The organism is Roseibium sp. MMSF_3247, assembly GCF_030733765.1.
Lineage (GTDB): Bacteria > Pseudomonadota > Alphaproteobacteria > Rhizobiales > Stappiaceae > Roseibium.
Map to the genome: position 1 here is coordinate 225,498 of NZ_JASHII010000005.1, position 114,322 is coordinate 339,819.

The 114,322-nt window shown below is 56.6% G+C and carries 101 protein-coding genes, 1 tRNA gene and 1 other RNA gene (1 of these 103 running past the window's edge); 64 read left to right on the forward strand and 39 right to left on the reverse strand.

The annotated features are described in order from the left end of the window. From RBB44_RS17775 to RBB44_RS17810, 8 genes are all read left to right on the forward strand, one after another. Positions 1–727, forward strand: the 3' portion of a protein-coding gene (locus RBB44_RS17775; protein WP_133946200.1) for an ABC transporter ATP-binding protein. It extends 362 nt beyond the left edge of the window; 727 of the gene's 1,089 nt are visible here — the last part of the coding sequence; its start codon lies off the left edge, out of view; it ends in the stop codon at positions 725–727. Further along, positions 724–1,593 (forward strand): carbohydrate ABC transporter permease, encoded by an 870-nt coding sequence (locus RBB44_RS17780; RefSeq protein ID WP_208981338.1) that lies wholly within the window; start codon positions 724–726, stop codon positions 1,591–1,593. Before RBB44_RS17775 ends, RBB44_RS17780 begins: the two co-directional genes overlap by 4 nt. Before the next feature lie 11 nt (positions 1,594–1,604). Further along, entirely contained in the window at positions 1,605–2,402 is a 798-nt protein-coding gene (locus RBB44_RS17785) for a carbohydrate ABC transporter permease (RefSeq protein ID WP_133946202.1), read from the forward strand. Beyond that, positions 2,402–2,680, forward strand: a complete 279-nt coding sequence (locus tag RBB44_RS17790) for a DUF2160 domain-containing protein (RefSeq protein WP_133946204.1) — start codon at positions 2,402–2,404, stop codon at positions 2,678–2,680. The genes RBB44_RS17785 and RBB44_RS17790 overlap by 1 nt, the downstream gene beginning before the upstream one ends. A gap of 100 nt (positions 2,681–2,780) precedes the next feature. Further along, positions 2,781–3,176, forward strand: coding sequence for a BlaI/MecI/CopY family transcriptional regulator (locus RBB44_RS17795; RefSeq protein ID WP_133946206.1), 396 nt, complete (start codon positions 2,781–2,783; stop codon positions 3,174–3,176). Continuing rightward, positions 3,163–4,317: a M56 family metallopeptidase gene (locus tag RBB44_RS17800; RefSeq protein WP_306148962.1), complete on the forward strand. Its 1,155-nt coding sequence runs from the start codon at positions 3,163–3,165 to the stop codon at positions 4,315–4,317. The genes RBB44_RS17795 and RBB44_RS17800 overlap by 14 nt, the downstream gene beginning before the upstream one ends. A gap of 202 nt (positions 4,318–4,519) precedes the next feature. Then, the gene (locus tag RBB44_RS17805; RefSeq protein ID WP_306148963.1) at positions 4,520–5,119 is read left to right on the forward strand and encodes an FMN-dependent NADH-azoreductase; all 600 of its coding nucleotides are present in this window, start codon (positions 4,520–4,522) and stop codon (positions 5,117–5,119) included. Between the two features lie 607 nt (positions 5,120–5,726). Continuing rightward, the gene (locus RBB44_RS17810) at positions 5,727–6,869 is read left to right on the forward strand and encodes a DUF2336 domain-containing protein (RefSeq protein WP_306148964.1); all 1,143 of its coding nucleotides are present in this window, start codon (positions 5,727–5,729) and stop codon (positions 6,867–6,869) included. A gap of 86 nt (positions 6,870–6,955) precedes the next feature. Here RBB44_RS17810 and RBB44_RS17815 read toward each other — a convergent pair whose 3' ends face one another. Then, positions 6,956–7,582, reverse strand: coding sequence for a LysE family translocator (locus RBB44_RS17815; protein ID WP_306148965.1), 627 nt, complete (start codon positions 7,580–7,582; stop codon positions 6,956–6,958). A 68-nt stretch (positions 7,583–7,650) separates the two neighbouring features. Here RBB44_RS17815 and RBB44_RS17820 point away from each other — a divergent pair, with 68 nt between their 5' ends. Together RBB44_RS17820 and RBB44_RS17825 are read left to right on the forward strand one after the other, a co-directional pair. After that, positions 7,651–8,436: an extensin family protein gene (locus tag RBB44_RS17820; RefSeq protein ID WP_306148966.1), complete on the forward strand. Its 786-nt coding sequence runs from the start codon at positions 7,651–7,653 to the stop codon at positions 8,434–8,436. Positions 8,437–8,510: 74 nt separating this feature from the next. Then, entirely contained in the window at positions 8,511–9,731 is a 1,221-nt protein-coding gene (locus RBB44_RS17825; RefSeq protein ID WP_306148967.1) for an alanine racemase, read from the forward strand. Between the two features lie 128 nt (positions 9,732–9,859). Here RBB44_RS17825 and RBB44_RS17830 read toward each other — a convergent pair whose 3' ends face one another. Next, complete coding sequence (locus RBB44_RS17830; protein WP_209174282.1) at positions 9,860–10,330, reverse strand: BA14K family protein; 471 nt, start codon at positions 10,328–10,330, stop codon at positions 9,860–9,862. A gap of 146 nt (positions 10,331–10,476) precedes the next feature. Here RBB44_RS17830 and RBB44_RS17835 point away from each other — a divergent pair, with 146 nt between their 5' ends. After that, positions 10,477–11,259 (forward strand): HugZ family protein, encoded by a 783-nt coding sequence (locus RBB44_RS17835; protein ID WP_306148968.1) that lies wholly within the window; start codon positions 10,477–10,479, stop codon positions 11,257–11,259. An 18-nt stretch (positions 11,260–11,277) separates the two neighbouring features. On the opposite strand, the gene RBB44_RS17840 is transcribed toward RBB44_RS17835, so the two are convergent. Then, on the reverse strand, positions 11,278–13,032 hold the full coding sequence (locus tag RBB44_RS17840; protein WP_306148969.1) for a methyl-accepting chemotaxis protein: 1,755 nt from the start codon (positions 13,030–13,032) through the stop codon (positions 11,278–11,280). 586 nt (positions 13,033–13,618) lie between these two features. Here RBB44_RS17840 and RBB44_RS17845 point away from each other — a divergent pair. Next, positions 13,619–14,248 (forward strand): DUF1062 domain-containing protein, encoded by a 630-nt coding sequence (locus RBB44_RS17845; protein WP_306148970.1) that lies wholly within the window; start codon positions 13,619–13,621, stop codon positions 14,246–14,248. Positions 14,249–14,404: 156 nt separating this feature from the next. Here RBB44_RS17845 and RBB44_RS17850 read toward each other — a convergent pair whose 3' ends face one another. After that, positions 14,405–15,397 (reverse strand): TIM44-like domain-containing protein, encoded by a 993-nt coding sequence (locus tag RBB44_RS17850; RefSeq protein WP_306148971.1) that lies wholly within the window; start codon positions 15,395–15,397, stop codon positions 14,405–14,407. A 218-nt stretch (positions 15,398–15,615) separates the two neighbouring features. Then, positions 15,616–19,200 (reverse strand): hydantoinase B/oxoprolinase family protein, encoded by a 3,585-nt coding sequence (locus RBB44_RS17855; RefSeq protein WP_306148972.1) that lies wholly within the window; start codon positions 19,198–19,200, stop codon positions 15,616–15,618. 194 nt (positions 19,201–19,394) lie between these two features. Between RBB44_RS17855 and RBB44_RS17860 the strand changes: the two genes are divergently transcribed. The 8 genes from RBB44_RS17860 to arsH all read left to right on the forward strand — a co-directional run bounded on the left by RBB44_RS17860 (position 19,395) and on the right by arsH (position 26,091). Next, on the forward strand, positions 19,395–20,636 hold the full coding sequence (locus tag RBB44_RS17860; protein WP_306148973.1) for a glycosyltransferase family 87 protein: 1,242 nt from the start codon (positions 19,395–19,397) through the stop codon (positions 20,634–20,636). Between the two features lie 434 nt (positions 20,637–21,070). Further along, positions 21,071–22,069 (forward strand): TRAP transporter substrate-binding protein, encoded by a 999-nt coding sequence (locus tag RBB44_RS17865; protein WP_306148974.1) that lies wholly within the window; start codon positions 21,071–21,073, stop codon positions 22,067–22,069. Between the two features lie 70 nt (positions 22,070–22,139). Continuing rightward, on the forward strand, positions 22,140–22,697 hold the full coding sequence (locus RBB44_RS17870) for a TRAP transporter small permease (protein ID WP_133946235.1): 558 nt from the start codon (positions 22,140–22,142) through the stop codon (positions 22,695–22,697). Further along, positions 22,697–24,001, forward strand: a complete 1,305-nt coding sequence (locus tag RBB44_RS17875; protein ID WP_306148975.1) for a TRAP transporter large permease — start codon at positions 22,697–22,699, stop codon at positions 23,999–24,001. Before RBB44_RS17870 ends, RBB44_RS17875 begins: the two co-directional genes overlap by 1 nt. Positions 24,002–24,035: 34 nt before the next feature. Next, entirely contained in the window at positions 24,036–24,572 is a 537-nt protein-coding gene (locus RBB44_RS17880) for a winged helix DNA-binding protein (RefSeq protein WP_133946237.1), read from the forward strand. A gap of 89 nt (positions 24,573–24,661) precedes the next feature. Continuing rightward, on the forward strand, positions 24,662–24,976 hold the full coding sequence (locus RBB44_RS17885) for a helix-turn-helix transcriptional regulator (RefSeq protein WP_008194405.1): 315 nt from the start codon (positions 24,662–24,664) through the stop codon (positions 24,974–24,976). Position 24,977: 1 nt separating this feature from the next. Then, a complete protein-coding gene (gene arsC / locus RBB44_RS17890) occupies positions 24,978–25,391 on the forward strand; it encodes an arsenate reductase (glutaredoxin) (RefSeq protein ID WP_306148976.1) in 414 nt (137 codons plus the stop codon). Then, on the forward strand, positions 25,384–26,091 hold the full coding sequence (gene arsH, locus RBB44_RS17895) for an arsenical resistance protein ArsH (protein ID WP_306148977.1): 708 nt from the start codon (positions 25,384–25,386) through the stop codon (positions 26,089–26,091). The genes arsC and arsH overlap by 8 nt, the downstream gene beginning before the upstream one ends. Before the next feature lie 10 nt (positions 26,092–26,101). On the opposite strand, the gene RBB44_RS17900 is transcribed toward arsH, so the two are convergent. Further along, complete coding sequence (locus RBB44_RS17900; RefSeq protein WP_306148978.1) at positions 26,102–28,246, reverse strand: bifunctional diguanylate cyclase/phosphodiesterase; 2,145 nt, start codon at positions 28,244–28,246, stop codon at positions 26,102–26,104. Positions 28,247–28,571: 325 nt separating this feature from the next. Between RBB44_RS17900 and RBB44_RS17905 the strand changes: the two genes are divergently transcribed. Continuing rightward, entirely contained in the window at positions 28,572–29,264 is a 693-nt protein-coding gene (locus tag RBB44_RS17905; protein ID WP_133946246.1) for a DnaJ family molecular chaperone, read from the forward strand. Further along, the gene (locus tag RBB44_RS17910; protein ID WP_306148979.1) at positions 29,261–30,022 is read left to right on the forward strand and encodes an N-acetylmuramoyl-L-alanine amidase; all 762 of its coding nucleotides are present in this window, start codon (positions 29,261–29,263) and stop codon (positions 30,020–30,022) included. Before RBB44_RS17905 ends, RBB44_RS17910 begins: the two co-directional genes overlap by 4 nt. 20 nt (positions 30,023–30,042) lie before the next feature. Here RBB44_RS17910 and RBB44_RS17915 read toward each other — a convergent pair whose 3' ends face one another. Beyond that, the gene (locus RBB44_RS17915; protein WP_306148980.1) at positions 30,043–30,744 is read right to left on the reverse strand and encodes a transporter substrate-binding domain-containing protein; all 702 of its coding nucleotides are present in this window, start codon (positions 30,742–30,744) and stop codon (positions 30,043–30,045) included. A gap of 389 nt (positions 30,745–31,133) precedes the next feature. On the opposite strand from RBB44_RS17915, the gene RBB44_RS17920 reads away from it, so the two are divergent. Continuing rightward, positions 31,134–31,628 carry a lytic transglycosylase domain-containing protein gene (locus RBB44_RS17920; protein WP_371932281.1) on the forward strand — a complete coding sequence of 165 codons (495 nt, stop codon included), beginning with the start codon at positions 31,134–31,136 and terminating at the stop codon, positions 31,626–31,628. An 81-nt stretch (positions 31,629–31,709) separates the two neighbouring features. On the opposite strand, the gene RBB44_RS17925 is transcribed toward RBB44_RS17920, so the two are convergent. Further along, on the reverse strand, positions 31,710–32,372 hold the full coding sequence (locus RBB44_RS17925) for a pyridoxamine 5'-phosphate oxidase family protein (RefSeq protein WP_306148982.1): 663 nt from the start codon (positions 32,370–32,372) through the stop codon (positions 31,710–31,712). Positions 32,373–32,454: 82 nt separating this feature from the next. On the opposite strand from RBB44_RS17925, the gene RBB44_RS17930 reads away from it, so the two are divergent. Then, complete coding sequence (locus RBB44_RS17930) at positions 32,455–33,924, forward strand: PLP-dependent aminotransferase family protein (protein ID WP_306148983.1); 1,470 nt, start codon at positions 32,455–32,457, stop codon at positions 33,922–33,924. 19 nt (positions 33,925–33,943) lie between these two features. On the opposite strand, the gene RBB44_RS17935 is transcribed toward RBB44_RS17930, so the two are convergent. From RBB44_RS17935 to RBB44_RS17955, 5 genes are all read right to left on the reverse strand, one after another. Further along, positions 33,944–35,290: a Na/Pi cotransporter family protein gene (locus tag RBB44_RS17935; protein ID WP_306148984.1), complete on the reverse strand. Its 1,347-nt coding sequence runs from the start codon at positions 35,288–35,290 to the stop codon at positions 33,944–33,946. A gap of 132 nt (positions 35,291–35,422) precedes the next feature. Then, positions 35,423–36,076 carry a 3-oxoacid CoA-transferase subunit B gene (locus RBB44_RS17940; protein ID WP_055672181.1) on the reverse strand — a complete coding sequence of 218 codons (654 nt, stop codon included), beginning with the start codon at positions 36,074–36,076 and terminating at the stop codon, positions 35,423–35,425. Continuing rightward, entirely contained in the window at positions 36,076–36,729 is a 654-nt protein-coding gene (locus tag RBB44_RS17945; protein WP_306148985.1) for a CoA transferase subunit A, read from the reverse strand. Before RBB44_RS17945 ends, RBB44_RS17940 begins: the two co-directional genes overlap by 1 nt. A 129-nt stretch (positions 36,730–36,858) precedes the next feature. Beyond that, complete coding sequence (locus RBB44_RS17950; RefSeq protein WP_306148986.1) at positions 36,859–37,443, reverse strand: TetR/AcrR family transcriptional regulator; 585 nt, start codon at positions 37,441–37,443, stop codon at positions 36,859–36,861. Positions 37,444–37,495: 52 nt separating this feature from the next. Continuing rightward, positions 37,496–38,065, reverse strand: coding sequence for a carboxymuconolactone decarboxylase family protein (locus RBB44_RS17955; protein WP_306148987.1), 570 nt, complete (start codon positions 38,063–38,065; stop codon positions 37,496–37,498). A gap of 271 nt (positions 38,066–38,336) precedes the next feature. Between RBB44_RS17955 and RBB44_RS17960 the strand changes: the two genes are divergently transcribed. The 3 genes from RBB44_RS17960 (at position 38,337) to rnpB (ending at position 40,217) form a co-directional block, all read left to right on the forward strand. Beyond that, on the forward strand, positions 38,337–38,936 hold the full coding sequence (locus RBB44_RS17960) for a Crp/Fnr family transcriptional regulator (protein WP_306148988.1): 600 nt from the start codon (positions 38,337–38,339) through the stop codon (positions 38,934–38,936). A 71-nt stretch (positions 38,937–39,007) separates the two neighbouring features. Further along, complete coding sequence (locus RBB44_RS17965) at positions 39,008–39,736, forward strand: SDR family NAD(P)-dependent oxidoreductase (RefSeq protein ID WP_306148989.1); 729 nt, start codon at positions 39,008–39,010, stop codon at positions 39,734–39,736. Between the two features lie 67 nt (positions 39,737–39,803). Continuing rightward, an RNA gene (gene rnpB / locus RBB44_RS17970) (RNase P RNA component class A) lies at positions 39,804–40,217 on the forward strand. Positions 40,218–40,228: 11 nt separating this feature from the next. Here rnpB and RBB44_RS17975 read toward each other — a convergent pair. Then, positions 40,229–41,716 carry an NAD(P)/FAD-dependent oxidoreductase gene (locus RBB44_RS17975; protein ID WP_306148990.1) on the reverse strand — a complete coding sequence of 496 codons (1,488 nt, stop codon included), beginning with the start codon at positions 41,714–41,716 and terminating at the stop codon, positions 40,229–40,231. A 26-nt stretch (positions 41,717–41,742) separates the two neighbouring features. Continuing rightward, the gene (locus tag RBB44_RS17980) at positions 41,743–42,189 is read right to left on the reverse strand and encodes a cupin domain-containing protein (protein ID WP_306148991.1); all 447 of its coding nucleotides are present in this window, start codon (positions 42,187–42,189) and stop codon (positions 41,743–41,745) included. A 159-nt stretch (positions 42,190–42,348) separates the two neighbouring features. Here RBB44_RS17980 and RBB44_RS17985 point away from each other — a divergent pair, with 159 nt between their 5' ends. The 21 genes from RBB44_RS17985 to recN all read left to right on the forward strand — a co-directional run bounded on the left by RBB44_RS17985 (position 42,349) and on the right by recN (position 70,020). Then, entirely contained in the window at positions 42,349–43,350 is a 1,002-nt protein-coding gene (locus tag RBB44_RS17985; RefSeq protein ID WP_306148992.1) for an AraC family transcriptional regulator, read from the forward strand. 214 nt (positions 43,351–43,564) lie between these two features. After that, on the forward strand, positions 43,565–46,660 hold the full coding sequence (locus tag RBB44_RS17990) for a hypothetical protein (RefSeq protein ID WP_306148993.1): 3,096 nt from the start codon (positions 43,565–43,567) through the stop codon (positions 46,658–46,660). Between the two features lie 471 nt (positions 46,661–47,131). After that, positions 47,132–47,599, forward strand: coding sequence for a division/cell wall cluster transcriptional repressor MraZ (locus RBB44_RS17995; protein WP_306148994.1), 468 nt, complete (start codon positions 47,132–47,134; stop codon positions 47,597–47,599). Continuing rightward, a complete protein-coding gene (rsmH, locus tag RBB44_RS18000; RefSeq protein WP_371932276.1) occupies positions 47,596–48,636 on the forward strand; it encodes a 16S rRNA (cytosine(1402)-N(4))-methyltransferase RsmH in 1,041 nt (346 codons plus the stop codon). Before RBB44_RS17995 ends, rsmH begins: the two co-directional genes overlap by 4 nt. Before the next feature lies 1 nt (position 48,637). Further along, positions 48,638–48,994, forward strand: a complete 357-nt coding sequence (locus RBB44_RS18005; protein WP_008191160.1) for a hypothetical protein — start codon at positions 48,638–48,640, stop codon at positions 48,992–48,994. Positions 48,995–49,007: 13 nt separating this feature from the next. Next, positions 49,008–50,720 carry a penicillin-binding protein 2 gene (locus RBB44_RS18010; RefSeq protein WP_040450860.1) on the forward strand — a complete coding sequence of 571 codons (1,713 nt, stop codon included), beginning with the start codon at positions 49,008–49,010 and terminating at the stop codon, positions 50,718–50,720. Positions 50,721–50,825: 105 nt separating this feature from the next. Continuing rightward, positions 50,826–52,295 carry a UDP-N-acetylmuramoyl-L-alanyl-D-glutamate--2,6-diaminopimelate ligase gene (locus tag RBB44_RS18015; RefSeq protein ID WP_306148995.1) on the forward strand — a complete coding sequence of 490 codons (1,470 nt, stop codon included), beginning with the start codon at positions 50,826–50,828 and terminating at the stop codon, positions 52,293–52,295. Next, positions 52,292–53,722 carry a UDP-N-acetylmuramoylalanyl-D-glutamyl-2,6-diaminopimelate--D-alanyl-D-alanine ligase gene (locus tag RBB44_RS18020; protein ID WP_306148996.1) on the forward strand — a complete coding sequence of 477 codons (1,431 nt, stop codon included), beginning with the start codon at positions 52,292–52,294 and terminating at the stop codon, positions 53,720–53,722. The genes RBB44_RS18015 and RBB44_RS18020 overlap by 4 nt, the downstream gene beginning before the upstream one ends. A gap of 10 nt (positions 53,723–53,732) precedes the next feature. Beyond that, complete coding sequence (gene mraY / locus RBB44_RS18025; protein ID WP_306148997.1) at positions 53,733–54,815, forward strand: phospho-N-acetylmuramoyl-pentapeptide-transferase; 1,083 nt, start codon at positions 53,733–53,735, stop codon at positions 54,813–54,815. Between the two features lie 4 nt (positions 54,816–54,819). Further along, on the forward strand, positions 54,820–56,220 hold the full coding sequence (gene murD, locus RBB44_RS18030) for a UDP-N-acetylmuramoyl-L-alanine--D-glutamate ligase (RefSeq protein WP_306148998.1): 1,401 nt from the start codon (positions 54,820–54,822) through the stop codon (positions 56,218–56,220). Then, positions 56,221–57,378, forward strand: coding sequence for a putative peptidoglycan glycosyltransferase FtsW (locus RBB44_RS18035; RefSeq protein ID WP_133946290.1), 1,158 nt, complete (start codon positions 56,221–56,223; stop codon positions 57,376–57,378). A gap of 16 nt (positions 57,379–57,394) precedes the next feature. Beyond that, a complete protein-coding gene (gene murG / locus RBB44_RS18040) occupies positions 57,395–58,501 on the forward strand; it encodes an undecaprenyldiphospho-muramoylpentapeptide beta-N-acetylglucosaminyltransferase (protein ID WP_306148999.1) in 1,107 nt (368 codons plus the stop codon). Continuing rightward, positions 58,498–59,913 (forward strand): UDP-N-acetylmuramate--L-alanine ligase, encoded by a 1,416-nt coding sequence (gene murC, locus RBB44_RS18045; RefSeq protein ID WP_306149000.1) that lies wholly within the window; start codon positions 58,498–58,500, stop codon positions 59,911–59,913. The genes murG and murC overlap by 4 nt, the downstream gene beginning before the upstream one ends. Further along, complete coding sequence (gene murB / locus RBB44_RS18050; protein WP_306149001.1) at positions 59,910–60,869, forward strand: UDP-N-acetylmuramate dehydrogenase; 960 nt, start codon at positions 59,910–59,912, stop codon at positions 60,867–60,869. Before murC ends, murB begins: the two co-directional genes overlap by 4 nt. A 105-nt stretch (positions 60,870–60,974) precedes the next feature. Beyond that, the gene (locus tag RBB44_RS18055) at positions 60,975–61,901 is read left to right on the forward strand and encodes a D-alanine--D-alanine ligase (protein ID WP_306149002.1); all 927 of its coding nucleotides are present in this window, start codon (positions 60,975–60,977) and stop codon (positions 61,899–61,901) included. Positions 61,902–62,110: 209 nt separating this feature from the next. Continuing rightward, positions 62,111–62,803: a cell division protein FtsQ/DivIB gene (locus RBB44_RS18060; protein WP_306149003.1), complete on the forward strand. Its 693-nt coding sequence runs from the start codon at positions 62,111–62,113 to the stop codon at positions 62,801–62,803. Next, a complete protein-coding gene (ftsA, locus tag RBB44_RS18065; RefSeq protein ID WP_286189929.1) occupies positions 62,800–64,122 on the forward strand; it encodes a cell division protein FtsA in 1,323 nt (440 codons plus the stop codon). Before RBB44_RS18060 ends, ftsA begins: the two co-directional genes overlap by 4 nt. 112 nt (positions 64,123–64,234) lie before the next feature. Beyond that, the gene (gene ftsZ / locus RBB44_RS18070) at positions 64,235–65,980 is read left to right on the forward strand and encodes a cell division protein FtsZ (protein WP_306149004.1); all 1,746 of its coding nucleotides are present in this window, start codon (positions 64,235–64,237) and stop codon (positions 65,978–65,980) included. A gap of 258 nt (positions 65,981–66,238) precedes the next feature. Next, positions 66,239–67,183: a UDP-3-O-acyl-N-acetylglucosamine deacetylase gene (lpxC, locus tag RBB44_RS18075; protein ID WP_306149005.1), complete on the forward strand. Its 945-nt coding sequence runs from the start codon at positions 66,239–66,241 to the stop codon at positions 67,181–67,183. Positions 67,184–67,470: 287 nt separating this feature from the next. Further along, positions 67,471–68,277 carry an outer membrane protein assembly factor BamD gene (locus RBB44_RS18080; RefSeq protein ID WP_133947586.1) on the forward strand — a complete coding sequence of 269 codons (807 nt, stop codon included), beginning with the start codon at positions 67,471–67,473 and terminating at the stop codon, positions 68,275–68,277. A 72-nt stretch (positions 68,278–68,349) separates the two neighbouring features. After that, complete coding sequence (gene recN, locus RBB44_RS18085; RefSeq protein WP_306149006.1) at positions 68,350–70,020, forward strand: DNA repair protein RecN; 1,671 nt, start codon at positions 68,350–68,352, stop codon at positions 70,018–70,020. A 70-nt stretch (positions 70,021–70,090) separates the two neighbouring features. Here the strand turns inward: recN and RBB44_RS18090 are convergent, their stop codons facing one another. Continuing rightward, positions 70,091–70,273 (reverse strand): hypothetical protein, encoded by a 183-nt coding sequence (locus RBB44_RS18090; RefSeq protein ID WP_306149007.1) that lies wholly within the window; start codon positions 70,271–70,273, stop codon positions 70,091–70,093. A gap of 122 nt (positions 70,274–70,395) precedes the next feature. Between RBB44_RS18090 and ligA the strand changes: the two genes are divergently transcribed. After that, on the forward strand, positions 70,396–72,546 hold the full coding sequence (gene ligA / locus RBB44_RS18095; protein WP_306149008.1) for an NAD-dependent DNA ligase LigA: 2,151 nt from the start codon (positions 70,396–70,398) through the stop codon (positions 72,544–72,546). A gap of 339 nt (positions 72,547–72,885) precedes the next feature. Next, positions 72,886–74,946: a methyl-accepting chemotaxis protein gene (locus tag RBB44_RS18100; RefSeq protein WP_306149009.1), complete on the forward strand. Its 2,061-nt coding sequence runs from the start codon at positions 72,886–72,888 to the stop codon at positions 74,944–74,946. Between the two features lie 81 nt (positions 74,947–75,027). Here RBB44_RS18100 and RBB44_RS18105 read toward each other — a convergent pair whose 3' ends face one another. Further along, on the reverse strand, positions 75,028–76,842 hold the full coding sequence (locus RBB44_RS18105) for an aminopeptidase P family protein (RefSeq protein WP_306149010.1): 1,815 nt from the start codon (positions 76,840–76,842) through the stop codon (positions 75,028–75,030). A 251-nt stretch (positions 76,843–77,093) separates the two neighbouring features. Here RBB44_RS18105 and RBB44_RS18110 point away from each other — a divergent pair, with 251 nt between their 5' ends. After that, positions 77,094–77,297, forward strand: coding sequence for a hypothetical protein (locus RBB44_RS18110; RefSeq protein WP_040452352.1), 204 nt, complete (start codon positions 77,094–77,096; stop codon positions 77,295–77,297). A gap of 82 nt (positions 77,298–77,379) precedes the next feature. Here RBB44_RS18110 and RBB44_RS18115 read toward each other — a convergent pair whose 3' ends face one another. Beyond that, positions 77,380–78,270, reverse strand: a complete 891-nt coding sequence (locus RBB44_RS18115; protein WP_306149011.1) for a 50S ribosomal protein L11 methyltransferase — start codon at positions 78,268–78,270, stop codon at positions 77,380–77,382. A 183-nt stretch (positions 78,271–78,453) separates the two neighbouring features. Between RBB44_RS18115 and RBB44_RS18120 the strand changes: the two genes are divergently transcribed. Continuing rightward, positions 78,454–79,032 (forward strand): tetratricopeptide repeat protein, encoded by a 579-nt coding sequence (locus tag RBB44_RS18120; protein WP_306149012.1) that lies wholly within the window; start codon positions 78,454–78,456, stop codon positions 79,030–79,032. A gap of 51 nt (positions 79,033–79,083) precedes the next feature. Here the strand turns inward: RBB44_RS18120 and RBB44_RS18125 are convergent, their stop codons facing one another. Further along, positions 79,084–81,666 carry an autotransporter outer membrane beta-barrel domain-containing protein gene (locus RBB44_RS18125; protein ID WP_306149013.1) on the reverse strand — a complete coding sequence of 861 codons (2,583 nt, stop codon included), beginning with the start codon at positions 81,664–81,666 and terminating at the stop codon, positions 79,084–79,086. Positions 81,667–81,809: 143 nt separating this feature from the next. Continuing rightward, on the reverse strand, positions 81,810–84,248 hold the full coding sequence (locus RBB44_RS18130; RefSeq protein WP_306149014.1) for an ATP-dependent helicase: 2,439 nt from the start codon (positions 84,246–84,248) through the stop codon (positions 81,810–81,812). 255 nt (positions 84,249–84,503) lie between these two features. Between RBB44_RS18130 and RBB44_RS18135 the strand changes: the two genes are divergently transcribed. Further along, complete coding sequence (locus RBB44_RS18135) at positions 84,504–85,634, forward strand: transporter substrate-binding domain-containing protein (RefSeq protein WP_306149015.1); 1,131 nt, start codon at positions 84,504–84,506, stop codon at positions 85,632–85,634. Between the two features lie 41 nt (positions 85,635–85,675). Here the strand turns inward: RBB44_RS18135 and RBB44_RS18140 are convergent, their stop codons facing one another. The 4 genes from RBB44_RS18140 to RBB44_RS18155 form a co-directional block, all read right to left on the reverse strand. Beyond that, entirely contained in the window at positions 85,676–86,047 is a 372-nt protein-coding gene (locus RBB44_RS18140) for a hypothetical protein (RefSeq protein WP_306149016.1), read from the reverse strand. A gap of 61 nt (positions 86,048–86,108) precedes the next feature. After that, positions 86,109–86,906 carry a siderophore-interacting protein gene (locus RBB44_RS18145; protein ID WP_306149017.1) on the reverse strand — a complete coding sequence of 266 codons (798 nt, stop codon included), beginning with the start codon at positions 86,904–86,906 and terminating at the stop codon, positions 86,109–86,111. A 157-nt stretch (positions 86,907–87,063) separates the two neighbouring features. Then, entirely contained in the window at positions 87,064–87,555 is a 492-nt protein-coding gene (locus RBB44_RS18150; RefSeq protein WP_306149018.1) for a YHS domain-containing (seleno)protein, read from the reverse strand. Positions 87,556–87,707: 152 nt separating this feature from the next. After that, entirely contained in the window at positions 87,708–88,307 is a 600-nt protein-coding gene (locus RBB44_RS18155) for a TetR/AcrR family transcriptional regulator (protein ID WP_306149019.1), read from the reverse strand. Positions 88,308–88,433: 126 nt separating this feature from the next. Here RBB44_RS18155 and gatC point away from each other — a divergent pair, with 126 nt between their 5' ends. From gatC to RBB44_RS18180, 5 genes are all read left to right on the forward strand, one after another. Then, the gene (gatC, locus tag RBB44_RS18160; protein ID WP_133946343.1) at positions 88,434–88,721 is read left to right on the forward strand and encodes an Asp-tRNA(Asn)/Glu-tRNA(Gln) amidotransferase subunit GatC; all 288 of its coding nucleotides are present in this window, start codon (positions 88,434–88,436) and stop codon (positions 88,719–88,721) included. 15 nt (positions 88,722–88,736) lie between these two features. Next, positions 88,737–89,213, forward strand: a complete 477-nt coding sequence (locus tag RBB44_RS18165) for a GNAT family N-acetyltransferase (RefSeq protein ID WP_306149020.1) — start codon at positions 88,737–88,739, stop codon at positions 89,211–89,213. 13 nt (positions 89,214–89,226) lie between these two features. After that, positions 89,227–90,711 (forward strand): Asp-tRNA(Asn)/Glu-tRNA(Gln) amidotransferase subunit GatA, encoded by a 1,485-nt coding sequence (gene gatA, locus RBB44_RS18170; protein WP_306149021.1) that lies wholly within the window; start codon positions 89,227–89,229, stop codon positions 90,709–90,711. A 311-nt stretch (positions 90,712–91,022) separates the two neighbouring features. Further along, positions 91,023–92,120, forward strand: coding sequence for an NAD(P)/FAD-dependent oxidoreductase (locus tag RBB44_RS18175; protein WP_306149022.1), 1,098 nt, complete (start codon positions 91,023–91,025; stop codon positions 92,118–92,120). A gap of 47 nt (positions 92,121–92,167) precedes the next feature. Then, on the forward strand, positions 92,168–92,722 hold the full coding sequence (locus tag RBB44_RS18180; RefSeq protein ID WP_306149023.1) for a hypothetical protein: 555 nt from the start codon (positions 92,168–92,170) through the stop codon (positions 92,720–92,722). Here the strand turns inward: RBB44_RS18180 and RBB44_RS18185 are convergent. The 5 genes from RBB44_RS18185 to RBB44_RS18205 form a co-directional block, all read right to left on the reverse strand. Continuing rightward, the gene (locus RBB44_RS18185) at positions 92,701–93,060 is read right to left on the reverse strand and encodes a ribbon-helix-helix domain-containing protein (RefSeq protein ID WP_306149024.1); all 360 of its coding nucleotides are present in this window, start codon (positions 93,058–93,060) and stop codon (positions 92,701–92,703) included. The genes RBB44_RS18180 and RBB44_RS18185 overlap by 22 nt on opposite strands. 378 nt (positions 93,061–93,438) lie before the next feature. Continuing rightward, complete coding sequence (locus tag RBB44_RS18190; RefSeq protein WP_133946354.1) at positions 93,439–93,789, reverse strand: ribbon-helix-helix domain-containing protein; 351 nt, start codon at positions 93,787–93,789, stop codon at positions 93,439–93,441. A gap of 136 nt (positions 93,790–93,925) precedes the next feature. Further along, the gene (locus RBB44_RS18195; RefSeq protein WP_209174200.1) at positions 93,926–94,519 is read right to left on the reverse strand and encodes a DJ-1/PfpI family protein; all 594 of its coding nucleotides are present in this window, start codon (positions 94,517–94,519) and stop codon (positions 93,926–93,928) included. A 121-nt stretch (positions 94,520–94,640) separates the two neighbouring features. Then, complete coding sequence (locus RBB44_RS18200) at positions 94,641–95,405, reverse strand: class II aldolase/adducin family protein (RefSeq protein WP_306149025.1); 765 nt, start codon at positions 95,403–95,405, stop codon at positions 94,641–94,643. Further along, positions 95,402–96,532: a TauD/TfdA family dioxygenase gene (locus tag RBB44_RS18205; protein WP_306149026.1), complete on the reverse strand. Its 1,131-nt coding sequence runs from the start codon at positions 96,530–96,532 to the stop codon at positions 95,402–95,404. The genes RBB44_RS18200 and RBB44_RS18205 overlap by 4 nt, the downstream gene beginning before the upstream one ends. 167 nt (positions 96,533–96,699) lie before the next feature. On the opposite strand from RBB44_RS18205, the gene RBB44_RS18210 reads away from it, so the two are divergent. Beyond that, complete coding sequence (locus tag RBB44_RS18210) at positions 96,700–97,599, forward strand: LysR substrate-binding domain-containing protein (RefSeq protein WP_306149027.1); 900 nt, start codon at positions 96,700–96,702, stop codon at positions 97,597–97,599. Between the two features lie 59 nt (positions 97,600–97,658). Here the strand turns inward: RBB44_RS18210 and RBB44_RS18215 are convergent, their stop codons facing one another. From RBB44_RS18215 to RBB44_RS18225, 3 genes are read right to left on the reverse strand one after another with little or no spacing between them, the layout of a single operon-like run. After that, positions 97,659–98,282: a LysE family translocator gene (locus RBB44_RS18215; protein ID WP_306149028.1), complete on the reverse strand. Its 624-nt coding sequence runs from the start codon at positions 98,280–98,282 to the stop codon at positions 97,659–97,661. A 46-nt stretch (positions 98,283–98,328) separates the two neighbouring features. Beyond that, the gene (locus RBB44_RS18220) at positions 98,329–98,916 is read right to left on the reverse strand and encodes an HD family hydrolase (RefSeq protein ID WP_306149029.1); all 588 of its coding nucleotides are present in this window, start codon (positions 98,914–98,916) and stop codon (positions 98,329–98,331) included. Beyond that, on the reverse strand, positions 98,916–99,665 hold the full coding sequence (locus tag RBB44_RS18225) for a pyridoxine 5'-phosphate synthase (RefSeq protein WP_306149030.1): 750 nt from the start codon (positions 99,663–99,665) through the stop codon (positions 98,916–98,918). Before RBB44_RS18225 ends, RBB44_RS18220 begins: the two co-directional genes overlap by 1 nt. A 237-nt stretch (positions 99,666–99,902) precedes the next feature. Between RBB44_RS18225 and RBB44_RS18230 the strand changes: the two genes are divergently transcribed. Then, the gene (locus RBB44_RS18230; protein WP_306149031.1) at positions 99,903–100,799 is read left to right on the forward strand and encodes a DMT family transporter; all 897 of its coding nucleotides are present in this window, start codon (positions 99,903–99,905) and stop codon (positions 100,797–100,799) included. Between the two features lie 22 nt (positions 100,800–100,821). Here RBB44_RS18230 and RBB44_RS18235 read toward each other — a convergent pair whose 3' ends face one another. Next, positions 100,822–101,928 (reverse strand): hypothetical protein, encoded by a 1,107-nt coding sequence (locus tag RBB44_RS18235; RefSeq protein ID WP_306149032.1) that lies wholly within the window; start codon positions 101,926–101,928, stop codon positions 100,822–100,824. A 298-nt stretch (positions 101,929–102,226) separates the two neighbouring features. Between RBB44_RS18235 and RBB44_RS18240 the strand changes: the two genes are divergently transcribed. Together RBB44_RS18240 and RBB44_RS18245 are read left to right on the forward strand one after the other, a co-directional pair. Further along, complete coding sequence (locus RBB44_RS18240; RefSeq protein ID WP_306149033.1) at positions 102,227–103,441, forward strand: GTP-binding protein; 1,215 nt, start codon at positions 102,227–102,229, stop codon at positions 103,439–103,441. Continuing rightward, on the forward strand, positions 103,438–104,058 hold the full coding sequence (locus tag RBB44_RS18245) for a DUF1826 domain-containing protein (RefSeq protein WP_306149034.1): 621 nt from the start codon (positions 103,438–103,440) through the stop codon (positions 104,056–104,058). Before RBB44_RS18240 ends, RBB44_RS18245 begins: the two co-directional genes overlap by 4 nt. Before the next feature lie 42 nt (positions 104,059–104,100). Here the strand turns inward: RBB44_RS18245 and RBB44_RS18250 are convergent, their stop codons facing one another. From RBB44_RS18250 to serA, 3 genes are all read right to left on the reverse strand, one after another. Beyond that, positions 104,101–105,777 carry an SDR family oxidoreductase gene (locus RBB44_RS18250; protein WP_306149035.1) on the reverse strand — a complete coding sequence of 559 codons (1,677 nt, stop codon included), beginning with the start codon at positions 105,775–105,777 and terminating at the stop codon, positions 104,101–104,103. Beyond that, entirely contained in the window at positions 105,767–106,222 is a 456-nt protein-coding gene (locus RBB44_RS18255) for a thiol-disulfide oxidoreductase DCC family protein (RefSeq protein ID WP_306149036.1), read from the reverse strand. The genes RBB44_RS18250 and RBB44_RS18255 overlap by 11 nt, the downstream gene beginning before the upstream one ends. 143 nt (positions 106,223–106,365) lie before the next feature. Continuing rightward, a complete protein-coding gene (gene serA / locus RBB44_RS18260; RefSeq protein WP_306149037.1) occupies positions 106,366–107,610 on the reverse strand; it encodes a phosphoglycerate dehydrogenase in 1,245 nt (414 codons plus the stop codon). 372 nt (positions 107,611–107,982) lie between these two features. Between serA and RBB44_RS18265 the strand changes: the two genes are divergently transcribed. Continuing rightward, the gene (locus RBB44_RS18265; protein WP_306149038.1) at positions 107,983–110,517 is read left to right on the forward strand and encodes an EAL domain-containing protein; all 2,535 of its coding nucleotides are present in this window, start codon (positions 107,983–107,985) and stop codon (positions 110,515–110,517) included. A 114-nt stretch (positions 110,518–110,631) separates the two neighbouring features. On the opposite strand, the gene ilvN is transcribed toward RBB44_RS18265, so the two are convergent. Together ilvN and RBB44_RS18275 are read right to left on the reverse strand one after the other, a co-directional pair. Continuing rightward, a complete protein-coding gene (gene ilvN, locus RBB44_RS18270) occupies positions 110,632–111,204 on the reverse strand; it encodes an acetolactate synthase small subunit (RefSeq protein WP_008189543.1) in 573 nt (190 codons plus the stop codon). Positions 111,205–111,231: 27 nt separating this feature from the next. Further along, positions 111,232–113,007: an acetolactate synthase 3 large subunit gene (locus tag RBB44_RS18275; RefSeq protein WP_209174177.1), complete on the reverse strand. Its 1,776-nt coding sequence runs from the start codon at positions 113,005–113,007 to the stop codon at positions 111,232–111,234. A 609-nt stretch (positions 113,008–113,616) separates the two neighbouring features. On the opposite strand from RBB44_RS18275, the gene RBB44_RS18280 reads away from it, so the two are divergent. Continuing rightward, positions 113,617–113,692: transfer RNA gene (locus RBB44_RS18280), tRNA-Lys, on the forward strand. Positions 113,693–113,745: 53 nt separating this feature from the next. On the opposite strand, the gene RBB44_RS18285 is transcribed toward RBB44_RS18280, so the two are convergent. After that, positions 113,746–114,270 (reverse strand): flavodoxin domain-containing protein, encoded by a 525-nt coding sequence (locus tag RBB44_RS18285; RefSeq protein WP_306149039.1) that lies wholly within the window; start codon positions 114,268–114,270, stop codon positions 113,746–113,748. Positions 114,271–114,322 lie beyond the last annotated feature (52 nt).

Genomic DNA, 114,322 nt, shown 5'->3' on the forward strand with positions numbered 1-114,322 from the left:
CGCGATTGCCGAGATGCTTGAAGTCACGGATATGCTGAACACCCGCGCGGCAAACCTGTCGCCGGACAACAAACAAAAGATTTCCATGGGCCGCGGTCTCGTTCGCCAGGACGTCAACGTCGTGATGTTCGATGAGCCGCTGACCGTGATCGATCCGCACCTGAAGTGGAAGCTCCGCTCCAAGCTGAAGGAACTTCACCAGCGGGTGAAGGCGACCATGATTTACGTGACGCACGATCAGACCGAAGCTCTGACGTTCGCTGACAAGGTCGTCGTAATGCAGGACGGTGAAATCGTTCAGATGGGCACCCCGGTCGAGTTGTTCGAGCGGCCTGCGCACACCTTCGTTGGACACTTCATCGGTTCTCCGGGCATGAACGTTCTTCCATGTGATGTGAAAGGCGGCGCTGCCTTCTTCGGCGGTGAACAAGTGAGCCTTGAGGGTCCGGCCAAGGACGTCGCAGATGGCGGCGCTGAAGTCGGCATTCGTCCGGAATTTGTCTCCATTGCTTCCAATGGTCAGGGCGTTGAAGCCGTTGTCCGCAAGGTTGCCGACGTCGGCCGTCACAAGGTGGTGGAAGCCATCGCTCATGACAGCCGCATTCACGCAATCCTGGAAGGGGAGGCGCCAAGCGCCGGTGAGGCCGTCAAGCTTCAGTTCAAACAATCCCAGACACGTCTTTACAAGGACGGCTGGTTGGCCAGTTCCCCAGAGGAGGCTGCCTGATGAAAACGCAAAATCAACGCGCCTGGTTCTTTGTTCTCCCAGTTCTCCTTCTGGTGGCGTTCAACGCGCTCATCCCGATGATGACCGTGGTGAACTACTCCGTTCAGGAGACCTTTGGCGACAACCTGTTCTTCTGGGAAGGCCTTCGCTGGTTCCAGGAAGTTCTGCAGTCCGAACGCTTTCATAATGCGCTTGGCCGCCAGTTTTTCTTCACCTTCATGATCCTGATCATCGAGATCCCTCTTGGCATTGCGATCGCGCTTTCGATGCCGAAGAAGGGGCCTTGGGTTCCGGTCTGCCTGGTTCTGATGGCTCTGCCGATGCTGATCCCGTGGAACGTGGTCGGTGCGATGTGGAACATCTTCACTCTGCCGGATATCGGCCTTCTCGGGTACTTCCTGAACCACACTCTGGGCATTTCCTACGACATGACCCAGGATCCGGTTGCTGCATGGGTAACGATCATCGTTATGGATGTCTGGCACTGGACGTCTTTGGTCGTGCTCCTGAGCTATGCCGGTCTGGTGTCCATTCCGAACGCCTACTATCAGGCTGCTGAGATCGATGGTGCGTCCAACTGGGCCGTGTTCCGCTTCATTCAGTTGCCGAAAATGAAAACGGTTCTGACGATCGCGATCCTGCTCCGCTTCATGGACAGCTTCAACATCTACACCGAACCGTTCGTCTTGACCGGTGGTGGTCCTGGCAACTCGACCACGCTTTTGTCCATCGATCTGGTGAAAATCGCCCTTGGTCAGTTCGACCTTGGTCCGGCTGCCGCCATGTCCCTCATCTACTTCGCCATCACGCTGCTGACCTCCTGGTTGTTCTACACGCTGATGACGAAAGACGACAACAAAGCTTGAGGAGAACCATCATGAGAATGAGAAATCTGGTTCCCATCCTGTACATCCTCTTCTTGATGTTGCCGATTTATTGGCTCGTCGCGATGAGTTTCAAAACCACCAACGAGATCCTTTCCGGGTTCTCCTTGTTCCCGCAGACCTGGACGTTCGAGAACTACATCGCGATCTTCACCGATCCGACATGGTACTGGGGCTACATCAACTCGATCATCTACGTGACACTCAACACGGTGATCTCGGTGTCTGTGGCTCTGCCGGCAGCATATGCCTTCTCCCGCTACTCTTTCGTGGGCGACAAGCACCTGTTCTTCTGGTTGCTCACCAACCGGATGGCGCCGGCCGCCGTCTTCGCACTGCCGTTCTTCCAGCTCTATTCCGCCGTTGGCTTGTTCGACACGCACTTGGCTGTTGCACTTGCGCACTGCCTGTTCAATGTGCCGCTGGCGGTCTGGATCTTGGAAGGGTTCATGAGCGGTGTACCGAAGGAACTGGACGAGACCGCTTACGTCGACGGATATTCCTTCCCGCGGTTCTTCATGACGATCTTCCTGCCGGCCATCAAATCCGGTGTGGGTGTCGCAGCTTTCTTCTGCTTCATGTTCTCCTGGGTGGAAATGCTTCTGTCCAAGACACTGACAGCGGTTGAGGCAAAGCCGATTGCCGCCGTCATGACACGGACGGCGTCGTCAGCCGGATATGAACTCGGGCTTTTGGCGGCCGCCGGGACGCTGACAATCATCCCGGGCGCGATCGTGATCTACTTTGTCCGTAACTACATTGCCAAGGGCTTTGCCCTGGGGAGGGTGTAATGCTGGGATGGATGGCCTGGACCTGGCCGACGGCCCTGTTGTTTGTCGGCATCTTCAGCGCAATTGGGTTCCTGACGGTGCTTGAGCTGAAATTCCCTGGCGGGGCAGAGCGCGTCGGTATTTTGCGCCTGACCACGACCCGCGGTGATCGCCTCTTCATCACGCTGCTCGGAACGGCCTATATCTTCCTGGCCTGGCTGGGTCTGGTCGGCATGCCGCTGTGGTGGCCGTTGGCAATCAGTATTGGCTGGGGTGTCTTCTGCTTCTGGAAGGTTTAGTGCCGGCTGGACGCAAAGATTAGACGTAGAAGTTTCACAAGAGATGGTGCAAAAATAGGGATGTTAAGTTCCATCCGAACCGCATGATTGCAGGACGAGAATGAGAAAGCGTAAAAGCAACGAGTTGCTCACCGAAGTCGAACTGGAGTTCATGACTGAACTTTGGAAAATCGGCGAAGGTTCCGTGCGGGATATCCTCGCATGTTTGCCGCCGGAGAGAAAACTTGCCTATACGTCCTGTGCAACGATCATGCGGATTCTGGATGAAAAGGGCTTCGTGGACAGCCGAAAAGATGGGAAAACACTGATCTATTCCCCGCGGCTCTCCAAAGATTCCTACCAGTCCCGTTCCTTGCGAAACCTGTCAGACAAGTTGTTCGACGGGACGCCCGCCTCATTGGTGGCGCGTCTCGTCGACGACTACGATCTTTCGGAGAACGATCTGGAGGAAATAAGAGCGTTACTGGACAGGAGGAGGACAGATGACGCTACCTAACCAGATTTTCGATATCTACATCGACCTCAACATAACCTTCGCCATAACGGCGGTGGTTTGGCTGGTCGCGAAATTGGTCCTGGAGCGATTGGGCATCAAGCTGGCCTATTCCGTTCAGCTCGGTCTGTTGAATGGCTTGTTTGTCATCACCGCACTCTCTCCGGGTGCCGTTGCCCTTTACCGTCACCTTCTGGATGCCGGTGTTGTTCCGGGCGCCATGTCCGTGAACCTGTCCGATATGGTCGTCTCGCAGTATTTGCGGGGTGGTATTGCCATTCCGGCGCAGGACTTCCAGTCTCTTTTGGGCCTGCGAGCACAGCTTTCTTCGGAAATCTTGTCCCTGACCTCTGTGCTTGGCGCAGGGATCGTGGCGGTGTTCCTTGCAGGCGTCACGTTTTTCGGGCTGAAACTCGCCAAAGGCTTCATTCAGCTGAACCGGGCTTTGGCCTCTTGTCATGTCTGGCGGGACCACGGCAGGCTCCGGCTTTTGCTCTCTGACACAGCCGTTGTTCCGTATTCGGCTCGCGGTTTGACCCGGAATTACGTGGTATTGCCAAGCGAGCTTTTGACCCAGAGCGAAGATCTCAAGCTCGTTTTGAAACATGAGTTTGAGCATCTACGGCAAGGGGATGTGACGTGGGAGATCGGTCTGGAACTCCTGCGCCCGTTGTTTTTCTGGAACCCGTTCTTCTACATCTGGAAGTCCGAGGTCGAGCGCCTGCGTGAACTGGCTTGCGATCAAAAGGTCGCGGAGAACGCGCAAGTGGATCTGAAGTCTTATTGCATGTGCCTGTTGCGCGCCGCGAAAGCCGGGATCCAAAAGCGCGAAGCCTTTTTAAACCAAAACCGATCCAGCGTTGCAGCCGTCGCGCTGATCGAGGTGCAGGACCGCTTGCTTCGGCGCTCGCCATCCCAAAAGCTCCGCAGCCGTGTCGAAGCGTTGATGGAACAAGACCGGGCCAAACCGCATACCGGACTGGTGGCCTTGGTGATTGTTCCAATGGCAGCGGTGGTGTTCCTTACCGGGCTTGCTATTCAAAAGCCTGCGGACTGGAGCCAGGATCGCTTGATGTTGTCAGCGATCATCAATCTGGAGCGCCTCGAGACGATCAATGCATTCGGCAAGGCGCCGTACCGATAAGCTGCGTTTTGTCTTGGCCAACGATCAGGATCCCCGGCTGAACGCCGGGGATTTTTCGTGTCGGCCCGATCAGATCGATTGTTACGCGTCCTCGAATATACCGTTCACAATTTCATATATAGTCGATCAAAGTTGAGTTTATTACCTCTTATTCATGAACAAACCGGCGATGTCCGCTGGCGACATGACTCTGGAGAGACCGATGAGCTCTGATGTTAAGACGATCCTGCATATTGACGCATCCGCGCGGAAAACCGGCTCCGTAACGCGAGAGCTGACTGAGACGCTGGTCAAGTCGCTTGCGACGGCGAACCGGGATGCGAAGATCCTGACCCGCGACGTGTCTCAAGGTCTGCCATTTATTGATGAGACCTGGGTCGGAGCGACTTTTACAGATCCGGCTGAGCGCACGCCTGAGCAGCGCTTGAAACTCGCCGTGTCCGACACGCTTGTTTCAGAGCTGAAGGCGGCGGACGTGGTTGTCATTGGTACACCGATTTACAATTTTTCGGTGCCTGCAGCTTTGAAAGCTTGGATCGACCAGGTCGCGCGCGCTCGGGAGACGTTCCAGTACACCGAGAACGGTCCTGTTGGTCTTTTGAAAGACAAGAAAGCGATCATAGCAGTGGCGTCCGGTGGTACACAGGCCGGGTCTGAAATCGACTTTGCTACGACCTACCTGAAGCACTTCCTTGGTTTCCTGGGCATCACTGATGTGACCGTGATCGCAGCCGATCAGCTGATGGTCAATCCGAACAAGCGCGCCGATGCGATCTCGCTTGCGGAGCAACTGGCAGCCTAAGACGCGCGGCGTCCCGCTCCCAAACCCAAGAGAGAATGAAAAAACCGGCGCGGCTTCTTGAGCCCACGCCGGTTTTCCATGTTGTACGCCCCCGTGAATCTCTTTTCACGTTGTCTGCAACGCAGTCACGCACTCCACTGCACTTTAAATTTCGTGTTGCTCTTATGTGCAGCCGCTTGGTGATGCTTTGGTTGTTTTTTCTTTCCTCGTTGCAGATAAAAATTCCGGTCCAGCCTATTTTTGAAGCGCTTTAGCAGGCGCCACTATTCTATTTCCCTGCCGGACCAACCTCGAGATTTCAGATCAGTCCCAGAACAATTGCAGCCAAAAACGCAAAGGCTGCAAAGAATGCGATCATGTTCAGGTTACGTACAAGAGTCATCTGTATTCCTCCCGTCACATCGGTCACAGCCGCTCACATTAATGCAGTCTTAACGAGAAGCGAAGGAAAAAAGATGCTGCATCGCAGCGCTCTCAGGTCCCGCAGGTTGCAGGCGAAGCGATTTCGTGAATGAGGCACCTAAAAACTCGGTATCTGAAGTAGTGGTCTATTAAGCCGGTCGCGGTACTCTATGCGGAACAACGCGTAGCGCGCTGCGGAGAGAGAATGACCGAATTGGCAAAGCTTGCTGATCTTGCAAAGGATTCAAGCACAGCAGGCCGCAAAAGCCTTATTGCAACGCTGACTGAGATGTTTCTGGCTGCTGGTGATGCCCGCGGCGAGAACACCGCTTTTTTGTTCGGAGATATCGCTGTCAAATTGTTGGGCGATCTCGAGGAAGACACCCGGGCAGAGCTCGCCGCACGGGTCGCGAAAGACGATTTTGCACCGCATCAACTCATGCTCGAATTGGCGAAGGATACCCTTGCTGTCGCCGAACCCGTCCTTACGAACTCGCCTGTTTTGAAGTCTGAGGACCTGGTTGAGATCGCTTCCTCCGCGTCCATGGACCATCTTGAAGCGATCGCGGTCAGGGTTCCGATTGAAGAGGCTGTAACTTCTGTTCTTGTCGATCGCGGTGATCCGTCCGTATTGTCGAAGGTCGCTGCCAATGAGGGCGCGGAAATCGCCGACAACTCTTTCATGACGATCGTCGACAAGGTTGGTCGGGATGAGGCGGTGCAAGCCGCATTGATCGGCCGCCCGGATCTGCCTCTTGAGGTCGGCCAGGTTCTTCTGCCGCTCTTGACCGAAGAGCTTCAAAAACAAGTGCTTGCTATGGGCAAAGACAATTATCTGGCACAAATGCTGGCGCAGGCCTCCAAGGAAAAGAAGAAAAACCAGCTGGAAACGATTGAGCGGGCAAAGCTCCAGGTGAATGCGCTTGTCAAGGACATCAAAAGCGGCCGTCAAATGGTCGATGAGGCTGTCCGGAAGTTTGCAAAGGCAGGGCAGGCGACGGAGCTTGCCCTACTACTGGCTGGATTGAGTGATCTGCCACCTGCAGCTGTGTCCCAATTGCTGTTCAGCCCGAACGACAAACCGCTTATCATCCTCTGCAAGGCCAACAATGTCAGGGCCGAAGCCTATAAGGACATCCTGATGATGCGGGCGCAGCGGCTGAATATTGGTGGAATGGAACTGAACGAAGCGATCCAGCGCTTTGGTCTCATGAGCGTTGAAGGCGCCAAGAGATCGCTGGAAGTCCTGCGGCAAACATCTCAGACCGCGGCGGCCAAGCCGGCAGGGACGGCAGGCGAGCCATCGTCACCGCCGCCAAAGAAAGTGCCTTTTGCCGCCCATCGATGAGAGGTGATCACGGGCTATGCCGCGACGCTTTGCAGATCTTTGATATGTCGATGAAGAGCCTCTAAGGCCTGAGTGTTGCTGTGAGCTCAGCTGCTTGATTTTTGCAAGGTGGCCGTCATTGCGGCTGCGGAAATCAGAAATCCGCCGCCGACACGGTTGATCAGCCTGAGCAAGGACGGGCTGCGAAGCTTCTGGCCGACGGCTGCTGCCGCAAAGGCATAAACAGCGGCATTCACAATCCCAAGCACGACGAAGGTGATGCCGAGCAGAAACAGCTGCGGGACGACGGGGGCCTGCGGTGCGATGAAATGCGGCAGAAAGGCCATGAAGAAGACAATTCCCTTCGGGTTCAACGCCGTCACCACGTAAGCGTGCCAGAAGATCTTGCCGGCCGGAATGTCGGCAACGGTATGGGGCCCGAGAGCCGACGGGCGGCTGCGCCACATCTTCAGACCCAGCCAGACAAGATAAGCGGCGCCGACCCATTTGAGCACTGTGAATGCCGTCGCAGATGCGGCCAGCAATGCGCCCAGGCCCAGAAGCGAAGCCGCGGCGGCCGTGGCGTCTCCAAGGCCCACACCCATCACGCTAGCCGCCGCGGATTTCCGTCCTTGCGTCAACGCGTAGCTTACCACCAGCATGATCGTTGGCCCGGGAATGGCCAAAACGATGAGGGTTGCAGCGACATAAGCAAGATAAAGTTCAAGGGTCATTCTGGTACCAATCTTCTATCTGGTTCGCGACCATAGACCTATGGAGCGAAATCGACAATGATATCGGTATGATCGTCGCAGCCGGATCGGACGAAATGCAGGCTTTGGTTTTTTTGTTTTGTTTTTGCCTGCTTGCTGTCGGTGCACCAGCCTTTGGTCAGGAAGCTTCCCCTCCAGCGCCATCTTCAAAGCCGCTCACGCCGGGCACTCAAGACCGGTTTGTTGAAGGTGTCGACCTGCCGAGGAAAAAGCCAGACGCCGAACCTGGTAAGCCTGTAGCTTCATCGGTCCAGCAGGTGACTGAGCAACTCTGCGAACTGCCAAGGGTAACATTTGTTCAACGCCCGGCGATCGAGACCGACAATGGTTGCGGATTTGAAAATGTTGTCGCCGTGACGAAAGTCGGTCTGAAAAGCGGAGATGAAATCTCCTTTCCAGGACCTGTCATGATCACATGCGAGTTTGCACAGGTGATGGCGGATTGGATCCGGCAAGATGTTCTACCGGCTGCCCGCAATGAGCTGGGCATGGACGTCACCGGGCTCCTGACAGGACCAGGATATCAGTGCCGGCGCCGCAACAATCTCCCGGATGGGAAGCTTTCCGAGCACGCACTCGGTAAAGCGGTCGACGTATCCGGTTTCCGGTTGGCGAATGGGGAAATCATTTCGGTCATGAAAGACTGGCCAAAACCGGAGACGGCCCCGGGCAAGTTCCTAAGAGCGGTCCATGCGGCAGCTTGCAAGCGCTTTACAACCGTGCTGGGGCCGGATGCCGATCCCAATCATGAGGCTCATTTTCATCTGGATACCGGCTGTCACGGCAAGGACTGTACGTACCTCATTTGCCAGTAAATTTCGGTCACAGCTTGCAATTTTAGCCATAGCTTGTTCCTCTCATGGTCATGACGAAACAATCGGAGACGCCTATGGAGCGTTACAAAACTGCTGCTGAAGTTGCCTTGGACTTGCGTCCGGATCACCCAATTTACTGTTTTCGGCCATCGGTGCTCCGCGCGGATGCGCAGAACTTCAAAAAGTTGTTCCCCGGGAAAACGGCCTATGCCGTGAAGACCAATGGCGAACCCTTTGTCCTGAAGGAATTGGCGGCGGCGGGGTATGATTGTTTTGATGTGGCGTCTCCAGCAGAGTTTGCCGCCGTGCGTGAAGCAGCGCCGAAGGCGGAAATGCTCTACATGCACCCGATCAAGGCGCAATCCGATATTCGCCTCGCCCTGGAGCAGTACGGTATCCGGGTGATGTCGCTCGACCATGAAGACGAGGTGGCAAAGATCCTCCGGATTGTGCGGGCACTGGACATTGATCCTGCGAAAATCACACTCTTTGTGCGTATCGCGACCAAGGGGCATGCTGCGTATGAGCTGTCGAAGAAATTTGGCGCTGCGCCGAGACATGCGGTTGAGCTTTTGCAACGCATTCACAGGATTGGCTTCAAGTGCGGTTTATGTTTTCACGTCGGCAGTCAGATTGAGGAGCCGGAAACCTATGAGCGGGCATTGGCCTCCGCCGATTGGATCCGCTCCCGCGCTGGCGTTCCGATTGTAGAGCTTGATGTCGGCGGCGGGTTCCCGGCCGTTTACGGCCATGATCCGAGACGCAAGGTACCTGATCTGCCGTCCCTGGAAGAGTTGATGGGACAAATCCGCTCAGACATTACCGAATGGGCCTTTGACGATATGCCGCTGGTGGCGGAACCGGGCCGGGTCGTTGTGGCAAGGTCCATATCGCTGATCGTCCGGGTGCTTTTGAAGAAAGGCCGCCGGCTCTACATCAATGATGGGATTTGGGCGTCTCTCTCGGACAGCTGGACCGGCAAAATCACCTTGCCAGCCCGCTTTATCCCGGACCCGGCGCGGCGCACACGCTCCGGCAAGGCCGATAACATCGTGCCGTTCAAGGTCTGCGGGGCAACCTGTGACAGCGTTGATATTCTCTCAAGGCCGTTCTGGCTTCCAGAAACGGTCGACACCGGAGATTGGATCGAAATCGGCCACATCGGCGCTTATAGCCTATCTCTCAGGACCCGGTTTAACGGCTTCTACCCAGATACGGTGATCGAGGTGGACACTCCGTTTGATGCAGGCGAAGAACCGGAAGGATTTGCCTCGATCGAGACCATGGCTGACTAGAGCACACGCAAAAGGATCCAGACAAAAAGCGGCGGCAGCGGGTGGCCAGTTCGGCTGGCCTGTCGCTGTCCGCCTCAGGTCGTTGAGGTCTCGAGGGATGGTATTTCCACCCTCCAAGTGTCTGCCATTCATTGGCAGAATTTCTGAACGCCGCTGTAGGTGGTGAACGTTCCGGTCGATGGATTGAAAGACCGGTATTTCGACGAACAATAGTCGTACCAAGCCGGACTCCAGGGCTGAAATCCGACCGGCCCGCTGACGTGACCCGGATAAGGGGCACGCGGGTAGGGATATGCCGGGCCACGCGGCGGACCTGCATAAGACGGCTTGTTGGTTGCTCCCAAAATGATTGCACCGGCAGCAAGTCCAATGACACCGGCAGCTATGGCCGCGCCAACGTTATTGTTGTTCTTGTGCTTATGGATATGTTTGTGCTTGTGGTAATGCCGGTTGTGTCCGCGGTGCGGGCGGTGGCCCTCATGCCAGCCGCCACCGTGGCGCCAGCCATCGCGCGGGCCTGCTTCTGCGGCAGATACCGCCGGCAACATTAGGGCGCCGGTGAGGGCAACGGCCAGGATGCGTTTAGCGAAGGTTTGCATCGATTTACTCTCCGTTTGGGGCGCGCCATTTGCGCTGCCGTGATCTGATGATGCAACATTGCCCAAAGCGCGCTGAACCGGTCCTGAGATAGCCGTTCATCTTGTGTTCAGATTTCTCAGGTTGTGTGTCCCAAGCAGGAGGCCGCATGGCAGATAGTCAGGAAAAACAATCAAATAACGAAAAGTCGGTGATCCGGGATACAGATGACGAGGCCCGGAAACTGGCCAAAGAATTGATCCGGACCGCCCGCTTTGGCGCTTTGGCAGCCTTGGAACTTGAGACCGGATATCCCCTGGCGAGCCGGGTTGCCGTTGCAACAGATCTTGATGGAACGCCCGTGATCCTCACCAGCACTTTGTCCGGCCACACAAGTGCGATCCTCGCCAACCCCGCCTGTTCGTTGCTGGTTGGTGAACCGGGGAAGGGCGACCCTCTGGCCCACCCGAGGATTTCGCTGTTCTGCAAAGCGCGCCGTGTAGAGCGGGAAACTGATGAACATGCTCGTTTGCGCCGACGCTATCTCTCCCGTCACCCCAAGGCCGAGCTTTATGTCGACTTCGGAGATTTCTCGTTCTTTGCCCTGGATTTACAGCGGGCAAGCCTCAACGGGGGCTTTGGCAAGGCGTTTGAACTCGGCAAGGATGATCTTCTGACCGATGTTGCCGACGTGCAGGCCTGGTCTGCGATGGAAAGTGGCGCGGTCGATCACATGAACGAGGACCACCGCGACGCCATAAAACTCTATGCCGAAGTTCTCCTGAACGCCGAAGACGCCAACTGGCGGCTGGCCTGCCTCGACCCCGAGGGGCTCGACCTCGTGGCGGGAGACCGGATTGTGCGTTTGTGGTTTCAGGAGCGGCTCCCAGATCCCGCACGGCTTCGGGAAGCCTTGGTTGCGCTGGCACTTCAGGCGCGCAATCAGAATTGAGCAGGGAGCTGGGCGGTCTCAAGCCGCCCGGAGATGTCCAAGAAAATCCTCAAGGCTTGTTTGGACCGTGTTGATCTGAGTTGCGACGAGCTCAACACCGCCCACGACATCTTTCAGTTTTTCACCCGAAGCCTCAGCCGCGCGGTTCACCTGGGTAATGTTTTCCGAAATCTCCGTGCTGCCATGCGCCACTTCCGAGGCGTTCTTGGCAATCTCAGATGTCACCGCGTCCTGTTCTTCAATGGCTGAGGCAATTCCAGCGATCTTGTCGCGGACATCTGTCATGGACCGGACCACATCTTGGATGGAAACCGAGCAAGAAGCTGCCCCGGATTGGACACCGGTCAGCTGCGTGCCGATCTGTTCGGTTGCTTGACCGGTTTGGGTGGCAAGGGCTTTAACTTCCGACGCAACCACCGCGAACCCTTTTCCGGCTTCTCCAGCACGGGCCGCTTCGATCGTGGCATTCAAGGCCAGCAGGTTGGTTTGACCGGCAATGTCCGTGATGAGCTTAAGCACATCATTGATCTCACTTGCCGCAGCCGACAGGGACGATACGGTTTCTTCCGAGGTTTCGGCTTGTTTGGAGGTCTGGTCCGTTGACGTGTTTGCTAAGGTCACCTGCCGCGCAATCTCCTGAATTGAAGCGGCAAGTTCTTCGGCGGCTGATGCGACAGACTGGACGCTGGCCGTGGATTGTTCAGCGGCTGCGGCGACCGTGTGCGAGCGATTGATCGTATCGGAACTCATTTGAGCAAGATCATCCGCGTGCACCGATAGTTTTTGTAAGGCCGATTGAACTTCCGAGCAGCTGGTCATCATTACCCGCTCCAGTTCGTCCGCCAAACGCAAGCGTGTTTCCCTCCGTTCCTCAACAGCGCGCTCTTCTTCTTCGCGTGCTTGAGCTTGTAGCCGTTGCATTTCAATGGTGTTTTGCCGGAAGACTTCAAAAGCCTCGGCAACCGCGCCAATCTCGTCGCGCGATCTGACTTTGACTGAAACGTCCGTGTCGCCATTAGCCAGGCTTTTCAGGCCGTTGGAGACCTCCTTCAACGGCACAGCAATACCGAAACGCGCATAAAGGACCGAGCCGGTCACACAGAGACCAAGAGAGATGATGGCTGTCCAGATGATCTGCTGAAAGGCCTGTTTTTCATGGGTTTCTGCAGCCTTGGCTGCTGCCAGAGTAAATTGCTCGATTTCCTGAAGTAGGGCGATCAACTCCCGGTCAAGACGTTCCTGTTCTTCCTCCAGGGTGAGGACGATCGCAGCTGCCGCGGCCAAGTCTTCTGCATCTATGTAATGCAGGACTTCGTCAACGTGTGACTTGTATTGGGCGTATTCGGCTTCGATCCGTTTGAGTTGATTGAGGGCACTTTCAAACTCTGTCCTTTCAATCTCCGAAGCGGCATTGTCCAGGGCATATTTAGCCAGATCCTCAGCCTTCAGGATTTCGTCAGCGACCTGGACCTCAAGTTTTAAAATTGCAGCTTTGACATCGCCAATTGCGTGTTTCTCTTCGCCAGCTTCCAGGCCGGATAGCCGCATGAGACGTTCGACGAGGGCAGCCTGTTCCAGCTGATGGTTTGTGACGTGACTGATCGCTGTGGTCAGCGGGATGTCTTTTTCGGCTATATTTGTAAGTTCCTTGCCGATCATGGCCATTTGATAAACAGATACAGCTGCCACCACAACGAGCCCAAAACAAAGAAAAGCCACCAGTCCAAGTATTTTCGTTGCAACCGTTGCGGATACCTGACGTGAAAGTGCCATCGCAGAATCTCCTGCGCCAATTGAAAAGAAGTACCTTAAAACGCTACGTAAGTTTCCTTAGATTGATGCTGATCAGTTGAAGAAAGGGTAAATTTTATCGTTCAAAGAAAAAGTTTTGCAATTTATGATAGAATTCACGGTGGCGAAACTACAAAAATTCAATCCTGTGAAAATAAGGTGAGCGAGTTGCTGGCGTTGGGGTTTCTATGAAAACACCTGCGCTTCCGGTGCCAGCGCCAAATCCAACGGTCCGCAATCGCGATCGAGTGCTGTGGTGAAGCGCAAGGCAACTCACGCTTGCGCGCCACGTTCTCATGACTTAGGACGTCTTCAACCTTCATCTTCGGGACGATTTGTTTTGCCAATACGTTAACCGGTCTTCGATCCTTTTGCCGTGTGCGTCCGCACACGATCGTTTTGACACGTTCGTCAAACTGGCGGATCGGGACCGGTGTGGCTTGGCCAAACCGTATCTGATGTTTCGATACGCCACCCTTCCAACTTTACCAGCCAAATGACCGGGCGCGGCTTGCCGCGCGATGCCTGACCCCCGTTTGCGAACTTCCGGAAGTGGAAGATCCCAAACATGTCGTCTCTTATCAGGGTTGAATGGACCCTTGTCTCTAAGGCGCGGTTGACCGTCGCACGTCCCTGTGGGCGGTGCGGTCAACTTCGTCCGTTTGCCTCGACAAATAAGTTCCGGCTCAATGCCAATGGAAGTCGTCTGGATGCTTGGCTTATTTATGCGTGCCAGTCCTGCGGCCATCGCTGGAACCGCGAGGTGATGAAACGGAAACCCGTCAGCGCCGTACCTTCGGACCTCTTGTCAGCATTGCAGGCAAACGACCAGATGCTGGCGGAGACATTGGCGGCCAACCTTGGAGGTCACCCAAGCGGCCCAAGCAAACCGTCTGACTTCGAGCTGCAGAGGCGGGTGGTTCCGAGCAAGGGAAAAGTCGCTGGGACACCAGCTGTTCTGTGCATTCGAAATCCGGGCAGGGTTCCGGTTCGGCTTGACCGGATCTTGTCTGCCGGGTTGAGCCTGCCGAGGCGCGATATCAAATGCCTTGTCAAAAGTGGTGACCTGACGGTTCCTGGAGGATCTCGGAACACGTTTCGCAAAGCCTTGCCGCCGTATCTGGAGTTAATGATCAACACCGAGGACCGTCCTTTGATTGATGCCTTGTTCGCAGGATGCAGCAAGCCAACAGGCTAAGTCTCGGATTCTGACAGGTGTCTGCAGGGGTGTATAAAAGAACAAGGCCGCCCGTGGGGGCGGCCTTCGACGCTTGCGGTTTACCCGCGCCATACGCCAACCGGGAAACGGCTGGCAGTGTCTTGCCTCTTAAACGGAGAGCTGGCTGTTTGTGCCTTAACCAGTTCCCTGGATGGCTGAAAGCAGCCATTCGCCGCCGGAGCTGCGAACAAAGGTCCACACTTCAGTGCTTTCGGAAGGCGCGTCAGGATCTCCGGAAATCACATCATCGCTATCCCGTTTGGCGATGTAATCGACTGCGCTGTAGCGCAAGGCGACTGTTACATAGTCCTTGCTATCTTCATGCCAGGCTTCGGCAACATCGCCCTGAAGCAGTTTGACATCCAAAACGACGTTCTTTTTGCCGGCCGAGGCAAGTTCACCCAGCTCTTCGGCCAGATAAGACATGGCTTCCGGGGTCGCCAGCTGTCGCAGCGCGGCGTAGTCTTCGCGGCTGTAGGCGGACTGAACTTCGCTGAGCATCTCCTCAAACCGGTCAAGGTCTGCTGCCGTTGCCTCGTAAGGCTGCGTTACCGGGTGGGCAAAAGCCTGTGAGGCTGAGCCACTGGCCCCACCGCCGCCGAAGCTGAACGGAGCAGCTTTTGGTGCGTTCTGGTCCGGCGCCCTTTCAAACGGGTTTGGTCCAGCAGTCGCCGGTTGTTGCCGTGAACGGAAGAAGCGCATGGCGAGGCTGATCAGCAACACGATAAGGCCGACCTGAAGGATCAAGCCGAGGAATCCGGCAAAACCGCCGAGGCCACCGCCGAACAGCATTCCGACGAGACCGCCAAGCATCAAGCCGCCGAGAAGCGTACCGCCGAACCCGCCAAAGAGGCCGGGACGTTGCGCATTTGCAGCTTGTCCGCCAGCGCCTGGAGTGGTCCGCTGGGTCTGTGCAGGCTGGGGTGTCATGGAACGCTGAACGGGAGCGGCCGTATCCGGTGCGGTTTTGGTCGTGGGGGGCGCGGAATAAGTTTTGCTGCCTCTGCTGCCAAAGCCGCCAAACCCGCCCTTCCGGGCCTCGGCATAGTCAGTGGCGGCAAACATTGTGGCGATCGCAACGATCATGAAAGCTGTCGTCTTGCGCAGACGGCGGGCGGCAGCAGGCATTTTTGTCTCCTCTTGAGGGCCACTTTGGCCATGTGCTGCAGATGTAGGAAATCGGTGACCAATTGCCAGCGCCGATGGCGGAACTTTTGTGGGTTAGACAGAGAAAACTTATGTGCAGGCAAGTTTGTAAGTTTCAGCTGGCAGAACCGGCATCAAAGCTCAGAAAAGAAAAAGGGCGGGAATGCTCCCGCCCTCGAATGCGTAGCAATGGCAGGCTGTTACGCCTTGCCCCAGCCACCGGCCGTCGGTGTGATGACCGTCACGGCTTCACCCGGTTCCAGAATGGTCTGATCGCAGCCTTTGAGCTGTTGCACGGTGCCGTCAAGGCGGCGGACTTCGGTGCGGCCGAGTTCGCCGTTCTCGCCGCCTTCCATGCCTTTCGGCTCGATGGTGCGGTGGGAGCCGAGGATCGCGCAGTCCATCTTTTCCAGGAAACGGAGGGTGCGCTTGGTGCCGTCACCCGCCGACCATTTGCCCTTGCCGCCGGAGCCTTTGCGGATATGGAAATCCTCCAGAAGGACGGGGAAGCGGAACTCCAGGACTTCCGGATCGGTGAGGCGCGAGTTGGTCATGTGCACATGAACACCGTCCGTGCCCTTGAAGCCGGGGCCTGCCGGAGAGCCGGAGCAGATGGTCTCATAGTACTGGTAGGTGTCGTTGCCGAAGGTCAGATTGTTCATCGAGCCTTGGCTGTTTGCCATCGCGCCAAGCGCTGCAAAGACTGCGTTGGTGACGTGCTGGGACGTCTCCACGTTGCCCGCAACAACGGCCGCCGGATAAGACGGACGCAGCATGCAGTCATCCGGGATGATGATGTTGATCGGCTTCAGGCAGCCGGCATTCATCGGGATGTCGCCGTCGACCATCACACGGAAGCAATAGAGGATCGCGGCGCGGGTGACCGGCTCCGGTGCGTTGAAGTTATTCGGTTTCACGGCGGAGGTGCCGGTGAAATCGACCGTTGCTTCCCGCTTGTCCTTGTCGACTGTGATCTTGACCTTGATGGTTGAGCCCTGGTCGGTCGGGTACTCGTACTCGGAGTCTTTCAGGGCTTCGATGACCCGCCGGACGCTCTCTTCGGCGTTGTCCTGAACATGGCCCATATAGGCCTGAACGACGTCCAGACCGAAGTGGGACACCATCTTTCGCAGTTCCTGAATGCCTTTCTCATTGGCTGCGACCTGCGCCGAGAGGTCGGCAACGTTCTGGTGCGGATTTCTGGCCGGATAGGCATGATCCGTCAGGAGCTTGACGAGTTCGGCCTCGCAGAAGCGGCCCTGATCGACAAGCTTGAAGTTGTCGAACAAAACGCCTTCTTCGTCCACCTTGGTCGCAAGCGGGGTCATGGAGCCCGGTGCGGAGCCGCCGACATCGGCGTGGTGGCCGCGGGAGGCCGCCCAGAACAGGATCTCCTTGCCAGCATTGTCGAAGACGGGGGAGACGACCGTGATGTCCGGCAGATGCGTGCCGCCGTTATAGGGTGCGTTCAAGGCAAAGACGTCGCCCGGCTTGATCTTGCCCTTGTTCAGCTTGATCACCGTTTCCACCGACCGGTCCATGGAGCCAAGGTGCACCGGCATGTGCGGCGCGTTGGCAACCAAGGCGCCGCTGGCATCGAAGACGGCACAGGAGAAGTCCAGGCGTTCCTTGATGTTCACCGAGTAGGCGGTGTTCTGCAGCGTCACGCCCATCTGTTCGGCGATGGACATGAAGAGGTTGTTGAACACTTCCAGCATGACCGGGTCGGCGTGTGTACCTATGGCGTCGGCCCGTTTCAGCGGGACGACCCGGTGCAGGATGACGTGATCCTTGGCGTTGATCTCGGCCTGCCAGCCGTCCTCAACGGCAATGGTCGCATGTGGTTCGATGATCACTGCAGGTCCCATTACCTTCATGCCGGGCTTGAGGTTGTAACGCTTGAAGATGCCGGCATCATGCCACTGGCCTTCGCAGTAGATCCGTGTGCCTTTGGCAGCGGCTGGGACATCGGACGCCAGAGTGAGATCCGGCTCGACGAGACCTGCGCCGCCGCCAGCGGTTTCCACCTCAAGGGCTTCGACCACAACCGGCTTGTTGTCATAGGCAAAGCCGAATTGCTTTTTATGCGCATCCTCAAAGGCCGCGCGCATTTCATCAACTGTGCCAAGAAGAACGGGTAGGGGGGTGTCGGTGCCGTCATAGCGCAGATGTGCGGTTGCAACGGTCCGCCGGGCGTCTTCAGTTACGCCCTGTTTGTCGAGCTCAGCTTCTGTCTGGGCGCTCAGCTCCTTGCGCAGCGCATCCAGTTCAGGGAGTAGCTCCTCCGTCATTGTTTTCACGACAGCCTTTTGACGGTCTGCGCGAATGTCGGCGAGGCCCATGCCGTAGGCCGAGAGGATGCCGGAGAATGGGTGCAGAATGACCGTCTTCATGCCAAGGCTGTCGGCCACCTTGCAGCCTGTCTGGCCACCCGCGCCGCCGAAGCACGTCAGGGCATATTCAGTGACATCATAGCCGCGCTGTACGGAGATTTTCTTGATGGCATTCGCCATGTTTTCGACAGCGATTTTCAGGAAACCGTCGGCGACTTCTTCCGGTGTCCGGCCATCGCCAATCTGCTCGGCAAGTGCGGCAAACTTCTCGCGCACCACGTCGCCATCCAGCGGCTGGTCCTGGTTCGGGCCGAAGATCTTCGGGAAGAACTCCGGCGCCAATTTGCCGGTCATCAGGTTTGCATCGGTGACCGTCAAGGGACCGCCGCGGCGGTAACAAGCCGGGCCCGGGTTGGCGCCTGCACTGTCCGGACCGACCTGGAACCGGCCATCCGCATAATGAAGGATCGAGCCGCCGCCAGCTGCGACCGTGTGGATCATCATCATCGGCGCGCGCATGCGCACGCCGGCAACTTCGGTTTCAAAGGCGCGCTCATAATCGCCGTCATAGTGACACACGTCTGTAGAGGTGCCGCCCATGTCGAAGCCGATGATCTTGTCGTATCCGGCCATTGCTGAGGTTTCGACGGCACCGACAACACCGCCCGCCGGGCCTGACAGGATGGCGTCCTTGCCCTGAAACAGATCCGCGGCTGTCAGACCACCGGAGGACTGCATGAACATCAGCCGCGGGCCTTCACCCAGCTCTTCCTGAACCTGGTTCACATAGCGGCGCAGGATCGGCGACAGGTAGGCATCCACGATGGTGGTGTCGCCGCGGCCAACCAGTTTCATCAGCGGCGAGACTTCATGAGAGACCGAAATCTGCGGGAAACCTATTTCTTCAGCGATTTGCTTCAGAGCCTGCTCGTGGGCCGGATAGGCGTAAGCATGCATCAGGACGATCGCGATGGAACGGATCCCGACGTCCCAAGCGGCCTGCATTTCGGTGCGGGCCTGTTCTTCGTCAAGAGCCTGTTCGAGAGTGCCGTCAGCTTGAACGCGTTCAGAGATCTCGTAAACGCGCTCGTAGAGAAGTTCCGGCTTGATGATTTCCTTGGCGAAGATGTGCGGGCGGGCCTGATATCCGATTTCCAGCGCGTCCCGGAAGCCGCGCGTGATGAAGAGGGCCGTGCGCTCGCCCTTGCGCTCCAGCAGCGCATTGGTGGCAACGGTGGTTCCCATCTTCACGGTCGCAACCTTGCCGGACGGGATTGCAGCACCTTTTTCAACGCCAAGCAGTTCGCGAATGCCCTGAATGGCGGCGTCACGATACGCTTCCGGGTTTTCTGACAAGACCTTGTGCGGATGAAGGGTCCCGTCCGGCGCGCGGCCCACGATGTCGGTGAATGTGCCGCCGCGATCGATCCAAAAGTCCCACTTGGCTGTCATTTTATCCCTCATCTTTATGTTTTCCTGCCGGCGATAGGCCTGCCGGGCAGACGCGTTATCCGCGATCGATGGATTTATGCTGACATTTTATCGATAAAATGTCGATGAAAAAAACTAATTTTCTTTTACCCGGAGTTTAAAGCTTGTTTTGTATGCGTCTTTTTGAGGGAGCCAATGCGCGGGATGATGTGCACATGAAGAGTACGGGTGGCTCAAACCCGCACACCGAGTCGGGAACGTTCCGTTATGGATTGCGTATGAGCGATCCGGTGGCGGACAGTGTCCTGATGTTTGTCCTGGCGATCGTCGGTGCACTGATGATTTTCAGATTGGGATTTGAATTTTCAAAGGTGGTTTTTCCGGAATACCGTCCGATGTTCGGGGACTTCATCAGTTTTTGGACGGCAAGTTTTTTTGTTTTGGAAGGCGCTGCTGCAGAGGCCTACAATTTTTCTCTCGTAAACGAGTTTCAACTTGAAACATTCGATCAAGGAGAATTGCCGTTTCTTTATCCGCCGACATGGTTGATGGTGGTCTCGCCATTTTCCATGTTGCCCTATCGGCCCTCGGCGCTTCTGTTTGAGGCACTTCAAGTCGTCGCGTTGGTGGTGGCTTGCAGGTATTTGCTGCGTGATCGGTCAATCCTTTGGATCCTGATTGTTTTTCCAGCGGTTATCTCTGGGATCATTCACGGGCAAAACGCTGTGCTCAATACCGCGCTTTTGGCCGGTGCACTCGGCGCACTGGATCGTGATCGGCCGGTTCTTGCCGGTATTTTGATTGGATTGCTGAGCTACAAGCCGCAATTGGGAATATTGATTCCGTTTGCACTTTTGGCCGGTCGTGAATATCGCGCATTCGCATCAGCCGCCGTAACGACCTTGCTATTTGCCGCCATTAGCTGGGTTATCTTTGGGACAGAGGTCTGGCGCGCGTTTATTGAGACCATTGCGTTTGCCCGCGAATGGTTGGAAAGCGGCCATACGCCGGCCAACAAATACGCTTCCATTCTCGGTTGGTTGCGCCAGTTCGGGGTCGGAAACACGGCTGGCATGATTGTTCAAATTGGCTTTGCTTTGGCATCTTTCGGAGCCGTTATCTGGTCATGGCGTCAGGACCTGCCGATGACCATCAAGGGCAGTTTGTTGGTTATCGGGGCATGCCTCTCCACTCCTTATTTGCTGGACTATGACCTGGCTCTTCTGGTTGTTCCTGTGTTGCTGCTTATTCAGCAGGGCAATGAGACCGGATATCTGAGTTTTGAGAAATTCAGCATTGCGCTCGCCGTGTTTAGCTTCCTTTTTACAAGCCTTTGGGGTGTCCAAATGCCTGTTACTGCGATCGGGGTGCCATCGATTGTTTTGTTTGCTCTGGTTCTGCGTCGCGCTGTCGTTGGGCAACGGGCAGTATTGCGTAAGACCAGCTGTCCTGCGTGAGTCAAAATCGTCTGCCGAGTTTGACCACCATTGTATAGCTGATCTTCAGGTCTAAGACCGATCTACCGGGCTGGATAATCATAGCACCACCCCTTACCAATTCCACGACGGTTATTCGCGAAGCCTCGGATGCCATTGCAGAGGTGAAAAGAAGAAGTACGAATGCGCGCTCTAGTGGAGCGGCTTTGTTTCATCTTTCATTGATTGTATTAATGCACCTGATTGTATCTCTTAGAAGTTGAGTTATTCCCCGGAAACCATCGTTTTTCAGTGCTTAGGAGATTTTTATAAAGAATTTATCGATAAAATGTTGATGTTTTCTCTTTCCCGGATTAGCGTTTAGGTGGGAGCGATGGATGAGTGTTCACAGAAAGCGCCGCCATGCTGCCCTGCTCAGGTTCAAGAAACCCCTTTGCTTCTAAGAGGAGAACATCATGTTGAAGTCACGATCCCTGGCAAAGGCCGGGATGACGTTTGCCGCTGCTGCCGCTTTTGGCGTGGCTGGCCTTGCTGCCGCTGTTGCTGAAACCAAGTGGGATATGCCGACCCCTTACGGTGATGGCAATTTCCACACCCAGAACATCGCAGCATTCGCTGATGAAGTCGCCGACAAGACCGGCGGTTCACTGACAATTCAGCTTCACTCGGCTGGTTCGCTTTTCAAACATCCGGAAATCAAGAACGCTGTTCGCAAAGGCCTCGCACCGATCGGTGAAGTTCTGGTGTCTCGTCTTGCCAACGAAGATGCTGTTTTCGGGGTAGATTCCGTTCCGTTCCTCGCACCCTCCTATGACCAGGCCTGGAAGCTTTATCAGGCGTCGAAGCCAGCTCTCGAAGAAAAGCTCGCCGAACAAGGTTTGCAGCTTCTTTATACGGTGCCGTGGCCGCCACAGGGTATCTACGCTAAAAAAGAAGTCACCAAAGGCTCTGACCTGTCCGGTCTGAAGTTCCGCGCTTACAACGCAGCCACCGAGCGTCTCGCTCTCTTGGCAGATGCCGTCCCGACCCAGGTTGAAGTGCCGGATATTCCGACCGCATTTTCGACAGGCCGTGTTGAAGCTATGATCACATCCCCATCCACCGGTGCCAACTCCAAGGCCTGGGACTTCCTGACCCATTATCATGATACTCAAGCCTGGTTGCCGAAGAACATGGTGATCGTCAACAAGTCTGCATTCGACGCACTGAGCGACGCTGAAAAGACTGCGGTACTGGAAGCAGCGGCGACGGCGGAAACCCGCGGTTGGGAATCCTCCAAGGTCGAAACGAAGACTAAAACGACAGTTCTTCAGGAAAACGGCATCACTGTCGTTCAACCGAGCAGCGAGCTGATTTCCGATCTTGCTGCAATCGGTGAGACGATGGCCGCAGAATGGCAAGAGCAAGCTGGGGAAGACGGCGCTGCCATCCTGGAAGCCTACAAGGCCAACTAAGACTGGGAAGCGCCGGGCCTCAACTGCCCGGCGTTTTTCTTTCTGCCGCTGAAAATTTGGGGGAGAGCGGATGCGAAATGCGCTCAATGGATTGTACAAGACGGCAACGGTTTTGGCTGCCTGCTGCCTTGTGACAATCGCTCTACTTGTAACTCTTCAGGTTATGGGACGGCTGCTGGACGGTGCCCGCGGCCTGGTTGGCCTGGAGCCTCTGGGACTGTTGGTTCCGTCGCTTGCTGAAATCGCCGGGTTCTTTCTTGTCGGTGCATCTTTCCTGGCGCTTGCCGGAACACTGCGCAATGGTGACCACATTCGTGTGTCCATTCTTTTGCAGGGTGTTGGCCCTACCGTTGCCCGTCTCCTGAATATCTGGGCCTTGGCTGTTGCGTTCGCTCTCGCCGCGTTTTTTACCTGGCATGCTTTGGCCCTGGTTCTGGACAGCTACCGCTACAACGAAGTGTCTTTCGGTATCATTCCGATCCCGCTCATGTACCCGCAGGCCGTCATGACGCTTGGGCTCTTCGTCCTTGCGATTGCGCTCTTCGATGATCTTGTCACGTCCTTGCGCGGCCAGGCGCCAAGTTTCGAAACCGTCGTTCGCGACGACCCGATCGAAGGGAGCGAATGATGGATCTCTCTTTGCTTTCCTTCCTGCTTGGACTGGGCATGCTGGCAGCCTTGGCGACTGGCATTTGGGTGGCCGTTGCGCTGTTTGCTGTTGCACTTGCAACAATGATGGCACTGGTGTCTGTGCCTGCCGGGCCAGTGATGGCAACGACGGTCTGGGGTGCCTCTCATCATTGGGATCTCACCGCTTTGCCGATGTTTATCTGGATGGGAGAAATTCTGTTCAGGTCGCGATTGTCGGAGGACATGTTTGCCGGGCTTTCTCCCTGGATGCGGAACCTGCCTGGCCGGCTTTTGCACGTGAATATCCTGGGCTGTGGAATCTTCGCAGCAGTCTCCGGATCGTCTGCCGCCACCACGGCCACAGTGGGGCGTATGTCACTGCCGGAGCTCAAGTCCCGCGGCTATGACGAGCGTATCGCGATTGGTACCCTTGCAGGCTCTGGGACGCTTGGATTGCTCATTCCGCCATCGATCATTCTGATCGTTTATGGCGCGGCAACTGAGCAGTCGATCGCTCGCCTTTTCATGGCGGGCGTTCTGCCAGGCGCCATGTTGTGCCTATTGTTCATGGGATATGTCGCACTTTGGGCGATGCTGAACCGGGACAAGATGCCGGCCAAGGAGGAAAAACTTCCGCTTTGGACGCAAATCAAAGCAACGCGCCGTCTCTTCCCGGTCGTCGGCCTGATCGTTGGTGTGATCGGTTCGATTTATGCTGGCCTTGCCTCTCCGACGGAAGCCGCGGCAATTGGCGTTGTGCTGGCACTTTTGTTGTCCTGGGTGTCCGGGACTTTGAGCCGAAAGAGCTTTGCCGATGGATTGTTGGGCGCAACACGCACATCCTGCATGATCGCTTTCATCCTGGCAGGGGCCGCGTTTTTGACCGTTGCGATGGGGTATACAGGCATCCCGCGTGAGCTGGCCTCCTGGATCGGCGGAATGGACATGTCGCCTTACGTGCTTCTGATCGCGTTGACCCTCTTTTTCGTGGTCCTTGGCTGCTTCCTGGATGGGATTTCCGTTGTTGTTCTGACAACATCCGTGATCCTGCCCATGGTGGAGCAGGCAGGCCTCGATCTGATCTGGTTCGGGATCTATCTGGTGCTTGTCGTCGAGATGAGCCAGATCACGCCACCGGTCGGCTTCAACTTGTTCGTTCTTCAAGGAATGACAGGGCGGAATATCTTCTCCGTTGCGCGTATGGCCTTGCCGTTCTTCTTGTTGATGATTTTGGCCCTGGTTCTGATTGTCGCATTCCCGGGATTGGCCCTGTGGTTGCCTCAGACGATGTTGAGCAATTAAAAGGGCATTTCAGAACAACTTGAGAGAACGATAAATGACTGAGCGGCCGAAACCCAACACCGATGCCCAAATTGGTCCAGTGGTTTCGGCCGCTCATCTTGCATCCGGGGCTATGCCGGCCCTGTCGGAAATCGAGTTTGCCGTAACCATGATGGTCAACGCCTATCATCGCTGGATGGTCCGGTGCATGGCTGCCAGTGGCTCGGAGGGCCTGGGTCCGCTTGATGTCCTTGTTCTTCACTCGGTCAATCACCGTGGGCGGGCCAAGACACTGTCCGATATCTGCTTGGTCCTGAATATCGAAGACACGCATACGGTGACCTACGCGCTCAAAAAACTTGAGAAAGCCGGACTGATTACCTCTGGTCGGCGCGGCAAGGAAAAAACCGCTGAGATCACGCCTGAAGGCGAGACTGCCTGTATGGAGTACAGACGGCTGCGGGAAGCGCTTCTGGTCGAGCCTATGAAAGCGCTTGGGTTGGATGAGAGTGAACTCTCCCGGCTTGCCGCAACCCTCCGCCTCGTTTCCGGAAACTACGACCAAGCCGCCCGCGCTGCAGCTGCCATGTAAAAATGGTTCTGCGGTCAAAACGGAAAATTTCTGTTTTCATGCTACAATAATTCTTGTAGTATCGAATTATGAAATCAGGTGACGCAATCATGGCGCTTGGGGCTCTTGCCCAGGAAGACCGGCTGGCGGCTTTCAGGCTGTTGATGATGGAGGGAGACCAAGGTCTTCCGTCCGGCGCAATCGCAGAGCGCCTCGACGTTGCGCCCACCAGGATGTCCTTCCATCTGGCAACTTTGGAAAAAGCCGGGCTTTTGAACACGCGCCGGGAAGGGCGGCACATCCATTACTCCGTCGACTATCTGAGGATGCGATCCTTGCTTGGATTTCTCATCGAAGACTGTTGCGGCAACAATCCCGATATCTGCTGCTTTCCCATAAGCGCCCCCAATCAGGAAACACACTAATATGACCATCACCATTTACCACAATCCGAAATGTGGGACGTCCCGGAACACGCTGGAGATGATCCGCAAGGCTGGCATTGACCCAGTCGTGATTGAGTATTTGAAAACGCCGCCATCCCGCGAAGAGCTGGTGAATTTGATTGCAAAAATGGAGATTTCAGTCCGAGATTTGCTCCGCCAGAAGGGGACACCTTTTGATGAACTGGGGCTTGGCGATGAAAAATGGACTGATGACCAATTAATCGACTTCATGATGGAGCACCCGAACTTGATCAACCGCCCGATCGTCGTGAGCGACAAGGGTGTCCGGCTCTGCAGGCCCTCTGAAAGGGTCGTTGATTTGCTTCCGGTCGATATCGGCGCATTCACAAAGGAAGATGGGCAAGTGGTCAACGCCGGGAGCAAAAATGTTTGACGGTAAACCTGAGGACCTCCCAAATGTGAGCTTTGCGGACATCAAGCCCGTAACCGCTGGAGAGGTGGATCAGGCGGCGGCATTCGATCATCCGCCGCGCATACTGCTTCTCTATGGATCTCTGCGGGAGCGGTCCTACAGCCGATTGCTGGTTGAAGAAGCTGCCCGCCTGTTGACGGCTTTCGGGGCGGAAACCCGGATCTTCAACCCTTCAGGATTGCCGTTGCCAGATGATGCCGATGCAAGCCATCCCAAAGTGGCTGAACTGCGGGATTTGAGCATTTGGTCGGAGGCTCAGGTATGGTGTTCGCCCGAACGCCACGGCGCGATGACAGGCATCTTGAAAACTCAAATCGACTGGATCCCGTTGAGCACCGGCGCCGTCCGTCCAACACAAGGCAAAACACTAGCTTTGATGCAAGTCTCGGGTGGGTCCCAGTCTTTCAATGCTGTCAACCAGATGCGGATCCTTGGCCGCTGGATGCGCATGGTCACGATACCGAACCAATCCTCGGTTCCGAAGGCGTATACCCAGTTTGATGATGACGGACGCATGCTGCCATCACCACTCTACGACCGTGTGGTGGACGTCATGGAAGAGCTGATGAAGTTCACACTATTGGTGCGCGGGCGGTCTGACTATTTGGTGGATCGATATTCTGAACGTAAGCCTGATCGGCAGAAACAGGGAGCAGCCTGACCAAACTGTATCAGGAACCTTGAACAGCGACCGGTGCTCCAAAGGAAGCGTCGGTCGGTAAACTGTTACTGCTTTCCACGTCAGATTTCTCAGGTTTTGCGACGGCTTTCCGCTGTCCGCTAGAACTTGTGGGGGGGGCTGGATCCGCTTTAGCAGATTGCCTTGCCCATGTCTTTTTCACTGATCGAATCTTGGCTGTCATATCGGCTTGAACGGTTTCGTGAACCATGACGTCATCAGGTTTACCGTAAAGATACCCTTGGATCAGATCGCAACCGGCGGCGCGAAGCAAAATGGCTTGCTCTTCGGTTTCAACACCTTCTGCGGTGATGGTGACATTCAAAGACCTGCCAAGACCGACGATTGACGTAACAATTGCATCCGTGCTCGCGTCCTTGCCAAGATCTTGGATAAAGGCCTTGTCGATCTTGATCTTGTCGAACGGGAACAGGCTCAGATAGCTGAGCGATGAGTAACCGGTCCCGAAGTCGTCCATTGCGATTGAGACGCCCATATCCCGGATTTGCCGGAGCGTGTGGACGACGGAATCAGTATTGGAAATGAGCAAACTCTCAGTGATTTCAATTTCAAGGCGTTTCGGGTCCAGGCCTGAGGTCTGAAGGGCGCGCGCCACGCGCTTTTGTATGTCACCGGCTGCGAACTGGGCAGGGGACATGTTGATTGCTACCCGCCGGTTGGAGTTGGGCCACAGCGCAGCTTCCCTGCAAGCTTGCTCCAAGACCCAATTGCCTATGTCTTCGATCAGGCCTGTGTCTTCTGCAATTGGAATGAAGGAATCCGGGCGCATCATGCCCTTGGTGGGATGCTCCCAGCGGATCAGTGCTTCATATCCCTTCATTGAGCCATCACTGAGCGCATATTGAGGCTGATACTTGAGTTTCAACTGATCGAACTTGAGAGCTTTGACCAGACCCTGTTCGATCTCCTTTCGTTTCTGAGCTTCCGCGTCCAGGTCCTGTGTGTACCAGCAGAACGTGGATCGACCTTCGTGTTTCGCGCGGTAAAGAGCCAGATCTGCGCAGTGAAGCAAACGTGAGGAGCGCCAAGATCCATCGGTGGCCCGCGCCAGTCCGATGGACAAGGATATTTTGATTTCCCGGCCGTCGATATTGCAGGGCGGATCCGTCGCACTGATCATGTCAGCTGCCAAACGTGTCATGCGGCCAGTATCCGAGACCGAGGTGAGCATGACGGCGAACTCGTCGCCTGACAGACGGGCAACCAGATGCCCGCTGAAGACCGATTTCAAACGGTCCGCAATGATTTGCAGAAAAACATCCCCAATCCCGTGGCCATGGGTGTCATTAATTTCCTTGAACTTGTCCACGTCGATGATCATGACACCGATGTTCGATGCCTTCGCCTGGGCAAAACGGAGCGCTTCGCTCAAGCGTGCATTGAAGACGGCCCGGTTTGGCAGCCCGGTTAACGTGTCATGATGCGCAAGGTACTGAATGTTTTTGCTGGTCTGCAATTGTTCGCGAAAGCGCATCCAGAGCAGAATGCCGGCGAACAAAAAGGATATGAGACATAAGCCTCCGATCGCCGCACTCACTGAAAAGAGCAGGGGGGCAAGGCTTTTCATGATGGTCGCTGTGCTAACCAAGGCAATCAGACTGCGTGAATTCGCATCCTTGGCCGGATACACGATGACCGCTTTGTTCCCGAATTGCCCGACTGTATTCATGTCGGGAATGGCCAGAATTCGAGGTGAACTCAAAGCCGCGACCTTTGCATCCGTCAGTGTCTGCGGCGCCAGGAAGAGGTTTTTCTCTTCCCACTCGGGTGATGCCCAGGCAGCAGACTGCGGCCCTTCGCGGGTTTCCATGGCAGATGGCAAGATGGAAAAGTGAAGGACTCCGGCGGGCGCATGACCGGATTTCAACGAATTCTGTAACGTATCGACTTGTTCGTGATACGCGTTTGATCGCCCATCACTTGTCAACGTCATACGCAGGCCATCGAGAGTCTGCGGCAGGACTGCTGTGTCCCGGACTTCACGCGGCTGTAAGGTGTCGTAGACCGTATCTGCCCACGCAGCATAGGTCTGTTCCAGGCCCTTAACCAGGAGCCAATGGGTCAATAGCCGATTGCTCGCGTAGACGCCCGCAGCCAGAAGCATTACCAGCGACATGGATATCAAAAATATAACAATGTTACTTCTGACAAATGACGTGGCCATCCAGCTCGGCACCATTTCGGATAAACGGTTGCACCAAAGTAGGGCAAAAGTCTTTAACCATCATGAATCAATGTTGTTTTCCAATCGTTCCAAAGGCCGCGCCAAACAAAGCAGGAAGCGATGAGACTGGAATCCGCAGAATGGATAGGCTTCTGGGCCCAGCTAGCCAAAACCATCATGTGCAGTTAGAAGACTTTTTGTACCCGACCCCGGCGATTCCTGCTGCTCCGGGTTGGAGCTGAATGATCGGCAATCGAACCCTTAAGGGAGTTTACGTGTGAGCGTCTGGAGCAGCATCGGGAGCATTGTCGGTGCAATTGGATCTGGCGGTGCGCAGATTGTCGACAGGCTTGTGCAGCTCGTTTTGGCACGGCCAGAGGGAGCAAATACAGTCGGTTTTACAGTCGCGATGATCGCGCTTTCGGCAAAGATGGCCAAGGCTGACGGTGTTGTAACAGCCGATGAAGTCATTGCTTTTCGAGAACTCTTCGATGTTCCGTCGAACGAGGAAAAAAACGTCGCACGGCTGTTCAATCTTGCCCAAGAAGATGTTGCCGGTTTCGATGTTTACGCGAAGAAGCTCGCCGACCTTTTTCCCTATGATCGCAAAACCCTGCTCGATATTCTGGATGGCCTTTTTCACATTGCCAAAGCTGACGGCGTCGTGCACCAGAGCGAAATAAGCTACCTTTCGGAAGTGGCTAAGGTTTTTGGGCTGGATGAGCGAGAGTTTTCCAAAGTTCTTGCCCGCCATGTCCGTAAAGACGGTGATCCTTATGAAGTGTTGGGGATAGGTGCGCAGGCCAGTGATGCTGAATTGAAAGCTCACTACCGGCGGGAAGTTCAAGAAACCCATCCTGACCGGCTTATCGCCCGTGGAGTCCCGGAAGAATTTGTCCGGATCGCCAATGACCGTCTGGCCGCATTGAATGAGGCATGGGCGCAGATTTGCGCGGAAAGGGGCATATGAGCGTTGCGACTGATACCGGCGTCAAGGCACGTGTTCATCCTTCTCCGAACCATGGAGACCGTGCGGAGGATGCACCGATTGATATGCTGATCCTCCACTATACAGGCATGCAGACCGGGGAAGAGGCTCTACAAAGACTGTGTGATCCGCGTTCTGAGGTCTCCGCACATTATGTCGTTCAGGAAGATGGCTCCATTTTGCAATGCGTCCCGGAAGCCCGGCGTGCCTGGCATGCCGGGAAGAGTTTTTGGAAGGGCGAGCGAGACATCAATTCCAGGTCGATCGGCGTTGAGATGGTCAATCCTGGACATGAATTCGGTTATCGGTCCTTCGCCGAACCTCAAATAGAGGCGGTCATTGCGCTTTGCGCTGATGTGTGTGCCCGGCATCAAATCCATCCGTGGATGGTGCTGGCCCATTCCGACATCGCTCCAAGCCGTAAAGAAGATCCAGGTGAATTGTTCCCGTGGGACAAGTTGGCTGCAGCCGGTGTTGGTCATTACGTGGAGCCAGAACCTATTGGTTCCGGGCTCTTCATGCAGGAGGGTGAAGAAGGCCAGCCCGTTGAAGCGTTGCAGTCCATGCTGGCGCTTTATGGATACGAAGTCGACATCAATGGCAGCTTTGACCGCCGCACGCGCGAGGTGGTGACGGCCTTTCAGCGCCACTTCCGCCCCGAGAAAGTTGACGGCGTGGTGGACGCTTCAACCATCGAAACGCTTCACAACCTTCTATCCAAGCTGCCGTCTTTGAAATAGTTCTGACGGGCTCCAGGTTGTCAGAAGTCTCCGTTTTCTAACGAGTATTCTGCTCTCCAAACACGAATAGCCTTGTTGATCTCTGGGAGCAGGGATGTGTGACGTGCATGCAAGAAAAGATGTGCTTGAAGTTTAGGGGTGACTCTTTTTGCAAACAGGTTCTCTTTTGGCAGTTTCAGTTGTGTGAAATTCACGTTGTCGATCAAGACTGCAGATACCCGTCCTGTACGAAGCATCGTCATCAGTGAGGCATAATCTCCAACTTCGCTAACGCCGGCTTCTGGTAGTGAAACATAGTTTTGCCAGACGACACCCCGTCCGACCGCCATGCCTTGGATATTTGCGAGATCTTCGTCCAAGACACTCTCCGACTTGGTAACAAGCAACCCGTAGCCCTCAATGATCGGTTCTGGTACCATGATGGCCGCGTCGCCAATGGTATTTTGGTAGTCTGGGATGCGAAACAATTCGCCATCTGTTTTGCCCTGTTTTAAAAGCAAAGAGTTTCGCGGGGCCGGAGCATGATCGACCGTGAAACATACACCCGATTTGGCGAAGCTTTCTTGGAGACTGCTAATGATTGAGCCGAAGGTATAGAAATTCACGGCCATGAAATTCAGGCAGTCCCGGCCATATGCCGGACCGCTCAAACTTGCGCTGAATAGAAGCAACAGGGCAAGAACGGGCGAGAAAAGTATTCGGAGCATGAGGGATAATATCATTTCCTGTCCCTGATCGCTGATGTTTTCCGAACACTGGACGCTAATAGGAGCACCAAGGCGCCCTGACTGGCCCGCCTGCCCGCCGGTTTCCGTCCGTTAATCCTTGCTGAAAGTGCCGGGCACAATTTGCACAACTGTGCCCCGGTTTGGTCTGCGATGTGTCACAGCTCTGACACAAACTGCAGACTCTTCTGATGTTGCGATGCACAAATCAGTAAAATTCTGAAATATATTGTAATAAATCGTGATTTTGCAGTGCAAAATTTCGTCCCATAGCTCGGTCATTCCTCCGCTCCGAAAATCCTACATCAAAAACCAAACGGGCTGGACGAATGTTACGGTCGATTAAAATAGCTACTGGGGCGCTGTGTGTTTTCGCCCAAACTCTCATGATCCCGGCGCAAGCCGTTGCCGCTGATCCGCGGACTGTGCTCAATGAATACGGCGGCAACCGCAGTGTTGCGTCCCTTTCCACATCGGCCAAAGCCGAGAAGACGGGCAACCCGCGCAAAGACAAATATGCGAGCCTCATCCGCAAGGCAGCCAAGAAACATGGCGTGCCGATTAAGATCGCGAAAGCGGTTGTTGAGGTCGAGAGCAACTTCAATTCACGGGCCCGCGGGGCTGCTGGCGAAGTTGGCCTGATGCAGATCAAGCCGGCGACAGCGCGCGGTATGGGGTATCGCGGATCCACTAAAGCGCTCTACCACCCGGAGACCAATCTCGAGTGGGGGATGAAGTACCTCGCAGGCGCACATGATCGGGCCAACGGCGATCTGTGCGGAACCATTCTGCGCTACAACGCTGGTCACTATGCCAAGCGGATGAACCCGATCAGCCGCCGTTATTGCAAGAAAGTGCAGCGGATCCTAGCGTCCAGCTAACTTGTGACAGGGCGGTCACTCGTGGGCATTGAAAACCCCGTTGCAGGCGCAGCGGGGTTTTTCTTTTTTTTGGCCTGTAGATCAGGCGAATTTCTGCCGTGCTGCCCGTATGGAGGCGGGAGGCTCAATGCCGTCCGGCACATCCACTGCGGCATAGGGTTGGCCGAAACCGGTGGCGACCGGGACTATTCCGGCCCAAATGTCCGTGCCGATATCAATCGGATCGTCGACCGGAGGGCCTGTGCGTACCTTGGTACTCATGTGCTCCACATCGAGAACCAACACGCCGGTGGCTTTCAGTTCCTTTTGCAACATCTCGCGGCATTCCGCCCACCGGCCCGGGGCCATGTGATCGGTAATTGCCGCAAGGGCGATATTCTTTTCTTCAAGATCTTCTACGAGACGCGCGGTCCCATGAACGATCACACACCGAAAGTTCATGGAGTGATGGAAAGCGGACCGGCCAAACACCAGGCCGTCCAACAGGGTTACCTCGAGGCTTGTAGGGACACCGGCCTTGTTGTCCTTGATAATCCGGGTGGTGCTGGCCCCATGAATGTAGAGCTTGTCGCCGATGCGTGCGTAGACCATCGGGATAACCATCGGGCGGCCTTCATGGATGAAGCCGCAATGCGCGACCAGACCGGCATCCAGAATTTCGTTTGCCAGTTCCTTGTCATACCCGCCGCGATTCATTTGCCGGATTTTGGCGTAGGGGGGCAGGTCGGGTTGTTCGTGTTTCATCGTGTTCTTCTCGGATCGCGTTCTTGTGTATGCCGGTTATGATCGATAATCTGGCTCCATAGAAAGGTCCGGTTTTGAAAAAATGAAAGTACCAGAACTGCTCGAAGGTGTCTGTGATCTGGACCGGTCATCGTCTGTTCCACTCAGCCAGCAAATTTACAGAGCGTTACGCGAGGCGGTCGGGCAGGGGCGCTTGAAAGCGGGCATGCGTCTACCATCGTCCCGCAGTTTTGCGCAGCAACAACAGATTTCGCGCAACACTGTCAACACGGCCTATGAGCTTTTAAAGGCCGAGGGGATCGTGGAGGTGAGTGCAGGCGTTGCGCCAGTGATTGTTGGCGGCACCGCACCTGAAGGCACCAAAATACAAAACGTCAACACTGTGCCTCCGCGCGGGCTTTCCAAACGGGGGAACCAGCTCGCGAAGAACCTGCGTGGAGACAGCTGGGGTCAGCGCCATGAAGCGCTGCAGCCGGGTGCGCCTGCATTGGATATCTTTCCCTATGAAAACTGGGCACGCTGTCTGCGCAGAGCTGTACGAACGGTTCGGTCGCCTGATTTGCTCTATCAGCATCCATCAGGCTATCCGGCGTTGAAAGCGATCCTTGCGGACTATCTCGCAAGTGAGCGCGGCGTCCGTGCCACAGCGGACCAGATCCTGATCGTTCCCTCAATGCAGGCGGCGCTTGCGGGCATTTCCCAGGCTCTCTCAGATCCTGGCGATACGGCCTGGATTGAGGATCCGGGCTATATGGGCGCGCGAACAGCCTTTCATGGGGCAGGATTGAACATCCGGGGTTTGCCGGTAGATGAGTATGGGGTTCTGCCGGATGGCCTCGAGAATGAAAGCCCGCACCCACGGCTGATCTATGTTACGCCCTCTCATCAGTATCCGTTCGGGGCCCGGTTGCCGCTCGCCCGGCGGCTCGCCTTGATCGAGAACGCGTCCCGAATGGGCGCGACAATTCTCGAGGATGATTACGACAGTGAGTTTCTTTTTGAAGGCCGCCCGGTTGCCGCTCTTCAAGGGCTCGCAGGTGGTGGAGAGGTGATCTATCTCGGCACCTTCTCAAAGAGCCTGCTGCCGGGGCTTCGGGTATCTTATGCCGTTGCGCCGAAATACCTGAGTGGCCCTTTGGCCGGAGTTTTCCGGAACATGGGGCAGCTGGCCAATGTGCATGCCCAGATCGCGCTCGCCGACTTCATCGACAGCGGTCATTATCGCGCGCATCTCAAACGGATCCGGTCCGTCTACCAGCAACGGGGCAATGACCTTGTTGCTGCGCTCAAAATAGGATTGGGCAATGCTGTGTCGGTCGAGCCGCCGCTAGGCAATGTGCAGGTGACTGTCCGCTTTAACGAAGACTTGGATGATCGGAAGGTCGCGCGCGGCATGCAAGCCCGCGGTTTTTCTGTCTCACCGTTGTCCGTCTGTTATCTGGATGCAGCACCTGAGCCTGGATTGATTATCGGATTTGCCGGGGCAACAAAGGATCAAATTCGTGGCGGCGTTCGGGCGTTGTCCGATCAATTGGGCGCGCGCCGAGGCTGAAGCCGGATCGGATATGTGGTCAGGTTTTATCCGACTCCATCTCAAGACGCGCGTCGGTCTTGGGAGCCTCGCCGTTTCTTCCGTCCACGAGATGCACCGAGATCCGCCATAAATGATAGGTGGAACGATGTAGCCAGCGGATACTGTCGACACGGGCGATGGCTTCTTCCAACCCAACCTGATCGTTGGCGGCCTGGTTCAAGGTGTTTTCCCGGGTGAGCCGGCGTTCTTCTCGAAATGCCTGCCGAAGCGCATCAAATTCGGCGGAAACGGCAGGGTCCCCCTTAGCGTCATTGAAACGTCCCGCGAGGCCGGAAAGCTGGTGTCCGAAACGGGAGAGGAGCTCTGTTGTTCGGATCGTCTCGATCCGGTCGCTCTGGCGGAGCCGGTCGGTCAGCCGGTCCATATGGTCGAGTGCGTGCAAAAGGTGAATGTGGTCTGCATTGGCGGCAGGATCTTCTTGCCCGGTCTTGATGCGATCCAAATAGGACCGGAGGGATGTGTTCGTCTGTTCAAATGCATCAATAGAAACCGGCCGGATTTCCCTTGGCTCCGCCCCAAGCGCATCTGAGACTGCTCCGAAAAGCAGTTTTGCCTGATCCTGAACGGCTGCGCGCGCGGCATCCAAAGCGGCTTCCGGATCTTTCAAGAGGCGATCATCCAACCGCTCGGCCGGGTCTTCTCCCTTGGACGGGATCAGCCAGATGATCAACCGCGCGAAGTGCTTTGTCGCGCCAACCACGGCCAAAACCCCGATGAGATTAAACACTGTATGGAAACCGACCAGCGCAATCTGCGGGTCTAGGTGCGGCCCGGCGGCCGCGTACAGCCAGCCAAGCGGAACAAGGAGGCAAAACGCGATCAAACCGGTCATCAGATTATAAACGACGTGCGCAAATCCTGTGCGGCGGGATGCAACCGATCCGCCGACGGTTGCGAGCGCTGCGGTCGCTGTGGTTCCTACGTCCATCCCAATGACAAGGGCGGCAGCCTGCGGGAAGGAAATTGCTCCAACCGTCAGGGCTGCCAGTGCTGTTGCAACACCTGCGCTTGAGGATTGGGTGATGAGCGTAATCACCACCCCGATCAGGACCAGTTGAACGCGTCCAAAAAAGGTGTCGCCGGGAAAATCATCCGGAGTGATCCGGCCTTCCAGAATGGAAAAGCCCTGGGTCAATGTATCGATGCCGACGAACAGAAGGCCAAACCCGGCAATGGCCAACCCGAAGGGTTGCCAGCGGTCACGGCCGAAAATCTGCAAAAGAACACCGAAAAAGATCAAAGGCTGCGCGAGCTGCCGCAATCCCCGGGTCATGAGGTGCATGCCCAGAAGAAACAGGCCGAGCCCGCCAAGGACGGTTATCACGGATTGGATCATGCCCCGAATTTAGGGGTGTTCCGAGCCGCCTCGCATCTGAAGATATACCTATAACCCTGACCTGGACGGCAACGCCGCCGATGTCTAGTCGTGTTGCCGTCCTGGGTGGCTGTTGGTTGTTCAGGCGAGCTTCATTTGCGGCACGTCGCCCCGAATGATCAGGCTGGCTTCTGTTGCCGAAATAACATCATCGACGCTGGCACCTGGCCCGACTTCTTTCAGGAGAAGTCCCTCTTCTGTTGGTTCAATCACAGCCATTTCAGTGACGATCAGGCTGACCCGGCGCTGGGCTGTCAGCGGTAACTGGCATTCGTGAAGGATCTTCGGTTTGCCCTTCGCGGTATGAACCATGGCAACGATCACGTTCTTTGCACCGGCGACCAGGTCCATCGCGCCGCCCATGCCCGGCACCATCTTTCCCGGGATCATCCAGTTTGCCAGAAAACCCCGTTCATCGACCTGAAGACCGCCGAGTACAGTCGTGTCGAGATGGCCACCGCGGATCAGGCCGAAACTCATGGCGCTGTCGATGGATGCTGCGCCCGGAACCGCGGTGACGAACCCACCACCCGCGTCGGTGAGGTCGGGATCCTCCATGCCTTCCGGTGGCCGTGCTCCTAGTCCGATCACACCATTTTCTGCCTGGAAGAAGACGTGCACTTCTTTCGGCAGATAGTTGGCGACCATTGAGGGCAGGCCAATACCGAGATTGACCAGCGTGTCCGGCTGGATTTCCTGGGCAACCCGGCGGGCGATGATTTCCTTGGCATCCATTAGTGAGCCCTCTCCAACAGGTGATCCACCAGAATTCCCGGGGTCTTCACGGAATCCGGCGAGATGACGCCAACCGGGACGATCGTTTGAGGTTCGGCAATCACGGTCGCACCGGCCATGGCCATGATCGGGTTGAAGTTATGCGCGGTCAGCGAATATTCGAGGTTGCCGACATAATCGGCCTGATGCGCGGCAATCAGCGCAAAATCCCCGCCAAGCGGTTCTTCCAGGAGATAGTCCTTGCCGTTGACCGTAACGGTTTGCTTGCCGTCTTCGACAAGCGTCCCGATGCCGGTAGGGGTCAGAATGCCGCCAAGTCCAACACCGGCCGCACGGATCCGTTCCACCAGCGTCCCCTGAGGGACGAGATCAACCTCGATCTCACCGGAAATCATCTTCTGCTGTGTTTCAGGATTGAGGCCGATATGCGAAGCGATTACCTTGGACACACAGCCGGAGGTGATCAGTTTGCCGATCCCTTTGCCCGGCATGGCCGTGTCGTTGGCGATCACGATCATGTCTTTGGCACCGCGATCGACCAGTGCATCTATCAGCCGATGCGGTGTTCCGACACCCATAAAGCCGCCGATCAGCAAGGAAGAGCCGTCCGGTATCATTTCGGCAGCTTCCGCCGCCTTGACCGCATGTTTCATAAATGCGCCCCCCGCGAGCTTGTTTGGTTGCTCGAAGGTTACCGGTTTCGTCCGGCCTTGCAAATGAAGATTGTGCGACGCACCAGCGCTACTGGCCTGAATGATATGACAAGTCTGGGCTTGGAGTGGTCAAGGCTTCTGGGACAAAGCATTCAGAGACTGGGCGGCACATTCGGCCGCAGACTGGATCGAACTGCCATCGTGTCCCGTACGCGCCATGGCATTGAGGCCAAGCAGTATGGTGAGGACATAAGCTGCCAACTCGTGTGCACGGTCCAAAGAGAGGTCTGGATCGGTAAGCAGGCGTTCGGTGAGCCGGGCTTCCAACTGTGCCATACGCCCCGAAACGGCTTCGGACGATTCAACATTGGACGTGCTTGTGCCTGCGGAAGACAGCAGTAAACACCCGCGGAACGGGTTTTCCGACATAAAACGGCCGACGTGCCGCAAGAAACTTGCAACGCCCTCAAGCGCTGTTGCTGCTGGTTCGAGATTGGACAGGCCCGGTTCCGTGACACCACTCCAGTATCGGTCCATCACGGTTTGGAAGACGTCGTCTTTGCTGCCGAAGGATGCATAGAAACTGCCGCGCTTGATGCCTGCAGCCGACTGAAGGTCGTCTACAGATGTTCCGCCATAGCCCTTTGTCCAGAACACGTCGACAAACGCGTCCATCGCGGCATCTTCATCAAAACTCTTCGGTCTTCCTGCCATACCCAATCATCAGGTTAAGGCCCGGCCGACAAAATGCCGGCCGGGGACGGGGTTATTCTGCAGCTTCGCGAGCCGGCGGTGTCCATGCAAATTTTTCGAACACCGTGTCGACCGGCGTTTCTGCCAAGTGATTGACATAGTTCGACATGACCTTCTGGGCTAGCCCAAGAATGATGTCGAGCACATTGCGTTTGGTAAAGCCGGCATCAAGGAAGGTTTGAACATCGGCATCACTGACATGCCCGCGTTGACGCACAACCTTCAGCGTGAAGTCGCGAAGAGCTTCCAGACGCGGATCCGCCAGCGGTGTGTTGTCGCGCAGCGCATCAATCACGTCCTGCGGCACCTTTTGCATGTGTGCAATTCCAGTGTGAGCCGGAACACAGTAGTGGCACTCGTGCTCGACGTTGATTGTCAACCAGACGACGTTTTGTTCGACCGTCGAGAGGCTGGTCTGCTGGAACAGCTCATGAAGCTTTTGATAGGCCTCAAGGTGTTGCGGAGATTCAGACATCACGGCGTGCAAGCCCGGAATCCGGCCAAATGCCTTTTCAGATCTTTCCAGAAGTTCAGCGCCGCCTTCCGGGGCTGTTTCCTTGGTGTGCAATTGAAAGTCAGTCATTGAAATCTCCATCGAGTGGCGCGATTGCCAGACCACAGATAGGTATTCTGTACTCAGTAGTCAAAAATATACTTTCCGTCAGGAATGGCTGTATTCAGCCGATTTCTGAGTAGGTCAAGAAAACGTGTTGGCGAGGTGAGGGGCCGTGATGGGCAATGCGCGACTAGACATGCATCCAAATAGCGGCGCATAAATCCGTCCTGTTTGGTGTTTGATCAGTCCTTTCGAAGCACCATCTGGTTGGCGCGTGATGGGAGAAAACAGGATAGACATGACCCAGTCGCCAGTGACCATGTTCAATGGGTGGCTCCGGCAAAGCGGTGGTCTGCCGGCTCAAAGTGCCGACGTAGCTTTGGACGCTTCGGTGGTCCGGCGTTTTCAGGCTGATGACGTTCTGTTTTCCGCTGGCGATCGGCCCGACGTCCTTTATTTCATCCAATCGGGCTTGGTGCGTTTTTTCTACCTCACGGATGACGGCAAGGAGTTCAACAAGAACTTCGTCGCTGCGGGCAGCGTGGTAACCAGCTTGTCGACATTCCTTTCCGGTGTGCCGAGCCCATTTTTCACACAGGCGTTGGAAGACACAGTCACAATTGCCTTGCCGATGGAGTTTGTGCGCCGACAGGTTGAGGCCGACATCTATTGGGAACGGTTATTGAGCCGGTCCGTTGCCATGCTGGCGCTCAAAAAGGAGCAGCGGGAAGCGTCTTTTCTTCTTCAGGGTGCGGGTGCGCGATATGAGGCATTTCTGGACGACTTTTCAGATCTTGCTCCCAGATTGCCGCAATATCATATCGCCTCCTATCTGGGGATTACGCCGGTGGCGCTTTCGCGCATTCGGGCCCGCCGCGGCAAGCAGCGCGCTTCTTAACCCGGGTTAATGCAGCGCCCCGCTCAAAATCGGTATCGCTCTTGTCAAAGTTTGATCAGGAGACAAAAGACATGAGTATTGAAAAGACAATCGTGATTACCGGCGGCGGCATCGGTCTTGGGGCGCAGCTGACTCGTCTTTATGGGCATGCCGGACATCGCGTGATCATTTGCGGGCGGACAGAAAGTGCACTTCGGGCCGCCGAAGACTATGGCAAGGTTCACTCCTTTTGCCTTGATCTGACAGACCCGGGCGACCGGCGCCGGTTTGTCGAAGGAGTTTATGACCTCGATCGGCCGATCGACCTCTTGATTAACAATGCTGGTATCCAGCAGGCCGTTGATTTTTCCATCGGCTGCGGATCGCCGGAGCTCATCGAGGCGGAAATGGCGATCAACTTGCAAGCGCCAATCGAATTGACGTCGGATCTTTTGCCTCTTTTGAAACAAGCCTCGTTGGCGCGCATCGCTTTCGTCACGTCTGCGCTGGGCCGGGTGCCGAAGCAATCAACACCGGTCTATTGCGCAACAAAAGCCGGGCTGTCAGCGTTTGCCCGCAGCTTGCGGTACCAACTCGAAAAAACCGGCATCGGCGTTACCGACATCGTGCCAGATCTCCTGAGAACGCGCATGGCTGCCGGACGGGAACAGTCCGCGTTGTCGGCTCTCGATGCCGCCCAAACCATCGTCCGGGGGCTGTCGGCTGGACAGGATGAAATCCGGCTGGGCCGCGTTCCGGTCCTTTACACCTTGCACCGCTTCTTGCCGTCCGTTGCCTACAAGATGCTGAAAGCAGCTTGATGGAGAAGCGGGGATTGCATTGCGGCTCGCTTGACCTTGTTTTAAAAGCAACTTAAGTCCCGGAGCGCCAGTCGGCCGGACAGCCGCTGCCGCAAGTGCCGAAAGGCCGCGGGGGAGGAAAGTCCGGGCTCCATGGAGACACGGTGCCGGGTAACGCCCGGCGAGGGCGACCTTAGGGAAAGTGCCACAGAAAGCAAACCGCTCCGGCTTTGCCGGGGTAAGGGTGAAAGGGTGGGGTAAGAGCCCACCGCGCCTCTGGTAACAGCGGCGGCACGGTAAACCCCACCGGGAGCAAGACCGAATAGGGACAACGCGGACCCTGGAGCAATCCAGGGCCCAGGCCGGTTTCCAGGCCAGTTGTCCGGGTTGGTTGCGTGAGGCGTCTGGCAATAGGCGTCCCAGATGAATGGCTGTCACGTCCGCGCAGATCTTCGGATTGGCGTGGGCCATACAGAACCCGGCTTATAGGCCGACTGGCATTATTCCTTCACCCTATCCAGCCATATATTGCGGCGTGCTGGCGAGATACCCGCCATAAGCATCCGCATTCGGATAGGAGAACTGTTCGGCAAGCGGATTGGATCGTTTGGTCTTTGTGGCGCCCATATCCGCCAGCAGCTCATCGAAGTGCCGGAAGTGGAACGGGGCCGAACACAGACCGCCATAGACCTGTGCGGCGGGCCGCTCCTTGCGCCGCCAACCGAGCATCATGTTGATGTTTTGCCGCATCTCCTGATCAGTTGGCTGATTTGCCAGCTGGCCGTCTGCGAAACGCACCAGCCAGTTTGCAATCATTTCCGCCGACAGGATTGTGCAGAAACTGGAGTTGAAACCGACAAAGCCCATGTCGGGCAGATCCGGGTTCACCGACAGGCGATAGACACGGTATTGCCCATCCGGCTCGATCAGCTTGTCCTGATACTCTTTGGCGAGATAAGGCACGCCCAGTTTCCAGCCAACAGCAAGAACCGAAACATCACAAGGCACCCAGTCCCCGGTGGTCAAAACAGCATGGCCGTTTTCGTAGTGGTCGATGGTTCCCCGGACCGGCTTGATGGCCCCACTTTCAAAGCCCTCGAACAGACCGGGCGTTACGATCGGCAGGGAACAGGACGCGTCCTTCTCGATTGGGACTTTCGGCACCATGTCCCACTTCTTTAGCTTCAGCTGGGTTTTGAGCATCATTTCCAAGCCGCGGAAGTTGGCCCAGATGAGCGGTTTGAACAGCGCCGATAGGATCTTGCCGGTGATCGACGGGTTCCAGCCGTTAAACTGCAACTCCTGCGCCCGCATGTACAAAAGCCGCTTGAAGTTGATGCCGCCGATGAAATACGGCACACGCCAAACCGGTTCGCGGTAGACAAGGGTTACGAACTTAGCGCCATTCTTGGCCGCATTGACCGCAATGTCCGTGGCTGATTTTGAACCGCCTAGCACGACAACGTTTTTGCCGGCCGCTAAGCTGCTGTCGGTGTAGTCAGAGCTATGCATGACCTGTCCGCCAGTCTGGACAAACGCATCCTGTCCCGGATGGGAGATGATGTTTTTGTCTGAGAACTGCCCCGTGCACACAGCGACAAAGTCAAAATCCTGGGTCCAGGTTTTGCCTGCTGCTTCTAGCTTTAAGGTCCAGCCCGGCTGACCGCCGGCCCGCCGGTCCATGGATAGAACTGTCGTGTTCAGCCGGAACAAACGCGCCAGATTGTGCTTCTTCGCATAGGCGTGGACATAGGCATGAACCTGAGGACCTTTCGGCCATTCCGGGTAGTCGTCCGGCATTGGCAAATCGGTGAATCGGTAAAGATCCTTAGGCGACTGGGTCTGCACATCCGGATAGGACCTGGACAGTTCCCAGACGCCGCCGAAATCGTGGCTTCGTTCAAACCCGAGAACACGATGACCGCGTTCGTCGAAGGCTTTGGCAGCCGCAAGACCGCTCACGCCGCCACCAATGACGGCGACTGTTTTCCGTTTTGTCATGTCTTCCCCTCCAGGATGCGCGGCGATCAGGCCTGATCGGGCGGGGGAAGGAAATCGACTTCGTGCAGGGCAGACAGGCGCACGAGTTCTTCCGGATCCGTGACACCGTTCAAGGCCCCAAACAAATCGAAGAGCTTTCGCGCTGGCGCGACGCCGAAGACGCAGGTCGCGGTCTGGCCGGACCGATTGAAGATACCGTGGGCTTCGCCCATGGGCATTCGCACCGTGTCGCCTGGACCTGCCTTATGGACGTTGCCACCCATTTCGACCTCCAGTTCCCCCTCCAGCATGACGATCCATTCGTCCTGGGTCGGGTGAATGTGCGGCGGTACGAACGTGTCCGCTGGCACCACGGCATGCCAGATGAAGGCGTTGGTGCTATGGACCTTGGGTGTATAAGTGTGGCCAACGACGTTCCAGCTGACGCCGTCGAGCCCGTCTTTGGATGCGGTGATCCCGGCTCCGTTTTGCATTTTTGTGTCCCCTCTCTTTCAAGACAGGATCAGGCTAACGCTGAAAGTCCCGGACATTTTATCCAGATTGCGAAATTAGTTTGATGAGAGCTGCGAATTGCCGCATTGCAGCAGCGAGAACGCTTGATCCTGCGGTAAAGCCGGAGGCATCATTCGGATATGATGGCACAACCGCAAAGGCCCCCACCGCTGAGTGACTTCCGCCGCTTTCAGACCTTCGATGTTGATGCGGCCCGGGACATCGTTGCGCGTCACTTCTGCAGTCACAAGCTGCAGCGGCAATCCTCCAATGACAAGTTCGACGCTAGCCAGCACCGGGTTTCCGGAGAGCATGTCTCGCTCAATTACCTTCGCTATGGCGGCGACGTGACGATTGAGCCCGGCGAGCTGACCCGGTTTTTTCTGATCCAGATCCCGCTTAGCGGTGCTGCCGAAATCACCAACGGCTGCCAGGCCGTGGCGTCAAACCCGCAGACAGCCTCCATCCTCAATCCTGACCGCCATACGGTGATGCGCTGGCATTCGGGTTGCGAGCAATTGCTGGTTCAGATTGATCGGCAGTTTGTAGACGACGTGGCCTCAAGGGTCACGGGTATGGATTTGGGTGCCCGCCTGCGGTTTGCGCCGGAATTTCGTCTGAGACGACCGGAAGCACACCAATGGATGCGCAAACTTTGGGGGCTGGTTCATGCTGCGGAGAATGGAGAGCTGTTTGGATCCGAACACCGCACGTCCCAACTGTATCTCGAAGAAGAACTGATCGTTTCTCTGCTTGAGGTGCAAGAGAACACGGCTTCCGTCTTGCTCTCCCATGAAACGCAAAAGTCCGGACCTGCCATCCTGAAGCGGGCCGTTGATATGATCCATGACCGGATGAGAGAAGATTTCAGTCTGATAGAGCTTAGCAATCATGCCGGAACCACTCCGCGCAACTTGCAGCTGGTCTTCAAACGCGAAATGGGCCTCACACCTGTTCAATATTTGCAGCAGTGCCGCCTGAACCTGGCCCGTCATTTGTTGCTTGCCCGAAATGGCGACCTCCCTGTCAGCGACGTCGCTGAGTTATCAGGGCATCGTCATCTTGGGCGGTTTTCTGTTGCCTATAAGAAGCGCTTCGGAGAGTCCCCAAAGGCAACCGCTCGCAGCCGTCTGTTCTGCTGATGCAGCCGATAACCAAATAATTTTCTAACTTCTCGGGAATGAAATCTGTTCTCAAGTGTTATGATCAGTTTTACCAAGTAATCATTGCCCCAAAATTGCCAAATAATGAAATATTCGCCACAATAATACCTCTACTATTTAATTTTACGCCCATGATTCACGCCAATTCGCTGCCTAGTTTGAGATCGTTATGTACTCACAAGGCAGGGAACAAATGGCCGGAACATATCAAGACTTCTTGTCCGCATTGCTGGCATTTGAATCGGGATGGGACCGAGAGCGTTACGACTCTGGTGTCATTCAGGATTGGCAGCTTGATCAATGGGCTGGCGGCCCGGTGCAAGACCGGTTTCCGCAGTATTCGAGCTGGTCTCAGCTGACAGATGCCGAATGGGAGGCGATGGCCTACCAGTCTCAAAACTCGCTTGGGTTTGTTGGCTTCCAGTTCGGTGAAGCGCTGCTCATCGATCTCGGCTACTACGACGACACGGTGTTTTATGGGAACGGTGCGGCCACCAACACCTGGGATGGGACCTGGACCGGCAAGAACGGTGTGAACTCCTTTGCGGACTTCACAACCAAGGCCGCCCAGGATGTCGCGATCCAGGAAGCCTTTGGCTACAATCTGCAGGTCATCGAAAACCAGCTCGCAAACAGTGGCCAATCGCTGAGCGATTATATTGGCCAGACCGCGACATACACGCAGAACGGCCAGACTGTAACGGTTGAGCTGACATTGACTGGGATCATGGCCGCAGCACACTTGCGCGGTGCCTGGGGGACAGCGTCCCTTCTGCAGAGCGGGGCAGTCAGTACCGATGAATACGGTACGTCCATCCTGCAATATATGGAGCAGTTCGGTGGCTTCGATGCTCCGACCGTTGCCGAGGCAATCGCTTTCTATGAGAGCCGCCTAACCGGGGACGAAGGACTTGGAACGCCAGACGGTGGCACGCCTGGAACACCAGGCACCCCGGGGACGCCTGGAAACGGAGACAACGGATCGGCTGACGTTGACGAGGGCTCGGCTGATGTCGTGATCACATGGTCTTGGGGACAAGATGCGGTTGTGTCGAACTTCGATTCGGCTACTGGCACCATCTTCGTTGATTGGATCGGTGCGGCCGATCTCACAATTACCCAAACGGCAAATGGTGTTGTCTTTGCTGTCCCGTCAAACAATCAGACCACAACCCTTCAAGGGGTGAAGTTGTCTGACCTCAGCCCGTCCAATTTTGCTGTTCTGGATTCTGGGACAGCCAGCAAGATTTTCGGGTTGATCGGTCAGGATAGCGCAGCGCCCGATCCCGAAGTGCCGGTGGATCCAGATCCCGTTGATCCGGATCCTGAGGTCCCGGTCGACCCTGATCCGGTCGATCCAGATCCTGTTGACCCGGACCCGGTTGATCCCACACCGGCCCCGCCCATCGAGCCGGGCAGCTGGAACGGAACCGCGGGGGTCACTGCGGCCAATGCTTCGGTTGTGATCACCTGGGCGTGGGGCACGGATCGTGTCGTGTCCAATTTCAACCCACAAAGTGACACCATTTTCATCGACTGGTTTGGGCCGGAAGCGATCGATGTCACGGAAGTCAATGGCAACGTGATTTTCACGATGGCATCGAACAATCAGACCGTGACACTCCAAGGCGTAACCTTGAGCGATCTTTCAGCGTCGAACTTCACAATTCAAAGCACGGAAACCGGTCAGGAAATCCTGTCGCAAGTTGGTACGGTTTCCGGACCAGGTACACCGGATACGCCGGACAACCCTGATATGCCTGACATGCCTGACATGCCTGACATGCCGGATATGCCGGATATGCCTGACATGCCGGACGGGGCACAGATGATCATGATCATGCCGAACAGCCCGTCCCGTGTCATCACGGATTTTGATCCAGAGGGTGGGGACATGCTTCATCTTGAAGCCGGTGTCATCGCGGAACGCCTTGAGATTCAGGATACGGCAAACGGTCTGACAGTCGTCGTCTACACGGCTACCGGCGAGGTTGCCAACACAACGGTGCTGACGGGCGTGTCTCTAGCGGACATGACCATGAGCAATTTCATGGTTGCCGAAGAATCAGCGCTCAATGAGGTTGCAAGCCTTTTAGGCCAATCCATCGAAACGCCGGACACCGGCGGGTTTGATGTGATCTACGATGCTGACGGGTCCAACACACCGGTTCCGACCGGAGCGAGTGATCTCGGCGGCGTCAAATGGGCCGCGGAGTTTGGCAAGGATGATATCGTCGGCTTTAACCCGGCCGCGGATCAGCTCGACTTCGGCAATGCTTCGGTTCATGGCCTGATATTGAACATGACCCCCAACGGGGAGCCGATCGTCGACAATCCGTGGGGACCGGACATGCAGATCCTGCAAGGGGTGCAACTCGCGGATCTCACCATTGAGAACTTTGGCGTGGTCGGCAACGAGCACTTGCGTCAGGATCTCGGCGGCGTTCTATCCTGGGAAAAGGGGATCGGCCCGCGGGATGGCGACACGGTCTACATCCGCTCTCATGAATACGGGCAGGCCGAAGTAATCAATGGGTTTGATCCGGCAACACAGAAAATCAGTTTCCTCTATTTCGGCACGCGTGAACGCTTGAGCGTTGAGGACATGCCGAATGGAATGGTCATCAGTGTGCTGCCGAGTGGTCAAAGCTTCACCTTCACTGGCGTTCAAAAAGCCGATCTCATTCCAGGCAATCTGGAGTTCCATTTCGATCAGGTGATGGAAGACAATCTGGAAGCCCCGTTCGGGATTGATCAGAACGATGTGTCGTTGGTGTCGCGGGAAGCGTTGCTGACGCCGGAAGCGCCGGCAGGCCAAGGCACAGACGGGTTCCAGGTCCGTGAAGGTGTGGGTGCCGTGCCAGGAACCGAAACCCCGGATACACCGGACGCGCCCGATACATCAGACACTTCGGAGGTTCCAACACCGCCCGCCACAACGGTTACTCCGTCCACTTCGGATACGATCAACCTTGGGTCGGGTGCCGATACGGTGGCGATCACGTGGGATTGGGGGCGGGAAGTCTCCGTGCTCAACTTTGATGCCTCTGAAGATCTTTTGGATTTCAGCAGCTTGTCAGTCAATGACATCTCGCTCCAGGAGGTCGGAACCGATCTGACAATCACCGTTCAGAACAATGGTGGGCACACCTATGTGCTGGAAGATATCCAGGCTGAAGATCTGTCACTCGCCAACCTGACCGCGGCAGACTGGAACACGGTCGTCACAGATGCGGGAGGTGTGGCCGATCAACTACGGGCTCTCGGCAACACAGACTTTCTGCTGTGACATAGCTGGTCCTGACCCTGAGCGCTTTGAGCGCCGCAAAGAGCGCATGCTCAAACTTACGCCGCGGATTTTCCGCGGCGTTTTTTGTATCCACAAGTCTTTGAAAACTGGGGATGGTGACATCACGCACCGACGGCTTGAGCGTGGACCCTCCGTATTTCTGCGACTCCGATTCTACTATTCTGTCAAGGCTTCATTAAGCATGTTGGCGTTACCTTCGCTCGACGGGGTCGTGTGCGATCAAATCCTGCAGGAATCCATGAGCTTCCATTGACCGCCCATGATTTCCCATGGTATCCCATATTTACCCAGAATGGGGAGCGCGGGCCCATGTTCGACGGGCTCAGGACATGACTTAACGAGCTGGCAAGAGCTGCCGTTGCAATTTGCATGTTCTGACAGGTAGGGCCGTTTCCTTCTTTTTTGGGTTGTTTCGGGGATTGCGCGGACGGGGGTCCGTAGCGGGGATGTATGGCCGGCTTTGTTTCGCATTTTACCAACCGGCTGGATGCCAAGGGTCGCGTGTCGATCCCGGCACCCTTCCGCGCGGTATTGGCGAGAGATGGGTTTGAAGGGCTTTACTGTATTTCATCTGCGCATTGCGCGGCGGTCGACGCCGGAGGCAATCAGCTCGTGGCTGAAATTCAGAACCGCGCCCAGCAGTTTGCCAAGCTCACACCCGATCATGACATGCTCGCAGCAGCGCTGTTCGGTGCCAGCGAAATCATCAAGATCGATGGAGATGGCCGCATGACCCTCTCCGACATGATCCGCGACCATGCCGGCCTCTCCGACACCGTCACGTTTGTCGGTATGGATTACAAGTTTCAGATCTGGGAACCAGAGCAGTTCCGCGAGTATCGCGCAGAGGCCCAAAAGCGCGCACTCGCAATGCTGTCGGGGCAACTCCCGGCACCCTCGCAAGGAGAGCCGGTATGATGGCGCTCGGCGACAAGACAGATGATCTTGCTGCTGGCGGACCAGAGCGTCATGTGCCGGTTCTTCTTAACGAGGTTCTGGAATGGCTCGACCCTCAGCCGGGCGAGGTTATGGTTGACGGCACGTTTGGTGCTGGTGGTTACTCGCGCAAGCTTTTGGAACGCGGCGCAACGGTGGTCGGGATCGATCGTGATCCCGATGCAATTGCCGGTGGTCAGGAACTCGTCGCCCAGTCCGATGGCCGGCTGATCCTGGTGCCGGGTCAGTTTGCGGATCTGGAAATTCATGCGCGCGCGAGCGGGTTTGACGGCGTTGATGGTGTGGTTCTCGACCTCGGCGTTTCCTCCATGCAGCTGGATCAGGCCGAACGCGGGTTTTCCTTTCTGCGTGATGGTCCTTTGGATATGCGCATGGAGCAGGCCGGGCCGTCTGCTGCTGACGTGGTCAACGAGTTGCCTGTGCGGGACCTGATCCGCATCATCGGGCTTTTGGGCGAAGAAAAACGGGCGCCATCCGTTGCGCATGCGATCGACAATGCGCGCAAGGAACAGCCGTTCAGCCGTACACTTGAGCTTGCAAATCTGATCGAGAAAGTCCTCGGGCGCTCTCCGAAGAAAGCGCAGATCCATCCGGCGACACGGACATTTCAGGCGCTGCGGATCTATGTGAACGGTGAATTGCATCAAGCCGCTCAGGCGCTGGGCGCTGCTGAACGCATCCTAAAGCCGGGTGGCCGCCTGGTTTTGGTGAGTTTTCACTCGCTTGAGGACCGCATCGTCAAACGGTTTTTCCAGGACCGGACAAAAATACGGGGTGGCGGGTCACGTCATATGCCGGAGGAAGAGGTTCCGCCGGCAACTTTTGAAAATCTCACGCGCAAGGCGGTCGAGGCGCGCGATACGGAAACGGATGCAAATCCGCGGGCGCGCTCAGCGAAGTTGAGGGCAGGGCGGCGGACAGAGGCTCCGGCGCGCGAGCTCGACATTCATGTCGCCGGTGTGCCGCGCCTTGCAGCGTTTCATGGACTAGGGGGCTGACATGGTTCGGGTGCTCAACATCCTTTTCATTGTGGCCGTCGTGATCGGCGCGGCAACCGTCTACGACCTGAAGATGGCGGCAACGAAGTCCGCTGCGAAGGTTGCGGAGCTGCAGCGGCAAATCGACGAAGAGCGGAATGCAATCCGCCATTTGCGCGCCGAGTGGAGTGTTCTGAACAAGCCGGAACGGCTGCAGAACCTTGTCGAGCGCTACAACGAGTATCTTCAACTCGAAGCGTTGGAAGTCCGGCAGATCGTCATGCCGGATGAACTTCCGGCACGGCCGGTGACACTGGAGCCTATTGGCGGGGCTGACCAGATGGGCGGATATGCCGGTTCTTCGGCGATGATCAGGTAGGGGCTTAGGGGCAATGACATTGGCAACAGAACCAGCGAGCTTTCTCCAGGTTCGGCGAACCCAGCCGAGGGCGGCGCGTAGCTCGGTTTCGTCGAGTGCGGTCAAGTCGCGCGTTTATCTCGCCATGCTCGCTTTTGCCTGTGTCTATGCGGCCATCGGTGGGCGGTTGATCTATCTTGCCCAGATGGATGAGGCGCCGTCCCGGGCCTGGATTTCTGCCCAGGATTCTGTGGCCGCCTCCCGTCCAGATCTCATCGACCGCAATGGTGAGATCCTTGCCACCGACATCAAGACCGCGTCCCTTTATGCTGAGCCGCGCCGTATTCTCGACGTTGACGAAGCAGTCGAAGGGCTCACCCGTATCTTGCCCGATCTGGATGAGGCGCTTGTTCGCCGCCGTCTTGAGAGCGGGGCCGGATTTGTCTGGTTGAAGCGTGAAATGACACCGGACAAGGCAGAGCAGGTGCATGACCTTGGTTTGCCCGGTATCGGTTTCCTGTCTGAAAACCAGCGTTTTTACCCAGGTGGTCCGACCGCGGGCCACATCGTCGGCGCAGTAAATGTCGACAATCAGGGTCTCAGCGGGATTGAAAAATACGTCGACGATCAATGGTTGCGCGACCTTCAGTCGATCGGGTTTGCCTCTGGCCGCACCATGGAGCCGGTGCGCCTGTCCGTAGATCTCAGGGTCCAGCACGTCGTGCGCGACGAATTGGTCAAGGCAATGGAGCGGTATCGGGCCATCGCGGCCGCCGGTATCGTCCTGGATGCAAAGACTGGTGAAGTCGTCGCAATGTCGTCCTTGCCGGACTACGATCCGAACGACAGATCCGAAGCTTTGGAAAAGGACCGGCTGAACCGGGCGACCGGCGGTGTCTTTGAAATGGGCTCCGTGTTCAAGGCGTTCACGACCGCCATGGCATTGGATTCGGGAGCTGTTACGATCAATGACAGCTTCGATGCGACCCGCCCTCTGCGCGCTGCAGGCCGGACGATCACCGATTTCCACGGGAAAAACCGCATCCTGTCCGTGCCGGAAATCTTCATTTATTCATCCAACATAGGCACTGCAAAAATGATGCTGGCGACCGGGGTCGCGCGCCAGAAGGAATTCATGGAGCGGTTGCATCTAACGAAGCGATTGCAGACGGAATTGCCTGAAAACGCAGCTCCCTTGTTGCCGCCGAAATGGAACGAATTGGCCGCGATGACCATCTCCTTTGGTCACGGCTTGTCGGTAACGCCGATGCAAACAGCGGTGGCCGCCGCGGCTATGGTCAACGGTGGCTCCTTGTTGCCACCGACCTTTGTGCCTCGGACACAGGAAGAAGTTAAGACGCTGAAGAAGCAAGTGATTTCACCTGAAGTCAGCCGCATGATGCGGTATCTCTTCCGCCTCAATGTTCTCTCCGGATCCGGGCGCCGAGCTGATGTTCCAGGCTATACCGTCGGCGGCAAGACCGGGACGGCGGAGAAGATTGAAAACGGTGTCTATGTGTCAAACAAGCGGCGTAACTCCTTCCTTTCGGCCTTCCCGATGGACGATCCGAGATACGTGGTTCTGGTTGTTCTTGATGAGCCGAAATCGGAGCGGGAAGGTATTGGTGCAACAGCTGGATTGAACACAGCCCCTACGACCGGGGCGATCATTCGCCGCGCAGCACCGATGCTCGGTGTGATGCCGCGCTTTGGCAAAGGGGATGAACCGATCGAGATTTCCTATTAAGGAGACTTAAAAGAAGCGAACTGGTCCGGCGGGGTCGCAGCCGAAATCCGGTCCGGTTTTAAGCTTCAAGAGAATGACGATGCACGAACCGGATGATCGGATGTTATGCACCTTGAGCATTTAGCCGACGGCATGGATTTGCCGGACACGGCAAATGGCCTTTCTATAGAAGGACTGACCGCGGACAGCCGCAAGGTCCAACCGGGTTTTCTCTTTGCTGCCTTCAAGGGCTCCACGGTTGATGGTGTGCAGTTCGTTCCCAAAGCGGTCGAAGCGGGTGCAGTCGCTGTCCTGTGCGCAACCGATGCAGCCGTGACTGTTCGTGCTCTCGTTCCGCCAACCATCGCGGTTCTCAGCGCAGACGAACCGCGCCTAGCATTTGCAAAAATGGCTGCGCGTTTCTACGGCCGTCAGCCGGATACGATTGTTGCCGTCACGGGTACCGCGGGAAAGACATCGGTCGCCCATTTTGTGCGTCAGATCTTTCAAGCTGCAGGCCATCCGGCGGCCAGTCTTGGCACCTTGGGCATCATTAAGCCGGATGGCGAAAGTTACGGTGGGCTGACAACGCCGGACCCGGTGCAGCTTCAAAAGGATCTGGCAGACCTTGCGAATGAAGGTATTCGCTATGCCGCTTTGGAAGCCTCGTCCCACGGCCTTGATCAGTATCGCCTTGATGGTGTCCGGCTGACAGCGGCAGCCTTCACCAACCTTGGCCGTGATCACATGGATTACCACCCGACCATCGAGGATTACTTGCAAGCCAAGCTGCGTCTCTTCAGTGAGCTGCTCCCGGCCGGCGGTCATGTTGTTGTAGATCCGGGTGAGCAGTACACAGATCGCGTTTTGGCCATTGCCGAAGAGCGTGGATTGCCGGTTTTCACGGTTGGCGAGACGGGCAAGGATCTCAAGCTGACCGGCTTGAGGCCGAGCGGTGCCGGGCAGCTTTTGACGGTCGAGACCTCGCGCGGCGAGTACAAGGTGACTCTTCCGCTCATTGGCCGGTTTCAGGTTTCGAACGCTTTGATTGCTGCAGGTCTTGCGATCACTGCCGGAATAGATACTGGCGCTGCACTTCGCGCTCTTGAGAACCTAAAAGGCGCACAGGGCCGCTTGGAGCTCGCCGGGACAACTCCGGCTGGCGGTATGGTTTTCGTTGATTACGCCCACAAACCGGACGCTCTCGACAAAGCGTTGGCGGCACTAAAGCCGTTTGCCGAAGGGAGCCTCTCTGTTGTGGTGGGCGCTGGCGGTGACCGGGATCCTGGCAAGCGTCCCCTGATGGGCGAAGCGGCTGCGCGGCACGCAGATTTGGTCATAGTGACCGATGACAACCCGAGATCGGAAGACCCGGCGACCATTCGCAAAGCTGTTCTTGCAGGTGCGCCGGGTGGTCTTGAGATTGGCGATCGCGCCGAAGCAATTGCCGAAGGCATCCGGCGCCTGAAATCTGGCGATATCCTGTGCGTTGCCGGAAAAGGTCACGAAACCGGCCAGATTGTTGGCGACACAGTGATTCCTTTCTCTGATCACGACTCTGTGCGCCACGCTATAAATCAACTGGGAGTAAAATGAGCGACCCGCTTTGGACATCTGAGGCCTTTATCGATGCCTGTGGCGGAACCGCCAAAGGGGACGTGGGCGCGCACATAACCGGTATTTCCATCGATAGCCGAACTCTTGAGCCGGGTGATGCGTTCATCGCCATCAAAGGTGATCGGCTCGATGGCCATGATTATGTTGCGGCCGCGCTTGAGGCAGGAGCGTCATTGGCGCTTATTGCCGAAGACAGCCTCGGTGATTTGCCTGATGACGGGCGTTATGTCGTTGTTGATGATCCGCTCGAAGCCATGCGCGTACTTGGTGTTGCCGCACGGGCCCGCACCAATGCCCGCATCGTCGCGGTTACCGGATCGGTTGGCAAAACAGGGACGAAGGAAGCCCTTCGTCTGGCGCTTGCGCCCTCCGGCAAGGTTCATGCATCGGTTGCCTCGTTCAACAACCACTGGGGCGTCCCGCTGACGCTGGCGCGCATGCCTGCCGATACGGATTTTGGCGTCTTTGAAATCGGCATGAACCACGCGGGCGAAATCACGCCGCTGGTACAGATGGTTCGGCCTCATGTCGCGATCATCACCACCGTCGAAGCGGTTCATATCGAGTTCTTCGAGTCTGTTGAGAAGATTGCCCAGGCGAAGGCGGAAATCTTCAATGGTCTGGAGCCGGATGGCGTTGCGATCCTCAATCGGGACAACAAGCAATACGATCTTCTCCGGTTTTTGGCGGCAACCGCCGGCGTGCGCAACGTTCAGACATTTGGGCAACGCGGTTCAGAAGACAGTCACCTGAAAATGGCTGTGGCAACGGACGACGGCACGAGTGTGGAAGCCTCGATCCTCGGGCATGACGTGTCATATGGAATTGGTGCTCCGGGTGCACACCATGTGCAGAACAGCCTGGCGGTTTTGACTGCGGTGGCCGATCTGGGCGCGGATCTGCAGGAAGGCGCTGCCGCGCTCGGCGGTATGACCGCACCAAAGGGCCGCGGTGAGCAATGCCGTTTGTCCGTAGGCGGCGGCGAAGTGCAGCTGATTGACGAGAGCTACAACGCCAACCCGGCGTCGATGCGCGCGGCATTTTCGGTTTTGGCGCAAGCCACACCTGGCGGCTCCGGGCGGCGGATTGCGGTTATTGGCGATATGCGCGAACTCGGCACCGATGCCGACCAGCTTCATGCAGAACTTGAAGGACCGATCCGCGAAGCTGCGATTGACAGGGTCTTCTGTGCCGGCCCGCATATGGCTGCGCTCTGGGATAAATTGCCGGACGAACTAAAGGCCCATCACCGCGAAGAGGCCAAAGACTTGACCGAGCTGTTGGTCAATGATGTGCAGCCTGGCGATGTCGTGATGATCAAAGGTTCTTTGGGAACCCGCATGGGCCCGCTTGTCGAAGCCTTGAAAAAAGAATATCCGCCAGCAGACGACATCGAAGCGGCGTGAAGGATAGCTGATGTTTTATTTTCTCGGCCAGTTCGCCGACCAAGTCTCTGCTCTGAACGTTTTCCGGTACATCACGTTCCGGACAGGCGGGGCGATCATGACGGCCCTGTTCTTTGTCTTTCTGTTTGGGCCAAAGATTATCGCGAGCCTTCGGATCCGGCAGGGACATGGTCAGCCGATCCGTGCCGATGGCCCGGAAAGCCACCTGTCCAAAAAAGGAACGCCCACAATGGGCGGATTGATGATCTTGTCCGGTGCTTTGGTGGCTGCGCTCCTATGGGCCGACTTGAGCAATCCGTATGTTTGGGTCGTGATCGGTGTGACCGTCGGCTTCGGGATGATCGGATTTTACGACGACTACTTGAAGGTCACGAAATCCTCGCACAAGGGGTTCGGTGGCAAGGCGCGTTTGGGCCTTGAGTTCCTTATTGCCGCAACCGCGGCCTTTACCGTTACAGTGCTCGACACGACATCGTTCTCAGGAGCGCTGACATTCCCGTTCTTCAAAGACTTCACGCTCAATCTCGGCCTTATCTTCATTCCATTCGCGGCCTTCGTCATGGTTGGCGCTGGGAATGCGGTGAACCTGACTGATGGCCTCGACGGTTTGGCCATCGTACCGGTTATGATCGCTTGCGCTTCTTTTGGATTGATCGCTTACCTCTCGGGCAACGCGGTGTTTGCAAATTATCTGCAGATCCACCATGTGGCCGGTACCGGTGAACTCGCCGTCATCTGCGGTGCGGTGATCGGCGCTGGTCTTGGTTTCCTGTGGTTCAACGCGCCTCCCGCGGCCATCTTCATGGGGGACACCGGATCTCTGGCGCTCGGCGGAATGATCGGCGCGATTGCGGTTGCGACCAAGCACGAGATTGTTCTGGCAATCATCGGTGGCCTGTTCGTTCTGGAAGCGGTCTCGGTGATCGTACAGGTGATGTCCTTCAAACTCACTGGAAAGCGTGTGTTTCGAATGGCTCCGATCCACCACCATTTCGAAATTCAGGGCTGGACCGAAAGCCAGGTGGTCATCCGGTTCTGGATCATATCGGTCGTCCTGGCCCTGATCGGCCTTGCCACACTGAAGCTGAGGTAAGGCGATGATCGAAGTCACCACATTTGAAGGACAAACCGTTGCGCTTTTCGGGCTCGGCGGTTCTGGACTTGCCACTGCCAAGGCGTTGCAGGCGGGTGGGGCCAATGTGGTGTGCTTTGACGACAATGAAACGCGAGTTGCCGAGGCGGCGGCCGCTGGCCTCAGAACCGAAAATCTGAAAACCCTCAACTGGACGAGCGTATCCGCGCTTGTCCTTGCGCCGGGCGTTCCGCTGACACACCCGGTGCCTCATTGGTCGGTCGATCTGGCACGAAATGCAGGGGTTGAGGTGATCGGCGATGTCGAACTTTTCTGCCGGGAGCATCGCAAACTCTGTCCTGAAGCCCCGTTCATTGCGATCACCGGAACAAACGGCAAATCGACCACCACCGCTTTGATTGCGCATCTGCTGCGCGAACTGGGGTTGGATGTGCAGATGGGCGGGAACATAGGCACACCGGTCTTGGAGCTGGAACCGCCCCGTCCTGGCCGCCATTATGTCGTTGAATGTTCGTCCTATCAGATCGACCTTGCCCCGACGCTGGACCCGACAGTCGGACTTCACATGAACTTGTCGCCGGATCATCTGGATCGGCACGGTACGCTGGAAAGTTATGCCGCAATCAAGGAGCGGCTGGTGGCTGGTGCGAAAGTCGCGATCGTCGGTGTTGATGACCGTCTGTCCTCCATGATCGCTGACCGGTTGGAGCTGGCCCGCAAACCCGTCTGCCGGATCGCAGGCGAACGGGAATTAACGGACGGCATCTACGCGCATCACGGCCGCCTGATTGAGGCCCATGATGGAGCCCAGACCGAAGTCGCCCTGCTCGCTGGGATCGACAGCTTGCGCGGCGACCATAATGGTCAAAACGCCGCCGCTGCCTTTGCGTGCCTGCGGGCGCTGGAGATACCTGCCGATCAGATCGCAGCCGCAATGAAAAGCTTTCCTGGGCTCCATCATCGGATGGAGATTGTTGCCCGGACTGGCCGGACGCTCTTCATCAATGACAGCAAGGCGACCAACGCAGATGCTGCGGCCCGGGCGCTTGCGAGTTTCGACCGGATCTACTGGATTGCCGGAGGGCGCGCCAAGGCCGGTGGGATCTCTTCCCTGGACGAGTACTTCCCGAATATCGCGAAGGCCTTTTTGATCGGTGAGGCCGCAGAAGAGTTTGCCAAAACGCTGGACGGACAGGTCCCGTACGCAGTGAGTGGTACACTCACGCAGGCCGTCCAGGATGCGGCGGCCGAGGCTGCAGAAGATGGTGCGGAAGAAATCGCAATTCTTCTATCTCCAGCCTGTGCATCTTTCGATCAATATGCCAATTTCGAACTGCGGGGCGCTGCTTTTGTAGATGCGGTGCGTGCCTTGCCTGGTGGTGGAAACACTCAGGAGGTCGCATAAATGGTCTCACGCGCCGATCGCAGCCGGTTTGCCGAATGGTTTTGGACAGTGGATCACTATCTGCTGGCGGCCTTCAGTATTCTGCTCGTTTCCGGCGTGGTGTTTGCCTTTGCCGCGAGCCCGCCGGTCGCCGAACGCATTGGCGTTGATACCTTCTATTTCGTGAAACGGCAGGCCATGTTCACGATCCCGGCACTCGGGATCATGCTTGCGGCATCGCTCATGACACCGCGGATGGTTCGTAGAGCCGCGCTTGTGCTGTTCACTATCTCCGTGGTCTTGCTCATTGCGACCCTGTTCATGGGGTTTGAAACCAAGGGCGCCCGCCGTTGGATCTATATTGCCGGTGTGTCCGTTCAGGCGTCGGAATATCTCAAACCGGCCTTTGTTGTGCTGATCGCGTTTTTGTTGTCTGAAAGCGGCCGCCGCCGGGAAGTGCCGGGTGTTCTATTCGCCTTCATTCTGTTCGCCGTCTGCGCGACCCTACTTGTGGCCCAGCCGGACTTTGGACAGACCATGCTGATCGGCATGGTCTGGGCGGCATTGTTCTTCTTGAACGGGATCTCCTGGGTGATTATCGTTGCACTCGGGATCATCGGGATTGCCGGTCTGTTCGCCGCTTATGCCTTCCTACCGCACGTGACTAGCCGGGTCGACCGGTTCTTGGATCCAAGCACTGGCGATACTTTCCAGGTTGATACCGCGCTCGAGGCTTTCATGTCGGGGGGATGGTTCGGACGGGGGCCGGGCGAGGGCACGGTGAAACGGATCCTGCCGGACAGTCATGCTGACTTCATCTTCGCCGTGGTCGGCGAGGAATTTGGGGTGATCGCCTGCCTTCTGCTGGTGATTGTTTTTGCCTTCATCGTGATCCGCGGATTGCAGCACGCGAGCCGGGACCAGGATGCCTTTGGCCGGTTGGCAACCGCCGGTCTTGTTGTCCTGTTTGGGCTTCAGGCAACCATCAATCTGTCGGTGAACCTGCACCTGGTTCCGTCGAAGGGCATGACGCTGCCGTTCATTTCCTATGGGGGGTCCTCTCTTTTGGCGTCCGCGATGTCTGCCGGGGCCATTCTCGCGCTGACCCGCAAGCGGCCGCGGCCCATGTCGAATGACACGGTCACGGTCAGCCGGCTGTCTCCGTCTTCCTTGATGTAATTGTTGGCCCGGATTTATGAGCAAAACCGTTTTACTCACAGCCGGTGGAACCGGCGGTCACCTGTTTCCCGCACAAGCACTTGCAAGTGAGCTGAGCCGCCGCGGCTGGACCGTCGAGCTGGCAACGGATGAGCGGGCCGACAAATACGGCACTGAGTTTCCAGCCCGCAAGGTCCACATCATTGCCTCCGCCACCATCCGCGGACGCAATCCGATTGCCCTGGCGAAAACCGCATTTCAGTTGCTGTTTGGCACACTGCAGGCACGTAAGGTGATCAAGGCATTGCAGCCGGATGTCGTGGCCGGTTTTGGTGGGTATCCAACCTTTCCGCCCATGTACGCGGCACGTCTCACAAACACGCCGTCGATCCTGCATGAAGCCAATGCCGTGATGGGGCGGGCGAACAAACTCTTGGCCAAAGGGGTGTCAGCAATCGCAACCAGCGTCCCGATCGAAGATCTTCCATTCGATTTGTCTAGCAAATTGGTCGAGACGGGCAATCCGGTCCGCGATGCTGTTTTGGATGCAGCTGAACTGAATTTCACTCCTCCGGGCTCTGGTGGCCCTTTGAAGCTGTTGGTTTTTGGCGGTTCTCAGGGCGCGCGGTTCTTTTCAGATCTCGTTCCTCCTACCGTTGCGGAGCTGTCGGATGAACAGCGAAAACGGATCAAAATCGTGCAGCAGTGCCGCCCGGAAGATATGGAGCGGGTCCAGAAAGCCTATCAGGATCTTGGGGTTGAGGCGGAGTGTGCGCCGTTCTTTACAGACCTTCCTCAGCGGATCGCGCAGGCGCATTTGGTGGTTTGCCGTTCCGGTGCAAGCTCTGTTTCGGAGCTGAGCGTGCTCGGCCGGCCGTCCATCCTGGTGCCGTTGCCGGGGGCGATTGACCAGGACCAGGCTGCCAACGCCAAAGTTCTTGAGAAAGTCGGCGGCGCATGGCCGATCCGGCAGGTGGATCTGCACCCATCACGCCTTGCCAAGGAATTGATCCGTTTCATGGATGAGCCGGAGATGCTGGAGGCAGCCGCGAAGGCCGCCAACACAGTTGCAAAACCAGATGCCGTCAAACGGCTCGCCGACCTTGTTGAAAGCGTCGCGCAAAACAAGGGAGTACGGCCATGAAGATGCCGCAGGATATTGGGCCGGTTCACTTCGTTGGGATCGGCGGCATCGGCATGAGCGGCATCGCGGAAGTGCTGAAAACACTTGGATATCAGGTTCAAGGATCTGACATGGCTGAAAACGCCAATGTTCAGCGTCTTCGCGCGAACGGGATTCCGGTGACTGTGGGCCATGCGGCTGAAAACCTCGGCGAGGCGGAAGTCCTTGTCGTCTCCTCTGCCATCAAGAAAGACAACCCGGAACTGGTAGCAGCCCGAGAAAAGCTGATCCCGGTCGTACGCCGTGCAGAAATGCTGGCCGAGCTGATGCGGTTCAAGCAGGCGATCGCAGTCGGTGGAACGCATGGCAAAACCACCACCACATCCATGGTTGCTGCCCTTCTGGATGCCGGGCATCTCGATCCGACCGTGATCAATGGTGGCATCATCAACGCCTATGGCACCAACGCCCGGATGGGCAAGGGAGACTGGATGGTCGTGGAAGCCGATGAGAGTGACGGAACATTCGTCAAGCTCCCGGCCGACGTTGCCATCGTGACGAACATCGATCCGGAACACCTTGATCACTACGGTGACTTCTCGGGCGTCCAAAAGGCATTCCGCCAGTTCATTGACAACGTGCCGTTTTATGGTTTTGCCGTCATGTGCCTCGACCACCCGGAGGTTCAGACCATGATCGGCAACATCGAGGATCGCCGGATCGTGACTTATGGCACCAACCCTCAAGCGGATGTGCGGTTCACCGATGTTTCGATGGATGGTGGCAAATCGATTTTCTCGGTGACCATCCGCGATCGCCGCAGCGGGGAAGAGACCGAACTCAGCAATTTGGTTCTGCCTATGCCGGGCCTTCACAACGTTTCCAATGCGACCGCGGCAATCGCTGTGGCCTCCCAGCTTGGCGTGTCGCCGGAGGATATTGAAAAAGGCATTTCGTCCTTCGGCGGTGTGAAGCGGCGCTTTACGTTTACCGGCGAAGCCAGCGGTGTTCAGGTTTTCGACGATTACGGCCACCACCCGGTCGAGATCAAGGCGGTGCTGCATGCAGCCCGGGAATCCACCGATGGCAAGGTGATCGCGGTTATGCAGCCGCACAGATACACCCGCCTGCACAGTTTGTTCGATGATTTCTCAAACTGCTTCAACGATGCAGACGCGGTCGTCATCACGCCGGTGTACGAGGCAGGAGAAAAGCCGATCGAGGGCGCGCGCCACACGGATCTAGTTTCCGGCTTGAAAACACGTGGTCACCGGCAGGTGCAGGCTATTAACGGCCCGGAAGAGTTGGCCTCTGTGGTGAAGGAATTGGCGGAACCTGGAGACTTCGTCATCTGTCTCGGTGCGGGCAACATCACCCAGTGGGCCTACGCGCTGCCGGATCAGCTGAACGCTCTGCAGAAGGAGGGGGCATGAGCTTTCCCAACCTTCTGGAAGAAATTCCAGATCTTGCTGAAGGTATCCGCGGTAAACTGACGCCAAATCAGCCGCTTTCTGCCGTGACCTGGTTCCGCACGGGTGGACCGGCACAGTTGATGTTTCAGCCTGCGGATGAAGACGATCTCGCAGTATTTCTCAAGAAACTTCCCAAAGACATTCCCGTTCTGCCGGTGGGCCTCGGCTCCAATCTCCTGATCCGCGATGGCGGGTTGAGAGGGGTTGTTGTCCGCCTCAGCGCAAAGGGCTTTGGCCAGATCGAGGAACTTGGCAACAATCGTCTCCGCGCTGGTGCCGCCGTTCCGGACAAGCGGCTTGCGGAAGCTGCGGCCAAGGCGGGTCTTGGAGGTTTTGCGTTTTACACCGGTATTCCCGGCGGACTTGGTGGGGCGCTCCGGATGAACGCCGGTGCCCATGGCACGGAAACACGGGACCGGATGGTTGAACTCACGGCGATCGACCGGGATGGCAACAGGCAAGTTCTCACCAATTCCGAAATGGGATACAGCTACCGGCTTTCCGGCGCCAGTTCGGATCTGATTTTTACATCGGCCGTGTTTGAAGGCGTCCCCCAGGATGAGGCGGCGATCCGCGAGGAAATGGCCGCGGTTGTCGAGCACAGGGAAAACGCTCAGCCGATCCGTGAAAAAACCGGCGGTTCAACGTTCAAGAATCCGGACGGCAATTCGGCCTGGAAAGTGGTTGATGCTGCCGGGTGCCGCGGATTGATGGTCGGCGGTGCGCAAATGTCCGAGATGCACTGCAATTTCATGATCAACACCGGTGATGCTACGGGCCACGATTTGGAGTTGCTCGGTGAAACCGTGCGCGCAAAGGCGCTTGAGGCCAGCGGTATACGGCTTGAGTGGGAAATCAAGCGTCTTGGAGAATTCGGGCCGAAAGGCGCGATTGAGCCATTCTTGGGGCAGGCGTGATCGGGCCGCCGGTCTCTGTCCACAGTTTCCATTAGTTGCGTTTTATTTGTGCCGCTTTCCCGGATTCAAGTCCGGGAAACGGTCTTATCAAGGGAGAACCCATCCATGACCAAGAAACATGTTGCTGTCCTGATGGGTGGTTGGGTCAATGAAAGGCCAGTCAGCCTTTCAAGTGGCAAGGAATGTGCAATCGCCCTGGAAGAAGCCGGATATCGTGTTTCACGGGTGGATGTGGACCGGAATGTGTCGGCCGTTTTGGCCGAATTGAAGCCGGATGTGGCCTTTAACGCCTTGCACGGCCCCTTTGGCGAAGACGGCTGCGTTCAGGGAATATTAGAGTTTCTTAACATTCCCTATACCCACTCCGGAGTGATGGCTTCCAGCCTTGCAATGAACAAGGTGAAGGCAAAAGCAGTCATGGCGGCAGCCGGGATTCCGGTCACGGAGCACAAGGTTGTGAACCGGCATGAGATCGGCCGGGAGCATCCGATGGAGCCGCCCTACGTGCTCAAGCCGATCAACGAAGGCTCGAGCTTCGGTGTCCTGATTGTCAAGGAAGATCAAGAGTTTCCGCCCCAGGAGCTGCACCGGGAAGACTGGCCGTACCCGGATGTGTTGATGTGCGAGAAATTCATCAGAGGCCGCGAACTGACCTGCGCAGTCAAGGACGATCAGGCACTTGGCGTGATCGACATCGTAACCCAGGGGCAGGAGTTCTACGATTTCGATGCAAAATATGCAGAAGGCGGTTCAAAACACATTCTTCCTGCAAAAATTTCACCACTTGTTTACCAAACAGCGGAGACACTAGCAGTTAAGGCGCATCAGGCCTTGGGGTGCCGTGGGGTATCCCGGGCCGATTTCCGATTCGACGAGCGCGAAGATGGAAGCGGGGACCTGATCTGCCTTGAAGTGAACACGCAACCAGGCATGACGCCGACCTCTTTGGTGCCCGAAATGGCCGCCTACAAGGGAATGAGCTTCAAGAACCTGGTGAGTTGGATGGTTGAGGACGCGAGTTGCTGTCGTTAGGTCGCAAACATAAACGGGACGCATATGCGCCGCTGGAAGCCGAGCTGGCTCCGCGCGGGCGCGGCGTTGCGCGTTTGCACCGGCAGCCTGTTTGGCGCGCGGCGGGTCGATTGGCGGACTTGCCACGCTGGACGGGGTCTGCAGCTGCTATCGGTTTCTTAACCTTAACGATTTCCTACGCAATAGTCATAGGTGGGCACGGGCGTGTCGTGAGCGATGCACTCTTGTCGGCGGTCGGTTTCGGGATTGAGGCCGTCAAGCTGTCCGGCCAGCGGGAAATCAACGAATTTCAGATCCTGGAAGCGCTCGAAATTCACGACGGATCGTCCCTGATCCTGTTCGATGCCGATGGCGCCCGCGAACGGCTGAACGACATGGCCTGGGTCAAGAATGCTTCGGTGATGAAGTTCTACCCGAGCACATTGCAGATCCGGATCGAGGAGAAGGTGCCTTACGCGCTTTGGCAGCGGGGTGATCTGGTCTCGATTGTGAACGAGGCAGGGGAGGTCATCACCGATGAGGTCGATGGTCGGTACGCCAATCTTCTCCTGGTGGTCAATCACGGCGCGCAGCGCCGGGCCGGTGAGATCAGCGCGGCGCTTGCGACAGTGCCGGATCTTCGTCCGCGTGTGCGTGCTGCATTTCTGATCAGTGATCGCCGTTGGGACTTGAAGTTAGAAAATGGGATTTTTGTCCGCTTGCCGGAAGAGAATATGGAAGCCGCTTTGGCTGAATTGGTGAGAATGGACAAGGAAGACGGGTTGCTTGCCCGCGATATCATGGCCATCGACATGCGCCTGGAGGACCGGATCACGGTTCGCTTGAGCGAAGAGGCCGCGGAACAACGCAAGATCATGACCGGTGGTCGTGGACGCTCGGGCAATGAAGGGCGGGACACATGAGCCGGTCTGATCAGCCCTTGTATTTGCCAAAGATGCGCCCGCTGCCGAGTCGGCGTTCGGTCGTTATGTCGGTCCTCGATGTCGGATCAACCAAGATCTGCTGCCTGATTGCCAAACTGATCCCTCAAGACGATAACGCGATCCTGTCCAGCCGGTCCCACAAGGTCGAGGTTCTCGGCTACGGTTATCAGCGGTCCCGTGGCATCAAGTCCGGTGTCGTCGTTGACATGGATGCGGCTGAGCACGCCATCCGTCTTGCTGTCGACAGTGCCGAGCGTATGGCTGGGGTGACCGTTGAATCGCTGATCACGAACATCAGCTGCGGCCGCCTTCAAAGCGAAATCTATAGTGCAAGTGTCCCGCTGTCCGGCGAAAGCGTCTGTGAAGCGGATATCCAACGGGTTCTGTCCGCCGGCTCCAGTCACTCTGTGACAGATGGTCGTGCAGTTACGCACGCGCTGCCGATTTCCTACACACTGGACGGCAGCCGGGGCATCCGGGATCCACGCGGCATGATGGGCCACAAGCTCGGCGTCGACATGCAGGTTGTTACGGCAGAAGTGCCGCCGGTCCGGAACCTGGAACTTTGCATCAACCGCGGTCATCTGCACGTTGAGACCATGGTGGCAACCCCGTTTGCCAGCGGCCTGTCGACAATCGTGGACGATGAAGCGGAACTCGGCGTCGCCTGCATTGATATGGGCGGTGGCACCACAACGCTGTCCGTCTTCGTAGACGGTCATATGGTCCACCTCGATGCGATCGCTGTTGGCGGTAACCACGTCACCATGGATATCGCTCGGGCATTCGCGACGCGTCTGCAGGACGCTGAACGGCTGAAAACACTTTACGGCTCACCGCTGGCTTCCAGCTCGGACGAACGGGATATGCTGACCGTTCCACCGCTGGAGAGCGACAGCGATTTGCCAAACCAGATCCCGCGCTCGGCGTTGACCCGTGTCATCCGTCCGCGCGTGGAAGAAATCCTTGAACTTGTGAGAGATCGTCTGACGGCGTCCGGCTTTGCCGGGCGGGTCGGCAAGCAGATCGTTTTGACGGGGGGTGCCAGTCAGCTCACAGGTCTTGGTGAGGTTGCGCGTCATATCCTTGGCCGCAACGTCCGTCTTGGCCGGCCTCTAGGCGTCGCCGGTCTTCCCGAGGCAGCAAAAGGTCCGGCATTCGCCGCGGCTGTTGGCCTCCTGATTTATCCGCAAGTCGCGCAGATCGAGCAGTTCGAACACAAGAACCGCAGATCCGGGTGGGGCGGGCAATCTGGCTATTTGGCTCGTGTGGGTCAATGGATCAGGGAAAGCTTTTGAGCAAATGACAGACGACAAGAGCCTAGAGTTGGAGCTGCCAGGAGTGGCAGAGGAAATTAGGGAAGAAGAGGGTTCTCCCGTATCGGGGGCGCCAGCGGGTCGCGAGGATAACATGACCATAAACCTGAAGATGCCCGACATTCAGGAACTGAAGCCGCGTATCACGGTCTTCGGTGTCGGCGGCGCGGGCGGAAACGCCGTCAATAACATGATCACAGCAGGTCTCCAGGGGTGCGACTTCGTCGTGGCCAACACGGATGCCCAGGCACTGGCAATGAACCAGTCCGATCGTCTCGTCCAGATGGGCGTGGCCGTTACGGAAGGTCTCGGAGCCGGCTCCCAGCCAGAAGTTGGCGGGGCAGCGGCCGAAGAAGTGATCGATGAGATCAACGATCATCTGTCTGGATCGCACATGGTGTTCATCACGGCCGGTATGGGCGGTGGTACCGGCACCGGTGCAGCTCCTGTGATTGCCCGTGCAGCGCGCGAGCAGGGCATCCTGACCGTTGGTGTTGTTACCAAGCCGTTCCAATTCGAAGGTGCGCGCCGGATGCGCATTGCCGACAGCGGCATCGAAGAGCTTCAGCGCAACGTTGATACTCTGATTGTCATTCCGAACCAGAACCTTTTCCGGATCGCCAACGCACAGACGACGTTCGCTGATGCGTTTGCAATGGCCGACCAGGTTCTTTACTCCGGTGTTGCCTGCATCACCGACCTGATGGTCAAGGAAGGTCTGATCAACCTCGACTTTGCCGACGTCCGCTCTGTCATGCGCGGCATGGGCAAAGCGATGATGGGCACCGGCGAAGCCTCTGGCGAAAAGCGCGCTCAGCAAGCTGCTGAAGCCGCAATTGCCAATCCGTTGCTCGACGAATCCTCCATGAAGGGTGCAAAAGGTCTGCTCATTTCCATCACTGGCGGCAATGATTTGACGCTCTTTGAAGTGGATGAAGCAGCAACCCGGATCCGGGAAGAAGTCGACGCGGACGCTAACATCATCCTTGGTGCGACCTTCGACGAGACGCTGGATGGCATTATCCGCGTGTCGGTTGTTGCAACTGGAATTGACCGGGAGGAGGGCCAAATGGCTGGCACGTTTCCCGGAATCACAGCTCCAGCTCTGAAATCCGAGACCATTGCGCCGCGTACTCCGGAAATCCAGACGAAGCCTGCACCGGCTGCAGAAATGCCGAAGGTTCAGGAGGCTGCAGCAAAGGCGATGGCCAGCCTAGAAAAAGAACTGGCGATCCCGGAACCTGCCGCAGTTTCCGTTGCCAGCGACCCGGATGTTGAAATCAAGAAGGTGCAGCCTTCGCGGGCTCCAGTCGCAGAAACATCTTCGATGATGGATCTGGAAAACGACACGCCCGCACCGGTTGCTGATGTAGCGCCGATGGCGCAGCCATACATCCCGCCGGTAGCTGAAGAGCATGCCGCGGCCCCGCGGATGCCACGCGTTGAAGATTTCCCGCCGATTGCTCAGCGTGAAATTCTCGCCAGCTCTGCTCCGGCCAGCGCCCCGGCAGCACAAGAGGCGCAAGCTCCGGCCGATCCGGCTGCGGATCTGGAGCATGATGTTGAAGACGAACGGCGCCCAATGGGTCTTCTGCGGCGTCTTGCCAGTGGTCTTGGCCGCAAGGAAGACGAAGAAGAGCACCACGAAGAGGCTCCCGTTGAGACTGTCCGTCCGGCAGCGCAACTTCGTCCTGCACCGCGTGCACCGCAGCCGCGGTCTCACAGCGAGGGGGCAACCGGACAACTTGATAGCACTGGCCGTTCGGCCCCAACGCCGATGAGCCAGTCAGAAGACGATCAGTTGGAGATCCCGGCGTTCCTGCGCCGGCAGGCCAACTGATTCGACCTGCGATCTTCTTCCCTGATCGCAACGGCCCGAAGTCACGACTTCGGGCCGCTTTCGTTACACTGAGTCAAATGATGTGATAATTCAATGGTTTGCCAACCTGTGAATCGTTACAAACCGTAATAAAGCTTTATTTCGCCCTACCGTAATTACCGACTATGTTGCCCGCAGCTGGCGATTGTTAAAAGTCCGTAACTTTGCACGTGCAAATGACTGACCATTACCGGCGCCAAACCGGAAGGGTAGGGGAATATGACCGCATATGTAGACCGACAGACAACGCTCGCCGATCAGGTGACGCTGACAGGTATCGGTGTTCATTCGGGTAAACCTGCGTCAATCACATTGGTGCCTGCTGAAGCTTGTGTGGGGGTTGTGTTCTCCCGCACCGATAGTGATTCTTCCAAGGAAATTCCGGCGCTTTGGGACAAAGTGTCTGCAACCGCATTGTGCACCGTTCTCGATGATCCGTCCAAGGATGGCATTTCGACCGTTGAGCACCTGATGGCTGCGCTGTTTGGAATGGGCATCGACAACGTCATCGTTGAAATCGACGGCCCTGAAATGCCGATCATGGATGGTTCCAGCCACGCGTTTGTCGAGGCGATCGAGCAGGTTGGCATCAAGAAGTTGGACCGGGGCCGCCGGTATCTGAAAGTCAAGAAAACCGTTCGTGTCGACAACGGAAGCGCCTGGTGTGAGCTGCATCCCTATGACGGCACGAAGTTTGACATCACGATTGACTTTGATACGCCTGCGATCGGCAACCAGAAATTCGTGTCCGACATGACGCCGGACGTGTTCCGCAACGAACTCTGCCGGGCGCGGACCTTCGGTTACGTGAAGGATGTTGAGCAGCTCTGGAAGATGGGCTTCGCGCTCGGCTCTTCGCTGGAAAACTCCGTCGCCATCTCCGACGACAAGGTTCTGAACCCGGAAGGCACGCGCTGGCCGGATGAGTTCGCCCGCCACAAGGCGCTTGACGCGGTTGGTGATCTGGCGCTTGCCGGTCTTCCGATCCTAGGGCTTTACCGCTCCTTCAAGGGTGGTCACAAGATGAATCACTCTATTCTGGTCAAGCTGTTCGAAGATCCGTCTGCATTCGAGATCGTCGAATCTCCGGCCTTCCGCCAGGTTGGCCAGGTCGACAAAGGCGGTTTGGCTGCTGCAGCAGCTTTTGGTCCGGACGTTTCCTGATACTTTTCTTTCAAGGGAGGCCCGAACGCCTCCCATTTTTATTTCAGGCGAAGCTGGTGTTTGTGGCGGCTTGCCACAAAAAAGCTTAAAAAATCCGGCAGATCGCGTTTGAAAGCGTGACGGGGGCGGTTCGTTTCCGCTAAACACTCGTGTTATTGAAATCGGGAATTTCTGCGCCGCTCGGTGCAGGGCTGTGTTTGGGCTGATATGTGCAGCTCGGGAGATAGGGTGTGAACGGAAGACAACTCGGCTTTTCGGCGTGGACGGCTCCACATCTCAAGCGTTTTTTGGCTCTTGCGGTTTTGGCTGCGCCCTTGGCATTGTCAGCGTGCAGCAGCAAGGACGAGTTTGATGAGCTGGCGCTGAACGACACCCCTGCGGAGGTTCTGTTCAACGAAGGCCTTGCACTGCGGGCACAGGGCAAACTGAGAGATTCGACTGCCAAATTCGAGGAACTCGACAAGCTTTACCCGTACTCGGAATATTCCAAGAAGTCCCTGGTGAACCTTGCCTATCTCAACTACACGCGGGGCAAGTACACGGAGACCGTGACATCCGCCAATCGGTTTGTAACGCTTTACCCGGGCGATCCGGATTCCGCCTACATGCTCTACCTCGTTGGCCAGAGTTACTACCGTCAGATGCCGGACATTACACGGGATCAGGCCACGACCGAGCGCGCAGCTTCCGCGTATGGCGAGCTGATCCAGCGCTTTCCTGAATCGGAATACGTGCCGGATGCCCAACGCAAGCTTCTGATCGTTCAGGACCAACTTGGCGGCAAGGAAATGCAGGTGGGCCGGTACTATCTGGAGCGCCGGAATTACGTTGCAGCCGTGAACCGCTTCAAGACCGTTGTGAACAACTATCAGACCACCCGTCACGTGGAAGAAGCGCTCTTTCGTTTGACCGAAGCCTATTATGCGCTTGGGGTGATCAGCGAAGCCCAGACCGCTGCTGCGGTTCTAGGGCACAACTTCCCGGACACGCAGTGGTACAAAGACGCTTACACTCTCTTGAACAGCGGCGGATATGAGCCTTCTGAAGACAGTGGCAGCTGGATTAGCCGCGCATTCAAGAGTATCAAGCTCTAAACTAGACCGACTCGAAAAGGCACCTATGTTTTAGGTGCCCGCCCGAGCCGATTTCTAAGGAGCGCTCTGTTCATGCTGGTCACGTTGTCTATCCGTGACATTGTTCTGATCGACCGTCTGGATCTTGAGTTCGCCGCCGGAATGTCTGTGCTGACAGGCGAGACCGGCGCCGGAAAATCCATTTTGCTGGATTCCCTGTCTCTGGCGCTTGGCGCAAGGGGCGATGCTGATCTTGTCCGTCATGGAGAGGGGCAAGGACAAGTGACCGCTGTCTTTGATGTCGAGATGGTGCATCCGGTCCGCGCTTTCCTGAAAGACAACAGCATCGACGATGACGGGGACGTCATTTTGCGCCGGGTTCAGGCCGCAGACGGGCGCACGCGCGCTTTCATCAATGATCAGCCGGTCAGTGCAGGGCTTTTGCGGCAGGCAGGTGCTCTGCTGGTGGAAATTCATGGTCAGCATGATGACCGGGCCTTGGTTGATCCGGAGAGCCACCGGGCTTTGATCGACGTGTTTGGCGGATTGACCACCGATGTGGACGCCGTGGCAAAAGCCTACCAAGGCTATCGGTCAGCCGAAAAGGCTGTGTCAGATCATGAAGCCCGCATTGAAGCAGCCCGCAACGAAGCGGATTATTTGAGATCCTCTGTCGAGGAACTCAGCCAATTGAAGCCGGAATCTGGTGAAGAAGATCAGTTGGCGGCCCGGCGCACGGATATGATGGCGGTCGAGAAGATTGCTGGGGATCTGAGCGATGCCTACGAAACCCTGAACGGATCCGCATCCCCGGTCCCTGAGCTCGCCAGTCTTTTACGGAGGTTGGAGCGGAAGGCCGATCAGGTTCCGAACCTGCTCGGGCAACCGGTCCAGCATTTGGCAGGCGCCCTGGATCTCCTGGAAGAGTGCCGCTCCGGGCTGGAAGCGGCCCTACGGGAGACCGAGTACGATCCGCGCGAACTTGAGGCTGTAGAGGAGCGGTTGTTTGCGCTCCGTGCTGCGTCGCGGAAGTATTCCTTGCCCGTTGACGAACTGAGTGCTCTTGCCGAGCGCATGGCCGCCGATCTTTCCGATCTGGACGCCGGTGAGGACAAACTGGCCGCTTTGGCCGATGCGGCTCAAAAGGCCCGTGCCGACTATGACCGGAAGGCTACAAACCTCTCAGAGAAGCGGCGCAAAGCCGCTGCGCGCCTTGAAAAGGCTGTTGAGACGGAATTACCGGATCTGAAGTTGGAACGTGCGAAATTCATTGTCGAGACCGCAAGCGATCCGGAGCAGCGGGGCCGGTCCGGCATCGATCAGCTGGAATTCCACGTTCAGACCAACCCGGGCACCAAGCCGGGCCCGATGATGAAAGTGGCCTCCGGCGGTGAACTTTCGCGGTTTTTGCTGGCTCTGAAAGTGTGTCTCGCCGACAAAGGATCGGCACCGACGCTGGTTTTTGATGAGATTGACACCGGCGTTGGCGGTGCCGTGGCCGAAGCGATCGGTCTGCGGTTGGCCCGGCTTGCAAGCAACGTGCAGGTTCTGACCGTGACCCATGCGCCTCAGGTCGCGGCAAGGGCTGAGGGGCACTTCCTGATCGCCAAGGAGGCGACAGACCCGGACCGGGTGGCAACGCGGGTGAAGCGGATTGATGAGGACCATCGCCGGGAGGAAGTGGCCCGGATGCTGGCGGGCAGCGTCATTACGGATGAGGCGCGGGCGGCAGCTTCCCGCCTTTTGTTACAGAGGGCAGGCTAAAAAGAAGGCCCGCTGGAGAGGCGGGCCTTTGCGCAGTTGGCGGGGGAGGAAACGGCAATTTTTCGGGTCTTTATTCGACAGAAATGTTCGGGACAGTGAGCTCGATACTTACCTCATCGTCCTGCGCATACCACTGCGAATAAAAGAAGATACCGGCGGCGATTGCGGTGACCAAAGCTCCTGCGATGAACCAAACCGGGCCGGATCCTTTACCGGACTGTGTAAGATCGTAGTTGGCTTTGGTGTTTGGCATCTTGCTCTCCTTTGCATTGAAAAACGCCGGACATATAAGTCTAGAACGCTGGTCTTCGGGAATGGTTCCCGGACAACGCAAGACAGGCGGCAAATTGGAAACTCCCGGGGCTGGTAGAGCGTATGACTGATAACTCTTTGACCGAAATCGAGCAGTTGAGCCCGGAAGCTGCCAAGGCCGAGCTTGAGCGGTTGGCATCGGAGATCGCTGAACATGACCGGAGGTATCACCAGGAAGATGCGCCGACGATATCGGATGCGGACTATGACGCGCTGCGCCGGCGGAATTCAGCGATTGAGGCTCGTTTCCCGGAGTTGATGCTGGCCGACGGCCCGTCTGCACAGGTCGGCGCGGCGCCAGCCTCCGGGTTTGGAAAGATCACGCACCGGGTGCCGATGCTGTCGCTGGACAATGCATTCAGCGATGATGATGTCCGTGATTTTGTCGGCCGGGTTCGCCGATTTCTGAAGTTCGATCCGTTGATGGGAGCGTTGGCAGTCACTGCCGAGCCGAAGATTGACGGCCTGTCCCTGTCCTTGCGCTATGAGGGCGGTAAACTTGTCTATGCCGCAACGCGGGGCGACGGCACGACGGGCGAGAATGTCACCGCCAACGCCAAGACCATAAAGGATATCCCGCAAACGCTCATCGGCACCGTGCCGGAGGTGGTGGAGATCCGCGGCGAGGTCTACATGGCCCACAAGGATTTTGAGGCCCTCAATGGGCGCATGGCGGCCAATGGCGGCAAGGTATTTGCCAATCCGCGCAATGCGGCTGCCGGATCCTTGCGCCAGTTGAAGTCTGAAATCACAGCGTCCCGGCCACTTCGTTTCTTTGCCTATGCCTGGGGGGAGATGAGTGCGCTGCCAAAGGACACGCAAGACGGCATGGTTGCGCAGTTGGCAGCGTGGGGGTTCCAGATCAATCCGCTGATGAAACGCTGTGAGACGGTGGAAGAGTTGCTCGCAGTCTATCATGGCATTGAGGAAAACCGGGCGCAGCTCGACTATGACATTGACGGGGTCGTCTACAAGGTCGACCGGCTGGATTTGCAGGAACGGCTCGGTTTTGTCTCCCGCTCGCCGCGATGGGCGATTGCGCACAAATTTCCGGCCGAGCAGGCCTGGACCGTGCTCAATGACATTGAAATTCAGGTGGGCCGAACGGGTGCGCTGACCCCGGTTGCCAAACTCGAACCGATCACGGTCGGCGGTGTGGTCGTTTCCAATGCGACGCTGCACAACGAAGACTACATCAAGGGCATCGGCCAGGATGGAGAGCCGATCCGTGGCGGCAAGGACTTGCGCAAGGGCGATACGGTCAAGATCCAGCGGGCCGGCGACGTTATTCCCCAGATCGTCGATGTGGACCTCGACAAGCGTCCAGACGATGCGGAGCCTTATGAATTTCCGACCCGCTGCCCGCGCTGCAACAGCCACGCAGTGCGCGAGGAAAATGAAAAGACCGGCCGCAAGGACGCAGTGCGCCGGTGCACTGGCGGTCTGATCTGCCCGGCGCAGGCAACGGAAAAGCTCAAGCACTTTGTCTCCCGCAACGCCTTCGATATTGAAGGGTTCGGCGATAAGCAGGTGGATGCGTTCTATCAGGATGACCTGGTGAAGACTGCGGCTGACATCTTCACACTTGCTGAACGTGACAAACAATCCCTGACCAAGTTGCGCAACCGCGAAGGCTGGGGCGCCGTTTCCGCAAAGAACCTGTTTGAGGCGATCGATGCACGTCGGAAGATTGACCTTCACCGGTTCATTTTCGCGCTCGGCATCCGGCATGTCGGCGAGGGCAATGCCAAACTGTTGGCACGGGCCTATGGGTCCTGGGCAGCCTTCTACAAAGCGATGACGGAGGCCAGCGATCATGGAAGTGAGGCTTGGGCCGAGCTCAATGACATTGATGGCATCGGACATATCGTTGCCGATGCGTTGGTGGAATTCTTTGCCGAAAGCCACAATCGCGAGCAGTTGGATGCGCTGCTGCAAGAGGTGACGCCGAAGGATGCGGAGAAGATCGAGGCTTCCGGCTCGCCGGTTGCCGGCAAGACGGTGGTCTTTACCGGCTCTCTTGAGCGCATGACCCGTGACGAGGCCAAGGCAATGGCCGAGCGGTTCGGGGCGAAGGTGTCGGGGTCGGTGTCCAAGAAGACCGATTTGGTCGTTGCCGGTCCGGGGGCCGGATCCAAGCTCAAGAAGGCGTCAGAGCTCGAGATCGAGGTCATTTCCGAGGACGATTGGTTCGAGTTGGTTGACGTTACGTAATTTGCATCTGGCGACACTTCTGATCTTTAGGGTGACGCTAGAAGTTGTTCAGGTTGTAAAAAATCGGATTTTCGCCTTATGGTTTCTGTCTTCTCGAATCAAATGAACAGCATTTTCTGTAGTTCTAAATATCTGAAAATATTATCGAAAATAAATATAGGTGATCGATATCCGTATAATTATCAACAGCGAAATTCTTAATTGCACCACCTTAAATTGTTTCTATTGATTTATTGTTTTTCGCTGTCGTAAAATGCCAAATTTCTGCCTTACGTTAAGGTATGAGTAAGCTGAAAAACCCACTCTTCCGGTCAAGAGCGCCTTGGAGGGGTAGGCTTAATGAAACGGATTAAAGTACAGATTCTGGTATTGGCGTTGGTGCCAATGCTCGCGGTGGTCGGTTTTGCAGGCTTCTCAGTCTATGAAACAAAGGTTCAGCTGTCGCATCATGAGTTCATGCGTCCATTGACGCGCATTGCAGAAGATGCCGGAAATGTCATCCATGAACTGCAAAAAGAACGCGGCATGACCGTCGGCATGATCCGTTCCGATTATGCAGCCGAGAACATGGCGAGACTAAAGAGCCAGCGCCCCGTAACAGATGCGGCCGTCAAAGTATTTGACGATCATTTGGCAGCCATTGATCTCAACGATGCGTACACACTTGAAGAATTGCGCAAAGTGGGCAAAGCGGTTCATGAAGTGGAAGGCTTCCGGAAACGGATTGATGGCCGCGCTATGTCAGCGCCGGAAGTGGTCGCCTCGTATACCAAAGAGATACATGCGCTTATTCACCTGATTGGTCTTGCGATCGAAGCAAGCCCGTCGCCAGAAATCACGTCAGAGTTGTTCCCCTTCATTGCTCTTGTTGAAGCGAAAGAAGCCGGTGGCCTCGAGCGCGCACTCGGTGCCGGCATGTTGAACGAATTTGCTCTCAACAATGAAGTGAACTTTGGTGTCTACAAAAGGTTCATGGCTAAGTACGGCGCTGAACAAGCATTCCTGTCGGAATTCAACGCAATTGCTCTGCCGGAACAAAAAGCATTGTTCGCGGAAACTGTGAAAGGCCCAGCTGTCGACACAGTGAAAAAATGGCGCCCAATTCTCCAGGATCTTCCTTCAAGCGGTGACGCACAGGGGATCACTGGCAGTGATTGGTTCGCAACGGCCACTCAGCGTTTGAATCTGATCAAGTCAGTCTCCGATGAGTTGATACGCCGTGCAGAAGCTGCTGCTGATGCAGACACTGCAGCGCTCGCAGCTCAGCTTCTGTATGTATCTGTTTTTGCCGTAATTGTGGTGCTTGGCAGCGGTGGTCTTGCCGCCTATGAAGTGTTGTCAATCTCAAAGCTCCTGCAGCGCCAGCGTGACACCATCTCAAGTCTTGCAGAAGGTAAGATTGATATCCAAGTGGCCTACACGGACCGTCCGGATGAGATCGGAGATATTGCCCGGTCTGCGGAAGTGTTCCGCGACAATCTGATCAAACAACGCGCTCTGGAAGAAGAAGCGGAGAAGGGCCGAATTCAGCGGCGCAAACGGAACGCCCATCTGGAAGCTGCGATCAAACAGTTTGAAGATGAGGTCTCCGCGGTTCAGCACCAACTGAAGAACGAAACCCATGAAGTCAGTCAATCTGCCGGCCATATGGTTCAGATTGCAGGCCATGCTTCAGAAAGCGCGAGTGCTGCCAATGCAGCGACCGAAGAAGCGACCACCAATGTCCAAACTGTAGCGTCCGCCGCAGCCGAACTGTCCGCCTCCATCAGTGAGATTACACGCCAAGCAAATACGGCCATGGATATCTCTGGAACTGCGTCTGATGCTGCGTTGGCTGCTGACCGGGATGTCTCCGTCCTTGCTGAAACAGCGGACAAGATTGGTGAGGTGGTCGAAATCATTCGGGCAATTGCAGAGCAGACCAACCTCTTGGCGCTGAATGCCACGATTGAGGCTGCGCGGGCCGGGGAGGCCGGCAAAGGCTTCGCTGTGGTTGCGGCCGAAGTGAAAGAGTTGTCAACACAAACGGCCAAGGCGACAGACGAGATTGCCAGCCAAATCACCGGCATTCAGGGCTCGACCCAGAAATCTGTCGCGGCCATCCGGTCCATTGTTGAGCAGATTGAGCAAGTGCAGTCGGTGACCAGCACGATTGCAGCGTCTGTGGAAGAACAGAACCTTGCAACAAGCGAGATTACGCAGAGCATTACACTGGCTTCAGATGGTGCGACGGCTGCGGCCTCCAACGTTGCTGGGGTCTCCGGGTCGATCGATCAGACCCGCGAACAATCCCAGGCAATGAGCCAATCTGCCGATCAACTCGGTAAGGTAGCCAGCAGTCTTTCGGGGGCGGTCAGCCACTTCCTGGAGCAGGTGCGCAAAGAAGACGAGGCCGCATAACCCGCTCGCCTTTTTGGAATATAAGGAAAAACCGCCCGGACAGTGTCCGGGCGGTTTTTGTTTGTGATGGAAGGCTTTTGCTCAGACCTCTTCGGTCGCCTGTTCCAGCCAGATCCGGTCTTTGGCGGCCAGCAATGGCCCGATTTCGGAGCGGACCCGCTGATGGTACCGGTTGAGCCAGGAACGCTCGTCGCTCGTCAGCATTCCGGCAACAATCAAACGCCGATCAAACGGGACCAGCGTGATCGTCTCAAACCCGAGCATCGGTCGCTCGCCGCCCGGAATATCCTTCGGTGCGGTGACGATCTCGAGGTTCTCCAGGCGAATGCCGTATTCACCGGCGGGATAGTAACCCGGTTCGTTGGACAGGATCATGCCCGGCTTCAGTGGCACATGGCCGGTCTTGGCTATGCGCTGCGGACCTTCGTGGACACCGAGGTACGTGCCGACGCCGTGACCGGTCCCGTGATCGAAATCGAGGCCGGCTTTCCAAAGATCAATGCGCGCAAGGGTATCCAGCTGGGCACCTGTCGTGCCTTCCGGAAACTTCGCGGTCGAGATGGCGATGTGGCCCTTCAGCACCAGCGTGTAATGCTTCTTCATCTCCTCGCTCACCGCGCCAACGGCGAGCGTCCGGGTGATGTCGGTGGTGCCGTCAATATATTGCGCGCCGGAATCAATCAGGAATGGCTTGTCTTGCGGGATCTTAAGATTGCTGGTGCGGCTGACCCGGTAGTGGCAGATCGCCCCGTTCGGCCCGGCCCCGGAAATCGTGTCGAAGGAGATGTCCTTTAGCTCTCCCGTTGCCGCGCGAAACTCTTCCAGCTTTTCAGCGGCCCCGATCTCGTCCAGCTCACCCTTGGCGACTTCTTCATCGAACCAGCAGAGGAACGAGATATAGGCCGCCGCATCGCGGACATGCGCTTTGCGAGCGCCGTTCAGCTCGACCTCGTTTTTGACAGCTTTCGGTAGGAGAACAGGATCAGAGGCTTCAACGAGCATTCCACCGGCATCTGTGATGGCTTCGGCAATGCCGATCCCGGCAAGAGACGGATCGATGATGACCTTCTTCCCTTCCGTGCCGAGTGTTTTCAACCCGCCTTGAAAATCGGCCGGCTCTGAAATCTCGGTCAAATCGGCGAGGGCATCGCGCACGGAGTTGGAGAGCTTGCGGCCATCGATATAAAGCGAGGGTTTGCCCTCTGCTGGAACGGTCGCAAACGACAGGGGCAGTGGTGTGTGCGTGACATCCGAGCCGCGGATGTTGAACAGCCAGGCAATGGAATCCGGCTGTGTGAGGACACAGGCGTCGGCTTTCTTGCCCTGAATGGCTTTCTGGATCTCGGCGATCTTGTCTTCCGACCCACGGCCTGCAAGTTCTGTCGGATAAAGCATGACCTGACCGACCGGCGGCTCCGGGCGATCCGCCCAAACCGCATCAACCGGGTTGTCCTCCAAGGTGATCAGTTCGGCACCGGCCTCTTTACAGATCTCCCGCAACCGGCGGACTTCCCGCACGGTGTGCAGCATGGCGTCGATGCCGAGTTTTTGGCCCGGCTTGAGGCGTGCAGCGAGCCAGTCCGTCACAGGTTCCGTGATCAGATGCTGGGCTGGAAATACGTCCATGTCGACCTGTTCGCGCACCTGGATGGTGTAACGGCCATCGACGAAAACGGCAGCTTCTTCGCCCAAAACTGCCGCCATACCGGCGGATCCGGTGAAGCCCGTCAACCACTGCAAACGGCAGTCATGCGGCGGGACATATTCCCCCTGGTGCGCATCGGCGCGGGGAATCAAGAAACCATCAAGGCCCAGACGCTTGAGTTCGGCTCTGAGAAGCGCTGCATGCGGCGCCCCGCAGGAAGGATCACTGAGATCGTCAAAATTCTGAAACATGGCGGCAAAACTAAAAGGGGTCTATGACGCAATCAAGTCGGATAATTATTTCTTGAAAAGATTGGATATGGGAATTTTCGTTTCGAAAATGTGCAATGCACAAATTATTTCGCATATGCGAAATGCGCAGGGCTGGCATGCAGATCGCCCCCTACCTAAACCACCACCGCACGCTCATATTCACAACCAACAAACAGATAAAGACGTTTCTCCCTAGGGAAGCTCTTCAACTTCGAACGGGATTAAAGACAATGACCATCGCAACGACTACATCCACACGCGCTTCCGGCGGCTTCATGCGCCGCGCTTTCGACCGGATGATCGAAGCCCGCTCCGTACAGGCCCGCCGCTATGTCAACGGCTACCTCCTGTCACTCGATGACGCGACCCTTTCTGCCCACGGTTACGATCGTGAGCAACTGGAACGCGAAGGCTCTGCGACCAGCGCGTTCTAAGCCGCTGAAAGAATACTGTGCACGATAAAAGACCCCGCCGGCTCAACCGGCGGGGTCTTTTCGTTTCTCCTAGGAAATAGCCTTACGCGTGTTTGCGGCCGCGGATCAGCGTGAGCGTGAGCCAGCCGTCCTTTTCCCGGCGGCGGTCCAGGACAAATCCCTGGCATCCATAAGCAAACAGGATCCGCGGTCCATCTTCGATCCGCAAACCGGATAGGACCAGCGTGGACGTTGGTGTCATCCGCGCGCAGATGGATTTCGACATCTTCATCAAGGGCCGCGCCAGAATATTGGCGATGACCAGATCGAACGGGCCATAGAGATTAAACCGCCGGTCTTCCACGCCATTGGCGGTGAAACCGGTCACGAGATGACGGGCACCGTTCAGCCGCGCGTTTTCCAAGGCCGTGTGTGTCGCAATCGGATCAATGTCGGTCGCTAACACCTGCTGGCGGGCTTTCAAGGCTGCGGCAATTGCCAGGACACCGGTTCCCGTCCCGAGATCCAGAATGCTGTCATACTCGCGCATGGACAACAGCCGGTCGATCTCTTCCAGGCATCCGGCGGTGGTTCCGTGGTGGCCGGTTCCAAAGGCGAGAGCTGCCTCGATTTCAAGCCCGATCGCGCCCCCCGGCACCTTGTCGCGATCGTGACTGCCGTGGACGAGAAAGCGCCCGGCGCGGACCGGCTTCAGACCTTCCAGGCTTTTTTCCACCCAGTTGATATCCGGCAGTTCTTCGGCTTCCAGCGGTGCGGCGAATGCATCGGCGCCGACCCGGTCGCGCACCAGTGCGGCTGCTTCGTCCGGTTCCATGCCGAAAAGCAGGATCTCGGCAGACCAGATCTTCCCGTCCTTGGAATCTTCGTAGATCGTGACTGGATTGCCCTCGTCTTCAAAGGCCCGTTCCAGGATTTCGGAGATCCGTTTGGCTTCCAGTTCTTCCGCCGTGATCTTGACCCGGATGGTTTTCATAAAGGCACGCCTTCGGTTGAGGTGTCGGTTGGCTTGGTGGCTTGGCTCAGCGGTATAGCCGGAGCGAAAAACCCCTGCCAGTCTCTTTTTTGTTTTCACGATAAAACTCGCCGGATCTGGCGAAACAGTCCGCCTGCCATAGGTTTTTACAAAAGTGTCCGACGGTACCAAGGGAGATCCACCATGCAGGCAAGCGCAATCCTTCAGTCCCGGCGCATCTTGGCGGCACTCGCATTGCTGCTCAGCCTTGTATTCCTTGGCACGGGGAGGCCGGCGCAGGCGGGTGATCTCCCGGATCAGCGGCTGTTCGATGCGCTGCTTTCCTCGAAGAGCGAGATGGAGGCCCGGATAGTCGAAGCGGAAATCTGGGAGAGCTGGATTGCGGCCGCCCCATCCGCAGATCTGGAGGCAAAGGTTCGCTCAGCAATGAGCAAACGGCGCGTTGCCGACTATGAAGGGGCACTTATGGAGTTGAATAGTGCCTTGGAGACTGCGCCTGATTATGCCGAGGCGTGGAACCAGCGGGCGTTCATCCATTATCTCCAGGGCAAACCCGACCGCTCACTGGAAGATATCGAACGGGTGCTGGAGCTTGAACCCAGGCATTTCGGGGCGCTTTCCGGCAAGGGCCGGATTCTGATGGAGCAGGGCAGGGTCCGGCTCGGCCGGCAGGCCTTGCGGGAGGCGGTCGCCCTGCATCCCTTCATACCCGAACGCTTCCTGCTGATCAGGGAGCAAGAGGAAAAAGGAATTGATCTCTAAAGGTGAGCGCCGGAACCCGGTTGCGGCCAGAGGCCCGCAAAGTGCCTTCTTCTAAAACCGCCAGGAAAAGTGTGCACCCGCGCCGATTTCTTCACCGTGTTCATTGAGTGCACCTGCAACACCCAATCGCCATGCACCCGCGCTGCCGACGGAGCCGACAAAGCCCAATCCGGCTGTTACGGAATGGGCGCCGCGGTTTTGGCCCGTTTGATTGAAGGTCCCGAACAAGTCGGACGTGACAGTGATATCGTGGGCTGAATCTGCCGATGCACTCCAGTCATGATCGTAGCGGGCAAATCCGACCAGCTTCGCTGTCCCGCTGTCCGTTGTCCAAACGTCCGCTGCCCAGTCGAATCCAAGACCGGTCAAAACGGCGTCCGCAGTCGCAGCATGGACGGTGTAGTTGAAGTCACCGCCTCCGGTTTCCCGAGCTTCGCCTTGCCAAATGTGCGCGTAGGAAGCTGCAGCAAACGGTGTCACTTTGAACTGGGGTGTTAGCGGCAGTTCATAGCCTGCTTTTGTTGCGACAAAGGCGGCATGGGAATCAAAATCGGATTCCGCGCGCCCACCGGTGAACAAGCCGACATTCGGGTTGTTCCGCTCGCCTTTGTTGGCGCTGTAAGAATAACCTCCGGAGGCCGCCAGCCGCCAGCTGTCGCGGTAAAGTGTTCCGTACAATCCGGCAAAGCCAGACTGCGCCGAGAAGGACTGATCGACCGTGTCATGCTCGTCCATTTGTTGATAGCCGTAGCCTGCAAACGCCCCAACGCTTCCCTGATTACTTGCGAGCAGATCAGCACCGCCAATCACGCTGGCAATTGAATAATTGAAACTTCCAAGACCGTCTTTGCCATCCACGTTGCCTTTCAGCCCGGACGCATCCAGCCAGATGGCCCGTCCTTGAGCATCGCGAACCTGATTGGCCTTGTCGAGAACGTCGTGACTGCCGGAAATCCGGTTCATCACCGAAGTGGCAATGTGATCGAGATGTTCCAGGCCGACGGTCAGGTTGGAGGAATAGGGTTCAGCGTGAACTTCGTTGAAGGTGATCAGGTCGCCGTTGGTCAGGGACAAATAGCCGTCACTCACCGTGTTGCCGCCGGCGAGGATTTGGTTTCCGCCACCGCTTCCGCCTGACACGCCATTGATGGGTGTTTCATTGTGCGTTGCTGATACGGCCGTCACCAAATCCACCCAAGGCGTCGTGACAGGCGGTGTGGTGGTCTGCGTCGGGACTGTTGATGTGGTCGTCGTCGTTGTGGGCGTGGTCGTGTTGGTCGTCGTGGTGGTTGTCGTCGTTGTTGTGACCGTTGGTGTCGTCGTGGTGGTGGTTGTAACTGTCGCCGTTGGTGTTGTCGTGGTCGTGGTCACCGGCGGTGGGATCACTTGCTTGCCACCGCCGGTCGACTGGATGGTCTTCACCTTGGTTGGCAGGAAGGTTGGTGTTGCAGAGTTGTCAGAGAACTTGACCTCAACCTGTGAAGTCTGTGTCGGTGGTCCCGCGAGGCTTGCACTCAGGTGTGCATTCAACGAGTTGCCTTCGACCAGAGTAACACTGTCACTGTCAATCGATCCGGCGCGCGCGATGACAAAGGTGGAGTTGATGAAATCACTGATTTCGGTGGCGCCTGACCCTGAATATCCGCTGTCCTTTTCAAGTGTCGCGGTCAAGTTGTCTGCACCGGTCATGTCACCGGACACATCCAGCAGGTCCGCAGTCTGAGACGCTGTCGGGTCCAGTTCGGAGACAAGACTTGTCGCGCCCTGAAAAGACACATCGCCGTTGATCGAAAGCGTTCCGATGGAGTTGCCGGGACGGATCTCTGCACCTGCGGATGTCAGGAAACCCGTGCCGCCTGCGCCTGTCTTGCCATTGATGACGCCATTGCCTGATAACTTTCCGTCAAGTTTGAAGAAGCGGGTATCGATTGTCGTATTGTCGAGCTTCAGCTCGGAACCGGCCACGACGGAGGTAATGAGCGCGTTTGAAATTGAACTGTCTTTAAGGGTCAGCTCAGTCGCTGAATCGAAATTCTGCCCCACGATGTTGTACTGCCCAACCGCGAACAAGGACGGATTGGCGACCGTAAAGGAGGTGTATGTCAAAGGGGAAGCCGACGCGCTTGCGATATAAACATTCTGAAATTGGGTATCACCGCTTTGTTCGGTTAAGGTGATAGCGCGGTTTGCACCAATACCGACATCTATCAAGTTGATCCAAGTTGCCCCGAGATCGTCAGTCGCCGGTGCCTGGAGCAATCTGAGGAAGTTTGTGCCCGGAGACGGAGCACTTTCAATGCTATTACCGATGAACGTGAAGGAGTTGACTTTCGAGGCCCGTTTCAGGTCAAAGAAAACGGGCGAATAATAGTCATAGGCACCATCGGCGGGAACCGTTCCCGGGGAAACCACGATCTCCGTCCGTCTCTCAAGGCATATAGCACTTGAAGGGGTGAAGCTGCTTGGGTCGAGCCGTTCAGTACCCGAAGCACGGAGCGCGCCCGCCCCCAACGCATCGCAATTTGCATTTGCTGCTGCAGGGGCCAGGAAGGTCGCCGCAGTTGCCGTAAACACCAGCGTGGCTGCATGAAAACCTGCGCGATTGACGGCCGACTTGTTGTTTCCTAAACGCATGTTGTGCTCCTGCCGTATCCGCTACGCAGAAACAAAATGCGGATCAGTCTAACTGTCCGGTCACACTAGCGAATTTATGCTTAACCTAACGTAAATTTTGTTCCGTTCAGTTTGATATTGTTATAAATATCAATATCTTAAAATCAGTGCCGTTCTACGAAGCTGTCGATGACTTTTTTCTGACCGGCCTTTTCAAAATCGATGGTCAGCTTGTTGCCTTCGATCGACTTGATCGCGCCATAGCCGAACTTGATGTGGAACACCCGTTCGCCGACAGAATATTCCGACGGAATGTCGCTGACGGACTTGGCAACCAGTTCCCCTTCAATCGTGAGCGGTCCCTGGCGTTTTTGACGGGCGGATTGGTAGCCACGTCCGCCGCCGTCTGAAAACCCATCGGAGGACTGGCGTGCCCGTTGAGCGCGTTGCCAACCGGGCGTCGAATAGCTGCCGGTCTCAAAGGCATCCTGACGGTCGAAGCGCGACGGACCATAGCCGCCACCGCCATACCCGCCGTAGTTGGACGAAGCTTCTGCGATTTCAACGTGTTCAGTTGGCAGTTCATCAAGGAACCTGGACGGAATGCTCGACTGCCATTGGCCGTGAATGCGCCGGTTGGAAGCAAAGTACAGCTTCGCCCGCTTCTTGGCTCGGGTGATGCCGACATAGGCGAGGCGGCGTTCCTCTTCTAGGCCTGCGCGGCCACTCTCATCCAGTGCCCGCTGGTGAGGGAACAACCCTTCCTCCCAGCCAGGCAGGAAGACTGTGTCGAATTCCAGGCCCTTCGCGGAGTGCAGCGTCATGATCGAGACGGCGTCTTGCGCATCCGCGCTGTCCCGGTCCATGACGAGGGAGATGTGTTCCAGGAACCCGGCCATGGATTCAAACTCTTCCATGGAGCGGATGAGTTCTTTCAGGTTGTCCAGACGGCCCGGGGCCTCGGCCGAGCGGTCCTGCCGCCACATTTCCGTGTAGCCACTTTCATCCAGAATGATCTCGGCGAGATCCGTGTGCTTCATGCTGTCGATCTGGCGCCGCCAACGCTCGAAATTGTCGAGCACGGTTTTCAGTGAATTGCGCGGCTTGGGTTTCAGCTCTTCGGAATCGATCAGCTGGCTGGCGGCCTGCATCAAGGGGATGCGCTCGGCCCGCGCCAGTTCATGCACAAGCTTAAGCGTGGCATCCCCAAGGCCGCGTTTCGGCGTGTTGACGATCCGCTCGAACGCCAGATCGTCCGCCGGCTGCATGACACAGCGGAAATACGCCATGGCATCGCGGATTTCCATGCGCTCATAAAAGCGCGGTCCGCCAATGACACGGTAGTTGAGGCCGAGCGTGACAAATCGATCTTCGAACTCGCGCATCTGGAAGGAGGCGCGGACCAAAACGGCCATCTCGTTGAGCGTGTGACCTTTGGTTTGCAGCGCTTCGATTTCATCACCAATCGTCCTGGCTTCTTCTTCTGAATCCCAGACGGAGGCAACGGACACGAGGTCATGATCCGGTTCGTGAAAGTCAGTGAAAAGCGTCTTGCCGAGGCGGCCTTCGTTGAAGGAGATGAGATGAGAGGCCGCGGCGAGAATGTGACTGGTCGAGCGGTAATTGCGCTCCAGACGGATCACCTCCGCGCCCTTGAAGTCGTGCTCGAAGCGCAGGATGTTGTCGACCTCGGCCCCGCGCCAGCCATAGATTGACTGATCGTCATCACCGACACAGCAAACATTCGGATTGCCCTGGGCCAGCAGGCGCAACCACAGATACTGGGCGATGTTGGTGTCCTGATACTCGTCCACCAGCATGTAGCGGAAGCGGCGCTGATAATCGGCAAGCACATCCTGCCGGGTCTTGAACAGCGTGATGACGTGGAGCAAGAGATCGCCAAAATCGGCGGCGTTCAGGATCGACAGGCGCTCTTGATACTCCTGATAGAGCTTGCGGCCCTTGCCGTTCGCGAAGGCGCGCGCTTCGCCTTCCGGCACCTGATCCGGCGTCAGGGCCCGGTTCTTCCAGCCGTCGAGCATGTTGGCAAAGGCGCGGGCGGTCCAGCGCTTGTCGTCGAGCCCTTCGGCCTGAATGATCTGCTTGATCAGGCGGATCTGGTCGTCGGTGTCGAGAATGGAAAAGCCGGATTTCAAACCCACCAGTTCGGCATGTTTTCGAAGGATTTTCACGCAGATGGAGTGGAACGTGCCGAGCCAGGCCATGCCCTCCACATTGCCGCCGACAAACCTCGCAATGCGCTCCTTCATTTCGCGGGCGGCCTTGTTGGTGAAGGTCACGGCCAAAATATCATGTGGACGTGCCAGGCCGGAGGCCAGGATATGCGCGATCCGGGTGGTCAAAACCCGGGTCTTGCCGGTGCCGGCGCCCGCCAGAACCAGGACAGGCCCCTCGGTCGTTTCCACGGCAAGGCGCTGTTCGGGGTTGAGACCGGTCAGGTAGTCGGGCGCCCGGCGGGCCGCCATGGCCCGCGCTGCAATGCCGCCACCAGGTGGTGGCGCAACAGGTGGAGCTTCCGCCCGCGTCCCGATGGGTTGAAAAGGATCGTCAAAGGGATCGTCATACCCGTCCGGGTCGGTCATGGTTTATCGGTCCGGTTAAAAGCGCTTTGGAGAACAATATAGCAACAAATGCCGCGCTGGCGAGACGCGATAGTCGGATTTGGTGGGGATAGTTCTCGCGAACAGCGAACCTTTCACGCCGTCCCGGCGCAGGCCGGGACCCAGTAGCCTGGTTCCTCGATTGCAAAAGCATCACACAGGCGTTTGCGACTGTTTTACCCTTTAGGTTGTAACGTCTGGACGCATTCGTCTTTGCGTCCTTGTCTTGGGGGAACCATGCTTCTGAATTATCGTGTCTTTTTGCGTTCCGTGTCCCCGATCATCGTGCTGATCAGTGCAATGATACTGGTTGTATCGCCCGGTGCCGCGCAGGAGGCGGGTCAAGCACCGGAAGCGGCAAGCGGCGAAGCGCCGCTGACGGTTGGCGTTCGGGTGAGCCCGCCTTTCGTGATGCAAACGGTTGACGGATATACCGGCATGGCGATCGAGCTTTGGGAAGAACTCGCAGCTGCTGCCGGCCTCGAGTATCAGTACGAGCCTTACCCCAATGTGCGGGCCCTGATCGACGCGACTGCAGAGGGGCAAACAGATGCTGCGATCTCGAACCTGACCATCACCAAGGCGCGTTTGGAGAAAATGGATTTTACCCAGCCCTGGTTTGATTCAGGTCTGCGCATCATGGTCGGCTCTGTCGGATCAACCAGCTTCTGGGAAGTGGTTAACGGCCTTCAGGAAGCGGGGTTCCTGAAGGCCTATGGCTGGCTCGCGTTTGTTATTGTGGTGGCCACGCTTTTGATGACCCTTTTTGACCGCCGTTTCGACAAGTCCTTCTCGCAGAAGTGGCCCGATGGTCTGGCGGACAGTTTTTATTCGGTAATGTCAGTCGTGACCTCCGGCAAGGCGCCATCGCGCAAGAATCTGTTTGGTTGGATCGGGCGTGTGTGGCAGGCGATCTGGCTGGTGTGCGGATTGGCGGTGATGGCGTTCATTACGTCTTCCGTCACAAGCGTCATGACCACCTTGTCGCTCAACAATCAGATTCAGAGTGTCGCCGACTTGCCGGGCAAGGTCGTCGGTGTGTTCGACGGCAGTGTCGGCGAAGACTATTCACGCGAGCAGGGATGGTCGGTGATTGCGTTTGATGGCCTCGATGAAGCTGTCGAAGCATTGAGCGATGGCGAAATTGACGCGTTTGTCGGCGATGCACCCACACTGGAATACTACGATCACACCAATCCCAACGCGGATGTGGAGGTGGTTGGGCCGCTCTTTGATCCGAACAAATATGGTTTTGCCCTGTCGCTGCGCAGCCCTTACACCCGCACGATCAACATTGAGCTGCTCGCGGCCAAGGAAGCCGGAAAAGTTGAAGATCTGCGGGTGGAGTATCTCGGGCCGCGGGAATAGCCCTTGCCGGGTTCCAGCTTGGCTAAAGCAATAAGGTTGGCCTAGGGGCTACGTGTGCTTTCCGTTGTTGGCGTCTCGTAGTCCCGTCCATGGCGCTCCCAGTATTCAAGAGCGACCGCCCAGGATGGAATGTCGTCAGTGTGGAAGCCGCATGTCGTTCCAGTTGCGATTGATGGAAACGCCTTGATCGCCCTGCGGTGCGCTCCGCGATAAAGATAGCGTTTCATCGCCGTTTCACTCGTCCAGACGGTCAAGGTGTGGTGGACGCCGTGCACGATCCGTGTGCCGGCCAAAACGTTGCCATCAGCGACTTTTTCCTGATTGAAGCTGGGGATCGCGTGCCGCCAAAAGCGCAGGGCATGAAACCAGGTCTTCAACCGCAAACCGGTCACTGACACGTAATAGCGGGCCATCGCAGCTCTCCGTAAACTGAAGAGACTACGCGCTCGGCAGCCTGCCAGATCGAAAGGGGTGTCAGGCGGCTTCCGCCCGTTTCATTTTCTGGTGCTCGTCTTCAACAAGGCCGATTTTCCAATAACCGGAAATGTAAGTGTCTTTTCTCGGTACCTGCCGGGTATTGTTCAGATGATCGCGGATTGACCGGATGACCGAACTTTCCCCGGCAATGCAGGTTTGAAGAACACCATCCGGCCACGCCATCGACGTTATGAAGTCGAGCTGAGACGTGGATGCCACATGCGGATCCTCATGGATCAACCAATGGATTTCGATGTTGCTTGGGACCGCAATCTCCCGGATATCGTCTTTGGATGGAACTTCAAAGAGGGCAACGCCTTTCGCATCCCGTGGCATCTGCTCCAGAACAGCTTCGGCAACCGGCATGGCGGAGAGGTCCGCGGCCACCAGATACCAATCAGCGTAGAATTCCTTGATCTTCTTCTGGCTTGGCCCGAAGAAGCCGAGGAACGATCCGGGTTTGGCGGATTGCGCCCAGCGGGTTGCCGGTCCGTTGTCCCCATGGGCAACAAAATCGATGTCGAGCTCCAGACTGTCCGGCCGATAGGCCCGCACGGTATACGTCCTGACTGGGTGGACTTTCTCATCTGGTGCGCCGGGGGCGAAGTAGGCTTCGAAGTCGTCCCGGCTTTCATCTTCCCGCGGCAGCACCAGCTTGCAATTCGCCCCTTCCTGATGAAGCGGAAATCCTTCCAGTTCCGGTCCGGCAAAGGTCACACGGATCATGTGCGGGCTTAAATGCACGGCCGACTTGACGGTCAGAAAACGGGGTTTGCGTTTCGGCAGGGCGGCCATGAGGAACCTTTAAATGTTGACTTCAATACTCAGCATTTAGCATCGCCCGACCGGTTTTGAAAGGCGTCATTGTTTCATGACAGGAAACGGCGTGTCAGGTGTATCAAGAAAAAGCCCGCCGATTTGGCGGGCTCGATCTTGGGAATGGCACTTGAAGTTACCGGATGATCGGTTCTTTCAGGTCTTCCGGCTTCGTGTCTTTCACGATGTCCCAGTTCAGGTCAGCGTGATTGATGTATTCTGCGGTGTTGCCCTCAAACCGCTCTTGCACGGCGATGCTGTTGTTGAGGTAGAGCTTGCCATCGACGATTTTCCAGGCCTCCGGGATGACCGGCACCTTGAAGCCCTTGCTCAGACCGAAGGCGCAGAAACCGCCATATTGCGGCGCGTATTTCACCGGATCGGCGGCGAACTTGTCCCGGTTTTCAGCGGACGAAAACTTCCAGGTCACGTCGTCATATTGGAACGTGTACTCATCAGAACCGGCGACCGGCTTGCCTTGGGTGAAGTAGGCAACCGGATCGGTGCCGCCGATAGCGGCGCCGTTCTTGGTAAAGGTGGTGATTTCGTCAGCCGACACGGCAAAGCCGGTGACGGAAAAAAGAGCTGTGAGGCCAAGAAGCACGGATTTCGAGGTGTAAAGCGGCATCGAGAACTCCGGAAGGTTTTTGAGTTGAGGCACATGTTCGCGCCCGGTGTCTGGAGAATGGCCATGACCGCTGCCAAACACCAATCACCCTTGTTCACAGAGATGAAAGCACACCGCCAGAATCCGTGAACGCCTTGGCACGCAGACGTGGCTCACAATCCGGGGAGCGGCGACTGTTCCGCAGAGGGTCGGGGGGCAGTCAGCCCCAAAAGCAAGTAGATCGCGCTTTCCAATTCGGCGTCATCTAGCCCGCCGCGCCCGAAATGCAGATCAAACAGGTCTTGCCAAATGAGTCCCAGGATTAGCGTGGTTTTCGCCTGAAGGTCCTGCTCAAACGGCGTCGCGATCAAACACTGGCGGATGTGAAACCGGACCTCGTCCTCAAAGTCTGTGAGAAGCGATCCGAATATCGGGACAGTCCGCACGTGTAGTAGGGCCTTGCCAAGGTCACTGTTCAAGGTTGTCCGGTACCCGAAGATCAGGCGGTAGAGGTCCTGTGCTGTGTTTGTGCGCTCGGGTCTGGGGGCGGGGATCTGAAACAGGGCAGTTTGAAGCGCGGAAAGCGCAAAGTCCTGTTTACCGGACCAGCGGCGATAGATTGCCTGTTTGCTGGTGCCCGCGGTATTCGCAAGATCGTCCAAACGAACCGGGTCGTACCCGTGATAGGCCAGAGCCCTTACCATCGCGGATTGCAGCCGGCCTGTCAGGCTGGGGTCGTCTTTCCGCCCCCGGCGTGTTGACCCATCAGTCATAATTCGGTCCCCATTAGGACCGTATTTCATGTCTTGATGCGTTCAGCAAGGACATTCATTGGAAAATGAGCGCTTGGGGCGGTAATCAACCTCCAAACCAGATTTCCAACGGTCAAAGGAAAAAACATGTCCGTAGATACTGCAACGGTAAAGCGCGTTGCGCGTCTTGCCCGCATCAAGGTGAGCGAAGACGAAGCCACCCGCATGACCGGCGAACTGAATGCCATCCTCGGTTTTGTCGAACAGCTCGACGAAGTGAACATTGACGGTGTTGAGCCGATGACCTCCGTGGTCGAAACAACCATGAAAAAGCGCGCAGACGGCGTAACCGACGGCAACAAGGCTGCCGACATCACCAAGAACGCTCCGGCCTCTGAAGACAACTTCTTCATGGTGCCGAAAGTCGTCGAATAAGTAGGAGTAACCGGGATGTCGTCCGCGCCAGCCATTTCAATCGCCGTTGAAACGCCGCTCAGTGATGAGATGCGTGCGATGGTCGGTGAATTGAATGCATTGTTGTTGAGCCTGACATCGGAAGACGCCTGCCATCATCTGACCGTCGAACAGATGGCCGATGCGCGGACCACTGTCTTTGTCGCCCGCGTCGATGGCAAAGTGGCGGCCTGCGGATCGCTCTACCGCCACGGTGGCGGCATTGCCGAAGTCAAACGCATGTACACCCGTCCCGGTTATCAGGGCCTCGGCCTTGGACGCAAACTGCTGGACCGGATCCTGGCGCTCGCCATCGAGGAAGGCTTCTCCGAGGCCGTATTGGAAACCGGTGTCAATTATGACGCGGCCAAACGCCTCTACGAGACCAGCGGCTTTAAAGTGTGCGGCTCGATCCTGGACTATCCCGAACATCCTGAATCCCTTTTCTATTCCCGGCGCCTGACGGCAGCCTGAAAGACCTGGACCCATGACAGACCTTACAAAACTGACCATTGCCGAAGCCCGCGAAGGCTTGAAGAACAAGGACTACACGTCCACCGAACTCACCGAGGCGTTTCTCGGCAACATCGAACAGGCCAACAGCGCGCTGAATGCTTATGTTGCCGTTACCGCAGACAAAGCCCGCGCGATGGCAAAGGCCTCTGACGACAAGCTCGCCAAGGGCGAGGGCGGTGCGCTAGAAGGTATTCCGCTCGGTATCAAGGACCTGTTCGGCACCGAAGGCGTTCATACGCAGGCGTGTTCCCACATTCTGGACGGCTTCAAGCCAGCCTATGAGTCCACCGTGACGGCCAATCTGTGGGCCGATGGCGCGGTCATGCTGGGCAAGCTGAACATGGACGAGTTCGCCATGGGCTCGTCGAACGAGACCTCCTACTACGGCGACGTCATCAACCCGTGGCGGAAAAAAGGCTCCAACCAGGATCTCGTTCCGGGCGGCTCGTCCGGCGGCTCAGCGGCCGCCGTTGCTGCACGCATGTGCATGGGCGCAACGGCCACGGACACCGGCGGCTCCATCCGTCAACCGGCGGCCTTCACAGGTACCGTTGGCATCAAGCCGACCTACGGCCGTTGTTCGCGCTGGGGCGTTGTTGCCTTCGCTTCTTCACTCGACCAGGCTGGTCCGATTGCCCACACGGTGCGCGACAGTGCGATCCTCCTGAAGTCCATGGCGTCTGTCGACCCAAAAGACACCACGTCCGTCGACATCGAGGTCCCGGATTATGAAGCTGCCATCGGCAAGTCCGTGAAGGGCCTGAAAATCGGCATTCCGGCCGAGTACCGGCTGGACGGCATGCCGGGCGAAATCGATGAGCTGTGGCAACAGGGCATCGCGTGGCTGAAGGATGCGGGCGCGGAAATTGTCGACATTGCAATGCCGCACACAAAATACGCGCTCCCGGCCTATTACATCGTTGCGCCTGCGGAAGCCTCTTCGAACCTCGCCCGTTATGACGGCGTGCGCTACGGCCTGCGCGTTCCGGGCAAGGACATCGTGGAGATGTATGAAAACACCCGCGCCGAAGGCTTTGGCGATGAGGTCAAGCGCCGCATCCTGATCGGCACCTATGTGTTGTCCGCCGGTTACTACGATGCCTACTACCTGAAAGCCCAGAAGGTCCGCACGCTGATCAAGCGCGACTTTGATCTGGCGTGGCAAAACGGCGTTGACGCCATCCTGACCCCGGCAACGCCTTCTGCAGCCTTTGGAGTGGCGGATCAGGACCTTCACTCCGATCCGGTGAAAATGTACCTCAACGACATCTTCACCGTGACCGTGAACATGGCCGGTCTACCGGGCATCTCCGTACCTGCTGGTCTCTCGTCTGAAGGCCTGCCGCTTGGCCTGCAGCTGATCGGCAAACCGTTCGATGAGTCGACACTCTTCCAGGTCGGTCAGGTCATCGAAGACGCTGCTGGCTCTTTCGAGCCGGAGAAGTGGTGGGGGTAACACCCGCCGCCTGTTAAGGCCGCCCCGGACCTGATCCGGGGCCGCTTTTCAACCCCTATGGTCCCGGCTCAAGGCCGGGACGGAAAAAGTTCTGCTGATTCTATGAATTTGTACCTTTCCGGGACTTTGTCGCCCCAGCGAAGGCTGGGGCCTAGTAACCACCGGAAAGGCGTGTTTTCTAAACGCCTCCACAGGGATACTGGGTCCCAGCCTTCGCTGGGACGACACTTGAGAAGTTTTAGAAAGCCACACTCTCAGACAACGTGCACTAGCTGCTGATCGGGCAAACAACTGCAGGATTGAGTTAAATCATGCATGACATCGAAACCATCGTGATTGGTGCCGGGGCCGTGGGGCTTGCCTGCGCGCGCGCCTTGGCCCTGTCCGGGCGCGAAGTGATGGTTTTGGAGCAGCATGATCTGATTGGCTCGGAAACCAGTGCCCGCAATTCGGAGGTCATTCATGCCGGGATCTACTATCCGCAAGGCAGCCTGAAGGCGCGGCTCTGTGTCCAGGGCAAAAAGCAGCTTTATGTCTTTTGCCAAAAAAACGGGGTTGGGCATGAGCAGATCGGCAAGCTGATCGTCGCCACCAATGACCCGCAGCTTCAGGAACTGGACACCATCAAGGCCAAGGCTGCCGCAAACGGGGTGACCGATCTGGAGTTTGTCTCCAAAGATGAGCTCCGCCGAAAGGAACCGGCGTTGAATGCTGCAGGCGCCTTGTGGTCTCCGTCGACTGGAATTCTTGACAGCCATGGGTTCATGCTGGCGCTGCAGGGCGGTTTGGAAGCCCATGGCGGCCAGGTGGTTCTGAACACCAAGGTTGATCGCATCGAGCCATTGCAGGCAGGCGGTTTCGCGGTTCACGTGTCGACCGAAGATGGTGAAGCCTATATGATCACTAGTAAGGAGTTGATCCTGTCCGCCGGTCATATGGCCCCGGCGCTGGCTGCCGGGATAGATGGCACGCATCCGCCCAAGGCGTTTCTCGCAAAGGGCAGTTACTTCAAACTTCAGGGCAGGGCGCCGTTTTCGAAGCTGATTTATCCGGTGCCGGAGCCCGGTGGCCTTGGTGTTCATCTGACGCTGGATCTTCAGCACCAAGCGCGTTTCGGCCCGGATGTGGAGTGGGTTGAAGACTTCCACTACCCGGTTGATCCCACTCGCGGAGAAAAATTCTATGCCGCGATCCGGAGTTACTGGCCGGATTTGGCCGACGGTGCCCTCGTGCCGGACTATTCCGGCATCCGCCCCAAAATCGTTGGGCCGGGTCAGCCGGCTGCGGATTTCAGGATTGACGGCCCTGCGGTGCACGGGCAAGCCGGTCTTGTGGCGCTCTACGGGATTGAATCGCCAGGCCTCACGTCTGCGCTCGCGATTGCTGATCATGTTTTGAACATACTTTAGGTTGAGATTTTCGTGTCTTGTTGGCGGATGTTAATAGGACACCAAAATTGAAGATCGCGGTCATCGGTTCGCCCGGCAGCGGTAAAACGTATTTGGCAAATCAGTTGGCAAACGCGCTCAGCTTGCCTCTTTACAGCCTCGACTCTCTCTATTTTCAGGAAAATTGGGAGGAGCCGACCTGGCAGGATTGGTCCACCCATCATGACAACCTTCTTACACATCCCAGTTGGATTATTGAGGGCAATAACCTGCCAACGCTGAACAGCCGCGTTGCCGCGTCGGACATCGTTGTTTTGTTCAACCTACCGCCATGGCTTTGCTGCCTGAGAATTCTCCGGCGCTGGGTCAGATACCGCAATCACCCACGCCCGGGTATGCCGGCAGGATGCACTGAAAGGTTGGACCTACCCTTTTTGAAGCGTGCCTGGAAATACCGAACTCTCTACTTGCCGTTTTGCATTGAAACCTGCAGGCAGCATCTGCCAAATGAGAGGATCGTGTTAATCAGAAAGAAGAGCGAACTGTCGCAAGCTCTAAAGACGATCAACGGCCTTAATCGCGAGGAGGGCACGCCGTCTCCTCAATTCCAATCCGGTATCTGACGGGCCTCGGATTTCAGGATTTCGTCCACGTTGAGACCGCTGATTAGCTGAGACTTGTCGGTCGGGACATCGCCGGAGAGCTGCAAGGCGAGATACCGGCCGCAGCAGACCCTCAGGAAAGAGGTGAAATTGCCAAGATCGTGGCCCGCCGCAATGCTTTCGTTGTGAAGCCGGGTGATCAGCTGCACAACGTTCATGCCGTCGCGCTCAGCCAGCTCCTCCAGAACTTTCCAAAAGAAGTTTTCAAGGCGAACGGATGTCACCATTCCATCGATCCGGAGTGACCGGGCACGGCATTGCCAAAGCTCAGTTGCCGTCTCGACAAACAACTTGCACATGTGTCCCCCCCCAGACAACTGCAGACCAAGAAAACCCTGCCCGGGTTCGAAATAATTGCCCCGGGCAGGGAACCGGAAACCTGCCAACTTCTTGTTTGGTGGGTAAAGAAAGGAAGACAGGATCGGCAAGGTTCTTGAATTGCCGCCAGGCGTCATCACCGGCAAGAATCGGTGGGAGACCTAACGTCAACAATGAATGCATTGTCCTATCAGGGGATTAGGGGCTGCGGGTAGTAACGGAATACTACACACGTAAGTGGCTCGCTTTGGTGGATTTTGGTCTTCGGATCCATGGAAGCAAACCTAAAATCCTGTGGTCCAAGCCTTCAAGCGGTCACGCATTGCGACAAGTGCCGGAATGGCAGCTGCGCTTGGGCCTTAATGAACCCGACGTTCCTCTGCCTCCAGAATGCCATCGGCGTCAAGGCCTGCAATCGGAACGCGTGTGTCTGTGGGCACGTCTCCGGCGAGCTGCAGCGCCAGGTAGCGGCCACAGCAGACCCTGAGGAAAGAGGTGAAATTGCCAAGGTCGTGACCGGCATCAATGCTTTCGTGATGCAGCTTGGTGATCAACTGCACAACATTCATACCGTCGCGCGCTGCGATTTCATCAAGAACGTTCCAGAAGAAGGTTTCCAACCGCACGGATGTGACCATGCCGTCGATGCGCAGTGATTTTGTCGTGCTTTGCCAGAGATTTACATCGGCATCGATAAACAGTTTGCACATCGCGGTGTTTCCTCCATCACCTCAAAGTACCCGCTCAGAAGGTCAATTCAAGGGCTCTTCGCCACTGTTTGGTCTGCTCGGCCATGATACCGGTCCCGGCGGCGCAAGTTGGTGCCCGGACCGGTTGTTTATATCATCAGGCTGCGAGAGAGCCCTGCTGTGCGCTGCTCAACACCTTGTGGAATTGGGCAAGCCAAGCCGGATGTGCCGGCCAGGCGGGCGCGGTGACGAGATTGCCGTCGGTGACCGCCGCGTCGACGGCAATGTCCGCATAAGTCGCGCCAGCAAGCTCAACTTCTGGGCGGCAGGCCGGGTAGGCCGACACTGTCCGGCCCTCGATAACCTTCGCCGCTGTGAGGATCTGGGCGCCATGACAAATCGCGGCGACCGGCTTGGTTTCGCTCATGAAATGAGACACAGCCTCAAGGACCGCACCGTCCAGCCGCAGATATTCTGGTGCCCGGCCGCCCGGGATCACAAGAGCGTCGTAGTCGGCCGGATTGATATCGGCGAAAGTGGCGTTCAGCGTGAAATTATGGCCGCGTTTTTCCGTGTAGGTCTGGTCGCCCTCAAAATCATGGATGCAGGTGGCAACGCTCTCACCAGCTTTTTTGCCCGGACAAACGGCGTCCACTTCATAGCCCATGGCCAAAAGCGCCTGGAACGGCACCATGGTTTCATAGTCTTCGGTGAAATCACCGGTGATCATCAGGATCTTCTGTGCGCTCATGCTTCGTCCTCCCGTTGAAGAATTGCGGATGGACAAAGGCTAGCCTGCAACGCGATGGAGCGGGTACTAGGCGACTACTACAGGCCGGATTTCACGGATCCAGCCTGCTAAAGACCTGATTTTAATCGCGATAGTCCGGCTGATTTTTGTCGAGCTGGCGCTTCAAATAGTCAAAATGGGCGTGTCCCATGCCCTTGTAAGGTTCCCACTCGGCTGCCGTCTTGGCGGCCAGATTGTCCGACATGACCGCAAGCGGCTGGCCGGTCGCATAGGCTGTCAGCAATGTTCCGGCTGCCCGCTCGAAGTAATAGAGATGATCAAAGGCCTCCGCGACCGTTTCGGCAGCGACCGAAACACCGTGATTGCCCATGATAAGGATCGGTTTGGTGCCGAGCGTCTCGGCAATCCTGCGTCCTTCTTCAGCCTCATCCGCCATGCCGCCAAAACCGAGATCGACAGCAACCTTGCCGAAAAAGCGGGCCGTGTTGAGATCGATCGGCTTCAAAGTCGGATCTTGAAGCGTTGCCAGAGCTGTCGCGTTGGGTGGATGGACATGAAACAGCACCTTCACCGCCGGGTTGAGCCGGTGCACCGTCCCGTGAATGCACCAGGCGCTCGGGTCCGGAGCATCCGGCGTGTCCATGATGCTGTCGTCATTGGCATCCAGAAGCTGGAGATTGCTGGCTGTCACTTCGGAAAAGTGCCGCCATTTGCGGTTCATCAGGAACCTCGTCCCGTCTTCGGAGACTGCGGCGCTGAAGTGGTTGCCGACGCCTTCGTGCCAGCCGAATTCAACCGCCAGCCGGAAGGCCGCCGCCAGGTCTTCCCGCAGTCTTTGTTCCGATTGTTGATCGGCGCTTGGGGTCAGCGGTGTCACGACGCTCATTTGAACCGTCCTTCTCCGGATAGGATCCTGTAGGTAGACCGCAGCTCTCCCCGGTCGGTGTAGCACCCCCGCAAATGACGCTCACCGCTGGTCGCCGAGTAAGCTACACGCCCGTGAACGATCCGGTGATTGTCAAAGACGATACATTCACCGGCATTCAAACGGAACCGCATCACGTATTTCTCGTCGCGCATCATCCGTCCAAACCGGCAAAAGGCCGGATAGTAGGCATCTAGCGCCTCTTGCGGCAGGTCAAAGATATCCTCGTGGTGCTGGCTGATCGTAACACCTGAGATGTTTCCGTAGTCGTCGAGCTCAATCACATGCTGGCGGGCGCGCATGTCGAATGTGTCATGCTCGCAGTAATAGGGAATATCCGTTTCCACCAACAACTTGAAGTCGTCCGGATAGGCGGTCCGGAAATCTTCCGCAACAGCAAGGCCGTCGACAAAAATGCTGTCACCGCCCTCAACTGAATTCGCACGGCAGTGCAGATACTGGATGCCTGGTGCGAATTCTTCGGACGGAAGATCCGTGTGCAGCGGCAGGGCCTTGGACGTGAAGGCAAGATTTGTCGGTTTGATGTGGGTTTTCACCTCGAACGTATGCCCGAAGTAGCTGGGCCGCACATATCCGAGCAGGCCAGCGAGATCGGTCAGCCCCTCATCCGTATTCGGCATGCCGGTGACCAGCGAAACGCCATCGGTCAGCATCGCTCCAGCCCAATTCTTGCGCGCATCAGCGTCAGATGCGACTGAGCCGTAATCAAACCGGGCCATGTTTGCATAGTGATCTGCGAACCAGGATTTTCTCGGCAGATTGGCCGGATCCGGGCGCTGTTGGGCCTTGGCATATTGCACAAGCTGCGCCATCGGGATCGCCGAGCGGTGCTCTGTGCCCTGCCACTGGATCTCAAGGTGTTCACCGGCAATGGCCGCAGATTGCGCTTTCGGCTCTTCGGCAAGCGCGAAGATATCGTTGACCCGTTCCCGCGTTTCGGGATCGAAAGACGCCGGTTCATTGTCCTTCAGCCAATAGTAGTTGAAATAAGCGAGGCGTCCGTCCGGCAACGGTACGTCCAGTCCCTTTTCGCGCAAGAGCACGCCTTCTTCACCCGTCCCGAGCATGTGGTTGTCCTGTAACTTAATCGCGCTTTGCGTTGGAGCTTGCATGTTGCAGGGTCAAAACTTCCGTTTCAATCCAGCTTCTTGGATTGAAATTGCGCTTGCGGAACTGATTTGAAAAGATCATAAAAAACGAACTTGAGTTAACTGATGGATTAACTTGAAGCCGAATGGATCGATTGCCGCCACCCCGTCTTCTCCGTGTGTTTGAAACCGTCGATCGAATGGGCGGTGTCAAACATGCTGCGCAGGAACTCAATGTCTCTCTGCCCGCTGTCAGCCAGGCGCTGCGCCATCTTGAGCATCACATCGGCACGTCTTTGTTTGACCGTAGCACCCGCCCGGCCAGATTGACGACAGCTGGCGAGATCCTTCTCAAGGCCGTTACGGACAACCGGGAACGGTTGATGGAAGCGCTGAGCGACATTGACGCTCTCGAGACAGCAGCCAATACCGTGACGATTGCCTGCACCATGGGGTTTGCCACCTACTGGCTGATGCCAAGGCTGGAAGCCTTTTATCTCGATCATCCGGACATTGTCGTGAATGTTCAGACAATCGCGCATGAAGTGCCAGCTCTTGGCGCGGGCACGGACATTGCCATGCGCTATGGTGACGGCAATTGGCGTGACGGAGCCGTGCATCTCCTCTTTGAAGAGCATGTGGAACCCGTCTGCGCGCCGGGGCTTGCAGCACGGATCAACGAAGAGGCCGGCAGCCTGGCATCCGCCTTTCTGATCCATGTCGACGTGGCTGACAAAGGTTGGATTTCCTGGCCGCAATATTTCTTGCGGACGGGTCAGAAGGCCAATGGATCTGCCAAGGGATTGAGGTTTTCAAACTATGTCCAGGCGACACAGGCCGCGCTCTCCGGTCACGGTGTCATGCTCGGCTGGCGGTCGATCACCGGGGATCAGGTGGCCAAGGGCCTGTTGGTGCCGGCAAGCCTTCCAGCCTACCGGCCGCCGGATGCCTATCACGCCGTTCTTTCCAGTAGATCCAAGAATGCGGAAACGGCGGGCGTGGTTGTCAATTGGCTGAAACAGACCGCACACACAGAAACGCCTTGAAACCAGCGCAGCGCCTCTATTCAGTTGATGAAAGGTGAGGGAGGCCGCTCAAAACGGCCCTATCTGCTGGCGGTTGCGAGTGCTGCTCCGAACCCAACAAACAAGCCGCCGGTGATCCGGCGGACCCAACGCACGCGCCGGGCAGATGTCAGGAACTGGCGCATGTGACCTCCAGCGAAGGCGATGGCCGCGTGATTGGCAAAACACAGAGCTGCATAGGTGACCGACAGAATGGTGATCTCGACGAGATTGATGCCGCCTTTCGACATGAATTGAGGGAACAGTGCGGTGATCACCAGAATTGCCTTGGGGTTAGTGACAGAGACGAAAAACGCCTCAAGGAACAGCTTCATCGGGCTTTTGCGCGGCGTGAGAGCGCCGTCCTGCACCTGAAAGCTGGACCCGTCTCGCAGGATCTTGATGCCGATGTAAACCAGATAGACCGCACCAATGATTTTCAGAATTGTGAAAGCAACGGCAGAGGCCGCCATCAGCGCGCCAAAGCCGAAGGCGACCGCGTAGCCGATCACGATCAGGCCCATCATGTTCCCGGTCGCAGAAGCGAGGGTGGCGTTGCGGCCAAAACGCAGGGTGTTGGAAATCGCCAGCATAACGGCTGGGCCGGGGCTGATTGCTGGCAAAAGAGAAACGGCAACGAACATAAGCCACAGTTCAAATGGCATCTGAAATCTCTTTCTTTAATCGGGACAAGGCCCAAACGAGGCTGGCTCAGGGTGTCAGGTGACCTGCCTGAACGGCGCGGTCGAGGAGGGACTGGGCATAAGCCCAAAGGGTAGGAAAGGGAGCGAGTTTTGCTTCCTTTTTCTTCCGGATGTCGTCAACGGACATGGGCTCATGAACAGGCGTGTCCTGCTCTGATGCGAAGACAAGCAGCATCGGATGCAGCACATCCATCGCATTGGCAAAACGAGCTTCTTTGGTCTCGTTGGCTTCAAACTCGTGCCACAACGCCTTGAAATCATGCGACTGTTGGCTCGGCAGCAAGGCGAAGATCTTTTCCGCGGCAGCTTGTTCCTTGATGGAGATGGCCTGGTGATTGTCTTCCGTGACCCAGTGATCGCCAGCGTCAATCTCAACCAGATCATGGACCGCCAAAAGCTTCAGGACATGATGAATGTCGGTCCCGGGTTCTGCGTGTTCTGCAAGGGTCAATGTTTGCAGGATGACGTGCCAACAATGCTCGGCGGTCGTCTCGCGCCGGCTGCCATCTGAAACCAGATTGAGCCGGATGACATCTTTCAGCTTGTCGGTTTCCAGCAGGAACGCAACTTGCCGCCCCAAATCATCCGAAGACATCAAAGCTCGCCCATGGCCGTGCGGAATCGTCTGACGCTCTCCGCAAAGCCGTAGACGAGGGCGTCTGCGGTAAACCCGTGACCGATCGACATCTCGCGGATGAACGGTGCCCGCTGCAACAGAGCCGGAATGTTCTCGACTGTCAGGTCGTGTCCCGCGTTGACACCAAGACCGGCAGCCTGGGCTGCTTCGGCGGTTGCAGCAATCTTGTCCAGTTCCTTGGCGGCCAAGTCGGGTGTGTCATAACAGGCGCCATAAGGACCGGTGTAAATCTCAATCCGTTCTGCCCCGATGCGGGCGGCATGATCCGGATCTGCCGGATCTGGGTTGCAGAAGAGGGAAACGGTCACCGCCCATTCCTTTGCGGCGGCAATAGCGGTTTCCAGGAGACCGATGTCCTTGGAAAAATCCCAACCATGGTCCGAGGTGGTCTGGTCTGGGTCATCCGGCACAAATAGTACTTGTTCGGGCCGGGCTTCCTCCACAAGCTTCATGAAATCAGGTGATGGATACCCTTCCAGGCACAACTCCTTGTTCGGAAAGCGCTCTTCGATCAGTTCGGCAAGCTCGAAGACATCGGTCTTGCGTATATGGCGCTCGTCCGGGCGTGGGTGCACGGTAATACCCTTTGCGCCCGCTTCCATGGCGATGGCCGCCAGACCGGTGACACTGGGCCAAGGTAGATCACGGCGGTTGCGCAGCATGGCAACAGCGTTGACATTGACGGACAGGCGCGAGACGGCACTCATGAGACGATAACCCGGTTGAGGTGGTTGGCAGATTGAGTCAATTCGTTATGACTTTTGCGAAAGATTGTTCCAAAAGTCATTGAAGTCAAACAAGATATTGTCACTAGGGACAATGTTTGAGCGAGGAATTATGCCGCAGGCTCACGGGTCTGCAAGTCTGGCTTGTCCTTGAAAAAGCCGATAGAACAAAAAGCCTTACCAATATTTTTTGCTTCATAGATTCAAAGGTTTCAGATCGTGTCGGCAAACAGTCTTTCCGCACCCATGTCGGCCAACTTGCGCGGCAGTTTGTTCATGATCCTGGCAATGGCATTGTTTGCCATTGAGGACATGTTCCTGAAAGCCGCCTCAGTGGTTCTGCCGGTCGGTGAAATCCTGATACTGTTCGGATTCGGCGGTGCCGTTGTTTTTGGCGGTTTGGCCCTGAAACGCGGTGAGGCATTGGTCCCGCGCGATGTCTTCACACCGGTCATGGGGGTGCGTTTCGTCTTTGAGCTGACCGGGCGCCTGTTCTATGTCTTGGCGCTGGCCCTGACCCCATTGTCGTCCACGACGGTGATCCTGCAGGCTACACCGATCTTTGTCGTACTTGGGGCCATGATCTTCTTTGGCGAGCGGGTTGGCTGGCGCCGTTGGGCCGCGATCATCATCGGTCTGATTGGTGTCCTGATCGTGTTACGGCCGGGCGCCGACAGTTTCACGCCGCTGTCGATGCTGGCGTTCATTGGCATGCTGGGGTTTGCAGGCCGGGACCTTGCAAGCCGGGCAGCGCCTAAGTCGCTGAGCACAGCGCTTCTCGGCTTTTATGGTTTCATCACGCTGATTATTGCCGGTGTGTGCTATTCAATATGGGTCGGCGAGGGTCTTGTTTGGCCAGATATGCCGAGCGGCGTTTATGTGGCTCTTGCGGTTTTCTCAGGTGTCTTTGCCTATAGCAGTTTGATGCTGGCCATGCGCACCGGGGATGTTTCGATCGTCACGCCCTTCCGCTATTCCCGCCTCTTGTTCGGCGTAGGCCTCGGCGTGGTCTTTTTCGGCGAGCATCTGGATGCTCAGACCCTGGTTGGCTGTGCGGTGATCGTCTTTTCTGGGCTGGTCATTCTGTCACGGGGCAGATCGGCACATGCCGGCTGAGCTCTGCACCGAAGCTTCGCTGTCAGAGCTGAACGTGGGTAGATATAGAAGTTTTTAGATTGGCCAACTCAGTCTCGATTTTTTTTGCTTTGACGCTGAGGTCATCAGTATCAAGCCTCAGTTCGTTGCTTTCTACAGAAAGGCGTTGTCTTTCCAGCATCAAATAGGCCAAGTGCGTTTTGATCGAAGCGGTCTTGAAAACCACCTCCTTCATATCGACGTGCCATTTCACCATTTCAAACTTGCCGATTGCAAATTTGAAATCCGTCATCAGAAAGTTCAGATCGATCGATGTCGAAATATTGAGGGAGGCACTTGCGCGGTAGCTGAGCCCCCCGGCGAAATAAAGGGACATGTTGCTCCCGCGAAAGATCGTTCTGGCGTTGCCCCACGTGTCGTTCAATGTATCGGATCGGACGACATTGGTTTGCGTTCCATCGACATGGGTTGTTTTGGCTCCATGCGCGTGTGTGACAATGTCTTTGGCTTCCAGGAAGGCGTTTGCGTTCCCCTCGTTTGCTATGATTTCGACGCCTTTTTCGCCCGAGGTGTTTTTGTCGGACGGGACAAAGTTGTCACTGGTAGAAGCGCCCGAGTGAAGGCTCACCTTCTTGTTGGCAGCGACGGAGAATTGATCGCCGGTTTCAGCGGTGATCGGGCCTGTATCCGCGGTGATGACAATCTCTTTCCCGCAATGGATGTCCACCAGATCGGTTGTTTCGACAAAAAACTTCTCATCGGACTTGATCAAGACCCGACCGTCGCAAGCCATTGTGATGCCACAGCTCTGTGCCGCCCTTGGACCGGCTGCATTCTTGTAGATGCGATCGCCCGCTTCACTCGCAATGTGACGGGATGGGTAATACGCCGCCACTCCGTTATCCGACTGTGCGCTTTCTTCCTCGATGTCCGAATAGGATCCGAGCCGTAGAAATGCTCCCGGTTTGGTTACGTATTCCGTATCATCTTCCTCCTTCTGGTGCGAAGGAACAAAGAAGTACTGATATCGCGTGAGAGACTGTGTGGGGTTTTGCGGGGAGAGGTCGTCCGTCTCAAAAGGCAGTATAGTTGCAGAGTTGACTGAGCCTTCATGCACTTCTGTCTGTGGCCAATCCATTGCCAGGGCCATAACGCTCTCCCGTTTCTTGTTTAACGGATCTGTCTCCGTCTGACTGGAAAGGTGTGCATTGGGGCGACCATCTACAAATTAAACATAGTTTAGAAATTCAGCTCAGGGACCCGCTAAATCTGTTGGCTTAGCAGTTCTCTGGATTGCGCGGAAAGAGCAACGTCAACCCAGATGGTTTTCAGTTGCGTTTGATATCCAACCTGAAATGCGAGCCTGAGGTTGCCAACCCCAGCATCGGGCGTGTATGTCATTTGTAACGTAATAACATTACATATTGGCGATACATAATGGAGAGCCCATGTCTGCCATCCGTTTGCCCGTAACGATCCTGTCCGGCTTTCTGGGCGCCGGCAAAACAACCTTGCTGAACCGCGTTCTCAACAACCGCGACGGTTTGAAGGTCGCCGTCATCGTGAACGACATGTCCGAAGTGAACATTGACGCGGATTTGGTGCGGTCCGGCGGTGCGGAACTCAGCCACACCGATGAGACACTGGTCGAAATGTCGAATGGCTGCATCTGCTGCACCCTTCGTGACGACCTCTTGAAGGAAGTGCGCCGGATCGCGGAAGAGCGTCGGTTCGACTATCTGTTAATTGAATCGACCGGCATTTCGGAGCCGTTGCCAGTGGCGGCAACCTTTGACTTCCGGGATGAGGAGGGCGAGAGCCTTTCCGACGTTGCGCGGATCGACACGATGGTCACCGTTGTCGATGCGGTGAACCTTTTGAAGGACTTCTCCAGCCATGATTTCCTGAGTGACCGGGGTGAGACGCTGGGAGAAGAAGACGAGCGGACACTCGTGCATCTCCTCACCGATCAGATCGAGTTCGCCGATGTCGTGGTGCTCAACAAGGTGAGTGCAGCGAATGCGGGGCAGGTGGATGCGGCACGGAAGATCATCCGCAGCCTCAATGCGGACGCGCGCATAATCGAGACCGACTATTCCGTTGTGGAGCCTTCCGAAATCCTGAACACGGGGCTGTTCGATTTCGAAAAGGCCCATGAGCACCCAATGTGGGCCAAAGAACTTTATGGGTTTGCGGACCATGTTCCGGAAACGGAGGAGTATGGCGTTGCCTCTTATGTCTACCGCGCTCGCCGACCGTTTGATCCTGCCAAAATCCACGCGCTTTTGAACGGATCTTTGCCGGGGGTTATCCGCGCAAAGGGGCATTTCTGGATCGCAAGCCGCCCGGATTATGTGCTGGAGTTTTCGCTCGCTGGCGCGCTGTCCAGCATCAGCCCGCTTGGAACCTGGTGGGCCTCTGTTCCGCCGTCGCAATGGCCGCAGGACGAGCGCGTTAAGGCCTATGCCCGGTCCCACTGGTCTGAGCCATTTGGTGACCGCCGCCAGGAAATCGTCATCATAGGCGCAGGTATTGATTGGCCCGAGCTGCGGGAGCGGATGGATGCGTGTCTGATCCCGCCGGAGGCCGGGGACGACTTGTCGGTTTTTGCATCCCTTGCCGACCCATTCCCGCCCTTCCAACGCCGGGAGGCTGCCGAATGAGCCTTGCACTTGAAACTTCAGCAGGTCCAGTTGCAGCCGACGTCTTCATGGGGCGGGATGCGGACATCCTGACCGAAATTGCATCGCCAGGTGTTGCGGCTGCAATTTGGCAGCGCATACCGGAGCCGGGTTTCCAGTCGTGGATGGATGATCTTGATATGGACCGGTTGCCGGACCTTCGAACCGTTGTTCCGGTTCATCTGGCCGAAGCGGCCGTGATCACCGCGTGTGAAACATCAGGTCTCGACGCAGGTCCAAACCGGGATGTTCTGGCGAGTGATATTGGCGCCCTTGCGGTCATGATGGCCAAGATCCTTGACGTTGATCACGTTCGGGTGCGGTTGGATGTGGCCGATGAGGTGATGTGTCCAAAGTTTCACATCGACCGGGTGCCAGCACGTTTGCTCTGTACCTATCGCGGAGCGGGGAGCGAATATGTTCCCTTGGGCTCTGAAGCGGATCCCAAGCGCATCCGCCGGGTGAAACGCGGCGCTGTCGCTCTCTTTCGCGGCGCGCTCTGGAATACTGATGAGACCACCGGCATCTTGCACCGCTCGCCGGAGGTTACACCGGAAGACGGTCCGCGATTGCTGCTGGTCATCGATCCTGTTGCTTGAATGCAAAGCCCCGCAAACTGCGGGGCTTTATCTCTTTTTGTCTTATCCGGGCTCAAGCCACCCTCGATACCGGACAATCGGCCCAATCAACGGTATCGATACTTTGACATCAAAACAGAAGCGATTGTCTTCCGAAGTTTCTTGTGTTTCGCTGATCGGAAGAAGCCACTTTGGGATGGGAATTCCGAACAACCGGCCCTTGGAAACAGGGAACATCAAGGCACCGTTCGCTATTTCCAGCCCAATATCAAAAGCCGCCGCTCCAAAACGCTCCGTTACAATACCGTCGCCCGGATCTTGCGCCAGACTCAGAACGGATCGCATTACACGTCCGCCAAAGTCCCGGCACCAAACTTCCTTGTCGCCGCACGCTGTTATTGTCACGGCGATAGGACGTTGCGCTGCTTCCTTTGGAAAACCTGCAATCCCGCAGATCGCTGGAACCAGCCATGATCCACCGCGTGTGATTTCAGCTTTGCCGACCCAATTGCGTTGGTCGGAGGTACGGTGCAATTCTCTGACTTCTTTGGGAAGCGTCCAAAACAAGGCACCAATTGCCTGTTCAAAAAGAGGCTTCCAAGTCTGAGTTTGAATGCTGGTAGCAACACTGAGATGCGCCGTTGCAGTGTCTATGTCCTTGAGGGTGAACTCGCCAAGGCAGGCCCGGGCACCAGGCGCAACGGACTTAGCTGCCAATTTCTTGCAGAGGATATTCGCCGCCACCGCAGGAATGTGGGGGCCATCGCCGGCTTCAGCAATCAGGCTCCAGGTTCTTTCCAAGTTGTTGCCGTCTTTACCCGGTCCTTGCAGCAATACCTGCATTCCGCCACGGTCTGAACCGAACGGCCCGAACCAGCCAGCAATCGTTTGGAAAATCTTCGAGGTTGGTTCCAGAGTTTTCACAAGTCTCAGGCGCACGAGAAAGGATAGTAGGTATAGCCCAATATGGAGGACGGGAAGTTCAAGCCCCGCGCGGAACAATACAGAGTCGGCCCCATACTGTTTCGGAAAGAGGGCCAGATCCGGCGAGCCGATGAAGCTCGACAACCGATGTCCGAGATCCGCTGTGGAGGTTGATGTGATTTTTCGTTTTTCAAGCCCGGACCATCCGGTGACATAGGTAGATCGTCCGCCTCGGGTGACCATGACCGGTTTTCCGATCTGGCTAAGTATGGCCCGAATGACAGAAAGCCCGCGGGGTGCCCTGTTGCCTGGAAGGATTGTTGTTTCGATTAGATCAATTTCCCGAAAGCCCTCTTGGAGGGTTTCAACCGCAGCCGACGATAGTGCAGGTACACTTGAAACCCCAGAAAGCGCTACCAATCCGAGTGTTTCAGCCCGATCATTGAGTGTGGTGATACCGTGCGTAAAGCAGGGATCGTCAGAGAGATCCAGATAATGACTGCCAATTTCCAGCGCGGCTTCTGCCACTTGGTAAGGGTTTTGTCCGTACAGCTGGAAGGGGCCGGCCGCGTCGATCGTAATAAATGGTCCCAATTTCGCAAGCGCATCCCCAAAAGCGGGATCGGCCCGATCCAGAAAAGCAGGTGATCCACCTCCGATCGAGGTGCAAAACGCTTGGGCTTTTTCAATCGTCCGACCTGCCACAACCACGTCAAATTGGTTGTCACGGAGCAATGCCTGGCTTAACAGACCGCCGAAAACACCATAACCGCCGAGAACGATGATGCGTTTTAAAGCGCATTGATCAGTCAACAAGACGGTTTCTCAAAGCATCGGAGGGAAGCGGACAACTGCGACGGCCCGCTCGGTAGCGGTTTCGGGCAATACGGTCATAAAACCAGTCGGCGAATGGACGCGGAAGAAGTTTTAGGGCCTTAAACAGTCGCCAAGGCCAACCAAGGGCTGACATTGCTTGACAAAAAGCTGCCATCTTCACAAAAGCCCGGCCATCGTGAATGACAATACTTGTCTCCATTTGATCCGGATCGAGACCGTGAATAGCATAGAGTTCTCTACCAAGTTCGGATTGTACGGATGCAAATTTGAATTCTGTTTTATTATCGCGCAGAGCCACAAAACGGGCAAAGCCAGAACACATTAGACAGGTCGCGTCAAACACGATCAGGTTTGATGGGAGATCGGTGCGTACAGGCAATCTGGGCAGGCTGTTCTGTCCGGCGGTGTGGCAATGGTGTTTCATGATTGCCCCGACAACGTGTTGTTGGTCTCAAATTACCACCTGAATGGCCGATTGGAGATCCGCAATTTGTCGCAGCAATGCATGATGAAGAAAGCCCCGCAAGTTGCGGGGCTTCTAATGTCTGTGTGAGATGCTCTTTCGGCTCAAACCCGGTTGAGCAGGCGGGCCCGGATGGTGTTTGGCAAGGCCCGGATTTCTTCCAAGATCTTGACCGGATCCTGAACCGGGCTGTCGACATCAAGAACCACATAACCAATGTCCAGATGCGATTGCATGTACTGGGCATGGATGTTGAGGTCGTGCCGGGTGAAGAGATCGTTCAATGTGCGCATCGCGCCGGGCGCATTGTGGTGCACCTGAATGAAGCGGGTCGCATCCGTGCCCTTTGGCAGCTGAACCTGGGGAAAGGACACTGCGCCGATCGTAGAGCCAACGTCTGAGTATTCCACCAGACGCTTGGAGACTTCCTCACCGATGCGGGCCTGAGCCTCTTCCGTTGAGCCGCCGACATGCGGGGTCAGGATCACGTTGTCGAGACCGCGCAGCGGCGAGATGAACTCGTCCTTGTTGGACTTCGGCTCAACCGGGAAGACATCGACTGCAGCACCGGCCAAATGACCGGATTTCAGGGCTGCTGCGAGCGCATCAATGTCGACGACCTTGCCGCGGGCATTGTTGATCAGGAACGCGCCCTTTTTCATCTTGGCGATCTGATCTGCGCCGAACATGTCCCGGGTGCCCGGCGTGTCGGGCACGTGCAGTGAGACGACGTCGGACTCAGCGAGGAGTGCGTCCATGCTGTCGGCCGGCATGACGTTGCCGTGCTGCAGCTTGTCGATGGTATCGTAATAGATCACCCGCAGGCCCATCGCTTCTGCGAGATTGGACAGCTGCGTGCCGATGTTGCCGTAGCCGATGATGCCGAGGGTCTTGCCGCGCACCTCATGAGAGCCAGCAGCCGTCTTCATCCAGCGGCCTTCGTGAGCGCCGCTCGATTTCGGGAAAACACCGCGCATCAACATGACGATTTCGGCAATGGTCAGCTCAGCCACGGACCGTGTGTTGGAAAACGGTGCGTTGAAGACCGGGATGCCACGGGTTAGCGTGCCGCCGAGGTCGACCTGGTTGGTGCCGACAGAAAAACAGCCGACAGCGACCAGCGACTTTGCCGCTTCCAGAACCTCTTCCGTTACTTGTGTCCGGGAGCGGATGCCGAGCATCTGCACGTCCTGCATCTTCTCGATCAGGGCGTCCTTTTCCAGCGCGCCGGACAGGACTTCCACATTCGTGTAACCGTTTTTCTCCAGAATCGCGTGCGCGGTCGGCGAAATACCTTCCAGCAGCAGCCAGCGGATCTGGTTCTTCGGCCGGGACAGACCGTGGATCATGGGCCTAGAGCCTCTATTCTTGACAGGTGTATCAGCTGCGGCAGGTGCGCCGCAAAAACGCCGGTGTCGTATACGCGCAGATCCGTGTCGCGTCTAGGTCGCGATGGCACAAATGGGTCCTTAAGCGCTCTTCGAGCTGTGCGCTTTGAAGATGAAACAGTCTCTCACTTTAATCGGCACCTTCCGTAGAACAGGCCTTTGCCATTGCCGTTCGTTTGGATGTTATTATTTTTTGCACCTGCGGCATGGTTATATTTTACAATAGTAAGTATATTTTTCTGGAAAGAACTGGATTTTTGTTTACTTCCATTCATTCTTGACTAACGGGTGTTTCATAAAACAAAAGAGATGCTTCCGAAGGCGAGTGCTGGATTGGAATTACTCAAAAAATCGTTTCTTGATCTGACAGCCGATGCTGTTGCTGTCTGCCAATCAGGGCCGGACGGCAAGGTCTTGCAAGTCGCCTACACCAATCATGCATTTGATGTGTTGTTCGGAGGCCAGAGAGATCGGACTTTCGAGAATACATTTCCGTTTGCAGGCGTTCATAGGCAGCTTCTCCAGTGCCCATCCGGAAGAATCCGCGAAACTGCAGAGCTGTCCAAGGAGGACGGCTCGACGTTTTTTGTGAGCGCGTCTGGTTTTACGTATCAAGATGAAGCCACAGGCGAGCTTTACAGCTGTGTGACTTATAGAGACATCTCTGGCGCATTGGTTGCGGCCAAAGCGACGGAGCGCAGCCCGGAGATTGATAGTGCGGATGAAGATCTGGCGGTGCTTAAAGATGCACATCAGCGGATCTTGAGCGCGCTCAATGCTTATCCGGATCCGATCGTTATCTACGATTCTGATTTGAAGCTTGTCTACCGCAACAACGGCTATGCAGCCTCCGTAACCGATACACCGGACGAGCTGATTGAGGGAATGCATCTCAAAGAGGTGCTGCGCCTTGCAATCCAGCATGGACGATATCCCGTTGCAGTTGGCCGGGAAGACGAATGGATCAATGAAATCCTGTCTCCAGATACGCTGGAGATGCCGGCGCAGGACGTGGAGCTGGACGGGGATGTTCATCATCGCCTTTTGCGATCACGCGCGCCCAATGGCGACTACGTCGTTATCCGATTGAACTCGACTGAACTTGTTCGTGAAAAAAGGGCTGCCGAAGAGGCGCAAGCCCGGTTGATTGCCGCACTGAATGCTTATCCGGCACCTTTTGTTATCTACGATGCGGATGATTGCCTTGTGGTTTGCAACGATGCGTATCGGGCGTCGATGTCGAATGACCCTGAGGATCTGAAAGCCGGAATGCATCGCACCGAAGTTGCCCGGGTCGCCGTTAGAGCAGGGAAAATTGCCAACGCAATTGGCAGAGAAAAGGAATGGATGTCTGATGCGCATCAGACTCAGGACGTAAACAAACCGGTTCAGGACTTGGAGTTGCCGGGTGATGTGCATCATCGCTTGTTGCGGTCACGGGTTGAAAACGGCGATTTGGTCATCTTGCGGATCGATACGACCGAGCTGGTCCGTCAGCGCCGGGCGCTCGAGAGGAATTCTGAAGAACTGAAGAAGGCCAATGCCGAAATTACCCACATGGCGCTTCACGATGATCTGACCGGCCTGGGCAATCGCAGGTACCTGGCGAAAACGCTGGAGGAATTCATAGAGCGGCGTCAGGTTGTTGGCGGCGAAATCGCGGCGCTTCATATCGATCTGGACCGGTTCAAACAGATCAACGATACGATGGGCCATCGGGCTGGTGACGATGTGCTGGTCGAGGCGGCGAACCGTATCCGGCTTGTTTTGGAACCTGGCGAGGCTGTTGCCCGGATCGGCGGAGACGAGTTTGTCGTTTTGGCTCCACTGTCAAATAACTTGGACCGGCCGGGAGATCTCGCCAAAACGCTTTTGAAGGATTTGTCGCGCCCCGTACGCACGCATGACAAGGAGTGCCGCGTGGGCGCCTCGATAGGGATCGCCGAGACACCGCTTTCTGAAGTTGAAAACCTCCTGACCAATTCTGATGTGGCGCTTTACAAAGCGAAACATCGTGGCCGTGGGCGTATTGAGATTTATGACCGCTCGGATCTGGAGGACGTCCGCCAGGCGAAAGCGCTTGCAGATGATATTCTGCGTGCGATCGAGGAGAAGGAATTCGAGCCTTACTACCAGCCGCAAGTGGAAGCAAAATCCGGCCAGATCGTCGGAATTGAAGTTCTGGCCCGATGGCGTCACCCTGAAAAGGGAATTCTTGCGCCGGCAGACTTCCTGCCCATCGCCACAGATCTCAGTGTTGCGGGCGAAATCGATCAGCAGATGTTTGAAAAGGCGATTGATCAATGCCGAAAATTGCCCGCCGCCGCATCAGGCTCCATCGGGTTGTCGTTCAATGTCAGTGAAGACAGGGTCAATCTGACTGATCTTGAGGATCTTCAACGACAAATCCAGGCCTATCCAGGGCAGATAAGTTTTGAGCTGCTTGAGACGATCTTTTTAGAAGAACAGGATGATGCGTTCTTGCAGCGGCTGGATGAGCTTCGCGGCATGGGGATTTCCATAGAAGTCGATGATTTTGGCAGTGGCCGGGCATCGGTGGTCGCACTGCAGCGGATCAACCCGGACCGGCTCAAGATTGATCGCCGTTTGGCGCCCCTGGTGACAGCCGGCAGCGGTGGATTGCGTTTGCTGCGCTCGATCATCGAGATTGCGCAGGCACTGGAACTTGGCGTCACAGCGGAAGGGGTCGAGACCAAGGAAGAGGCAGATCTTCTGTCCAAGCTCGGCTGCGATCGTCTGCAGGGCTACTATTTTGCCAAACCGATGCCGTTTTCCGACTTGGTCGCTCTCCTTGAGGCGCAGCAAGACGATCCGGATGTCATGACAGGTCTTCCGGTCGCGAGATAGTATCTGAGAAACTTGGCGTTTTGAACCAGCCTGACGGATTTGGATGAGACGCAGCCAAATAAAAAGGCCCCGGCGCAGTCACCGGGGCCAATGTTTTTTTCCGAAGAACTCTTTTTAGAGGCCCTCTGATCCCCGCTGAACAGCAGCGACACCGGTGCGGGAGACCTCGACCAGTCCAAGCGGTTTCATGATCGAGATGAACTGCTCGATCTTGGATGTCCGGCCGGTGATTTCAAAAACGAAATGTTCGGTCGTTGCATCAATGACCGTTGCCTTGAATGCATCTGCCAAACGCAGAGCTTCCAAGCGCTTGTCTCCGTCGCCGACAACCTTGATCAGTGCCAGTTCGCGCTCCAGCGGTTTGTCCTGGTTGAGCCGGCGGGCCCGAACGGTCAGGTCGGTGACACGGTGCACAGGCACAAGGCGGTCAAGCTGATGGCGGATCTGCTCGATAATCATCGGTGTACCGGTCGTCACGATCGTGATCCGGGACAAGTGTTTCTCGTGCTCTGTTTCTGACACGGTCAGGCTGTCGATGTTGTAACCGCGCCCGGAAAACAAGCCGATCACGCGGGCAAGCACGCCCGGTTCGTTGTCAACGATCAGCGATAGGGTATGGGTTTCGATTTCATTGCTGACTTCGGCCAGGAAATAGGCGGAAGGTGCATTGACGTTTTGTGCGTTCATCTTCTCAAAAATCCTTGTGACCTGGCCTTAAACGAGGGATTTGCCTTCAGCGGAAATCGCGTTGGCAACGGCCTCGTCATTGGCCTCGTCCGGGAGCAGCATTTCGTTGTGAGCCTTGCCTGACGGGATCATCGGGAAGCAGTTGGCGAGTGCCGCAACCCGGCAGTCAAACAGAACCGGTCTGTCGACTGCGATCATCTCCTCAATGGCACCGTCCAGATCTCCCGGTTTTTCCACCCGGAAACCAACCCCGCCATAGGCTTCGGCCAGCTTGACGAAATCCGGCAGGCTCTCGGTATAGGAATGAGACAGGCGATTGCCATGCAGGAGCTGCTGCCACTGGCGGACCATGCCCATGTACTGGTTGTTCAAAATGAACACCTTGACCGGCAACCGGTATTGTACGGCCGTCGACATTTCCTGGATATTCATCAGGATCGATGCATCGCCTGCGATATCGACACACAAGGCGTCGCGGTGTGCGACTTGCGCGCCGATCGCAGCGGGCAGGCCATAGCCCATAGTTCCGAGGCCGCCGGAGGTCAACCACCGATTCGGCTCTTCAAAGCCATAGAACTGCGCCGCCCACATCTGGTGCTGACCGACTTCCGTTGAGACGAAGGTCTTACGGTGCTTGGTCAGCTCATACAGCCGCTGAATGGCGTATTGCGGCATGATGACATCGCTGTTTGGCTTGTAGGCAAGAGAATTGCGTGCACGCCAGGTATCGATCTGCGACCACCAGTCTTTCATAGCTGCCGCATCTGCCTTCATGGATGAAGACCGCCATATCCGGACCAGATCCTCCAGAACATGGCCGACGTCGCCAATGATCGGCAGGTCGACATTGATCGTCTTGTTGATGGAGGATGGATCGATGTCGATATGGATTTTCTTGGAGCCCGGCGAGAACGCGTCGGTCCGACCAGTGATCCGGTCGTCAAAGCGCGCACCGATGTTGATCATCAGATCGCAATCATGCATCGCCATGTTGGCTTCGTAGGTTCCGTGCATGCCGAGCATGCCCAGCCAGTTGTCACCGGAAGCCGGATAGGCGCCGAGACCCATCAGGGTTGAGGTGATCGGGAAGCCGGTCAGGGACACAAGCTCGCGCAAAAGCTGTGTGGCTTGCGGGCCGGAGTTGATGACACCGCCGCCCGTGTAAAGGATTGGCCGCTTGGCCGCTGCCATCATTTCGGCTGCCATCCGGATCGACGCTGCGTCGCCCTTGACCTGCGGCCGGTAACTCTTGTGGGCTGCAGCCGGGTTCGGGGTCGGCCCCTGATAGGTGCCGGTTGCGAACTGGACGTCCTTCGGAATGTCGACAACAACCGGGCCCGGACGACCGGAGGTCGCGACATAAAAGGCCTCATGCAGGATGCGTGGCAGGTCGTCGACATTGCGGACCAGCCAGTTGTGCTTGGTGCAGGGGCGGGTGATGCCGACCGTATCGCATTCCTGGAAAGCGTCGTTGCCGATCAAGTGGGTCGGAACCTGGCCGGAGATGCAGACCAGCGGAATGCTGTCCAGCATGGCGTCCGTAAGGGCGGTGACCATGTTGGTTGCGCCGGGCCCGGATGTGACCAGGGCAACGCCGGGTTTGCCGGTAGAGCGCGCATAACCTTCCGCAGCATGGCCAGCCCCTTGTTCATGGCGCACCAGAATGTGCTCAAGGCCGTCCTGCTGAATGATCTCGTCATAGATGGGAAGCACAGCACCACCCGGGTAGCCGAAGATTGTGTCAACTCCCTGGTCCTTCAGCGCCTGGATAACCATTTCAGCGCCGGTCATTTCCCGTGTCATTCGTCTCACGTCCTTGCATGTTCGCCTGATGGGTCAGGCTATTGGCTCTCAAGTTTGGTTTTGGCCCTGTTGCTGCGGCATCAAAGTCCGGAAGAAGAAGCGTTTCAGGCGGCGGATACAAAAAAAGGCCCCTGAGGGAGCCTTGGTCGCGCGCCAATATGCCGGTCGGGGTTATCCCGCCAGGGCGCGCTTTTCCACCACTACTAGAATGAGCGACATCATCATGTCGTTCCGGTCCTTTGATGCTGCAGGTCTTTGATAACAAGACCGTTTGGAAGAAGGTGCGGCGTTCCCACGAGTTGAGCTGCATTCAGCCAACGCACAAACCGGCTCTTCCGGCCCGATTTGATGCGCCGCACCCTAGTGAGACCGGGGGGAGGGGTCAAGCCAAAAATTCATTTGTTGCGCATAAGATCGGCAATGTTTTTGAAAATTTCCAACATCCAGTGGTCAGGCCAGCGCATAGTTGGGGTATCACGTGGCTGAACCGAAGCTGTGGAAACGGCTGAGCGGCGTGACAAAAAAAGTGTCACAGAGCCATTGCAGCCGGATGGCGGCGACTATATATCCCCGCAATCGGCGAAGGCCCTTGGGCATCGCCACAGCATTGGGTGTGTAGCTCAGTTGGTAGAGCAGCTGACTCTTAATCAGCGGGTCTGGGGTTCGAGCCCCCACTCACCCACCAAATTTCTTCTATAATGACTGAAACAGATTGCGCTGGTTTAACCTGTTGTCGCGTCAAGTGGCGGTGAGTCCAGCTGTTTTTTGCTTCAATGCATCCCAGTCTGTGAATTCGCGCGTGTCTTGAAGATCTTCATCAACATGAGCAGCGAGATCCCCTTCCAGCAAGGCCGATTTTTGAAACCAGTCGTAAATCCCCGGTTTGATTGCGCCGGCGGTCAGGAGCGTATGCGTCGGCTGCCACTCCGTGGCCTCCAGGAAGGTGTCGACATATCCTTGAGCTTCGCTCTGCGTGTCTGGAAATGCTGCCGCAAGGCTCACGGACACAAGTAGACTTGGCAATTTGTTTAACCGTTCCCGGTTTGCGTAAACGAAAAGCTGAAGATCTGGTTGGTGCTTTCCAGAGTGCACAGACCCTGCGACGATCACGTGGTCATAGTCTGTGATTGCGAGCCCGTCAGAAACATCGCTGACATTGTGGAACCGGACCTGGTGACCAGCATTGGTCAGTATTCCGGCCATGAATTTGGCAATCTTGTTTGTTTGCCCCTCGGTGCTTGCATAGACAATCAGAAAGTTCATAGTTGCCCCCATCGCTTTCACTCGATGATGTAACGCTAGCACAGCGGGGTTC

What these genes read in the sequence shown, in the direction of transcription:
- RBB44_RS17785 (WP_133946202.1), top strand. Translation starts at nt 1,605, where the DNA reads ATGAGAATGAGAAATCTGGTTCCCATCCTGTACATCCTCTTCTTGATG.
- RBB44_RS17790 (WP_133946204.1), top strand. Translation starts at nt 2,402, where the DNA reads ATGCTGGGATGGATGGCCTGGACCTGGCCGACGGCCCTGTTGTTTGTC.
- RBB44_RS17795 (WP_133946206.1), top strand. Translation starts at nt 2,781, where the DNA reads ATGAGAAAGCGTAAAAGCAACGAGTTGCTCACCGAAGTCGAACTGGAG.
- RBB44_RS17800 (WP_306148962.1), top strand. Translation starts at nt 3,163, where the DNA reads ATGACGCTACCTAACCAGATTTTCGATATCTACATCGACCTCAACATA.
- RBB44_RS17805 (WP_306148963.1), top strand. Translation starts at nt 4,520, where the DNA reads ATGAGCTCTGATGTTAAGACGATCCTGCATATTGACGCATCCGCGCGG.
- RBB44_RS17810 (WP_306148964.1), top strand. Translation starts at nt 5,727, where the DNA reads ATGACCGAATTGGCAAAGCTTGCTGATCTTGCAAAGGATTCAAGCACA.
- RBB44_RS17815 (WP_306148965.1), bottom strand. Translation starts at nt 7,582, where the DNA reads ATGACCCTTGAACTTTATCTTGCTTATGTCGCTGCAACCCTCATCGTT.
- RBB44_RS17820 (WP_306148966.1), top strand. Translation starts at nt 7,651, where the DNA reads ATGATCGTCGCAGCCGGATCGGACGAAATGCAGGCTTTGGTTTTTTTG.
- RBB44_RS17825 (WP_306148967.1), top strand. Translation starts at nt 8,511, where the DNA reads ATGGAGCGTTACAAAACTGCTGCTGAAGTTGCCTTGGACTTGCGTCCG.
- RBB44_RS17830 (WP_209174282.1), bottom strand. Translation starts at nt 10,330, where the DNA reads ATGCAAACCTTCGCTAAACGCATCCTGGCCGTTGCCCTCACCGGCGCC.
- RBB44_RS17835 (WP_306148968.1), top strand. Translation starts at nt 10,477, where the DNA reads ATGGCAGATAGTCAGGAAAAACAATCAAATAACGAAAAGTCGGTGATC.
- RBB44_RS17840 (WP_306148969.1), bottom strand. Translation starts at nt 13,032, where the DNA reads ATGGCACTTTCACGTCAGGTATCCGCAACGGTTGCAACGAAAATACTT.
- RBB44_RS17845 (WP_306148970.1), top strand. Translation starts at nt 13,619, where the DNA reads ATGTCGTCTCTTATCAGGGTTGAATGGACCCTTGTCTCTAAGGCGCGG.
- RBB44_RS17850 (WP_306148971.1), bottom strand. Translation starts at nt 15,397, where the DNA reads ATGCCTGCTGCCGCCCGCCGTCTGCGCAAGACGACAGCTTTCATGATC.
- RBB44_RS17855 (WP_306148972.1), bottom strand. Translation starts at nt 19,200, where the DNA reads ATGACAGCCAAGTGGGACTTTTGGATCGATCGCGGCGGCACATTCACC.
- RBB44_RS17860 (WP_306148973.1), top strand. Translation starts at nt 19,395, where the DNA reads ATGAAGAGTACGGGTGGCTCAAACCCGCACACCGAGTCGGGAACGTTC.
- RBB44_RS17865 (WP_306148974.1), top strand. Translation starts at nt 21,071, where the DNA reads ATGTTGAAGTCACGATCCCTGGCAAAGGCCGGGATGACGTTTGCCGCT.
- RBB44_RS17870 (WP_133946235.1), top strand. Translation starts at nt 22,140, where the DNA reads ATGCGAAATGCGCTCAATGGATTGTACAAGACGGCAACGGTTTTGGCT.
- RBB44_RS17875 (WP_306148975.1), top strand. Translation starts at nt 22,697, where the DNA reads ATGGATCTCTCTTTGCTTTCCTTCCTGCTTGGACTGGGCATGCTGGCA.
- RBB44_RS17880 (WP_133946237.1), top strand. Translation starts at nt 24,036, where the DNA reads ATGACTGAGCGGCCGAAACCCAACACCGATGCCCAAATTGGTCCAGTG.
- RBB44_RS17885 (WP_008194405.1), top strand. Translation starts at nt 24,662, where the DNA reads ATGGCGCTTGGGGCTCTTGCCCAGGAAGACCGGCTGGCGGCTTTCAGG.
- arsC (WP_306148976.1), top strand. Translation starts at nt 24,978, where the DNA reads ATGACCATCACCATTTACCACAATCCGAAATGTGGGACGTCCCGGAAC.
- arsH (WP_306148977.1), top strand. Translation starts at nt 25,384, where the DNA reads ATGTTTGACGGTAAACCTGAGGACCTCCCAAATGTGAGCTTTGCGGAC.
- RBB44_RS17900 (WP_306148978.1), bottom strand. Translation starts at nt 28,246, where the DNA reads ATGTCGCTGGTAATGCTTCTGGCTGCGGGCGTCTACGCGAGCAATCGG.
- RBB44_RS17910 (WP_306148979.1), top strand. Translation starts at nt 29,261, where the DNA reads ATGAGCGTTGCGACTGATACCGGCGTCAAGGCACGTGTTCATCCTTCT.
- RBB44_RS17915 (WP_306148980.1), bottom strand. Translation starts at nt 30,744, where the DNA reads ATGATATTATCCCTCATGCTCCGAATACTTTTCTCGCCCGTTCTTGCC.
- RBB44_RS17920 (WP_371932281.1), top strand. Translation starts at nt 31,134, where the DNA reads ATGATCCCGGCGCAAGCCGTTGCCGCTGATCCGCGGACTGTGCTCAAT.
- RBB44_RS17925 (WP_306148982.1), bottom strand. Translation starts at nt 32,372, where the DNA reads ATGAAACACGAACAACCCGACCTGCCCCCCTACGCCAAAATCCGGCAA.
- RBB44_RS17930 (WP_306148983.1), top strand. Translation starts at nt 32,455, where the DNA reads ATGAAAGTACCAGAACTGCTCGAAGGTGTCTGTGATCTGGACCGGTCA.
- RBB44_RS17940 (WP_055672181.1), bottom strand. Translation starts at nt 36,076, where the DNA reads ATGGATGCCAAGGAAATCATCGCCCGCCGGGTTGCCCAGGAAATCCAG.
- RBB44_RS17945 (WP_306148985.1), bottom strand. Translation starts at nt 36,729, where the DNA reads ATGAAACATGCGGTCAAGGCGGCGGAAGCTGCCGAAATGATACCGGAC.
- RBB44_RS17950 (WP_306148986.1), bottom strand. Translation starts at nt 37,443, where the DNA reads ATGGCAGGAAGACCGAAGAGTTTTGATGAAGATGCCGCGATGGACGCG.
- RBB44_RS17955 (WP_306148987.1), bottom strand. Translation starts at nt 38,065, where the DNA reads ATGACTGACTTTCAATTGCACACCAAGGAAACAGCCCCGGAAGGCGGC.
- RBB44_RS17960 (WP_306148988.1), top strand. Translation starts at nt 38,337, where the DNA reads ATGACCCAGTCGCCAGTGACCATGTTCAATGGGTGGCTCCGGCAAAGC.
- RBB44_RS17965 (WP_306148989.1), top strand. Translation starts at nt 39,008, where the DNA reads ATGAGTATTGAAAAGACAATCGTGATTACCGGCGGCGGCATCGGTCTT.
- RBB44_RS17975 (WP_306148990.1), bottom strand. Translation starts at nt 41,716, where the DNA reads ATGACAAAACGGAAAACAGTCGCCGTCATTGGTGGCGGCGTGAGCGGT.
- RBB44_RS17980 (WP_306148991.1), bottom strand. Translation starts at nt 42,189, where the DNA reads ATGCAAAACGGAGCCGGGATCACCGCATCCAAAGACGGGCTCGACGGC.
- RBB44_RS17985 (WP_306148992.1), top strand. Translation starts at nt 42,349, where the DNA reads ATGATGGCACAACCGCAAAGGCCCCCACCGCTGAGTGACTTCCGCCGC.
- RBB44_RS17990 (WP_306148993.1), top strand. Translation starts at nt 43,565, where the DNA reads ATGGCCGGAACATATCAAGACTTCTTGTCCGCATTGCTGGCATTTGAA.
- RBB44_RS17995 (WP_306148994.1), top strand. Translation starts at nt 47,132, where the DNA reads ATGGCCGGCTTTGTTTCGCATTTTACCAACCGGCTGGATGCCAAGGGT.
- rsmH (WP_371932276.1), top strand. Translation starts at nt 47,596, where the DNA reads ATGATGGCGCTCGGCGACAAGACAGATGATCTTGCTGCTGGCGGACCA.
- RBB44_RS18005 (WP_008191160.1), top strand. Translation starts at nt 48,638, where the DNA reads ATGGTTCGGGTGCTCAACATCCTTTTCATTGTGGCCGTCGTGATCGGC.
- RBB44_RS18010 (WP_040450860.1), top strand. Translation starts at nt 49,008, where the DNA reads ATGACATTGGCAACAGAACCAGCGAGCTTTCTCCAGGTTCGGCGAACC.
- RBB44_RS18015 (WP_306148995.1), top strand. Translation starts at nt 50,826, where the DNA reads ATGCACCTTGAGCATTTAGCCGACGGCATGGATTTGCCGGACACGGCA.
- RBB44_RS18020 (WP_306148996.1), top strand. Translation starts at nt 52,292, where the DNA reads ATGAGCGACCCGCTTTGGACATCTGAGGCCTTTATCGATGCCTGTGGC.
- mraY (WP_306148997.1), top strand. Translation starts at nt 53,733, where the DNA reads ATGTTTTATTTTCTCGGCCAGTTCGCCGACCAAGTCTCTGCTCTGAAC.
- murD (WP_306148998.1), top strand. Translation starts at nt 54,820, where the DNA reads ATGATCGAAGTCACCACATTTGAAGGACAAACCGTTGCGCTTTTCGGG.
- RBB44_RS18035 (WP_133946290.1), top strand. Translation starts at nt 56,221, where the DNA reads ATGGTCTCACGCGCCGATCGCAGCCGGTTTGCCGAATGGTTTTGGACA.
- murG (WP_306148999.1), top strand. Translation starts at nt 57,395, where the DNA reads ATGAGCAAAACCGTTTTACTCACAGCCGGTGGAACCGGCGGTCACCTG.
- murC (WP_306149000.1), top strand. Translation starts at nt 58,498, where the DNA reads ATGAAGATGCCGCAGGATATTGGGCCGGTTCACTTCGTTGGGATCGGC.
- murB (WP_306149001.1), top strand. Translation starts at nt 59,910, where the DNA reads ATGAGCTTTCCCAACCTTCTGGAAGAAATTCCAGATCTTGCTGAAGGT.
- RBB44_RS18055 (WP_306149002.1), top strand. Translation starts at nt 60,975, where the DNA reads ATGACCAAGAAACATGTTGCTGTCCTGATGGGTGGTTGGGTCAATGAA.
- ftsA (WP_286189929.1), top strand. Translation starts at nt 62,800, where the DNA reads ATGAGCCGGTCTGATCAGCCCTTGTATTTGCCAAAGATGCGCCCGCTG.
- ftsZ (WP_306149004.1), top strand. Translation starts at nt 64,235, where the DNA reads ATGACCATAAACCTGAAGATGCCCGACATTCAGGAACTGAAGCCGCGT.
- lpxC (WP_306149005.1), top strand. Translation starts at nt 66,239, where the DNA reads ATGACCGCATATGTAGACCGACAGACAACGCTCGCCGATCAGGTGACG.
- recN (WP_306149006.1), top strand. Translation starts at nt 68,350, where the DNA reads ATGCTGGTCACGTTGTCTATCCGTGACATTGTTCTGATCGACCGTCTG.
- RBB44_RS18090 (WP_306149007.1), bottom strand. Translation starts at nt 70,273, where the DNA reads ATGCCAAACACCAAAGCCAACTACGATCTTACACAGTCCGGTAAAGGA.
- ligA (WP_306149008.1), top strand. Translation starts at nt 70,396, where the DNA reads ATGACTGATAACTCTTTGACCGAAATCGAGCAGTTGAGCCCGGAAGCT.
- RBB44_RS18100 (WP_306149009.1), top strand. Translation starts at nt 72,886, where the DNA reads ATGAAACGGATTAAAGTACAGATTCTGGTATTGGCGTTGGTGCCAATG.
- RBB44_RS18105 (WP_306149010.1), bottom strand. Translation starts at nt 76,842, where the DNA reads ATGTTTCAGAATTTTGACGATCTCAGTGATCCTTCCTGCGGGGCGCCG.
- RBB44_RS18110 (WP_040452352.1), top strand. Translation starts at nt 77,094, where the DNA reads ATGACCATCGCAACGACTACATCCACACGCGCTTCCGGCGGCTTCATG.
- RBB44_RS18115 (WP_306149011.1), bottom strand. Translation starts at nt 78,270, where the DNA reads ATGAAAACCATCCGGGTCAAGATCACGGCGGAAGAACTGGAAGCCAAA.
- RBB44_RS18120 (WP_306149012.1), top strand. Translation starts at nt 78,454, where the DNA reads ATGCAGGCAAGCGCAATCCTTCAGTCCCGGCGCATCTTGGCGGCACTC.
- RBB44_RS18125 (WP_306149013.1), bottom strand. Translation starts at nt 81,666, where the DNA reads ATGCGTTTAGGAAACAACAAGTCGGCCGTCAATCGCGCAGGTTTTCAT.
- RBB44_RS18130 (WP_306149014.1), bottom strand. Translation starts at nt 84,248, where the DNA reads ATGACCGACCCGGACGGGTATGACGATCCCTTTGACGATCCTTTTCAA.
- RBB44_RS18135 (WP_306149015.1), top strand. Translation starts at nt 84,504, where the DNA reads ATGCTTCTGAATTATCGTGTCTTTTTGCGTTCCGTGTCCCCGATCATC.
- RBB44_RS18140 (WP_306149016.1), bottom strand. Translation starts at nt 86,047, where the DNA reads ATGGCCCGCTATTACGTGTCAGTGACCGGTTTGCGGTTGAAGACCTGG.
- RBB44_RS18145 (WP_306149017.1), bottom strand. Translation starts at nt 86,906, where the DNA reads ATGGCCGCCCTGCCGAAACGCAAACCCCGTTTTCTGACCGTCAAGTCG.
- RBB44_RS18150 (WP_306149018.1), bottom strand. Translation starts at nt 87,555, where the DNA reads ATGCCGCTTTACACCTCGAAATCCGTGCTTCTTGGCCTCACAGCTCTT.
- RBB44_RS18155 (WP_306149019.1), bottom strand. Translation starts at nt 88,307, where the DNA reads ATGACTGATGGGTCAACACGCCGGGGGCGGAAAGACGACCCCAGCCTG.
- gatC (WP_133946343.1), top strand. Translation starts at nt 88,434, where the DNA reads ATGTCCGTAGATACTGCAACGGTAAAGCGCGTTGCGCGTCTTGCCCGC.
- RBB44_RS18165 (WP_306149020.1), top strand. Translation starts at nt 88,737, where the DNA reads ATGTCGTCCGCGCCAGCCATTTCAATCGCCGTTGAAACGCCGCTCAGT.
- gatA (WP_306149021.1), top strand. Translation starts at nt 89,227, where the DNA reads ATGACAGACCTTACAAAACTGACCATTGCCGAAGCCCGCGAAGGCTTG.
- RBB44_RS18175 (WP_306149022.1), top strand. Translation starts at nt 91,023, where the DNA reads ATGCATGACATCGAAACCATCGTGATTGGTGCCGGGGCCGTGGGGCTT.
- RBB44_RS18185 (WP_306149024.1), bottom strand. Translation starts at nt 93,060, where the DNA reads ATGTGCAAGTTGTTTGTCGAGACGGCAACTGAGCTTTGGCAATGCCGT.
- RBB44_RS18190 (WP_133946354.1), bottom strand. Translation starts at nt 93,789, where the DNA reads ATGTGCAAACTGTTTATCGATGCCGATGTAAATCTCTGGCAAAGCACG.
- RBB44_RS18195 (WP_209174200.1), bottom strand. Translation starts at nt 94,519, where the DNA reads ATGAGCGCACAGAAGATCCTGATGATCACCGGTGATTTCACCGAAGAC.
- RBB44_RS18200 (WP_306149025.1), bottom strand. Translation starts at nt 95,405, where the DNA reads ATGAGCGTCGTGACACCGCTGACCCCAAGCGCCGATCAACAATCGGAA.
- RBB44_RS18205 (WP_306149026.1), bottom strand. Translation starts at nt 96,532, where the DNA reads ATGCTCGGGACGGGTGAAGAAGGCGTGCTCTTGCGCGAAAAGGGACTG.
- RBB44_RS18210 (WP_306149027.1), top strand. Translation starts at nt 96,700, where the DNA reads ATGGATCGATTGCCGCCACCCCGTCTTCTCCGTGTGTTTGAAACCGTC.
- RBB44_RS18215 (WP_306149028.1), bottom strand. Translation starts at nt 98,282, where the DNA reads ATGCCATTTGAACTGTGGCTTATGTTCGTTGCCGTTTCTCTTTTGCCA.
- RBB44_RS18220 (WP_306149029.1), bottom strand. Translation starts at nt 98,916, where the DNA reads ATGTCTTCGGATGATTTGGGGCGGCAAGTTGCGTTCCTGCTGGAAACC.
- RBB44_RS18225 (WP_306149030.1), bottom strand. Translation starts at nt 99,665, where the DNA reads ATGAGTGCCGTCTCGCGCCTGTCCGTCAATGTCAACGCTGTTGCCATG.
- RBB44_RS18235 (WP_306149032.1), bottom strand. Translation starts at nt 101,928, where the DNA reads ATGGCCCTGGCAATGGATTGGCCACAGACAGAAGTGCATGAAGGCTCA.
- RBB44_RS18240 (WP_306149033.1), top strand. Translation starts at nt 102,227, where the DNA reads ATGTCTGCCATCCGTTTGCCCGTAACGATCCTGTCCGGCTTTCTGGGC.
- RBB44_RS18245 (WP_306149034.1), top strand. Translation starts at nt 103,438, where the DNA reads ATGAGCCTTGCACTTGAAACTTCAGCAGGTCCAGTTGCAGCCGACGTC.
- RBB44_RS18255 (WP_306149036.1), bottom strand. Translation starts at nt 106,222, where the DNA reads ATGAAACACCATTGCCACACCGCCGGACAGAACAGCCTGCCCAGATTG.
- serA (WP_306149037.1), bottom strand. Translation starts at nt 107,610, where the DNA reads ATGATCCACGGTCTGTCCCGGCCGAAGAACCAGATCCGCTGGCTGCTG.
- ilvN (WP_008189543.1), bottom strand. Translation starts at nt 111,204, where the DNA reads ATGAACGCACAAAACGTCAATGCACCTTCCGCCTATTTCCTGGCCGAA.
- RBB44_RS18275 (WP_209174177.1), bottom strand. Translation starts at nt 113,007, where the DNA reads ATGACACGGGAAATGACCGGCGCTGAAATGGTTATCCAGGCGCTGAAG.
- RBB44_RS18285 (WP_306149039.1), bottom strand. Translation starts at nt 114,270, where the DNA reads ATGAACTTTCTGATTGTCTATGCAAGCACCGAGGGGCAAACAAACAAG.